At 41.9% G+C, this 115,343-nt stretch carries 102 protein-coding genes (1 of these 102 running past the window's edge); 55 read left to right on the forward strand and 47 right to left on the reverse strand.

What is annotated here, in order from left to right:
* Together DBR32_RS15850 and DBR32_RS10565 are read left to right on the forward strand one after the other, a co-directional pair.
* A partial coding sequence (locus DBR32_RS15850) for a T9SS type A sorting domain-containing protein (protein WP_148089215.1) occupies positions 1-148 on the forward strand: 148 nt, incomplete at its 5' end.
* Between the two features lie 187 nt (positions 149-335).
* Positions 336-1,238, forward strand: coding sequence for a fibronectin type III domain-containing protein (locus tag DBR32_RS10565; RefSeq protein WP_124636305.1), 903 nt, complete (start codon positions 336-338; stop codon positions 1,236-1,238).
* Positions 1,239-1,454: 216 nt separating this feature from the next.
* Here the strand turns inward: DBR32_RS10565 and DBR32_RS10570 are convergent, their stop codons facing one another.
* The 9 genes from DBR32_RS10570 to DBR32_RS10610 all read right to left on the reverse strand — a co-directional run bounded on the left by DBR32_RS10570 (position 1,455) and on the right by DBR32_RS10610 (position 7,617).
* A complete protein-coding gene (locus DBR32_RS10570; RefSeq protein ID WP_124636306.1) occupies positions 1,455-1,796 on the reverse strand; it encodes a phosphomannose isomerase type II C-terminal cupin domain in 342 nt (113 codons plus the stop codon).
* A 92-nt stretch (positions 1,797-1,888) separates the two neighbouring features.
* Positions 1,889-2,434: a DUF420 domain-containing protein gene (locus DBR32_RS10575; RefSeq protein WP_124636307.1), complete on the reverse strand. Its 546-nt coding sequence runs from the start codon at positions 2,432-2,434 to the stop codon at positions 1,889-1,891.
* Between the two features lies 1 nt (position 2,435).
* A complete protein-coding gene (locus tag DBR32_RS10580; protein ID WP_124636308.1) occupies positions 2,436-3,125 on the reverse strand; it encodes an SCO family protein in 690 nt (229 codons plus the stop codon).
* Between the two features lie 20 nt (positions 3,126-3,145).
* Positions 3,146-3,598, reverse strand: coding sequence for a cytochrome C oxidase subunit IV family protein (locus tag DBR32_RS10585; RefSeq protein ID WP_124636309.1), 453 nt, complete (start codon positions 3,596-3,598; stop codon positions 3,146-3,148).
* A gap of 54 nt (positions 3,599-3,652) precedes the next feature.
* On the reverse strand, positions 3,653-4,411 hold the full coding sequence (locus DBR32_RS10590) for a cytochrome c oxidase subunit 3 (RefSeq protein WP_124636310.1): 759 nt from the start codon (positions 4,409-4,411) through the stop codon (positions 3,653-3,655).
* 136 nt (positions 4,412-4,547) lie between these two features.
* Positions 4,548-5,135, reverse strand: coding sequence for a cytochrome c oxidase subunit 3 (locus DBR32_RS10595; RefSeq protein WP_124636311.1), 588 nt, complete (start codon positions 5,133-5,135; stop codon positions 4,548-4,550).
* Between the two features lie 17 nt (positions 5,136-5,152).
* A complete protein-coding gene (gene cyoE / locus DBR32_RS10600; protein WP_199724464.1) occupies positions 5,153-6,064 on the reverse strand; it encodes a heme o synthase in 912 nt (303 codons plus the stop codon).
* 79 nt (positions 6,065-6,143) lie between these two features.
* Positions 6,144-6,470: an iron-sulfur cluster assembly accessory protein gene (locus DBR32_RS10605; RefSeq protein ID WP_124636312.1), complete on the reverse strand. Its 327-nt coding sequence runs from the start codon at positions 6,468-6,470 to the stop codon at positions 6,144-6,146.
* A 1-nt stretch (position 6,471) separates the two neighbouring features.
* Positions 6,472-7,617, reverse strand: coding sequence for a cysteine desulfurase family protein (locus DBR32_RS10610; RefSeq protein ID WP_124636313.1), 1,146 nt, complete (start codon positions 7,615-7,617; stop codon positions 6,472-6,474).
* Between the two features lie 116 nt (positions 7,618-7,733).
* On the opposite strand from DBR32_RS10610, the gene mce reads away from it, so the two are divergent.
* The 3 genes from mce (at position 7,734) to recA (ending at position 9,809) form a co-directional block, all read left to right on the forward strand.
* Complete coding sequence (mce, locus tag DBR32_RS10615; RefSeq protein WP_124636314.1) at positions 7,734-8,138, forward strand: methylmalonyl-CoA epimerase; 405 nt, start codon at positions 7,734-7,736, stop codon at positions 8,136-8,138.
* 228 nt (positions 8,139-8,366) lie between these two features.
* The gene (locus DBR32_RS10620) at positions 8,367-8,678 is read left to right on the forward strand and encodes an HU family DNA-binding protein (protein ID WP_124636315.1); all 312 of its coding nucleotides are present in this window, start codon (positions 8,367-8,369) and stop codon (positions 8,676-8,678) included.
* Between the two features lie 141 nt (positions 8,679-8,819).
* On the forward strand, positions 8,820-9,809 hold the full coding sequence (gene recA, locus DBR32_RS10625) for a recombinase RecA (RefSeq protein ID WP_124636316.1): 990 nt from the start codon (positions 8,820-8,822) through the stop codon (positions 9,807-9,809).
* 149 nt (positions 9,810-9,958) lie between these two features.
* Here the strand turns inward: recA and gldN are convergent, their stop codons facing one another.
* The 5 genes from gldN to DBR32_RS10650 all read right to left on the reverse strand — a co-directional run bounded on the left by gldN (position 9,959) and on the right by DBR32_RS10650 (position 17,122).
* On the reverse strand, positions 9,959-10,855 hold the full coding sequence (gldN, locus tag DBR32_RS10630) for a gliding motility protein GldN (protein ID WP_158605957.1): 897 nt from the start codon (positions 10,853-10,855) through the stop codon (positions 9,959-9,961).
* A gap of 35 nt (positions 10,856-10,890) precedes the next feature.
* Positions 10,891-12,486 (reverse strand): gliding motility protein GldM, encoded by a 1,596-nt coding sequence (gene gldM / locus DBR32_RS10635; protein WP_124636318.1) that lies wholly within the window; start codon positions 12,484-12,486, stop codon positions 10,891-10,893.
* A 66-nt stretch (positions 12,487-12,552) separates the two neighbouring features.
* Positions 12,553-13,398 carry a gliding motility protein GldL gene (gldL, locus tag DBR32_RS10640; RefSeq protein ID WP_124636319.1) on the reverse strand — a complete coding sequence of 282 codons (846 nt, stop codon included), beginning with the start codon at positions 13,396-13,398 and terminating at the stop codon, positions 12,553-12,555.
* A gap of 42 nt (positions 13,399-13,440) precedes the next feature.
* On the reverse strand, positions 13,441-14,721 hold the full coding sequence (locus DBR32_RS10645; protein ID WP_124636320.1) for an SUMF1/EgtB/PvdO family nonheme iron enzyme: 1,281 nt from the start codon (positions 14,719-14,721) through the stop codon (positions 13,441-13,443).
* A 373-nt stretch (positions 14,722-15,094) separates the two neighbouring features.
* On the reverse strand, positions 15,095-17,122 hold the full coding sequence (locus DBR32_RS10650; RefSeq protein WP_124636321.1) for a thioredoxin domain-containing protein: 2,028 nt from the start codon (positions 17,120-17,122) through the stop codon (positions 15,095-15,097).
* Between the two features lie 146 nt (positions 17,123-17,268).
* Here DBR32_RS10650 and DBR32_RS10655 point away from each other — a divergent pair, with 146 nt between their 5' ends.
* From DBR32_RS10655 to DBR32_RS10765, 23 genes are all read left to right on the forward strand, one after another.
* The gene (locus DBR32_RS10655) at positions 17,269-18,543 is read left to right on the forward strand and encodes a sensor histidine kinase KdpD (protein WP_124636322.1); all 1,275 of its coding nucleotides are present in this window, start codon (positions 17,269-17,271) and stop codon (positions 18,541-18,543) included.
* 36 nt (positions 18,544-18,579) lie between these two features.
* Entirely contained in the window at positions 18,580-19,569 is a 990-nt protein-coding gene (locus DBR32_RS10660; protein ID WP_124636323.1) for an aspartate-semialdehyde dehydrogenase, read from the forward strand.
* Between the two features lie 199 nt (positions 19,570-19,768).
* Positions 19,769-21,664: a gliding motility-associated C-terminal domain-containing protein gene (locus DBR32_RS10665; protein WP_158605958.1), complete on the forward strand. Its 1,896-nt coding sequence runs from the start codon at positions 19,769-19,771 to the stop codon at positions 21,662-21,664.
* 115 nt (positions 21,665-21,779) lie between these two features.
* Positions 21,780-22,589 (forward strand): M48 family metallopeptidase, encoded by an 810-nt coding sequence (locus DBR32_RS10670; protein ID WP_124636325.1) that lies wholly within the window; start codon positions 21,780-21,782, stop codon positions 22,587-22,589.
* Positions 22,590-22,703: 114 nt separating this feature from the next.
* Positions 22,704-23,243: a hypothetical protein gene (locus DBR32_RS10675; protein ID WP_124636326.1), complete on the forward strand. Its 540-nt coding sequence runs from the start codon at positions 22,704-22,706 to the stop codon at positions 23,241-23,243.
* Between the two features lie 30 nt (positions 23,244-23,273).
* Positions 23,274-25,736, forward strand: a complete 2,463-nt coding sequence (locus DBR32_RS10680; RefSeq protein ID WP_124636327.1) for a heavy metal translocating P-type ATPase metal-binding domain-containing protein — start codon at positions 23,274-23,276, stop codon at positions 25,734-25,736.
* A 57-nt stretch (positions 25,737-25,793) separates the two neighbouring features.
* The gene (gene ccoS, locus DBR32_RS10685) at positions 25,794-25,958 is read left to right on the forward strand and encodes a cbb3-type cytochrome oxidase assembly protein CcoS (RefSeq protein ID WP_124636328.1); all 165 of its coding nucleotides are present in this window, start codon (positions 25,794-25,796) and stop codon (positions 25,956-25,958) included.
* Between the two features lie 18 nt (positions 25,959-25,976).
* Entirely contained in the window at positions 25,977-28,160 is a 2,184-nt protein-coding gene (gene ccoN, locus DBR32_RS10690; protein WP_233559719.1) for a cytochrome-c oxidase, cbb3-type subunit I, read from the forward strand.
* A 44-nt stretch (positions 28,161-28,204) separates the two neighbouring features.
* Positions 28,205-28,375 carry a cbb3-type cytochrome c oxidase subunit 3 gene (locus tag DBR32_RS10695; protein ID WP_124636329.1) on the forward strand — a complete coding sequence of 57 codons (171 nt, stop codon included), beginning with the start codon at positions 28,205-28,207 and terminating at the stop codon, positions 28,373-28,375.
* Positions 28,376-28,400: 25 nt separating this feature from the next.
* On the forward strand, positions 28,401-29,588 hold the full coding sequence (locus DBR32_RS10700) for a cbb3-type cytochrome c oxidase N-terminal domain-containing protein (RefSeq protein WP_158605959.1): 1,188 nt from the start codon (positions 28,401-28,403) through the stop codon (positions 29,586-29,588).
* Positions 29,589-29,769: 181 nt separating this feature from the next.
* Positions 29,770-31,176 (forward strand): cytochrome c oxidase accessory protein CcoG, encoded by a 1,407-nt coding sequence (gene ccoG / locus DBR32_RS10705; RefSeq protein ID WP_124636331.1) that lies wholly within the window; start codon positions 29,770-29,772, stop codon positions 31,174-31,176.
* 34 nt (positions 31,177-31,210) lie between these two features.
* Complete coding sequence (locus tag DBR32_RS10710) at positions 31,211-31,678, forward strand: FixH family protein (protein ID WP_158605960.1); 468 nt, start codon at positions 31,211-31,213, stop codon at positions 31,676-31,678.
* Between the two features lie 4 nt (positions 31,679-31,682).
* Entirely contained in the window at positions 31,683-32,399 is a 717-nt protein-coding gene (locus DBR32_RS10715) for a sulfite exporter TauE/SafE family protein (RefSeq protein ID WP_124636333.1), read from the forward strand.
* A 143-nt stretch (positions 32,400-32,542) separates the two neighbouring features.
* A complete protein-coding gene (locus DBR32_RS10720; RefSeq protein WP_124636334.1) occupies positions 32,543-33,793 on the forward strand; it encodes a nucleoside recognition domain-containing protein in 1,251 nt (416 codons plus the stop codon).
* A 24-nt stretch (positions 33,794-33,817) separates the two neighbouring features.
* On the forward strand, positions 33,818-35,497 hold the full coding sequence (locus DBR32_RS10725; RefSeq protein WP_124636335.1) for an NAD+ synthase: 1,680 nt from the start codon (positions 33,818-33,820) through the stop codon (positions 35,495-35,497).
* A 36-nt stretch (positions 35,498-35,533) separates the two neighbouring features.
* Entirely contained in the window at positions 35,534-36,568 is a 1,035-nt protein-coding gene (locus DBR32_RS10730) for a tryptophan 2,3-dioxygenase family protein (RefSeq protein ID WP_124636336.1), read from the forward strand.
* 91 nt (positions 36,569-36,659) lie between these two features.
* Positions 36,660-37,262 carry a DUF937 domain-containing protein gene (locus tag DBR32_RS10735; protein ID WP_124636337.1) on the forward strand — a complete coding sequence of 201 codons (603 nt, stop codon included), beginning with the start codon at positions 36,660-36,662 and terminating at the stop codon, positions 37,260-37,262.
* Between the two features lie 217 nt (positions 37,263-37,479).
* Entirely contained in the window at positions 37,480-38,115 is a 636-nt protein-coding gene (locus DBR32_RS10740; protein ID WP_158605961.1) for a TatD family hydrolase, read from the forward strand.
* Complete coding sequence (locus DBR32_RS10745; RefSeq protein ID WP_124636339.1) at positions 38,105-38,827, forward strand: ThiF family adenylyltransferase; 723 nt, start codon at positions 38,105-38,107, stop codon at positions 38,825-38,827. The genes DBR32_RS10740 and DBR32_RS10745 overlap by 11 nt, the downstream gene beginning before the upstream one ends.
* A gap of 59 nt (positions 38,828-38,886) precedes the next feature.
* Positions 38,887-40,317: an asparagine--tRNA ligase gene (gene asnS, locus DBR32_RS10750; RefSeq protein WP_233559720.1), complete on the forward strand. Its 1,431-nt coding sequence runs from the start codon at positions 38,887-38,889 to the stop codon at positions 40,315-40,317.
* A 73-nt stretch (positions 40,318-40,390) separates the two neighbouring features.
* Entirely contained in the window at positions 40,391-41,002 is a 612-nt protein-coding gene (locus tag DBR32_RS10755; RefSeq protein WP_233559721.1) for a CopD family protein, read from the forward strand.
* An 8-nt stretch (positions 41,003-41,010) separates the two neighbouring features.
* Positions 41,011-41,235 (forward strand): hypothetical protein, encoded by a 225-nt coding sequence (locus DBR32_RS10760; RefSeq protein WP_124636341.1) that lies wholly within the window; start codon positions 41,011-41,013, stop codon positions 41,233-41,235.
* A 113-nt stretch (positions 41,236-41,348) separates the two neighbouring features.
* Positions 41,349-42,230 carry a hypothetical protein gene (locus DBR32_RS10765; RefSeq protein ID WP_124636342.1) on the forward strand — a complete coding sequence of 294 codons (882 nt, stop codon included), beginning with the start codon at positions 41,349-41,351 and terminating at the stop codon, positions 42,228-42,230.
* 106 nt (positions 42,231-42,336) lie between these two features.
* On the opposite strand, the gene DBR32_RS10770 is transcribed toward DBR32_RS10765, so the two are convergent.
* Positions 42,337-43,701, reverse strand: a complete 1,365-nt coding sequence (locus tag DBR32_RS10770; RefSeq protein WP_124636343.1) for a M20/M25/M40 family metallo-hydrolase — start codon at positions 43,699-43,701, stop codon at positions 42,337-42,339.
* Between the two features lie 209 nt (positions 43,702-43,910).
* Here DBR32_RS10770 and DBR32_RS10775 point away from each other — a divergent pair, with 209 nt between their 5' ends.
* The gene (locus DBR32_RS10775) at positions 43,911-44,948 is read left to right on the forward strand and encodes an iron-sulfur cluster-binding domain-containing protein (RefSeq protein ID WP_124636344.1); all 1,038 of its coding nucleotides are present in this window, start codon (positions 43,911-43,913) and stop codon (positions 44,946-44,948) included.
* On the opposite strand, the gene DBR32_RS10780 is transcribed toward DBR32_RS10775, so the two are convergent.
* Positions 44,945-45,652, reverse strand: a complete 708-nt coding sequence (locus tag DBR32_RS10780) for an SAM-dependent methyltransferase (protein WP_124636345.1) — start codon at positions 45,650-45,652, stop codon at positions 44,945-44,947. The two genes, DBR32_RS10775 and DBR32_RS10780, sit on opposite strands and share 4 nt — an antisense overlap.
* Positions 45,653-45,790: 138 nt before the next feature.
* Here DBR32_RS10780 and DBR32_RS10785 point away from each other — a divergent pair, with 138 nt between their 5' ends.
* Both DBR32_RS10785 and DBR32_RS10790 read left to right on the forward strand, forming a co-directional pair.
* Positions 45,791-46,432, forward strand: a complete 642-nt coding sequence (locus DBR32_RS10785) for a YiiX/YebB-like N1pC/P60 family cysteine hydrolase (RefSeq protein ID WP_124636346.1) — start codon at positions 45,791-45,793, stop codon at positions 46,430-46,432.
* A gap of 42 nt (positions 46,433-46,474) precedes the next feature.
* Positions 46,475-46,954, forward strand: a complete 480-nt coding sequence (locus DBR32_RS10790; protein ID WP_124636347.1) for a DUF4878 domain-containing protein — start codon at positions 46,475-46,477, stop codon at positions 46,952-46,954.
* Positions 46,955-46,957: 3 nt separating this feature from the next.
* Here the strand turns inward: DBR32_RS10790 and hemW are convergent, their stop codons facing one another.
* Entirely contained in the window at positions 46,958-48,079 is a 1,122-nt protein-coding gene (gene hemW / locus DBR32_RS10795; protein WP_124636348.1) for a radical SAM family heme chaperone HemW, read from the reverse strand.
* 64 nt (positions 48,080-48,143) lie between these two features.
* Between hemW and DBR32_RS10800 the strand changes: the two genes are divergently transcribed.
* From DBR32_RS10800 to DBR32_RS10860, 13 genes are all read left to right on the forward strand, one after another.
* Positions 48,144-48,605 (forward strand): hypothetical protein, encoded by a 462-nt coding sequence (locus DBR32_RS10800; protein ID WP_124636349.1) that lies wholly within the window; start codon positions 48,144-48,146, stop codon positions 48,603-48,605.
* 6 nt (positions 48,606-48,611) lie between these two features.
* Positions 48,612-49,139, forward strand: a complete 528-nt coding sequence (locus tag DBR32_RS10805) for an acyltransferase (RefSeq protein ID WP_124636350.1) — start codon at positions 48,612-48,614, stop codon at positions 49,137-49,139.
* Entirely contained in the window at positions 49,117-50,532 is a 1,416-nt protein-coding gene (locus DBR32_RS10810) for a lipopolysaccharide biosynthesis protein (RefSeq protein WP_124636351.1), read from the forward strand. Before DBR32_RS10805 ends, DBR32_RS10810 begins: the two co-directional genes overlap by 23 nt.
* Positions 50,533-50,632: 100 nt before the next feature.
* Positions 50,633-51,820 carry a GTPase HflX gene (hflX, locus tag DBR32_RS10815; protein WP_124636352.1) on the forward strand — a complete coding sequence of 396 codons (1,188 nt, stop codon included), beginning with the start codon at positions 50,633-50,635 and terminating at the stop codon, positions 51,818-51,820.
* A gap of 9 nt (positions 51,821-51,829) precedes the next feature.
* On the forward strand, positions 51,830-52,555 hold the full coding sequence (locus tag DBR32_RS10820) for a pyridoxine 5'-phosphate synthase (protein ID WP_124636353.1): 726 nt from the start codon (positions 51,830-51,832) through the stop codon (positions 52,553-52,555).
* 769 nt (positions 52,556-53,324) lie between these two features.
* Positions 53,325-53,933 carry a hypothetical protein gene (locus DBR32_RS10825; protein ID WP_124636354.1) on the forward strand — a complete coding sequence of 203 codons (609 nt, stop codon included), beginning with the start codon at positions 53,325-53,327 and terminating at the stop codon, positions 53,931-53,933.
* Between the two features lie 19 nt (positions 53,934-53,952).
* On the forward strand, positions 53,953-54,570 hold the full coding sequence (locus DBR32_RS10830) for a hypothetical protein (RefSeq protein WP_124636355.1): 618 nt from the start codon (positions 53,953-53,955) through the stop codon (positions 54,568-54,570).
* Positions 54,571-54,587: 17 nt separating this feature from the next.
* Positions 54,588-55,217 carry a hypothetical protein gene (locus DBR32_RS10835; RefSeq protein ID WP_124636356.1) on the forward strand — a complete coding sequence of 210 codons (630 nt, stop codon included), beginning with the start codon at positions 54,588-54,590 and terminating at the stop codon, positions 55,215-55,217.
* A gap of 87 nt (positions 55,218-55,304) precedes the next feature.
* Positions 55,305-56,039, forward strand: a complete 735-nt coding sequence (gene gldF / locus DBR32_RS10840; RefSeq protein WP_124636357.1) for a gliding motility-associated ABC transporter permease subunit GldF — start codon at positions 55,305-55,307, stop codon at positions 56,037-56,039.
* 11 nt (positions 56,040-56,050) lie between these two features.
* Complete coding sequence (gene rsgA, locus DBR32_RS10845; RefSeq protein WP_124636358.1) at positions 56,051-56,977, forward strand: ribosome small subunit-dependent GTPase A; 927 nt, start codon at positions 56,051-56,053, stop codon at positions 56,975-56,977.
* 3 nt (positions 56,978-56,980) lie between these two features.
* Positions 56,981-57,418: a GNAT family N-acetyltransferase gene (locus DBR32_RS10850; protein ID WP_124636359.1), complete on the forward strand. Its 438-nt coding sequence runs from the start codon at positions 56,981-56,983 to the stop codon at positions 57,416-57,418.
* A 3-nt stretch (positions 57,419-57,421) separates the two neighbouring features.
* The gene (holA, locus tag DBR32_RS10855) at positions 57,422-58,453 is read left to right on the forward strand and encodes a DNA polymerase III subunit delta (RefSeq protein ID WP_124636360.1); all 1,032 of its coding nucleotides are present in this window, start codon (positions 57,422-57,424) and stop codon (positions 58,451-58,453) included.
* An 18-nt stretch (positions 58,454-58,471) separates the two neighbouring features.
* Entirely contained in the window at positions 58,472-59,257 is a 786-nt protein-coding gene (locus DBR32_RS10860) for an SDR family oxidoreductase (RefSeq protein ID WP_124636361.1), read from the forward strand.
* Between the two features lie 81 nt (positions 59,258-59,338).
* On the opposite strand, the gene DBR32_RS10865 is transcribed toward DBR32_RS10860, so the two are convergent.
* On the reverse strand, positions 59,339-60,391 hold the full coding sequence (locus tag DBR32_RS10865) for a gliding motility-associated C-terminal domain-containing protein (RefSeq protein WP_124636362.1): 1,053 nt from the start codon (positions 60,389-60,391) through the stop codon (positions 59,339-59,341).
* A gap of 83 nt (positions 60,392-60,474) precedes the next feature.
* The gene (locus tag DBR32_RS10870; protein WP_124636363.1) at positions 60,475-62,682 is read right to left on the reverse strand and encodes a T9SS type A sorting domain-containing protein; all 2,208 of its coding nucleotides are present in this window, start codon (positions 62,680-62,682) and stop codon (positions 60,475-60,477) included.
* Between the two features lie 310 nt (positions 62,683-62,992).
* Here DBR32_RS10870 and DBR32_RS10875 point away from each other — a divergent pair, with 310 nt between their 5' ends.
* The 3 genes from DBR32_RS10875 (at position 62,993) to DBR32_RS10885 (ending at position 67,692) form a co-directional block, all read left to right on the forward strand.
* Complete coding sequence (locus DBR32_RS10875) at positions 62,993-64,900, forward strand: sensor histidine kinase (protein WP_158605962.1); 1,908 nt, start codon at positions 62,993-62,995, stop codon at positions 64,898-64,900.
* A 47-nt stretch (positions 64,901-64,947) separates the two neighbouring features.
* Positions 64,948-65,586, forward strand: a complete 639-nt coding sequence (locus tag DBR32_RS10880; protein ID WP_124636365.1) for a response regulator transcription factor — start codon at positions 64,948-64,950, stop codon at positions 65,584-65,586.
* A gap of 183 nt (positions 65,587-65,769) precedes the next feature.
* The gene (locus DBR32_RS10885) at positions 65,770-67,692 is read left to right on the forward strand and encodes a DUF4394 domain-containing protein (protein ID WP_124636366.1); all 1,923 of its coding nucleotides are present in this window, start codon (positions 65,770-65,772) and stop codon (positions 67,690-67,692) included.
* Between the two features lie 77 nt (positions 67,693-67,769).
* Here the strand turns inward: DBR32_RS10885 and DBR32_RS10890 are convergent, their stop codons facing one another.
* The 8 genes from DBR32_RS10890 to DBR32_RS10925 form a co-directional block, all read right to left on the reverse strand.
* The gene (locus DBR32_RS10890) at positions 67,770-69,680 is read right to left on the reverse strand and encodes a DNA topoisomerase IV subunit B (protein WP_124636367.1); all 1,911 of its coding nucleotides are present in this window, start codon (positions 69,678-69,680) and stop codon (positions 67,770-67,772) included.
* A gap of 59 nt (positions 69,681-69,739) precedes the next feature.
* A complete protein-coding gene (locus DBR32_RS10895; protein ID WP_124636368.1) occupies positions 69,740-70,303 on the reverse strand; it encodes an aminodeoxychorismate/anthranilate synthase component II in 564 nt (187 codons plus the stop codon).
* A 4-nt stretch (positions 70,304-70,307) separates the two neighbouring features.
* Positions 70,308-70,844, reverse strand: coding sequence for a CvpA family protein (locus DBR32_RS10900; RefSeq protein WP_124636369.1), 537 nt, complete (start codon positions 70,842-70,844; stop codon positions 70,308-70,310).
* Between the two features lie 114 nt (positions 70,845-70,958).
* Positions 70,959-71,408, reverse strand: coding sequence for a GatB/YqeY domain-containing protein (locus DBR32_RS10905; protein ID WP_124636370.1), 450 nt, complete (start codon positions 71,406-71,408; stop codon positions 70,959-70,961).
* Positions 71,409-71,493: 85 nt separating this feature from the next.
* Positions 71,494-73,068, reverse strand: coding sequence for a RagB/SusD family nutrient uptake outer membrane protein (locus tag DBR32_RS10910; RefSeq protein ID WP_124636371.1), 1,575 nt, complete (start codon positions 73,066-73,068; stop codon positions 71,494-71,496).
* Between the two features lie 21 nt (positions 73,069-73,089).
* Positions 73,090-76,242, reverse strand: coding sequence for a SusC/RagA family TonB-linked outer membrane protein (locus DBR32_RS10915; protein ID WP_124636372.1), 3,153 nt, complete (start codon positions 76,240-76,242; stop codon positions 73,090-73,092).
* 100 nt (positions 76,243-76,342) lie between these two features.
* Complete coding sequence (locus DBR32_RS10920) at positions 76,343-78,184, reverse strand: T9SS type A sorting domain-containing protein (RefSeq protein WP_124636373.1); 1,842 nt, start codon at positions 78,182-78,184, stop codon at positions 76,343-76,345.
* Positions 78,185-78,429: 245 nt separating this feature from the next.
* Positions 78,430-79,293: a T9SS type A sorting domain-containing protein gene (locus DBR32_RS10925; protein ID WP_124636374.1), complete on the reverse strand. Its 864-nt coding sequence runs from the start codon at positions 79,291-79,293 to the stop codon at positions 78,430-78,432.
* 457 nt (positions 79,294-79,750) lie between these two features.
* On the opposite strand from DBR32_RS10925, the gene DBR32_RS10930 reads away from it, so the two are divergent.
* The 3 genes from DBR32_RS10930 to DBR32_RS10940 all read left to right on the forward strand — a co-directional run bounded on the left by DBR32_RS10930 (position 79,751) and on the right by DBR32_RS10940 (position 82,338).
* Positions 79,751-80,353: a pseudouridine synthase gene (locus DBR32_RS10930; RefSeq protein ID WP_124636375.1), complete on the forward strand. Its 603-nt coding sequence runs from the start codon at positions 79,751-79,753 to the stop codon at positions 80,351-80,353.
* 108 nt (positions 80,354-80,461) lie between these two features.
* Positions 80,462-81,307, forward strand: coding sequence for a UDP-2,3-diacylglucosamine diphosphatase (locus tag DBR32_RS10935; RefSeq protein WP_124636376.1), 846 nt, complete (start codon positions 80,462-80,464; stop codon positions 81,305-81,307).
* Positions 81,304-82,338 carry a glycosyltransferase family protein gene (locus DBR32_RS10940; protein ID WP_124636377.1) on the forward strand — a complete coding sequence of 345 codons (1,035 nt, stop codon included), beginning with the start codon at positions 81,304-81,306 and terminating at the stop codon, positions 82,336-82,338. Before DBR32_RS10935 ends, DBR32_RS10940 begins: the two co-directional genes overlap by 4 nt.
* On the opposite strand, the gene DBR32_RS10945 is transcribed toward DBR32_RS10940, so the two are convergent.
* A complete protein-coding gene (locus tag DBR32_RS10945; RefSeq protein ID WP_124636378.1) occupies positions 82,304-84,181 on the reverse strand; it encodes a M1 family metallopeptidase in 1,878 nt (625 codons plus the stop codon). The genes DBR32_RS10940 and DBR32_RS10945 overlap by 35 nt on opposite strands.
* A gap of 138 nt (positions 84,182-84,319) precedes the next feature.
* Between DBR32_RS10945 and DBR32_RS10950 the strand changes: the two genes are divergently transcribed.
* Complete coding sequence (locus DBR32_RS10950) at positions 84,320-85,627, forward strand: deoxyribodipyrimidine photo-lyase (RefSeq protein WP_124636379.1); 1,308 nt, start codon at positions 84,320-84,322, stop codon at positions 85,625-85,627.
* A 17-nt stretch (positions 85,628-85,644) separates the two neighbouring features.
* On the opposite strand, the gene DBR32_RS10955 is transcribed toward DBR32_RS10950, so the two are convergent.
* A complete protein-coding gene (locus DBR32_RS10955; protein ID WP_158605963.1) occupies positions 85,645-86,259 on the reverse strand; it encodes a DUF1684 domain-containing protein in 615 nt (204 codons plus the stop codon).
* A gap of 86 nt (positions 86,260-86,345) precedes the next feature.
* Positions 86,346-88,016, reverse strand: coding sequence for a formate--tetrahydrofolate ligase (locus tag DBR32_RS10960; protein ID WP_199724465.1), 1,671 nt, complete (start codon positions 88,014-88,016; stop codon positions 86,346-86,348).
* 178 nt (positions 88,017-88,194) lie between these two features.
* Here DBR32_RS10960 and DBR32_RS10965 point away from each other — a divergent pair, with 178 nt between their 5' ends.
* A complete protein-coding gene (locus DBR32_RS10965; RefSeq protein WP_124636382.1) occupies positions 88,195-89,025 on the forward strand; it encodes a universal stress protein in 831 nt (276 codons plus the stop codon).
* A 68-nt stretch (positions 89,026-89,093) separates the two neighbouring features.
* On the opposite strand, the gene DBR32_RS10970 is transcribed toward DBR32_RS10965, so the two are convergent.
* The 11 genes from DBR32_RS10970 to murI all read right to left on the reverse strand — a co-directional run bounded on the left by DBR32_RS10970 (position 89,094) and on the right by murI (position 100,211).
* Positions 89,094-90,230, reverse strand: coding sequence for a hypothetical protein (locus DBR32_RS10970; RefSeq protein WP_124636383.1), 1,137 nt, complete (start codon positions 90,228-90,230; stop codon positions 89,094-89,096).
* A 77-nt stretch (positions 90,231-90,307) separates the two neighbouring features.
* On the reverse strand, positions 90,308-91,882 hold the full coding sequence (locus DBR32_RS10975) for a DHA2 family efflux MFS transporter permease subunit (RefSeq protein WP_124636384.1): 1,575 nt from the start codon (positions 91,880-91,882) through the stop codon (positions 90,308-90,310).
* Positions 91,883-91,908: 26 nt separating this feature from the next.
* Positions 91,909-93,024, reverse strand: a complete 1,116-nt coding sequence (locus DBR32_RS10980; protein ID WP_124636385.1) for an HlyD family secretion protein — start codon at positions 93,022-93,024, stop codon at positions 91,909-91,911.
* A gap of 27 nt (positions 93,025-93,051) precedes the next feature.
* Positions 93,052-94,407: a TolC family protein gene (locus tag DBR32_RS10985; protein WP_124636386.1), complete on the reverse strand. Its 1,356-nt coding sequence runs from the start codon at positions 94,405-94,407 to the stop codon at positions 93,052-93,054.
* Entirely contained in the window at positions 94,391-95,035 is a 645-nt protein-coding gene (locus DBR32_RS10990) for a TetR/AcrR family transcriptional regulator (protein WP_124636387.1), read from the reverse strand. Before DBR32_RS10990 ends, DBR32_RS10985 begins: the two co-directional genes overlap by 17 nt.
* Positions 95,036-95,192: 157 nt before the next feature.
* Positions 95,193-95,417: a uroporphyrinogen decarboxylase gene (locus DBR32_RS10995; protein WP_124636388.1), complete on the reverse strand. Its 225-nt coding sequence runs from the start codon at positions 95,415-95,417 to the stop codon at positions 95,193-95,195.
* A 52-nt stretch (positions 95,418-95,469) separates the two neighbouring features.
* Entirely contained in the window at positions 95,470-96,765 is a 1,296-nt protein-coding gene (murF, locus tag DBR32_RS11000; protein ID WP_124636389.1) for a UDP-N-acetylmuramoyl-tripeptide--D-alanyl-D-alanine ligase, read from the reverse strand.
* A gap of 14 nt (positions 96,766-96,779) precedes the next feature.
* The gene (gene tilS, locus DBR32_RS11005; protein ID WP_124636390.1) at positions 96,780-98,150 is read right to left on the reverse strand and encodes a tRNA lysidine(34) synthetase TilS; all 1,371 of its coding nucleotides are present in this window, start codon (positions 98,148-98,150) and stop codon (positions 96,780-96,782) included.
* Positions 98,151-98,241: 91 nt separating this feature from the next.
* Positions 98,242-98,736, reverse strand: coding sequence for an OmpH family outer membrane protein (locus tag DBR32_RS11010; protein WP_124636391.1), 495 nt, complete (start codon positions 98,734-98,736; stop codon positions 98,242-98,244).
* 45 nt (positions 98,737-98,781) lie between these two features.
* A complete protein-coding gene (locus tag DBR32_RS11015) occupies positions 98,782-99,300 on the reverse strand; it encodes an OmpH family outer membrane protein (RefSeq protein WP_124636392.1) in 519 nt (172 codons plus the stop codon).
* A gap of 86 nt (positions 99,301-99,386) precedes the next feature.
* Positions 99,387-100,211: a glutamate racemase gene (gene murI, locus DBR32_RS11020; protein ID WP_124636393.1), complete on the reverse strand. Its 825-nt coding sequence runs from the start codon at positions 100,209-100,211 to the stop codon at positions 99,387-99,389.
* Positions 100,212-100,394: 183 nt separating this feature from the next.
* Between murI and DBR32_RS11025 the strand changes: the two genes are divergently transcribed.
* A complete protein-coding gene (locus DBR32_RS11025; protein ID WP_124636394.1) occupies positions 100,395-101,369 on the forward strand; it encodes an AraC family transcriptional regulator in 975 nt (324 codons plus the stop codon).
* Positions 101,370-101,548: 179 nt separating this feature from the next.
* Here DBR32_RS11025 and DBR32_RS11030 read toward each other — a convergent pair whose 3' ends face one another.
* From DBR32_RS11030 to DBR32_RS11055, 6 genes are all read right to left on the reverse strand, one after another.
* On the reverse strand, positions 101,549-102,484 hold the full coding sequence (locus tag DBR32_RS11030; RefSeq protein ID WP_124636395.1) for a GNAT family N-acetyltransferase: 936 nt from the start codon (positions 102,482-102,484) through the stop codon (positions 101,549-101,551).
* A 75-nt stretch (positions 102,485-102,559) separates the two neighbouring features.
* On the reverse strand, positions 102,560-103,441 hold the full coding sequence (locus DBR32_RS11035) for a 1-acyl-sn-glycerol-3-phosphate acyltransferase (protein WP_158605964.1): 882 nt from the start codon (positions 103,439-103,441) through the stop codon (positions 102,560-102,562).
* 70 nt (positions 103,442-103,511) lie between these two features.
* Positions 103,512-104,327 (reverse strand): sterol desaturase family protein, encoded by an 816-nt coding sequence (locus tag DBR32_RS11040; RefSeq protein WP_158605965.1) that lies wholly within the window; start codon positions 104,325-104,327, stop codon positions 103,512-103,514.
* A gap of 204 nt (positions 104,328-104,531) precedes the next feature.
* A complete protein-coding gene (locus tag DBR32_RS11045; protein WP_124636398.1) occupies positions 104,532-105,452 on the reverse strand; it encodes a DUF6607 family protein in 921 nt (306 codons plus the stop codon).
* 70 nt (positions 105,453-105,522) lie between these two features.
* Positions 105,523-106,593: an HmuY family protein gene (locus DBR32_RS11050; protein ID WP_124636399.1), complete on the reverse strand. Its 1,071-nt coding sequence runs from the start codon at positions 106,591-106,593 to the stop codon at positions 105,523-105,525.
* 4 nt (positions 106,594-106,597) lie between these two features.
* A complete protein-coding gene (locus DBR32_RS11055; protein WP_124636400.1) occupies positions 106,598-108,709 on the reverse strand; it encodes a TonB-dependent siderophore receptor in 2,112 nt (703 codons plus the stop codon).
* Positions 108,710-108,913: 204 nt separating this feature from the next.
* Here DBR32_RS11055 and DBR32_RS11060 point away from each other — a divergent pair, with 204 nt between their 5' ends.
* Entirely contained in the window at positions 108,914-110,278 is a 1,365-nt protein-coding gene (locus DBR32_RS11060; protein ID WP_158605966.1) for a peptide-N-glycosidase F-related protein, read from the forward strand.
* Between the two features lie 408 nt (positions 110,279-110,686).
* Positions 110,687-115,343 carry the 5' end (the start) of a neuraminidase-like domain-containing protein gene (locus tag DBR32_RS11065; protein ID WP_124636401.1) on the forward strand. The gene runs 5,363 nt beyond the window's last position, so 4,657 of the gene's 10,020 nt are visible here — the first part of the coding sequence; it begins with the start codon at positions 110,687-110,689; its stop codon lies off the right edge, out of view.

A 115,343-nucleotide genomic window follows, 5' to 3' on the forward strand; every position in this document is an offset into this window, starting at 1 on the left:
TTACAGCCTCGATGGCCGGTTATTGTTACAGAAAGCTCTTTCCGCTACACAGGCGACTATCGATATCAGTACACTGCCTATAGGTATCTATACCGTAAAGATTACAGATAACAACAGCACAAAAACAGTAAAGCTTATAAAAGAATAACCTATGCATTAAGGGAATGCACCTTGCATTCCCCCACCATACCCGGAGCACTATGTTCCGGGTATTTTTATGTAAGGAAAGGTATGTGCATACGCATAAAGACAAATGAAGAAGTGGATTAATTATATCACAATGTTGTTAATATTTAATATATTTATCAAATCGTTCACTTTTAAAATTTTATTTTATGAAAAGATGGCTTTACCTAACCTTTCTTTTTGCACTTGCAAGCACCTCTTTTTTATCTGCACAAATTGGAATAGTCGACTGTAGATGTGTTCCCGTATCCTCTGTATCGATTAGCAATATAACCACGACAAGCGCAACGGTCACCTGGGTTCCGACTTTTAATCAATCGAGGAACTGTATCTTCGTCATTGACATCCAGAATTTAAGCAATCCTTCCGCATCTGTATCTTTACAGGTGAGTGGGACAACGACTTATAATATGCCCAATCTCGCTCCGGGAAACAATTATAAAGTAAGTGTTTATATCAATAATAATACCTCAGGATGTGTGGGTAGACCGGTAGATGCTTCTTTCACCACTTTAAGCAGCACTTATTGCTCCTCCAGCAGTACGACAACACATAGTTACCTCACCTTACAGTATTTAAGATTGAACAATGGTTATATAGGCATGTCTCCATCATGGATCACCCCTAACGGGTCTATTAGCGCACCAAGCACCGGCAGCCCCTATGTATTTATAGCCACCCCGGTTAATGTGCCTAAAAACACGGTGATCACCAATGATTTCGGAATATATTACCAGGCACACACTAACACAATACCACCATACATACTTTATCTGAACATATGGATCGACTTTGATAATAACGGGGTATTTGATAGCTACGAGCGTGTAAGCAGTGGCAGCCTGACCAGCAGCAGCTCAACCCCACCAAATACAATGGGAGGCGGTGTTTCTTATGCATCAGCTGGACAAATACAATCCATAGCCATCCCCAACATGACCGCATCTAATGTACGGGCAAGGATGACCTTAAGTGTCAATCAAAATGTAGGCCCTTGCAGTAGTTTCGCAGAAGGGCAGGTGGTAGATTTTAAAATAAATATTATTCCTTAAGGAGTAAAATGGGCGAGTGATTGGCCAGGCCAACGTGTGTACTGATTTACCCCTTAATGTTATGCCCCACAACAATAAGGGTGCAAACACATAAAGGGTATCGTGCTGAGCAGGCAATAATGTCCGCTATAAAGAGCGTACTTCTTCTTTAAGGCACGAAGCCTGTATATAAAAAGCCACGCTGATATAGCGTGGCTTTTATTTATATTTTAGCTGTTAAATTCTTTGATAGTCGTCATCTAAACGGATGATGTCATCCTCTCCAAAATAAGTTCCGTATTGGATCTCAATAATGGTCAAGGGCGTATCCTGTTTATTTTCCAATCGGTGTTTTGCTCCTTGAGGCACCCTGAATACTTCACTTGGCCCTAAGGTATATACTTCGCCATCAAGGGTAATCGTCGCCTCTCCCTCAATAATCGTCCATATTTCTGAGCGATGATGATGATACTGGTAACTTAAGCGGCCTTTGGGTTTTACTTCAATGCGTTTCACTTTATGCGTTGCGGCGTCTTCTAATACCCAATATTGTCCCCAAGGTCTGATATCTGTTTCCATAATACGTTATGCTTTCTGCTAAATGATAGATCCGAATGATTTCTTTTTCTAAAACTGAAAATTCGGAAAAAATATTATAAAAAAAAAGCAAATTATGTATAATATGGAGAAATCATAAGATAAACGACCACACCGGTTACAGAAACATAGAACCACAAGGGCCAGGTGTATTTTGCAATCTTACGATGCCGTTCATTTTCGGCGATAAGTCCCCGATAAGCGGTAAAAAGAATAAAAGGCAAAATAACCGCTGCCAGTATGATATGAGTAATGAGGATGAAATAATAAATGCCTCTGATCACACCTGTTCCCCCATATTTAGTATCTCCTGCCCATAGATGATGGGATATATAGGATAACAGGAATAAAACGGATAATACGATGGCCAGTAAGATTGTATTCTTATGTAGCTTTATATTGCGTTGTTTGATAGCAATAAGTGCTACCACAAGACAAACAGAGACCAAAGAGTTGATGATGGCATTGGCCAAGGCAAACTGATGTACATTAAAGCTAAAAGGATAAGGTACTTTTAACGCTTTACTATCCAGCAATACTACTGCTCCAAAAATAATTATGGAGACCAGGATGATCCAGAATCTCGCTCTTTTGTCGTTCTTCTTAATTAAAGGTTGCATTCTATTTTTTGTTTTTACGTTTTTCCAAATCCAGAAGAATCACGCCATCTGCTATTTTTGCAAGCGCACGCGCATCCATACCATCATAATACCCTCTTATATTCCTGAAAGTATCTACTAAAACAACCTGTTGGGAATGAATGAATTCATCCGGTGTTTCGGCATCCAGTTTCAGGCCCAATTCATTCTTCGCATAATCGAATATAGCATCCTTATTACCTGTCAGGAACCACCAGCGATCATGTGATGTGGTATATTTATTGGCATACTGCCGCAATACCGGAACACTATCATTAGGATCTACAGAGATACTGACAAACTGCACGAGGTCTGTACTCTTTTTATCAAATGCCTTTACGACTCCTTTAATGTTTTGTGTTAATGCAGGACATACAGTAGGACATTTAGAAAAGAAAAAATTGATGACCAATATTTTTCCCTTCAAATCCTTGTTAAGGCTTACTTGCTGGCCTAACTGATTAGTCAGGTTAAGGTCTTTCAGGGTGTGAAATACGGTATCATATTGCATTTCCCCTTTCACGATATGGCTATCTACCCGATCCGGTCTATAGAATCGAGGAATGTTGAGCGCATTAGAAACGGATTTATTATAGTATAGGAAAAAAGAAAGCGGAAGCAAAACTGCCACCGCTATTCCTATTATAAATCCTTTTGACTTTTTTGAAGACATCAGATTATATGTTTAAAAGATTAATGGCCGCCAACAAGTGCTTTAATCGTATGGCCAAAGGTTTCGTTGATGCCCAGGTGATACGTAGAATCTACCAGGAATACCGTAGCCATCCAGAAGACCAACATCATTGGGAAAAGTACAAATTTTGCAAACGTTCTAGTTTCATCACCTAAGTGCATGAACACCTTTACAATGTAATAGGCCTTTAACATCGTAAGGGCTACAAAGAAGGTAATAACAAAAATATGATGAATGCTCGGGTTAGAGAAATACAAACCTAAACCCACTGCAACTTCGATAATGGTAATCAAAGTAAGGATACCGGTTACTTTCCAGATCTTCTTTACTTTAGCCTTACTTTCAGGAGAATTCAGATCCTCATGATGTGCTAATACGTCTGAATATAATTTCGATTGATCTAATTCGTATAAGTGAGTTAAATCGTGTGCGTCTGAATGATGATGAGACATAATTTTATGATTGATAATGAATCTTAAATATAATTGCTGTTACCCATTTTTCTATTACAACAAATAGAAGAAGGTAAATACGAATACCCAAACTAAATCTACAAAGTGCCAATACAAACCTACTTTCTCGATCATTTCATAGTGACCTCTGTTTTCGTAGGTATTGTTCACCACATTCAATAGGATAATGATGTTGATGATCACACCCGAAGTTACGTGCATCCCGTGGAAACCGGTAATGGTAAAGAAGTAGTTATAGAATTCATGAGTGGCGCTTAGCGCAACTTCCGGCGTCTTCGCTAAAGCATCGGCCACATAAGGCTTATGCGTATTAAAGAGGTGTTCAAAAGAACTAACCGGCGTTTTAGCCAAATCATTATAAGAATCCCACCAGGCACCTGAATGGTATAAGTGCGTCCACTCCCAAGCCTGACAAGACAAGAAGATTACCCCACCAATAATAGTCCAAAGCATCCATTTGATTACGCCCGCTTTATTATTAGCGTGACCGGCATGTACTGCAAGCACCATGGTTACAGAAGATACGATCAGGACGAAAGTCATAAAACTTACAAACACCAAAGGGGCATTCCAACCTTCAAAGAAAGGTACAGAATGGAATACATGGTTCGGATCAGGCCATATTTTGTGCATGAATCTGTTGGAACCCATAGAAACCAGCAAACCACTGAAAGTCAAGGCATCAGACAACAGGAAAAACCACATCATCATTTTACCATAGCTCAACTTAAACGGCGACTGTCCTCCACCCCATACAGAAGGGGATTTAGCATTTGTTGTTGCGTGTGTCATAATTTTGTAAAAACAATTTTATAGGAATACTTCTAAGCTAATTTACTTTAAATTGGGTGCAATTTAGTAATAGAAATTCACTTTTCTTGTATTTTTGTTAAAATATTTTTTATTGTAATTGGTCCTCATACCTGTACTAGCGGTACATCAGCAAGAATACGTACAGATATAGCCATAAGATATCGATAAAGTGCCAGTAAGCACCCAGGATTTCCAGGCCAACAGGACTTTTTCCTTTATTAAAAAAGCGGTTCTTAAGCAACACCACAATAAGGGCAATAATCCCGCCAAGGATGTGCACCAAGTGCGCTCCTGCAATCACATAGAAAAAGGAATTGCTCACATTGCCATTAATTCTGATGTTATGTGCATACATCTGCTTAAATCCTAAATATTGCAATACCATAAAGGCAATACCTAAAATCAGCGTCAGGATCATCAATAAGTTATACCGGCTAAAGGCTTGCTTCTTGTAGGCCTTCAAACCCAAAAAGTAGGTAAGGCTACTCAACAGGATCACGATGGTAGATACGGCAAATATCTGAGGCATTTCAAATTGCTCCCACATCCCTTGTCCGCGACGCACCAGATAACCACTGGTAAATCCCGCAAACATCAGCAGGATGCTGCCCAGCGCAAACCACATCGCAAATTTCTGAGGATGAATTTTTCTGGTTGGTGCAGGTATATGTACCGGAACAACCGGATCTTTTACTGTTTCCATTATGGCTAAAATTTAAATTATAATTTATCGTAAAGAAAGGCAAGAAATACAACGGGGATGTACAAGAATGAAGTGTACATCAATCCTTTGGCACTCGAATTATCGCTTCTGCGGTAAAACATATAAGAAGCTGCAAAGTAAATGATCCCAAAGATAATGGCGACCCACATAGATAAGGTGCCGCTCAAATGAATGGCATAGGGAATCATACCCAAAGGAATCATGGTGAGGCTATAATACATGCACTGCAGCCCGGTATATTTGGTTTTACCTGCATGGCTGGGTAACATACGAATGCCTGCTCTTAAATAATCATCATAACCCACCCAGGCGATTGCCCAAAAGTGTGGAAACTGCCAGAAAAATTGAATAAGGAATAAAGACCATCCCCCGAAATTTTCAATTCCGGATAAGGACCCTGTAGCTGCTACCCATCCGATAAGTGGTGGAAAAGCACCGGGTATAGCCCCTATAAATGTAGAAATCGGATGTATTTTTTTCATCGGTGTGTAGGCAAATCCATATAATAATAAGGATAACAGGCCTAACATACCCGCGAGGAAGTTAAAGAAATAGCAAATAATAGCGACCCCTAAAACCCCAAATATGATCACCAAAACCCAGGCTTCCGGTGCTTTCATTCTGCCATCAGGCAAGGGCCGGTTTTGGGTACGGTGCATAAATTTATCACTTTCCCGTTCTAATATTTGGTTGATGATATTGGCGCTTATGGTGATCAGGCTACTCCCAATCGCCATAAGCACGGCTGTATGCCAGGTAAACCCGGCATGGGGTGCCAGTAAATAGCCTATAATACTGGAGTATACGACCATTATGCTCAACTTCGCTTTCGTAAGTTGTAAATAGTCTTTTAATTTAGACGGCCGCGCCTTTTTGTCTTGTTCTGTGATTTGCACTACGATACCCAATTTCAATAAATATTTCTATTATCAGGGCACAAAATTAAGGCTTTCGGTTGGATAAAGTTTTAAAATAAAGGCTTATTTTTTATACCGCAAAACTTTCGCCGCAAGCACAGGTACGGCTTGCATTAGGGTTGACAAAATGAAATCCTTTACCATCCAATCCGTCCGAGTAGTCAAGCGTGGTATCGCAGAGATACAGGAAGCTTTTAATATCAGTTACCAAGGTAATGCCTTTATCGACAAATACCTGGTCACCGGATTGTGGCTGATTATCAAAATCCAGTTTATAAGATAGCCCGGAGCAGCCTCCGCCCACAACACTTACGCGTACAAAAAAGTCTGCTGCAAGCTGCTCATCTTTCTGAATTTGGTGTACCCTGTCTACTGCTTTATCGGTTATATAGATCATTTTATGACTTAATTTTTAATTGATTTACGGCCTGCGTTATTTTTCCGGCCACTATTTCCGCTTCTTCCATGGTATTATATTGCCCGAAGCTGAGGCGTATCGAACCCTCGATCACTGAAGGAGGCAAATGCATCCCTTCCAACACATGCGAGGACTTCTGCTGCGCCGACGTACAAGCCGAACCCACGGAAAAAGCAATTTCATTATTTAATATACTCACTAATCGTTCAGCCTTTATCCCTTCAAAAGCAATGTTGAGTACATGGGGCAGACGGTGATGTACATCGCCGTTCTCTACTGCTCCTTCCAGCTGCAACAACTGCTGTGCTACCGCATCTCTAATTGCTCCGATCTTTGGTATCAGGTTTATTCTGTTTTCCTGACTCAAAGCTGCCGCCTTTCCTAATCCTACAATCGCCGGTACATTTAAGGTGCCGCTTCTAAACCCATTTTGGTGCCCGCCACCATCCATTTGGGCGATCAGCTGTACCCTTGGGGAGCGCCTGCGGGTATATAAAACACCAATCCCTTTGGGTCCGTAGAATTTATGCGCACTTAAAGCCAGCAGATCAATGCCATCTTCCTCCACATTCACGGCAACTTTACCAATCGCCTGTGTCGCATCGCAAAAGAAATATACTTTATGCTTTTTAGCGATCATTCCAATCTCTTTTACCGGATGTAAAACACCCGTTTCATTGTTGGCATACATCAGGGCAATCAAAATCGTATCCGGTGTAAAGGCTTCTTCTAAAGCCTCCAAATCGATATGCCCTTCCCTATTGACCTCCAAGTATGTAATTCGCGCGCCTGATTGTTCCAAATGTGTACAGGTATCCAATACGGCCTTATGCTCTGTACGGCAAGTGATGATATGATTACCAAAACCCTTCATCACTTCAAAAACACCTTTCAGTGCAAGGTTACAACTTTCTGTAGCACCTGAGGTGAAAATTAATTCCTGCTCTGCTGCTCCAATCAAGGCCGCCACTTGACGCTTCGCTATTTGTACTGCTTCATCTGCCTGCCATCCCATTGCATGCGTGCGGCTGGCTGGATTACCAAATTTATGGGTAAAATAGGGCAGCATAGCCGCCACTACTTCCGGTGCACAAGGTGTTGTTGCATTATAATCCAGATAAATCACGCCGGAATTTCATTTTGATAAATATCTACAAAAGTAAGTGCTTTACTTTAGTTTTGTGTTTTGGTTTATATCACCTTTATTGATTTCACAATTTGTATTATTTATAATTTCCATTTATGTTTAAAAACGTTGAACATATTGGCATTGCAGTTAAAGACCTGCAGGCCTCCATTACGCTATTTGAAAAATTACTCAATGTAAAAAGTTACAAAACGGAAGCGGTAACCAGTGAGCAGGTAGAGACTGCTTTTTTCCAAACCGGAGAAACAAAAATAGAACTGGTGGCCTCTACTACAGCAGAAGGAACCATTGCCAAGTATATCGACAAAAAAGGAGAAGGTATCCATCATATTGCCTTTGAAGTTCCTGATATTTTAAGCGAGATGGCCCGGCTCAAAAATGAGGGCTTTCAACTACTGAATGAACAGCCTAAAAAAGGAGCCGATAACAAACTAGTTTGCTTCCTTCATCCCAAAACGACCAATAGTGTATTAATAGAATTGTGTCAGGAAATCAAGTAATAGCCTGCAATCCCCCTTTAATTCCTAATAAAATGTTGATTAACGAACTGATTAACATTGATTAACCTGATTAACGAAGATATTAACATTAATGAGCGCGTTAGCATTACATATTTTGCTATTTTTGTCTTTGTATATGACTTTCCGACCTAATCGTCATATTACATGTCAAAATATTTTTATGTTTATTTTTTTTATTCACTCTTTAACAATTGTACTACTTACCTTATGAGAAAAGCAGACATGGTAGCAAAAATTGCTGATAAGACCGGCATCCCCAAAGTGGATGTTCTCGTCACATTAGAAACCTTCTTTAAAGAAGTAAAAACATCGCTTACAGATGGAGAAGCGGTATTTATCAGAGGCTTTGGCAGCTTTATTGTGAAAAAGCGCGCCGCAAAAATTGGCAGAAACATTAAAAAGAATGTCGCCGTTGAAATCCCGGAACACTTGATTCCAGCGTTTAAACCCGCAAAAGAATTTGCCCAAAACATCAAGGAACATGGCAAGGCTGCGACCAGCGATGGGAATGATGATTAAAAGATAACAATGTGTACAGAAATGCCGCTTTATTACAAGGCGGCATTTCTTATTTTATTTTTTAATCATATAATATTGTGAACAACTTCTACAAAAAATTTTGAAGGGGAAATGTATCTTTGTTTTATAAAATATTAAAATATGTCAGACGAAAAACTGAAAGCGCTCAAGATGACGCTGGACAAGATTGATAAAGATTTTGGAAAGGGTTCTGTGATGAAACTGGGCGAAAAAAGCCAATCTGAGATGGAAGTAATCTCAACCGGCTCCTTAGGATTAGACATTGCTTTAGGCGTTGGTGGTTTACCTAAAGGCAGGATCATCGAAGTATATGGTCCGGAATCTTCTGGTAAAACAACTATTGCCATACACACAATTGCAGAAGCCCAAAAGGCCGGTGGTATTTGTGCTATTATAGATGCGGAACATGCTTTTGACGCCGGATATGCCCGTAAATTAGGGGTAAACGTAGATGAGCTTTTGATTTCACAACCGGATTATGGAGAGCAAGCTTTGGAGATTGCAGAGCGCCTTATTCTTTCCGGTGCATTAGATGTGGTGGTTATTGATTCCGTAGCAGCCTTGGTACCCAAGGGTGAGCTGGAAGGAGAAATGGGAGAAAGCAAAATGGGCTTACAGGCACGTTTAATGAGTCAGGCCATGCGTAAGCTTACGGCGGCAATTTCGCGTACAAATTGTACCTGTATCTTCATTAACCAACTGCGCGAAAAAATCGGGGTTATGTTTGGTAGCCCGGAAACAACAACCGGTGGTAATGCCCTTAAATTCTATGCTTCCATTCGTTTGGACATCCGTAGATCTACGCAAATCAAAGATGGCGATGTGGTCTTGGGTAACCGTACTAAAGTAAAAGTGGTTAAAAATAAAGTGGCACCACCTTTCAGAATAGCAGAATTTGATATTATGTATGGTGAAGGCATCAGCAAAATCGGGGAACTGATTGATCTGGGTGTTGAGCTCAATATCCTTACTAAAAGCGGCTCTTGGTTCAGCTATGGCGAGAACAAAATTGGCCAGGGAAGAGATGCTGTAAAGACCTTCTTACAAGATAATTCGGAGTTTGCGGAAGAGATCGAAGTAAAGATCAGAGAACAGCTTAAAACCGCATAATAAAGGTTTTAGATAAATAAAAAGGGGTGGAAAATGTATTTTCCACCCCTTTCCTATTGCAATGAACCAAGTATTGATCATTAACTAATGCCTAATAAAGAAAGCGGTCCAGCATATGCTGGACCGCTTTCTTTATATTATTTTGTGGATTATAATTCCCACATATCCATTTCTTTAGAAATGATATCTTCCATTGCTTTCTGACCTTGAATCAAGCCATCAAAACCACCTTTGAAATTAGCATTTTCTGGATTGTTGTGACTTGTTTTAATGATATAAGCAGAATAATAACTGCGATCAATATAATCTGTCCAAGTCATACGACGTACGTCATTTTCCGGATTATAAATCTCATATTGTGCTAATACATCTCTTGCATCAGGATAGTATACAGTAAATAAAGGAACTAAGTTTCTAAAAGTACCGTCATCGTTATATTGTGATAACATAGGTGTAATTGCGCGTACTCTTGGTATCATACGACCAGCATTACGATCAAAAATCCAATCTTCCTGAACACCGTAGGTCGTTACATCCAAAGGATTAAAGTTACCTTTAGACGTTTCCATGGTTTGCTCTCCCGTTATAGGATCGGTTACCATAACCGTCTTTTCCGACATCAGTTGCTTATCTACGTCTTCTACAGACATTGCACGTGTAAATTTATCGTCAGAATAAGCCTTGATTTTACCTCTGTGGATTCCGTCAATCAAAATCTCAACAAAAGCACCACCACCCGTATATTCATCACCTTCATAAACGAAAGGCATGTTTTGCTTTTCTTTTACATCGATACGTTTCCAAACGCGGCGTTTAAAGGCCACATCAATTTCACGTATATTATGCCATTGTAAAGCTTTGTTCTCGTGGTTTACCCGGTCAATCATACCATCTGGTACTAATGAAGGCTGCCATTCTTGATTTACATATTCTTTTTTGGGTGCCTGGCTATTGGCTCTATCCGCATTTAAGGGATTTTGTGCCAAAGCAGTGTTAACCATTAAAAGACCTGCTATAACTGTAGAATATTTCGCTAGGATGTTCATTTCCCTAAAATTTATCATAATTAAATTAAATTATACTATCGTATTAAGACATTGATCGCTCCCTTAGCCGGTCTTTCAGGGTTACCTGTACCTTTAACATAAATTTGTTCAAAGATATAACGATCTCCGGGTTTTGCTTTATTTAATAAGGCTTTTACCGCAGGGGAGTTTTCAAACAAAGGACCTGTTCCATCCGCATTTTCCGCTACATCATTACCTTTTGAAATGCGCAGTACTTTATATCTTGTTACCAAATATTGGAATTTAAAATCAAATCCCTCTAAAATAGCGGCCAAGCCTTTTTGTACTTTGAATTCACCTGCTGCCATAGTACCAGAACCATCAATACTACCCATTTTAACATTCGGTGTCGGGATAGATTTAATACGAATCAAACCACCACCTACTTTAACAACCTGACCAGCCTTATTTTTGGCAGAAATCGTGTATTCAACTCCTTTATAATTTGGCGTGGTTACTGTTACATTATACTGTCCGTTTCCTACTTTAGTAATTGTTGCACCAGGCATACTCCAGGTCACATCATCAATGTTATAACCAGAAGCGGATAAAGTAACCGGGTTGTCTACACCGATATACATTACATTCATGTAATCCAGTTGAAGAGAAGCACCAGCAGAACCTACTGTAACATTAAAGGACCAAGGTTGTGTTTCAACTCTTCCTGAAGCACCTTTTGCTTTTACGGTAATGGTACCTCTAACTGTTTGTACTCCAGTTCCGGATGCTCTGAACTTCACAGTACCGACACCATCTTTCACTGTTACTGCTCCTACATTAGAAGTTACCGTTGGCATAGCAGCTTTATTATAGGCAGCCATGGTAACATTTGCAGTGATCTCATCTCCGGCCAATGCGTAACTTGTGTTTGGAACGGCTACTGCCATCAAACCGTCAAATTTAATTACAGTAGGGTCAAAATCTTCATTTCCTACCTGGCTCATCAGCGTCTCAATCATTACACTCTCTGTATTTTTCACATCGCTTTGCCATTTAGAGAACAAAGTGATTGCTGCAATTACAGGGATGTTATGGAAGGTACCAAAAGACCAGTCTCCGCTAGGATTCATATCTGTTTTAGACATTTCACCCAATTTCAATGGAATTAATTTTTTCAGTTCTTCTTTAGTTTCTGCATTAGATCCTTTAGCCAAAATGCTATTAATATAAGCTTCTAATTCAGATTTTACTTTGTCTCCGTTTTTCTCTTCGATAAACATGCGGGAAGGGATATCGATATCATCCATAAATTTAACTTTACGGCCACCGTTACTTTCCTGAACCCAACCACCAGCTTTCGCTACGATATCAGATTTCCATTGTTCAAGTCTTGAGCTCATCTTATCAGACTCCTCTTTTACTTGCAAAGCTTTTTTGTATAATGAGTCCGCCCTCGGTTTCAAATCGGGCATTTTATCTGCAATATGTTCAAATGCTTTATATAATCTACTGTTTTTGTCGGCTATACCTGCATTAGAATTCTCAATACTCGTATTGATCGTACTAAATGCATCCAACACCTCCTTAGTAATATTCAATGCCAACATCGCTGTTAACACCAAATACATAAGGTTGATCATTAACTGCCGGGGCTCCTTAGGTATTGACATTCTTTTATTCTTTTTTTATTTAATGAAGAATTAAATTAATAAATGTTAAACAATTCTCAGGCAGGATTAACGGCCTTGCATCGCAGACAACATGTTGCCGTAGATATTGTTCAATGAGGTTAAGTTTTTGTTCAATGAAGCAATTTGTCCTTTTACCGCTTCTGCATCTTGTGCAGTGGAAGACATTGATTCAGAGGCAGAAGCTAATGTACCATAAAACTTATTCATCGCTTTCAGGTGGTTATTAGCATCTTGCAACTCAACTTCATAAATTTGATTTAAAGAACCCAAGTTTTTAGATAATGTTTGTACTTGTGAGTGGAATTTCTGAGTATCTTCAGCAGCATTGTTGAAAGATTGCATTGTTCCTACAGCTCCGGCAAACGTATCTTTCATTTGACCTAAAGAAGTTGCCGCTTCACGTGCGCTTTGGCTAAATTCTCCTGTTGCAGCAGTTACATCTGTGATGTCTTTCATCTGGCTTACAGTAGTACCAAACTTATCGAAGTTTGTTTTTAAGCTTTTGAAATAATCTGGTTTCAATTCTGCTTCTTCTAACATTTTATCCATTGCAGCTGTTGCGCCTGACATACCACCACCGCTACCCGCACCCAAAGGTTGTGTAGGAGGGATAAATTTAATTCCTTTTTTATACCCTTCTACTACTGGGTTCTCATCCAGGCTAGGATAGTAACGCTCCCAATAATAATCTTTATGAGGGGGTAATAAACCTAATAATAAGAACAGGAATGCTTCTGTCAAAAGACCGATTGTAAGCATCGTGCTCGCACCTGGTAAGTGCTCCAACTTGAATAATGCCCCAACAAGTACTACCGCAGCACCTAAACCGATAATTAAGTTTTTTATATATTTACCTTTCTTTGTTTCAAAAAATAAGACGATTGAATTCATTATTTTGAGTTGTTGTTTATTATTAGTAAATTATTTTTAAAATTATTTTCTAGTACCACTTGCAGGTTCTGCAATCCCAATAGCCTCTGCCGTACGTACATAGATATTTCTGAATCCGATATAAGCTTTAGCCGTATCTGCAAATTCATAATCACGATTTTGAATCTGTAAGAACGGAGCAGGATCTCTCCAGCTACCACCTTTCACAACTTTTCTACGTAACCAAGTTGGATCAGAGTCTTTGATTTTGATATTGATATCAGGATTCATATCTGATAAGAAATTGCGATCGTAAGCGCTTACAGTATACGTGGTGCTCGTCCACTCTGCTACGTTTCCGGACATGTTGAACAAACCGTAATCATTTGCCCAATAAGCGTCTGCTCTTGTCGTGTATAAACCACCATCGGCAGCATAATCACCACGACCGGGTTTAAAGTTTGCTAAGTAACATCCTTTTTGATTCGCAACATATGGTCCGCCCCAAGGATAAGGAGACAATTGGCGTCCGCCTCTTGCAGCCCACTCCCATTGTGTTTCACTAGGCAAAGCGAAATTACCTTCGAAGTATAATTTACGGTTTTCTCTGTCTGCTTTCCACAATTGTGTTCTCCAATGAGCAAATGCACTTGCCTGGAACCAGGTTACACCTACAACAGGATATTCGTTAAAAGTAGGAGACCAGTTGTACTGCAACGCGATCGGCTCGTTATTAGAATAGTTAAATTGTTTTATCCAAACCGAAGTATCAGGATAAGCACCTATACTTTTCTTTACAACGAAATCCGTTCTTGGTTTTCCTGTACTTTTCACAGATTCTTCATAATCGAAATAGCTAAAATTGTACACCAATTTCGTATTATCGAATTCTTTTTTGCCCCAACCGGATTGTTCTGCAGGAATATACAAGTTCATTAATTGGTCTTGTACATCAGCATCTTTCCAATTGATCTTCTGCTTCCAGTCAATACGTTGTGAACCATCTTCGTTATCAACAAAGTGCTGCAGTTGTGTATGTGCGATAGAATCTCTAACCCAATTTGTAAATTGACGATACTCTGCATTAGTAATCTCAGTAGCATCCATATAGAAACCTTGCACCTGTACGTTACGCACTTCAGCATCTAATGCATTTTGAACATCCTGATCGCTGTAGCCAGTTCTTAAATAACCTGCAGGTACCCATACCATCCCTACTGGTGTAGGTGGTCTGTAGCTGGGGTTCGTGTTGTAATCACCCACAACCTGACCTTGCGAACCAGGTTTTCCGCAACTAGCGAACAACATAGCGACAACGGCAATACTCAAGGATTGTTTTCTCATCTGTTTGTAATTTTCTTTGTTATTGCTTCTTTATTTTTAAGTTTTCTACTAAAGTTATTTTAGCAAAATATTAAAATTTATGATTCAAACCTTTTATAATCTGAGCTTGTCTAAATAGTCAAACACTTTACAATAAAGGACTTTAACGATTTTTTACAAGTTTTTTAACCAAATTTAATTTCCAAATATCTATAAAAAAGTTTAGAAATCAAATATTTTCTAAAAAATCACAGCACAATATTTAAAAAGTTTTTTAAATAAACAAGCGTATCCCTTTTTTTTTCCAAAAAAATACTGTTTGTACATACATTCAGCAGGAAACGGTTGGCTAAATAAAGATATTTTATAAACTATTCCAACAATTTTTTCACTTTTATTTTTGTTTTATTTTTGATAAAATATTTCCGGGGTTTTTCTCGGAGGGTAAACAGGCGTATTTCGTACACAGGTAAAACTGTGTCTCTTCGTTTAAACCTTTTCCCTGAAATACCGGAAACTCCTCCGGCTTATTTGTTGCCATCAACACCACATGAGGATGGAATCCCGTTTGAAAAGGCGCTATGTCGCCCGATACAGATGTGCCCAGTACGCTTAGGGTATTAAAGCGGGCATAACGCTGTATACAAGCCGCCCAATAAGCAAAAGAGGTTGGATAGCGCATCGCCTTTGCCTGCATGGCCTGAAGCATTGAAGCACCCCGGTGCTCCATCTCTTCATCCTCATACCATTTTGCCAATATAATACTATTTTCCGCCATTACTGCGTTTACAGATGGTAAGGCGCCATCGTAGGTTTCAATTTTCCTTACGATGATGTCTTTTTGGTCTTGATGACTGAAATAGAAAAATAATTGCTGCTCATCGCCGAAATGATCGACCACATTGGCATACAGCTCTTTAGCAATGCTAAGATAGGCATGGTCAATACCTGCACTGCTGTACACCAAAATTGCTTTTATGAGATAGGCATAATCTTCCAGGCTGGCAGCAAATTTTACTTTTTCTCCATCATAGCTTCTGTATAATTTTCCGTCGTTCAAAAAAGTGTCCAGCATCCATGCGATATTTTCTTTTGCCAGTTGTAAATACCGGCTGCAATCCAATGCCGACGCGGCTTTGACAAGGGCAGTGCATAGCAGTGCATTCCAGGAAAGCAATATCTTATGATCTAAAAGTGGCCGGACTCTCTGTTGTCTTCGCTGCAGCAAGTGCTGGCGGGCATCTTCTAAAATTATTTCCCAGGCATCAGACGTCAAATGATGGCGCTCTAAAAAGGAGGTGGATATGTTATTTTTATTCAGAATGGTCACGCCTTCCCAGTTGCCTTCTGGCGTGATATCCCAGTATTCCAATAATGCAGGATGCAGCTCCGGAATAACCGCTTTTATTTCAGCATAATCCCAGGTATAATACTTGCCTTCTTCTCCCTCGGAATCGGCATCCAAAGCCGCATAAAATCCTATGCCAGATTGGTTTTGAGACAATTCATTAATACAGAAATCGAGGGTAGCCGCTATTGCTTTTTTATAGCGTTCTTCTTTGGTTATTTTATATGCATCGGATAATACTTGTACAAACAGCGCATTATCGTACAACATCTTTTCAAAATGGGGTACTAACCACTCATTATCCGTCGCATACCTGGCCAAACCACCCCCCAATTGATCATAAATGCCCCCGTTCAACAGCCCATCGATACTTACTAATGCCTGTTTAAGCGCCTGCTCACTATCTGTGAAATAATAATGCTCTAGCAAAAACTGGATCGTCATGGTTTGTGGAAATTTAGGTGCAGCGCCAAAGCCTCCCCATGCCCTATCTGCCTGGGCCATAATGTTATCCAACACCATTTTATCGTACTCCGGTTCTTCCCCGAGCCCTTCCTGTACCGATTCGGTAAGGCTAAGCTGATGTAGATGTGCCACTAATTGATCGGACTGGTGGACAATATCTTCCGGTTTTTGGGTCCAGGTGAGGTGTATGGCTTCCAGCACTTCCATCCAGGAAGCACGCTGATAAGCCCTTTGTGGTGGAAAATAAGTGCCCCCGTAAAAGGGTTTTCGCCCGGGCGTAACAAACATATTTAAAGGCCAGCCGCCCTGACCACTCAGAACCTGAAGCGCATCCATATACAAATGATCGACATCTGGCCTTTCTTCTCTATCGACCTTAATACAAATAAAATTTTCATTCATATATGCCGCAACATTTATATCTTCAAAGCTTTCTTTTTCCATCACATGGCACCAGTGGCAGGCAGAGTAACCAATGCTCACCAGGACTGGCTTATGTTCTTTCTCTGCGCGCTCGAAAGCCGCGTCACACCAGGGATACCAGTGTACGGGGTTGTGTGCATGCTGCAGTAAATAGGGGCTGGATTCGTGAATCAATTGATTGGTCATAAAGGATACAATTTAAAAGCGGCAAAAGCTCGATAACAGGTATTTCGTTAAATGAAATATAAACCAGTGAAATTAGTCTTTTTTGCAATTTTGAAGATTAACTTTGCTTTTGCACTACTGTTAAGGTGCTTTGCTTACAAACAAATATGAAAAAAGTATTTCCCGTTATTATCGTATTAATCTGCCTGTCTCTGTTTGGCCTCATGTTTATTCAGTTAAACTGGGTAAAAACAACCATGGAGGTGCAGAAAATCAAATACAGCTTTGAGGTCGAAAATGTAATCAATAAAACACGCCATGATTTGCGCAACCGGCTTGCGATGATCAGAGGCCTTAATCCTAATTTCATTCGGATTACCGATCTTAATTCAGACAATTTTCTTTGGTCGGGGATTAGTGCCCTGCCGGAAGAAGAAATCCGGGGCATTATCCAAACCCACCTCAACGAAGAAAAAATAAAGCTCCCTTTCGAATACTGTATCACGTTAAGGGGAATGGTGGAGAATAACTCCAAAAGCTTCCGGAGGGATATGTTTGATAATGCGTATCAGGCAACGTTAACACTGGATGGCAGTTACGGACTGGTCTTGTATATTCAGGAGCCTAAAAACTATATTTCTCAGCGTACTGCATGGATGTTTGGCGCCTCTGCCCTATTCACTATTATCATTATTGCGGCCTTTGCGCTTACGATCCGAACCATGTTCAATCAGAAAAAGATTGCGGAAATAAAATCTGACTTCATTAACAATATGACCCACGAATTCAAAACGCCTTTGGCGACGATTTCGCTGGCCTCTGATGCGCTTTCGATGGATAAGGTGCGCAACAACCCGGAATTATTAAATTATTATTCCGGAATTATTAAATCCGAAAATAAACGGATGAATAAGCAGGTAGAAAAGATCTTACAGGCGGCACAAATTGACAAAGATGATCTGAAACTGAATCTTCAACCAACCAATGTACATGATGTCATAGAAAAAATGGCAGAGAGCTTTTCTATTCAGGTACAACAGAAAAATGGGTTATTAACGACTAATCTTTTGGCAACCGAAACCTATATTCTGGCAGATGAAGTCCATTTTTCAAACATCATTTATAACCTTATGGACAATGCCGTAAAATATTCGGCTGAACAGGTCAAAATTGAAGTGTCCACTCAGAATAGCAAGCAAAATATCATCATCAAAATAAAAGACAATGGTATTGGGATGAGTAAGGAAACGCAAATACACATCTTTGAAAAATTCTACCGGGCACATACAGGTAACTTACACAATATCAAAGGGTTCGGTTTGGGACTGAGTTATGTAAAAGCCATCGTAGATTCCCATAAGGGTAAAATAAAAGTAGAAAGCGCGGTTGGAAAAGGCAGTACGTTTACCATTGAATTGCCCATAGCCTCACCCGAAGCATAATCATTATTACATCTTCTAAATACACAATACCATTTTATGAAAGTAGCTGTTGTCGGTGCCACAGGATTAGTAGGCAGTACGATGCTCCAGATCTTAGCTGAGCGCAATTTTCCCATAAGTACATTGATTCCAATTGCTTCAGATAAGTCTAAGGGTAAGCTCATCAGCTTTAAAGGCAAAGAATATCCCGTAGTAACCTTAGCGGAAGGTTTGGCGCTGCAACCAGATATCGCTTTGTTTTCGGCGGGGGGCAGCACTTCTTTAGCATGGGCCGAAAAGTTTGCTGCAGTAAATTGTTTTGTGATTGACAATTCTTCTGCCTGGCGGATGGATCCTGATAAAAAACTGGTGGTGCCAGAGGTGAACGGGCATGTCTTAACAAAAGAAGACAAAATCATTGCCAATCCCAACTGCTCCACGATACAGATGGTAATGGTATTACAACCTTTACATCAATTATACCATATCAAAAGAGTAGTCGTAAGCACTTATCAATCCGTAACGGGAAGTGGCCAGAAAGGGGTTGATCATCTCGAGGCAGAGCGCGCTGGCACACATGATAAAACATTTTACCCACACCAGATAGACCTTAATGTAATCCCGCACATTGACGTGTTTATGGATAATGGCTATACAAAAGAAGAGATCAAGATGATCCTTGAAACACAAAAGATCATGGGTGATGACCAAATTCAGGTAACGGCTACCGCTGTAAGGGTACCTGTTATGGGTGGCCATAGTGAAAGTGTGAACATTACTTTTGAAAAAGATTTTGAGTTGGACAGGGTCAAAACGACCTTAGAACAGGCACCCGGAATAACATTATTAGACGATGTTCAGCAAAATAGCTATCCCATGCCGATACATGCCTGCGGAAAAGACGAAGTTTTTGTAGGTAGAATCAGGAGAGATCATTCCTTCCCTAATACCTTAAATTGCTGGATTGTAGCGGATAATCTTCGAAAAGGTGCCGCAACCAATGCCGTTCAAATCGCGGAATACCTGATAGTCAATCACTTAGTTTAATTAGAGTTTCAAACGGCCTAAAGATATGCTGCTGACGCAAATGAAGGGTTCTTTTATAAGCATAAGTGCATGAATGCTTTATTTTGGGTTTTTTTTATATTTTTACCAACCAATGACTATCTACCAACTGTCTTATTAAAGGCAAGCTTAAAATAATATTTATATATTAAACTGTATGATGATGAAAAAATATACCATAATGTTGCTTTTCGCAATGTTTTCCGGTTTGTTAGCACAAGCACAAATAGGATTAAATTTTGACGATACATTAATTTGTAGAGGCAATACCATTACTATGGGTGCATCCTTTACGGGTCAGGTAAACAGCCTGAGTTCGGATGACTATTTTACCAACGAAGTAATTCCGATAGGTTTTACCTTTAGTTTTTATGGAAAAGACTATACTAAATGTGTGATCTCGGGTAATAACTTCTTGTCTTTTGACACGACATTAGCCAGTCTCAGCAGTTCTTATCAATATACTACAGCTATAAACTCTACAAATGGCCAACTCAACAAAGTGGTCATGCTGGGTTTTCAGGATTTAGATTTGAGTAAAGGCGGTACCTTAAAATACCAGACTTTCGGTACACCAGGCCAAAGAAGGTTTATTGTAGAATATTGTATGGTTCCTAAATATGGCGGAACAGCTTGTAATGCCTACAAGGTAACAAACCAGGTAATTCTTTATGAAGGAACAAATATTATCGAGTTTCATACAACAGATATGCCGGGTACCCCTACTTGTCCGAGCACAAATGGTGCCGGAACAGGAGGAAACTCAATTCAAGGTTTAAGAGATGTTACAGGATCGGTTACCAACCAAATCTTCACCCCTAACAGGGCTCCTGCAGATTTATGGGGAACTATTGGTAGCACCAACTCTTCCAGAAGATATACTCCTATGGCTACAACGCCATTCTATACTATAGACAGTATACCTTTCAATCCTTGGCAGATCATCGAAAATGCAAACAGTGCATTGTTAAAATGGTATGATGCTAACGGTACTTATATCGGTCAAGGTCCTACAATGACCGTAACTCCAACCAATCCTCCTCCTCCGGCTACCGGAACGTTCTATACTGTAGAGTATACCGGAAGTGCAGGTTGTGATGTAACCCAATCATTTACTTTTAAAGATACAGTTAATATCAGATATGACGATAAAAGAGTATTTGTAAGCCAATCTTTATGTGCGGGTGAAACTTATCTGTTCTTTGGAAGATTATTATACCAAACTGGTGTATATGATACAACCTTCAAAACAGCTGCTTTAAGATGTGATAGTCAGATCATCCTGACGCTTACAGTAAATCCTAAACCTAATGTTACCCTTAACGAAAACGATAAGGTAAAAATGTGTCAGGGAGATACTTATGTATTCAGAGCAGTAAAAACAGCAGGTGCTACTTACCAATGGCTTAGAAATGGCAGCCCTATTCCAGGTGCCGGTGCCGATACTTTAGCCGCAACAGCAGCAGGTAGCTACCGTGTGAAAATAGTAACGAATAAAGGTTGTACAGATACCTCTAAATCGGTAGAACTTTTAGTGAAGCCTAACCCTACGGTTAAAATCTCTTATGTAAGTCAGAATGATTTCTGTGCAGAAGATACTGTTACCTTAAAAGCAACTGCAACAGGAAACAACCTTGAATATGTATGGACGCCTGATGAGTACTTAAGAAAAACGACTACCGGTATATACGATATCGCAGAAGCTATTGTACCAAAAACAGGGTATGTAAAAGTGAAAGTATTTAACGGAGACATGTGTTCTGCTTCAGATTCTGTATTGATCAAAGTACACCCTTGTTGTGAAATCGGAATGCCGACAGCATTTACACCAAATGGTGATGGTAGAAATGACTACTTTATGCCAGTGCTGCAAATAGGACAGAAAATTGTTTCTTTCCAGGTGTTCAACAGAAGAGGCCAACTGATTTTTGACAATGATAACATGACTAAAGGTTGGGATGGTAAAGATAAAGACGGTAATCCTTTGAATAATGATGTGTTTATGTATATCATCAAGTATAACTGTTCTGATGGAAAAATCTATGAAGAAAAAGGTGACATTACGATTGTTCGATAATCATCTTAGTTTATAAGCAAAAAGAGTGTATGGAAAATCCATACACTCTTTTTTTGTGATTATATTAATAAGTGTATCCCCTATCTTCGTCAGGCACACCAAAATACAAAAACTCATGAAAAAAGTACTGCTTACGACCTTTGTCGCCGGTCTATGCCTGTCTGCCTCTGCGCAAAGAATTAATCTGAACAAAGCCGTTAATGCGGCCGGAAAAGGCGTTTCCGCCGCTTCCTTTACCAATGCCGATGCCGCAAAATATGCCAAAGAAGCGGTAGAATGGATGGACAAAAACAACAAAATTGCCGGTCCTAAAGATCCTTATACCATTAGGTTGAATAAACTTTTCGGCAAGCATAAAAGCCAGGATGGACTTTCTTTAAATTACAAGGTTTACCTGGTTACCGATATTAATGCCTTTGCCTGTGCCGATGGCAGTGTAAGGGTATTCTCTTCTTTGATGGATATTATGACTGATGATGAACTGTTGTCTATTATCGGCCATGAAATAGGCCATGTAAAAAATGAAGACAGTAAAGATGCTATGAAAAATGCCTATATGAAAGCAGCAGCGCTGGATGTCGCATCTTCTGCTTCTAATACAGCACAACAACTGACGGAAAGCCAATTGGGTAAAATGGCCAATGCCATGTTGGATGCCACCCATAGCCGCAAACAAGAAAGTGAGGCAGATACCTATGCTTACGACTTCATGAAAGAAAACGGGTATAATGTGGTGGGTTCTTATACCGCATTCAAAAAACTGGCACTCTTGTCTAATACGAAGGCAAAGACATTTGAAAAAATGATGAGTTCTCATCCCGATAGTGATAAGCGCGCCGAAACGGCCAAAAAGAAAGCCGAAAAAGATGGTCTTTGGAAAGACCCGGGCACAGTAAGCCTGCCTACAAGCAAGCTGACCAAATAACCTTCTCTTTAAATAATATCCAATAGCTGCCCGAAGATCGGGCAGCTATTGTCATTTCGGGAAACTGATAAAAATCATAATCCTGCCTGACATCCGTCAGCAGAAAGCCTTACAATGCCTGCTACTTTTGTACGGAATCAGGCTAAGCGCATCATGAGTGTTTCTTTTATCAATTTTAATTCTTTCGGGCAAGAAGAGCTATGCCACTTCATTGCCCAAAGATGTTATGAGCATATGCACCAGTCGCTAAGCCATCTGCAGGTGCACTATCTCCATGAAAATTGTCTTCACGAAAGTGGCACCTCCGATGCAGCCTTACCCTTCCTCTTCCTCCAATTCAAAGACGAATGTGAGCAACTCATACTACTGGAAGAGCAACTTATCCTCCCTTATTTCAATAAGACCATTTACGCCCAAAAAAGATACCGGGAAAATACGGCTCTGAACCCAAAATTGCTTTCCCGCAAACATCGGGAACTCCAGGAACGATATACTAATATGAAGAACGACACCTTGCAAAAGATTCGATTCAAGGAGGACACCCAGTACCAGATACTCCGGTATGATCTTCAGGTAACCGCTACGCAACTAAAGGACTGGCATGACCTCATCAATATTCTGTTTCAAAAAGACACCCTCAAGGAAACCCTCTAAATTTTCTACCCCCACTCAAAACAAAAGAATATGGTTAAGGAATATGCCGGGAGCAAGGCCCTACAGATAAGCTGCTATCACTGCGGAGAAGACTGCCCCAATAATACAATCCGATTTGAGGACAAATCATTTTGTTGTTCCGGTTGCCAGTCGGTATACCTCTTACTTCAGGAGACCGGCTTATGTACTTATTACAGTTTGAATCAACATGCCGGCATCAATAGAAGGGAGGAGACCCGAAAAGATAAGTTTGCCTTTTTGGAGTCGGCTACGATTCAGCAAGCCCTCATTCAATTCAGAGATACAGCAGAAACCCACATTACGTTCTATATTCCCTATATCCATTGCAGTAGTTGTATGTATCTGCTGGAACAATTACACCGTATTCACAAGGGGGTCATTCGTACCGATATCAATTTCTTAAAAAAAGAAGCCAGTATCATCTTTAAAGAAGCAGAATTAAGCCTTCGCGGATTAGTAGAACTCTTAACCAGCCTGGGCTATGAGCCACACATCAGTTTGCAGCAAATGCAAAAAAGCAAACCGAAAGTAGCCAAAAGCCTGATTTATAAATTAGGAGTCGCCGGGTTTTGTTTTGGCAATATCATGCTGCTGAGTTTTCCAGAATATTTTTCAGAAGATGTACAGCAGGAACAGTACCTGGGCAATATTTTCCGGTACTTAAGCCTGCTTCTTTCCCTGCCTGTATTTTTTTATTGCGCTTCTGTTTTCTTACAATCTGCATGGAAGGGGATCAGGTATAAACAGGTGAATATAGATTTTCCGGTAGCCATTGCTATTATCGCGACCTTCAGCAGAAGCCTTATTGATGTACTGATGAATAACGGAAGTGGTTATTTTGATTCCTTATCCGGTATTGTATTTTTCATGCTTGCCGGCAGGGTATTACAAGATAAAACCTATGGGGCACTTAGTTTCGAGCGGGATTATACCGATTACTTTCCCATTGCAGCAAGTTTGGTTAAGGATGGGCATATTGTCGCTTGCCCCCTACCTGATATTAAAGCGGGCAATACCCTGAAAATACACAATAATGAATTAATCCCGGCCGATGGTATCCTGACCAAAGGAAAGGCGCAGATAGACTATAGTTTTGTAACCGGGGAATCCGTACCCGTAATCCGTGAAATGGGAGAAATGATCTATGCCGGAGGAAAACAACTGGGATCGGACATGGAAATATTAGTGGTAAAAGAGGTGGCACATAGTTACCTTACCAGCCTATGGAATAAAGAACATCAGGGAGAAGATCAGGAGACCAAAGCACATGAAGCGAAATCGTTTGTACATGCCCTTGCAACAAATTTCACCTGGATTGTATTGGGTATTGCCTTGGTAGCCGGCATTTATTGGTATTATCATGAACCCGCTAAGATCTGGCCTGCCGTCACCACTATCCTAATTATTGCCTGCCCCTGTGCGCTACTGCTTACGGCCACTTTTACGAGAGGCTACATCCTGCGGATACTCGGCAAGAATGGGCTATTTCTCCGCAATGCCCATGTGATTGAACCGCTCGGAAACCTTACCCATCTTGTCTTTGACAAAACGGGTACCTTAACCGCAAGCGCGCAGATTACCGCGGCACATTTCGGAGCAGGGCTTTCGCAGGAAGAGGAGAATATTATCGCCTCAATCACCCATCCGACAAGCCATGCCATGAGTCGCCCTGTACGGGCCATACTGAAGCATACAGAGCTTTATGAAGTCTTCGACTTTAAAGAACATGCTGGTCTGGGGGTAAGCGGGCTCGTAAAAGGGAAACACGTGCAAATCGGTACCGCCGGGTTTATGCAACGCGCTGCGGATGAGCTTCCCCAGAAAGGTACTATTCTTTTTATAAAGATAGGTGGAGCAGACAAAGGTTACTTTGTATTGACCCAAGGTATTAGAAGCGGCATACCGGAACTATTACAACAACTTCAGCACCTGAGTCAGATCTCGCTGTTATCAGGCGATATGCCCCATCAGGAAACAATGTTCCGCAAAATCGTGGGTGATGGACCCAAACTATACTTTCAACAACAGCCTGCCGACAAACTGAATTATGTAAAGGCCTTACAGGATCAGGGACAAGTGGTAGGCATGATCGGAGACGGGCTTAATGATGCCGGGGCCTTAAAACAAAGTAATGTAGGCATCTGTATTGCTGAAGATACTAATTCTTTTACCCCGGCAGGCGATGCCATACTCAAAGGAGATCAATTACACATACTGCACAAACTGATCAGGCTTTGTAAAAGCAGTAAAGGCATTATTATCCTTTGTTTCAGTTTTTCCTTTTTATATAATGCGGTGGGGCTGTTCCTTGCCGTTCAGGCAAAGCTATCGCCGATAGCTGCTGCCATACTGATGCCCTGCAGCACTTTAAGCATCATGTTGCTGACCTATATCATCAGCAATATGCGCAGCAAACAATTAGGCTTAAAATGGCGTACTCAGGAACATGACAAAAGTCATGTTCTCCAATGAGTATTGTCATAGTCTAGCCCGTGCTAAGGAAATAATTTTGTATCCAATTCAAGCCCCATGAGTGTACTCGTCATTTTATTAGGCATTAGTCTTTGTGTCGGACTCGGTTTTCTGGCCGCCTTTATCTGGTCGGTAAAGTCTGGCCAATTTGAGGATGATTACTCCCCCGCACATAAACTTTTTTTTGAGGAGGAAACACCAACTGACACCCATAAACAATAATCATAATTAACGTAAACTATGAACAAGGACGCGAAGGAGAATGGTTCTCCGGACACAGGAATGCAGGTAGAACATTTTTATTACGACAACAAAACCGTCAGGCTATTCGGCGTTGCCGCCATTTTCTGGGGCCTGATCGGTATGCTCGCGGGTGTTTATATTGCCTTTGAACTGGCTTACCCCGGCTTAAATCTCGGTTGGGCACCCATTACCTTCGGTAGGATGCGCCCGGTACACACCAATGCCGTCATTTTTGCTTTCGTGGGCAACATCATTTATATGGGCGTCTATTATTCCCTGCAACGTTTGCTAAAAGCCAGAATGTATAGCGATCTGCTCAGCAAGATCCATTTCTGGGGCTGGCAACTCATTATCCTCCTGGGGGCACTTAGCCTTTGGATGGGCTTTACACAAGGCAAAGAGTATGCCGAACTGGAATGGCCGCTGGACATTGCCATCACTTTAATATGGGTTGTGTTTGGGATCAATATGTTTGGTACCATTTTAAAAAGAAGAGAACGGCATTTATACGTAGCGATCTGGTTCTATATAGGTACCTGGGTAGCCGTAGCCATGTTACATATCGTAAACTCTTTTGCACTGCCTTATTCCGGAATGCACAGCTACAGCTGGTATGCAGGAGTTCAGGATGGTTTGGTACAATGGTGGTACGGTCATAATGCGGTTGCCTTCTTCCTCACCACTCCCTTTCTGGGCTTAATGTATTATTTCGTACCCAAAGCATCCGGCCGGCCCGTTTATTCTTACCGCTGGTCCATTATACACTTCTGGTCTTTAATCTTCATCTATATCTGGGCCGGGCCACACCACTTGTTAAACACGGCCTTACCCGGTTGGGCGCAATCCTTAGGTACTGTATTTTCCATCATGCTCATTGCCCCTTCCTGGGGAGGCATGCTCAATGGTCTTTTAACCTTAAGGGGTGCATGGGATAAGGTAAGGGATGAACCTATATTGAAATTTTTTGTAGTCGCCCTGACTTGTTATGGCATGGCCACCTTCGAAGGTCCTATGCTGTCTTTGAAATCGGTCAACGCCATCAGCCACTATACGGACTGGACGATTGCGCATGTGCATGTAGGCGCATTGGGTTGGAATGGCTTTTTAGCATTCGGTGCCTTATACTGGTTGTTCCCACGCTTATACCGTACCGAATTATTTTCTAAGAAACTGGCCAATACACACTTTTGGATCGGAACTTTAGGTATTATCCTGTATGTTATTCCTATGTATTGGGCCGCACTGACACAGCACTTCATGTGGAAACAATTTACACCGGAAGGAACCCTTAAATACCAGTTCATCGAAACAGTAACCACCATTGTTCCTATGTATGCCTTGCGCGGTGTGGGCGGCTTATTGTATGTGTCCGGCATCTTTTTATTGATTTACAATATTGTAAAAACCACTAAAAAAGGAAGCTTTCTCGCACAGGAAGCAGCTCATGCAGCACCTTTACCAAAGGTAATGCCCAAAGTAGCTAAAGAACACTGGCATAACTGGATTGAACGCCGCCCGGTACAAATGTTGGTCTTTGCCTTAATCGCAGTAGTCATCGGCGGTATTGTAGAAATGGTGCCTACCTTTTTGGTAAAATCAAATATCCCTACCATCTCTTCCGTGAAGCCCTATACGCCACTGGAACTACATGGCCGCAATATTTATATCAGGGAGGGGTGTTATACCTGTCACTCCCAAATGATCAGACCGTTCCGCCATGAAGTGGCGCGTTACGGAGACTATTCTAAAGCCGGCGAATTCGTATATGACCATCCCTACCAATGGGGATCTAAAAGAACGGGGCCCGACCTGGCAAGATTAGGGGGCAAATATCCCGACAGCTGGCATTACAATCATATGCTAGACCCAACCTCTATGACTGCAGGATCTATCATGCCTAGCTACCCATGGTTGTTTAGTGATCGCATCGACAAAACCAAAACAGCCGCAATGATCAATGCGATGACCAGACTGGGCGTACCGTATGCCAAAGGCTACGATGCAATCGCGAATGATGATCTCGAAAAGCAAGCGAAAGGCATCCAAGAAAGTCTTGAGAAAGAAAAAATAAAGGTGCACACTACCGATGAGATCGTTGCACTGATTGCTTATATGCAAAGACTTGGCACGGACATCAAAAAAGATAATAAAGACAGCCTTAATGCCGCTCTAAGCAATTAATTTATCAGGCCATCAGACCGGAGGTCCGGCACAAAAAACAAGTTATGAAATTCAAAAATTATTTAAGCTCCATAGACGGCATCAGTGTTTATCCTTTATTCACGCTGATCTTGTTTGTACTCATTTTTGTACTGGCCAGCATCCTGATTTTCAGTAAAAGTAAACAGACTATAGAACACATCAAAAACATACCCCTTGACGATGGCAATGTTTAAATCATATTTTAATAAAGAACGATCGATGAAGAAATCTCTTTCCCTAACGACTGTACTAACAGGCTTACTGCTCTGTCCCAACTTGCTTTTCGCGGCCAGCACGACTTCGGTCACAAGCGGAGCCGAAGAAGGTGCCTTTGCAGCCCTGGCGAATCCGGTAGCCATCATTATGCTCACGATACTCATCGTCCTATTGTTTGTAATTATTTTCCTAGGCCGGATTGTCGCAACCTCGCTGGAATATTATAAATCCAAAAAGCAAGCTGCAAACAGTAAAAACAAGGGCAGCAAGATCGTCTCGGTTTTATTGCCGCTCCTGTTGCTGACCGGGTATCATACCTCCGCGCAGGAAGCGACAACCGAAGCTGCTCCTGCTGCCGAAGCCATAACACTCATTGGTGGCATGAATCCTACGCTATTTTATTTTCTGTTCGGGGTGTTTCTGTTAGAAGCATTAATCATCATTATACTCATTTCAACCATCCGTTTCCTGGTCGGTTTAGAAAAGAAAAAAGCAGCAAAAAAATCGAAAAGCATCCATTGGTTTGAAAAGCTGAATGCGACGAAATCGCTTGACCCTGCCTCCGAAGCGGAAGCAAACTGGGGCCATAGTTATGATGGCATTGAAGAGCTGGATAATCCTACTCCACCCTGGTGGATGGCAGGTTTCGCGCTCTCCGTAGTCATAGGGATCATTTATTTTTATCGTTTTGACATTGCCAAAACCGCACCGGATCAGTTTCAGGAATATGCAATAGAGGTACAGAATGGAGAAGCCGCAAAGCTCGCCTATCTTGCCTCAGCAGCCAATAAGGTAGATGAAAATACCGTAACCAGCCTCACCGACGCAGCCGATATCGAAGCCGGTAAAACCATATTCGTACAAGTGTGTGCGGCCTGCCATAGCGCAGATGGAGGTGGCACAGTCGGACCCAACCTAACCGATGATTATTGGTTACACGGAGGTGGTATTAAAAATATTTTCAGAACAATTACGGTCGGTGTACCCGAGAAGGGCATGAAATCCTGGAAGGATGATTATACGCCAAGACAGATCCAACAGATTGCGAGTTTTATAGAAACCCTGCACGGCACGAAACCCGCAACGGCCAAAGCCCCTCAAGGGGAGTTATACAAAGCCGAAAACAAGATGCCGGCAGAAGATAGCACGAAAACAGTAACCGGTGCAACAGCAGCACATACACAGTCTTAACCTTTTTGTTTTGAGTTGAAAAATAGGGCTGTTTTGATTCTTCAGAACGGCCCTTATTTTAAAAATACCTGTACCCAGACCCCCGATAAAATCGGCGACAAGCATCATTGCGATTAGGTTCGGCACTTCAAGACAACGCCGACCGAGTTATCCGATTGAGATTCTTTATAATTATTAAGCCATGGCATTCCTTAAAGAAAGTGAGCACAGTTTCAGAGACGATCTCTCTAATATAGACGAAAAAGGTAAGCGGAAATGGATTTTTCCTACAAAACCCAAAGGCAAGTTTACCCGTGCACGCTATTGGCTCAGCTATTTCTATTTTGCCTTATTCTTCGGCTTACCGTTCCTGCGCATTCATGGAAAGCCGGTATTGTTATTCAACATACCCGAAGGGAAGTTCATTATATTCGGCGCCATCTTCTGGCCTCAGGATTTTTTTATTTTCGGACTTATCATGGTAGCCGCTATTCTCGCCATTGCTTTGTTCACCATGGCCTACGGCCGCATTTTCTGCGGATGGATCTGTCCGCAAACCATATTTTTAGAATCGCTTTTCCGGAGAATAGAATACTTGATTGACGGCGATGCCGCCCGGCAGCGATGGTTACGCAAGCAAGCATGGACGCCAAAAAAAGCAGGTAAAAGAATACTGAAACACAGCCTTTTTCTCCTCATTTCTTTACTCATAGCCAATACCTTTCTGGCCTATATCATCGGCACTGCAGCTTTATTTGAGCTGATGACCGAACCGATTGCACAACACCTCGGGGGATTTATGGCCATCCTGGTGTTTACCGGCGTCTTCTATGGTGTATTTGCATTTCTGCGGGAGCTCGTCTGCACAAACATTTGTCCTTACGGCCGCTTGCAAAGTGTACTTCTCGACAAGGACTCTATTGTTGTTGCCTATGATTATAAACGGGGAGAACCGAAAGCCAAATTCCGGAAAGTACAGGGAGATGCCGGCGATTGCATCGATTGTGACCAATGTGTAAAAGTTTGCCCTACGGGTATTGACATCCGCAATGGCACACAGCTGGAATGTGTCAACTGCACCGCTTGTATAGATGCCTGCGATGCGATGATGAAAAACATAAACCGCCCACTTGGCCTGATCCGTTACGATTCGGAAAATAATATTGCCGAAGGGAAGAAAAGCACGTTCAGCCCAAAGTTGAAAGCCTATACTGCCGCGCTACTTGCGATAATAATGGGGATCGCTGTATTGCTCTTTAATAGTGAAAATGTAGATGGCAGCATCATCCGCTCTGCCGGTATGTTGTATCAGGAACGGGGCACAGATAGTATTTCAAATCTGTATAATATCAAATTCATCAACAAAACCTTCGACCAATTTGACCTCACCTTACAATTAGAAGACCGGCAGGGTACCATTGCTATGGTCGGTAAACAAGAGATTACTATGAAACCCGAAAGCCAGGGTGCTTCTAACTTTTTTATTGTACTGCCCCGTTCTGCCTTACAAAACAGAAAAGAAAAACTCAAAGTAGGCGTATACCAAAACGGAAAACTGGTCTTGTATCTTAAAACCACCTTCTTAGGCCCAATGCCACAAAGAAGCTAATCCTCTTTTTTCAATGACAACACAAACCATAACAATGAAAACAAAAAAACCTTACGGATTCTGGAATTGGGGCACGGCTTTAGTGATCGTTTTTATATTAGGCGCCTCCGGTATTATTTTTCTGGTCTATCAATCACAGCAAATGTCTGCCGAATTAGTGACCGAGAATTACTATGCGGAAGAGCTTAAATTTCAACAAAAAATAGATGCCCGCACCCACGCCAATCAATTATCGGATTCTGTTCGTATTCATGATGATGGTAAGGGCATTATTTTACTGGCTTTCCCTACAGAATGTATCGGGCAATCTATAACCGGAACGATTTATTGTTACAATCCTTCGGATAGCAAAAAAGATTACAGAACGCCCATAAGTATTGATGGCAAAGGCTTACAGGTCATACAAGCGCAGTTCCTGCGTAGTGGCAGCTACCTCATTCAGATAGAGTGGGCCATGAACGGGAAAACATTCGGAACAGAGATTCCTTTCAAAAAACGATAACACGATGCATACCGCTATCCTTATACCGGCATTAGCCATGGGCTTTTTAGGGAGTTTCCATTGTATCGGCATGTGTGGGCCGCTGGCGCTCTCATTACCCGTACAACATTTGAAGGGCTTCAAAAAAGTATGGGGCATACTGCTCTACAATCTGGGCCGGGTGGTCACCTATGGCATTTTAGGATACATACTGGGTTTCGCGAGCAAGCAATTTGCCTTCTTCGGCTGGCAACAAAAAATATCCATTGCGGTTGGCAGTATATTCCTGGCTTATCTCTTATTTACCCTGCTGCCTGTCCGGCTTGGTGCCGCAAACGGATTCTCTGTAAAAGTACCCTGGCGAAAAACAGTACTCCAGGCTTTAGGACAATTATACCAAAACAAAAAAACCGGTTCCGTATTTTTAATTGGCCTGCTCAATGGATTATTACCTTGTGGCATGGTATACATGGCTTTGGCTGGCGCCTTTGCCACGAGCCATCAATGGGAGAGCACGCTGTTTATGATGGCTTTTGGTATGGGCACCCTCCCCGCGATGATGTCGCTTAGCCTTTTAGGCAATTTCATCAGCATCCGTTTCCGGAATAGCATTCGCCGCGCCGGCCCATACCTCATCGGCCTTATGGGTCTGTTGCTTATTTTAAGAGGTTTAAACCTGGGCATCCCCTATCTCAGCCCGGAACTGAAATCAGAAAAGATGCATTGTTGTGCGCCCCAATAAACAAGCATTGTGCCTGTTCCCTCCTCATACTCATGTTTTTCCATTTTTGCCGCGTTCCTCTTCCCTGGTTTATGCAAGGGTAAAGCCTAAAAAATCGCTTTCCTTATCCTTAAATAGTTTATTTTCGTCTCATATTTTACACTATGGTATTAAACTATATTTGGATAGGATTTTTCCTCATCGGGTTTCTTGTAGCCCTGTACAAACTGGCCTTTCTGGGTCAGATGGATATTTTCTCTACCATGATGACCGGCTTGTTTGACAGTGCCAAAACGGGATTCGAAATTTCTATAGGCCTTACCGGTATCATGGCGCTGTGGTTGGGTTTTATGAAGATCGGGGAAGGTGCCGGCATCGTCAATGTATTTGCCCGCGGAGTGCAACCTTTTTTTAAGACCTTATTCCGGGGCGTTCCCAAAGGACATACCGCTTATGGTAATATTGCGATGAATTTCTCGGCCAATATGCTGGGACTGGACAATGCCGCAACTCCTTTAGGACTGAAAGCCATGGGAGACTTACAGGAGCTCAATCCTAAGAAAGATACTGCAAGCGATGCCCAGATTATGTTTCTCGTATTGAATACCGCCGGGATCACGTTAATCCCCTCTTCGGTTATTGCCATCAGACAATCTATGGCTATTGAGCAAGGGATTAAAGGCCTTAATGCTGCCGATATTTTTCTGCCGATTCTGATCTCTACGTTTGTGGCCTTTACTGCCGGAATCCTGATCACCGCTGCCTTTCAGCGCATTAATATCTTTAAATGGCCGGTTCTTATTTTTATTTTAGGTTTTGGCGGCTTAATTTTCGGCCTGGCTTTTTGGTTGCAGCAGTTTCCACCCGAGCAGATGAGCAAATATGTAGGGCTCATTGGAAGCATGGTTATTCTACTTATCATCATTACTTTTTTAACCGCCGGCTTTATTAAGAAGTTAAACGTATATGACCTCTTTATCGAAGGGGCCAAAGAAGGATTCACGACGGCGATAAAGATCATCCCCTATCTGGTCGCTATGCTGGCCGCCATTAGCGTATTCCGCAACTCCGGTTGTATGGATTATTTGGTTGGCGGTATTGCCTTTATCGTAGCCGGATTAGGCTTGAATACCGATTTTGTACCGGCATTGCCCGTGGCTTTTATGAAGCCCCTGAGTGGCGGCGGTGCACGTGGCTTAATGGTCGATGTGATGAAGCAATACGGCGTCAATTCCTTTCCGGCCAAAATCGCATCTATCATCCAGGGTTCTACCGAGACGACCTTTTATGTACTGGCCGTTTACTTTGGCAGTATAAACGTTAAGAATACCCGTTATGCCTTGCTTTGCGGCCTACTGGCCGATGGTATTGGCCTGGTCACGGCTATTTTGGTCGGTTATCTTTTCTTTCATTAATTTTTAAAGAATATCTCTACAGTAATGAATATCTTCCTGGCGCAACAAAACTATATTATCGGCGATTTTGCCTACAATACTGCTAAAATTATCGATGCCATTAAAACGGCAAAAGCACAAGGCGGCGAACTGATTGTGTTTCCGGAATTGGCCATTTGTGGCTATCCGCCAAGGGATTTTTTAGAGTTCGACGATTTTATAGATGCCTGCCAGCAAAGCATTGACCTGATCTGTAAAGAAGCGGGCGAAATTGCTGTACTGGTCGGAGCACCGAGCCGGAATCCTGTACCACAGGGAAAGAATTTATTCAACAGTGCCTATTTTATTTATGAAAATAAAGTGCAGCAGATCATCAATAAGACCTTGCTGCCCAATTATGATATTTTTGACGAGTATCGCTATTTTGAACCCTCCTTCGATTGGTCTATCGTTTCTTTCAAAGGATTGAAACTGGCTGTAACCATTTGTGAAGACATTTGGGATATGGAAGATGACCTGATGTATCGTTTTTCACCCATGGAAAAACTGATCGAACAGTCGCCGGATCTCATGATCAACCTCAGTGCTTCTCCTTTTGATTATACCCATGCAGAAGACCGCTTGTGGGTCGTAAGCAAAAATTGTGTACAATATCAATTGCCTATGCTCTACTGTAATACCGTAGGCTCACAAACAGAAATCGTATTTGATGGCGGTTCTTTAATCGCAGATGCACAGGGAAACATCCTCAAAGAATGCCCTTATTTTGAAGAGGTACTTGTTGCCGTAGATTTTACCGATAGTAAGCTGCAACTTCCGGTAGTGAAGCCGGTAGAAACCTTACCACTGGCACCTTGTAATCCGGTTACCTTTGATTATACTTTAAATATTGACCGCATACACCAGGCATTGGTGATGGGCATCAGGCAGTATTTTGAAAAAATGGGTTTTAAAAAAGCAGTTGTCGCCAGTTCTGGCGGTATTGATAGTGCCGTTACGCTGGCTTTAGCCTGTGAAGCTTTGGGACCGGAAAATGTACATGCTTTGCTGATGCCGTCTCAATTCTCTACCGGGCACTCGGTCAGCGATGCCGAACAGCTCTCCAAAAACCTGAATAACCACTACGATATTATTCCTATTAAAAAGGTCTACGATGCCTTTGAAAGCAGCCTGGAACCGGTTTTTAAGGATTTGCCTTTTAACGTAACAGAAGAAAATATACAGGCGCGTACAAGAGGGACACTTGTTATGGCTTTGGCCAATAAATTCAATTATATATTGCTCAATACTTCTAATAAAAGTGAACTGGCAACCGGCTATGGTACACTATATGGCGATATGGCCGGCGGCATTGCCGTGTTAGGGGATGTCTACAAAATGCAGGTATTTGAACTGGCCAGATACCTTAACCGTGACAAAGAGATTATACCGGAGCATATCATCACGAAACCACCATCTGCAGAGCTGAGGCCTGATCAAAAAGATAGTGACAGCTTACCGGACTACAGTATTCTGGATACCATCATTTATCAGTATGTCGAGCGCAGACAAAGTCCTCAGGATATTATCGCGCAGGGATTTGATACGGATTTGGTGAAGCGGGTCATCACGATGATCAACCGGAACGAATATAAAAGAAACCAGTTTTGCCCGATCATCAGGGTATCACCCAAGTCCTTCGGTATTGGCAGAAGAATGCCGATTGTAGGCAAATATTTAGGATAAACAGTACATCAGTATCATTAAAATTATTTTATACAAATGGATAAGAAACAGCGGCCACCCGTATACTACAGCGAATACTTACAATTAGACAAAATTCTGGAAGCCCAGTTTCCGGAAAGCGCCAAGGAAGGCATCAAAGCAGATGATGAGATGTTGTTTATCATCATTCATCAGACGTATGAATTATGGTTTAAACAGATCTTACATGAGATCAATATTATCCGTGACATCTTCAAACAGCCCAATGTTTCCGATAATTCGGCCGACATTTTCAATGCAGTTTCCCGCTTAAAACGCATCATTAAAATCCTGGAAATCCTGGTGGCACAAATCTCTGTTCTAGAGACTATGACCCCATTGGATTTCTTAGACTTCCGTGATCTGTTGCGTCCGGCATCGGGTTTCCAAAGCATACAGTTTAAAATTGTGGAAGCCTTACTGGGTCTGGAATATGAAAACCGTTTCGGACATGAATACTATTTATCTCAACTGAACGAAGCCGACATTAACCGGGTAAAAAGTGCTGAAGGGCAAATCTCTTTGGTTGTTTTATTAAATGGTTGGCTGGAGCGCATGCCTTTTGCCCACAAATCGGAATACTGGTTGGGCGAAAATGGAAATTTCTGGGATGTATACCGCGCGACTTATGCTTCGGGCTTATCGCCTAATGAACAAGCAAACCTGGAGGTATTTGATCAGTTGTTTATCAATCCTGACCAATACCCCGCCGGAAGAAGATTAAGCCAACTGGCGATGAAAAATGCTTTGTTCATCATGTTGTATCGCGACTATCCTTTGTTACACCTGCCTTTTGAATTACTGGATTTATTGCTGGAGGTAGATGAGCAATTATCAATGTGGCGTTATCGCCATATTCATATGGTGCAACGCGCTATTGGCAAGCGTGTGGGTACTGGAGGCAGTTCGGGTGCTGCTTATCTGAAATCGGCAGCAGAAAGCCATGTAATCTTTAAGGAAATAGCAGAGATCAGTTCCTTCCTGATGCCAAGGGGAGATTTACCAAAACTGCCGGAGCAACTGGTGGCCGATTTATGCTTTAACCGAAGCTAAGGTTTTCGTTAATTTATTGTCATTCTGATCTGAATTAGCGCAACATATGATTTAGTGCTGTAACTTGGTGTAAATTTAAAAACAACAAAACATGAACGTCTCTGAATTGTTAAACAGCGCCACAGGGCAACAAATCGTAAGTAATATTTCCAGCCAGTTTGGATTGGATCAGAACCAGGCGGTGTCTGCAGTGCAGGCAGCAGTACCAATGATCCTTGGCGGTCTGGGGCGCAATGCACAAACTCCGGAAGGGGCAGAAGCATTAAACAGTGCTTTGGAATCGAAGCATGACGGCAGCGTTTTAGATAACATTCAGGGCTTTTTTGGCAACAGCGATGCCGCCCAACAAGATGGTTCCGGTATTTTGGGACATATCTTCGGCAATCAGGTAGAACAAGTACAGAGTGGTGTATCCCAATCTTCCGGCATTAGCATGCAAAAGATCGGACCCATCATTGCGATGTTAGCACCTATCGTTTTGGGCTATCTGAGCAAACAGAAACAAAACAACAATGTTACGAATTCGGGTGGCTTAGGCGACCTGATTGGTGGTTTGGCCGGTAGCCTCGGTGGCGGACAAACACAAAGCCAGGGTCAGGGCGGCGGATTGATTGATATGGTTTCCGGTTTTTTAGATAAAAACAAAGACGGGAATGTCATCGACGACATCATGGGTATGTTCGGTAAAAAATAATTTTTTAATTGTGATTGAATAGAGGAGCGACTTTCGAAAGAGAGTCGCTTTTTTGATGTCTTTTCGAGTATAGCGAAGCGAAATGAGTCATCTCAAAACATTATTGAAATGACGCGTTTGTCAGCACGACAATAACCCCACATTTTACCAAAAATGTATTCCCCTAAAATTGATACATTTGTTATTGAACAATATGCTCCAAAAGGCATCCCTCCTTATGCACAATATACATACCCATAGAAGCCATGGTACTGCTGCAGATGAAATCATTAGCAGGAGCACCCATTTTGACCAAAGTGTAACCCTTCCTCAATGCAGCCTGGGCCTGCACCCCTGGTATCTCGATGATGCGGAAGTGCAATGGAAAGCACTACTGGAATATGCAGATCGCCCCAATGTATTGGCAATCGGGGAGTGTGGCCTGGATAAGGCCTGTGATACGCCATGGGAGATCCAAACCGAATATTTTGAGAAACAAATCGCACTGGCCAATACCCTGCAGAAACCGCTGATTATTCATTGTGTAAAGGCTTACCAGGAATGCCTGCTTTTATTAAAGGCGGCAAAGGTGCCCGTGGTCTTTCACGGTTTTAATAAAAATACCGAAACGGCTAAAATGCTTTTGGCCCGGGGTTATTTCCTTTCTTTCGGTCATCAATTGCTTAAAGAAAGCTATGCAGATACTTTTCGGGAGATTCCTGTAACGCAAATGTGCTTTGAAACAGATGACCAGCCCGAACTTTTAATCGAAGACGTATATAAAAGAGCAGCAGAAATGCTGAATTTTCCATTGGATGCCCTTATTTTGCAAATTGAAAAAAATTATCAAAACATTTTTAGGTATGCAAGATAAAAGTTGGTTGTCCCGGACAACACTTCTTATTGGTGACGAGGCTTTAGATCGATTAATCAACAGCCATGTGATGGTCGTTGGCCTGGGTGGCGTAGGTTCTTATGCCGCAGAATTTATATGCCGTTCCGGCGTTGGCAAAATGACCATTATTGATGGGGATGTCGTTGATCCGACCAACCGAAACCGTCAACTGCCCGCTTTAGCCACCAATCATGGGGTTTCTAAAGCCGACATCATGGCGGAAAGGCTGAAAGCCATCAATCCGGAACTGGAGTTGATCGTGGTTAAGGAGTTTATTACTCCTGAGAAAGTAGAAGAACTGCTGGATAGCAATCCTGATTATGTAATCGATGCGATTGATAGTTTTACCCCAAAGGCGACGTTCATACGCATTGCGCACAACAGGGGCATTCGTTTTGTAAGTTCTATGGGTGCGGGCGGCAAACTGGATCCTACCCGTTTACAAGTGACGGATATTTCCAAAACCTTTAACTGTCCTTTCGCAATGAAAGTACGCAAAAGACTAAAAAAATACCAGGTCTATAAAGGCGTGAAAGTAGTGTTCTCCGATGAATTGCCGGTAAAAGAATCCTTAATGCTGACCGATAATACCAATTTTAAGAAATCGTTCTATGGTACTATTTCTTATGTACCTGCTGCCTTTGGCGGTGCGGTAGCCTCTGTAGCCATAAGAGATTTGATGAACGCTTAATATTTATGGGGTATTGTGTACCTTTGCCCGACATTTTTTATTTATAAAACTCCGAAATCGTGAGAACGAAAATCAAAGACATATTAACCAGCGAACAAGTAGATTATTCCGTAAACCTTAAAGGATGGGTGCGTTCTTTCCGTAATAACCAGTTTATTGCCCTGAATGATGGCTCGATTATCCATAATATCCAAGTGGTGATCAATCCGGAAACAACGGATGAATCTTTATTGAAAAGCATTCAAACCGGTGCTGCCTTAAGTATTGAGGGTACCGTAATCGCATCGCAGGGTAAAGGTCAGACGGTAGAAGTGGTTGCAAACAGCGTAACGCTTTTAGGAGAATGTAATCCGGAAGAGTTCCCTCTACAGGCTAAGAACAGACCCAGTTTAGAATATTTAAGAGAAATAGCTCACTTACGGTTCCGCACGAATGTGTTCGGTGCGGTCTTCCGCGTGCGCCACAGCATTGCTTATGCCATTCATAAATTCTTTAATGATAAGGGTTTTGTATACTTACATACCCCTATTGTGACGGCTTCGGATGCCGAAGGCGCCGGAGAGATGTTCCGGGTTACGACCTTACCTTTTGACAATCCCCCTCGTTTGGAAAATGGGGAGATCGATTTTACAGAAGACTTTTTTGGCAAAAGCACAAACCTTACCGTTAGCGGTCAGTTGGAAGCGGAACTGGCAGCCATGGCCTTTGGAGAAGTATATACCTTCGGGCCCACTTTCCGTGCCGAAAACTCTAATACCACGCGCCACCTGGCGGAATTCTGGATGGTAGAACCGGAAGTTGCTTTCAATGATCTGGAAGACAATATGAATCTGGCGGAATCCTTTATCCAGTATATCATCAAGCATGTACTGGACAACAATATGGAAGATCTTAAATTCCTGGATGAGCGCCTGATCAATGAAGAAAAACAGAAACCGGCTAACGAACGCAGTGAAATGGGTTTGCTCGAGAAGCTGCAATTTGTGATCGATAATCAATTTGAACGCATCACCTATACACAGGCCATCGAGATTTTATTACAATCCAAACCATATCAGAAAAAACAATTTAAGTATGATGTGGCCTGGGGTATTGATCTGCAAAGTGAGCATGAGCGCTTCCTGGTAGAAAAACATTTCAAAAAACCGGTGATTGTGACCGACTACCCTAAAGACATCAAGGCCTTTTATATGCGCCTGAATGACGACGGAAAAACGGTAGCAGCCATGGATATCCTGGCACCGGGTATCGGTGAGATCGTAGGTGGTTCTCAAAGAGAGGAACGTTTAGACCATCTGACCAAGCGTATGGCCGAAATGGATATCCCAACTGCAGAAATGTACTGGTATCTGGACAGCCGTCGTTTTGGTACGGCACCGCATGCCGGCTTTGGTTTAGGATTTGAGCGTATGGTTTTATTCATCACGGGTATGACCAATATCCGTGACGTAATCCCATTCCCACGGACACCGAAAAATGCTGCGTTTTAAACCGCAGACAGACACGCATAAATTTTAGTACCGGAAAATGCTTCAGACCTTATGATCCTTTACGCAAAGGCGAATGGGGCAAGAAGCATTCTTCGGTTTAAGCAAAACATATTTTTTCATTCTCAGTATTGCCGATTCCTTTTTAATGCTATACCTTAAGGCGCTACATATCATCTTTGTCATTACCTGGTTTGCCGGTATATTTTATATGCCCAGGCTGTTTATATACAATACGGAAGCCCAGAGTAATCCTTCGGAGGAAGCCAAAAAAGTATTGACGCAGCAGTTTGAAATTATGATGAAGCGCTTGTGGCGCGGCATTACGATTCCCTCTGCGCTGTTAACGGCTGTATTCGGGCCGGTAGTGATGTACAAGTTCGGGTATTTCAATAGTGTTCCGAGCTGGCTTTGGGTAAAACTATGTTTTGTACTGGGTCTGTATGTATATTTCTTTTTCCTGCATCATATTTTCAAACAACAGATGCGCCGGGTCTATACCTACAGTTCTATGCAGCTCCGTATCTGGAATGAGGTCGCCACCATTTTTCTGGTGATTATCGTATTCTTGGTTTCAGTAAAAGATGCCATGAGCTGGATTTATGGGCTCATCGGATTAGTCATTTTCATTATCGCCCTGATGAGTGCTATAAGGGTTTATAAAATTATTCGCAGTAAAAAATCTTAATTTATATCATGGAACAATTAGTAAAAGAATTAGTAGAAAAAGCAAACCTGACGGAAGAGCAGGCGGCCAAAGCCACAGAAGTAATGCTGGCTTTTGTAAAAACCAAAGTGCCTCCTATGTTTCAGGACAAAATGGATGATATCCTGGCCGGAAAGTTTGATATGAGCAGCCTTATGGGTATGCTGGGCGGCAGTCCTATGGATATGATCAAAGGTATGTTCAGCAAGAAATAATCAGGACTTAAATGCCTGAAACGGATAGTATAAATAATAAACGATCTTTAATGACCGTCCGTTGTTTATACTATTTTTATTTATTCATTAAAGATATAAAGATATTCTGTTCCATGAAAAAGATACAATACCTGAGTATATTTATTGTGCTGCTATGCTCCAGCTTCAAAAATATATACCTGAGCAAAAAGGAACTTCAACAACAGTATCAAAGTAATACTTTTAAATCCGCAATTCTTTGTTTGGATAAAGACAGTAATAAAGTGTGGATCGGAAATTACAGTTACAATTATGCCATTGTACATTTGAATAATTCAAAGAAAAAAAGAAGTATACACCTGGGAGAAAAGTTCCGAATAGAAAATGACACCTTGAAAGGAATGGTATATCAGGATCCTCCTATGATCCCTCAAAAAGCCAATGTAGCAATGAGTGATATAGATTTTATCGAAATCATCACTGCGACCAAACCCATCCCCTACTATAATCTTGACAGTGCCCAACAAGCAGTGGTATTTAAGAACGATTCCATAAGCAAAGCTTTTATGGCAACGGGACATAACAAATGGATCTTGGTTTCAAAACAGCATCCTTCAGATTCCATTATGATCTTTGAGCAGGCATGCTATGATCTTGAATTTGCCGATGGGACAAAAACACAAAAAGGGGTTGTCCGTAAGCTTACCACAGACTCTATATATATTTCGAGTGCATTCAATCCGGAAGCAGCAGCCTTTGAGCGACAGGTTTATAGCGAACTTGCCTATCATAAAAAAGACTTAGCGATTATTTCCATTCTTAAAAAAGGGGGCTGGGATACTAAGAAGCTTGATGCTGTAACCTATGACTTGTATCCCGAAACCGATAATAGCAACAGTCCTTCTCATTTTTACAAACTGCATGGCGAAACGGGAACGATCAGATTATATAGATATTGGTTTACGCAAGTTGGATTTGTAAAAATCTTTGAAGAGGGAGGAAAGATTTACTGGTAAGCAGGATCATTAACGAAGAGCATACCGGCAACAATAAAAAGAAATAAAAAGGGGGCTGCGCGCCTTCGGCGCGCAGCCCCCTTTTTATAAGAATAATCATGATAAACTAGTCAAAATACTGGTCGGCCATATAGATAAAAGTAGTCATCGCCACCGCACCCAGATGCAGTTCCCTTTTGTTGACATCTTCAAACACATCGTTTTGGCTGTGGTGCATGTCAAAATAACGCTGAGAATCGGGCATTAAGCCGGCAAGCCTGCAGCCTTGTTTGGCTAAGGGACCGATATCTACCCCACCACCTTCCTCCTCAAAATCATACACACCCATCGGGAAGAAAATATTTTTCCATGTTTTTATGGTTGCTCTGTCGGCATCCGTCATTTTAAGGCTAAAACCTCTTGGCGTATAGCCACCTTCATCACTTTCGAGAGCAAGGATATGCCTTTCGTTTTTAGCTTTGGCACTATCGGCGTAAGCCAGGCCACCTTTCATGCCATTCTCTTCGTTGGCAAATAAGACTACCCTTATCGTATGCTTCGGTTTAATATTGAGTTTCTTCAAGGTACGCAATACTTCAATAGACTGTACACAACCGGCGCCATCATCCTGCGCGCCTTCCCCTACATCCCAGGAATCCAGGTGGCCACCAACCACAAGATACCCCTCCTGCGTTCCCTGCAATTCTCCGATCACATTATAAGCCATGACCATTTCCTTCATGCCACACTCTGACCGCAGTTCCGCAACCGGCTTTCCTTTTTTACACCAGTCTCCCAAAGCGGCGGCAGTCGAATTCCCGATTGCGAGCGCAGGTATTTTCTGTACCTCGTCTTCATAGCGCATAGAGCCGGTATGCGGCACATCTTTCAATCCCGTGGAAAGGGAGCGAATAATGAGCCCCACAGCACCTTTTTTAGCCGCTACATTGGCCCCGTTAAAACGATAAGCCGCAATATCGGAATAGGCATCAAATGTTTTTAAAAAGTCCTGGCGAAAAGCATAGTTCAGGAAAACTATTTTCCCTTTTACGGCTGCTTCCGGCGCCGCTTTTAAGGCATCCATATTATCAAAATAAATGATCTCGGCACTAAGTGTTTTTCCGTTCGTTCCTTCCGAATTCCCTAGAGAAAGCATCGGAATACTGATCCATTTACCCTCATTTTTAATGCGCAAAGATTCTTTTCCGCGCGTCCATTTGGGCACCATTACCGGTTGCAACCATACTTTATCTGCTCCCGATTGTTCCAACAGGGCTTTGCCCCAGGCAATCGCTTTATCCTGCTGCGGGCTTCCGCTGAGCCTATGTCCGATGGTCTTGCACAGTACCCTGAGGTTATCATAGGCTGCTCCATGCAGCATAATTTCATTACTTATATTTTTGGCCATCACGGAATCAGCTTGCGCGTATAGTCTAGACATTAATCCAGTCAGTACAATCATCAATCCTAATAGCGGTATACATTTCTTCATAATCATTTTTTAAAATCGGCCAAACAAATGTACTGGATTTCTACTGTTTTTTTCGGTACTGTACGCTTACTTTGTATCAACACCGCTTTAAAGAAAATAAGGAAGACCGCTCTTTTTCTAAACCGGCCCGGTAAGGACCATTTATCCCTCTTTAAAAAGAATGCCGACCAAATCAATCGACTATATTTGTAAAAACATTTTGGATCCTCATGGCGGAACCGTATACATCTCTTATCATTGACCGTATTGTACCCGAAACACCTCAGGCAAAAACATTTTATGTGAAACCTTCGGAAGGGCCTTTGCTTCCTTATAAACCAGGGCAATTTCTTCATTTGGCTTTCCCTCAAAAATACAATACCGAGTATCGCTCTTATTCCTTTTCTTCTATTCCGAAGGAGGGAATGGCCTTTACGGTAAAAGCAATGGAAAACGGTAATGTTTCGCGCTTATTTCATGATCATTATCAAGTCGGTGATACGCTTTCTCTGGTCAATATTGCCGGGAGGTTTGTCTTGCCCGAAGACCTCAGCAACATAGAGCAGGTCTTTCTCTTTGCTGCGGGTAGCGGCATCACACCGGTATTTGCCCTTCTGAAGCAATTACTCTTCGAACATCCCGGTATCAAAATATTTTTGGCCTACAGCAATGCTGCGCCTGCGGCGACTATATTTTACAAGCATCTTCAAACCTTACAGCAAAGCTATGCCGACCGGCTGGCAATCGAGTTTATCTTCAGCAGCGATAAGAATCTGCTTAAAGCCCGCCTGAGCAGCTTTTGGTTGCGCGAGCTGGTGGCACAACACAAGCAAGCCGATTGGAAAAACATCCTAGCTTATACCTGTGGTCCGATGGAATATATGGATACAGTTAAGATCACTTTATTTACAGAAGGGGTTGTACCGCAGCAATTTTATATGGAGTACTTTGAAACGATGAGTGATGATATGATTGTGGCTCCGGAAGATAAGACCCCACATCAAGTGCATTACCGCATCGGTACCCAGGAAGCGACCCTTGAGGTACAATATCCCGATACCATCCTGGAGGTGGGTCTGAAAGCAGGTCTGCCCCTACCCCATAGCTGTCAGTCGGGGCAATGCGGCACCTGTACGGCACGTATCCGCAAAGGGGAAGTCTGGCTACAGTACAACGAGGTGCTGACCCATAAAGATATGGAAGATGGTCTCACCTTGCCTTGTATGGGCTTCCCCATCAATGGCGATGTATCGATAAGTTACGATTAGGCCGGATGGATTAAAAAGATGGTGGGCCGTTTATGTAAATCGGGTTTTGCGGCGGCCCATTGCCCGATCGTTTTGGTTTGGATCATTGCTGTAGCCCCGGTAATATCTGCCGCGATACACAGTTTGGTTTTTTGCGGATGGCAGGATTTGATGATCTCTTCTAACAGAGGATTATTCCGGTAAGGTGTTTCGATAAAAATCTGCGTTTCCTGTTTTTGGCTTGCCAGGGCTTCTAATTCTTTGATGGCTTTACTCCGCATCGGTTCTTTGACCGGAAGGTAACCGGCAAAACGAAAACCCTGCCCGTTAAAGCCTGAAGCCATCAGCGCTAATAAAATTGAACTAGGGCCGATATGGGGTACGACCACGGCGCCTATTTCCTGCGCTGCGGCCACTAAGTTGCTGCCCGGATCAGCTACTGCAGGACAACCTGCCTCACTCATCAAGCCTACTTCATAACCGGCTTGCAGCCATTGTTTGAGTTGATTGATATTGGCCGACTGTTGGTTGTTGACTTCAGAAAAGGTAATCTCATCAATCACCACCGTTTTATCGAAGGCTTTTAAAAACCGCCTTGCGGTACGAATGTTTTCTACAAAATAGTATTTCAGCTGACAGGCTTGTTGCTGTACCTGTTCCGGAATAGTATGGGTAGTTTCTTCTGCTAAAGGCACGGGGATTAAATGCAAACGACCAAGGGACATAAAAAGGGATTTTGTGGCACAAAGAAAACCATTTTTTGGCAATCCCACCCTTCGATGATCACACAACAGAAAATATCCTCGCCGGAAGTGCTTCAATTTAGCTTAGTATCTAGCTAATATAATATAGTTTTGCGGGTCATGGGCAAAATGCGTGTATGGATTCTAATGGGGCTCTGCGGTCTGTCGATTGCAGCTAGCCTTGCATACTTCAAAAAGCGCAGTCCGGAAATAAAGAAATCTCATGCGCGTCAAATCCCGATAGACAGCCTTGCCGCTATACTGCAGGATGGCGATATCGTTTTACGCGCCGGCAATGATATGACCAGCAATATGCTGCGGCAACTAAACCTCAGGGATCAGCGTTTTTCACATTGTGGTCTTGTGTTTAAAAGTGCAGATACTTGCTGGGTATACCATAGCATTGGCAGCGAAAGCGATCCCAACCAAGCGATAAAAAAGGAACGACTGGAGCAATTTTATGCGCCACAAAATAATATAGCCATCGGTTATGCCGGCATGCAGCTGAGTGCGGCAGAGCAGCAGCGCCTGCAAATGGTCTTGGACAGCTTTTATCAGAAAAAGATCCCTTTCGATATGCAGTTTGATCTACATACAGATGATAAACTATATTGCAGCGAAATGGTCGCAAAGGCTTTATTGCTGAGTGTACCTCAGATCGGATTAAAAGCGACCGACACCTTGGGTAAGCAATACTGGAGCATTGATAACCTCAGTCACAACGACCGGGTGAGGATGATTCAATATCTGCCCTACGAATAAGGCAATTTTATTACCTTTGCTCTTTATTTACCGTAAGAACATATGAATAAATATATATCAGGACTCCTGTTGGGCATCGTTTTGTTGCTGGGCGGTTGCAGAAAAGACTCCTCTAAGGATGTGGCCGAACGTTTTGCCAATGCCTTTCATCACCGCGATTTTAAAATTGCCATGTCTTTGGCTACCAAAACAAGCCGTGTACAACTGGAAACGATTTCCCAATTTGCCACGGGCTTACCCGAAGCTTCTGTCAAAGAAGCCCAGAATATAAAAGTGATAATGGGGAAAGGGGAAGAAAAAGGCGACCGGGCCACGTATTTTTACAAGACTTCAGACAATGACATAGAGCAAAAGATCAACTTGGTAAAGGTTGATGGCCAGTGGCTGGTGGAGTGGAATAAAATGGACAGCCCTGTAGAAGAGAATAAAGCAGAGCCGGCACCGCCGCCATCGACAGATTCCAGCGTACAACTGAAAATAGGCACACCCGCAGCTTTTGCAGACAGCAGTAGTGCGCGTTAAGGCTTAGAAAAATAAATCGGCAGCAATGCCATCGGCGAACAATTTACCGGCTTTAGTCAGGGTATATTGTTCGTCTTTTTGTTGTACCTGCCCTAATAAAAAGGGAATCATTTTGGCGGCTAATGCCTGCTTTATCTCCTTGCCAAATCGATTGCCTACATAATGCATATCAATGCCCCACATGGTTCTGAGGGAAGTCAGGATATACTCATTGATCTGATCTTCCGGAGAAAGGATTTCGAGTTCCTCATTGGGTAGATTCGTTTCGATCCCTTTTACATATAAACTATTATTGGCCACATTCCACTGGCGGCTATGCCCGTTGAAAGAATGTGCTGAAGGGCCAATACCCAGATAGTGCACTCCTTTCCAGTAATTAGTATTGTGCAGGGCATATTTTCCCGGCAGGGCAAAGTTGGAAATCTCATAATGATCAAATCCCGCCATGGGCAGCATTTCTTCCATGAGTTCAAACTGCTGTGCCGCCTGTTCGTTTAAGGGTGCCGGTGCTTTTCCTTTTTCAATCTGGTGCGCGAGTAGTGTTTTCTCTTCGACCGTCAGGGCATAGGCCGAAATATGCGGTATCTGAAACTGAATTGCCTTCAACATATTTTCTCTCCAGGAGGTATTGGTCAGGCCCGGTGTACCATAGATCAGATCGATGGTCATGTCATCAAAGCCGGCATCCTGCGCCCTTTTTATGGCCGTTTCAGCTTCATTAGCGGTATGTGCTCTTTGCATAAACCGTAAATCCTGTTCAAAAAAAGATTGCACACCCATACTCAGGCGGTTGGTCGGTGTACGGCGCAGCATCTGTGCGTAATCCCGGCTCATATCATCCGGATTCGCTTCCAGTGTGGCTTCTTTAAGGGCTATTTTGGGATAATGTTTAAAAATAGTCTCCCAGATTTGCATCAATGATCCTTCATCAAGTAAGGAAGGGGTACCGCCACCAAAATATACGGTTTCCACCACCTGCTCATAAAGATAGTCTTTGCGCAAGACCAGCTCCTTACAAATGGCCGCAACGACTTCATCTTTCTGCCGTAAAGAGGTAGAAAAATGAAAATTACAATAATTACACGCTTGTTTACAAAAAGGGATGTGAATATAAATTCCTGCCATAGGATAAATGAATCTGGTATGGCAAATTTCAGTATTTTCGCTGTATTAAAATCATAATCTTATTATGCGCACAATATTTGGCCTAGTGATCGTTTTTTTTATGGGATGTCAGCTGAGTTTTGCACAAAAAGCAACAAGCCCCAAAGCTCCTGCCTGCAGGGACGCTAAAGTACATGGCAAACTGGTATCTATAGACAAGGAATGGGAAGACAAAAAATATAAACTGGTTTATTTTAACTCTGAAAATATTCCGAGCAAGGCGATGATCCCTTTTAAGATTGATGTGGTACAGGGGGAAACCTATCAGGTCAATTACGTGGTTGGCGCACATGCAAGCAAATATCAGCTGGATGTGGTGGACAATAATGTAAAAAACGTGGTTAGGGAAAAAGGAAAAGGAGATAAGCAAAATATCGCAGTCGTATCGAAACAATTTACGGCGGCGACTACCGGTGTTTATATGGTTGTATTCTCTCAACAAACGAAAGAAGACAACTGTGTGGCGATCTCTGTATTGAAAAAATAAAAAGGGATGAAAAGACTGATCCGCAAACTCTTTCGCTGGAGCGAACAACAGCCGTTCAGCTTTTACCTCACCGATCTGTTATTCAGAAAGATATTAAGGCAAAATACTTCGGTAAAATGGCCGGTGCATTTCACCAGTACCATCAGAAGCGGAGAGCGGATTACGGTAGGAAAAGAAACTTTTCCCGGCGATTCGCCCAATAATTATATCAATGCCAGCAATGGTATTGAAGTGGGCAGCTATACGAATATCGGCCCTAATGTAAGTTTGCTCTCTTCCAACCATGATTTTATCGACAACAAAATCATCTCTGCCGCACCACCCATAAAAATCGGGGCGTACAGCTGGATCGGCAGCCAGGCCGTTGTGCTGGCCGGTGTGGAATTGGGGGAGTTTACTATAGTGGGTGCCGGCGCTATCGTAACCAAAAGTTTTCCAGAAGGCTATTGTGTAATTGCCGGGAATCCGGCTAAGGTGATCAAATACCTGGACAAAGAAAAGTGCTTAGAATTTGCAAGACAAAACCCTAAATAAGATTATCTATAAAGATTCTTTCCTTATCTTTTCCATAAGGCTGCTCAGCACCCTGGCGATGATATTGATTTCTTATTATTTTTCGCACCAACTCTCTACTGCTGACTACGGACGGTATACCAATTACTGGAACCGATTTTATGCCTTTAATGCGTTTGCAGGACTGGGTATTGCCGCTTTTATATTTACCTATTCGAAAGAACGCCTAACCGGGCTTTTACGCAAAGTAAAGCGAAGGCATTACTTTATCTTATCGGGGCTGATGCTTAGTGGCAGCCTAGCATTCGCCCTCGTGCAACATCACTATGCGCATTCATTTACCATTTCCCTGGCCTTCATCTTACTGAATACCTTATGCATTATTGCAGAATCTGCACTGATCATTTTCAGGAAATTCAAACAGATCCTCTTCATTAATATCGGCTACCTTATCGTATACCTGTACCTGCATTTTGAACAGTTATCTGGAGCCCCTTTTAATGCAGAACAGCTCTTCCGGAGCTTGTGTGTGCTCTTTGCGGTGAAGCTGCTCATCAGCCTTGCCTTCCTGCGAAAAGATAAGCAGGTGCCCGTAGATGCGGAAATAGAAAAAGAAGAAGCAAATTACCAAAGGCTCTGGCTGCACTTATATATTTTCGACATGACGCAAATACTGATGGTATATGTCGATAAGTTTGTCGTATCCATCTTACTGGATGAGTCTACCTCTGCGATCTATTCGAACGGATCCACGCCCATTCCCTTATTGCCCATTATTTTTTCGGCGGTATCAAGTGCCTCACTCATGCAATTTTCAAGAAATAAAAAAAATGATGTTGGGGTGCAGTTGTCTATTATGAACAACCTCGCCAGAACCTTATCCAACTTTGCTTTTCCTATTTTCTTTTTCTTCCTGTTTTTCCATTACGAGTTTATCACCAGCTATTTTTCCAACAAGTATATTCCCTCCATACCCATCTTTGTGGCTTCTTTGTTCGTCATTCCCTTGCGGATGCTGAATTATACGATCATCTTTCAGAAATACGAACGTGGCGACATCATCAACACCGGTGTGGTGCTGGATGTCGTAGCAACCTTGTTATTGGTGTATCCTTTATACAGATTGATGGGTCTGCCGGGCATCGCCCTGAGCTTTGTCTTAGGCACCTATATACAGGCGGGATACTATTTATACAAGATGACGGTGCTCCTGCAGCGACCGCTCTCTGCCATCTTGCCTTTGAAAAACTTATGCCTGAAATTCTTATTATACGGCCTGCTGGCTTTCGGGCTTCATGAAGGCTTAAGCCCCTTTGCAACTCCTTATATTTCGATGCTCAGTACCATACTGATCTTTGGACTTGTGATCGCACTTGTGATCCGAAAGGAGTATAAAAGTAGTACGATTGCTTAAATTTAAATTATCCTTAACCCTTAGCATACAGGCTTATTTTGGGCTTTTAGGGAGAAAGTTTAATTTTGCATAAATTCATATTTGAAAAAATTCATAGATTTTGATAGAAAATAAAAATATACTGGACGAAGAAGTAGATGCCGTGTTGATAGGACTGATCCAAAAAGACCAGAAGGAAGCACAGGTAATGGAGTATCTGGATGAGCTTGCCTTTTTGGCGGAAACAGCAGGAGCCCGGACGATAAAGAAGTTTATACAAAAATTGCCCCATCCCGATAGCCGCACTTTTATTGGTAAAGGAAAGCTGGAGGAAGTGGCTGCTTATGTAAAAATGAAGCATGCCGGTTTAGTGATCTTTGATGATGAACTGACCGGTTCGCAAATCAGCAATATCCAAAAAGAGGTTGGGGTTAAAGTAATTGACCGTTCCGATCTGATCCTTGACATTTTTGCCCGCAGAGCGAAAACCGCTCAGGCTAAAATACAGGTGGAGCTGGCACAATATCAATACATCTTACCCAGACTAAGGGGTATGTGGAGTCACCTGGAGCGCCAGGGAGGCGGTATTGGTTCGCGTGGCCCGGGGGAAACGGAAATTGAAACGGATCGTCGTATCGTAAAAGACAAAATCAACTTATTGCGCAAACGCCTGTCTGAGATTGACAAACAATCGCAAACGCAGCGCCAGCAAAGAGGGGAATTTATCCGGGTTGCTTTAGTAGGGTATACCAACGTCGGCAAAAGTACTTTGATGAAGGTAATCAGCAAATCGGATGTATTTGCAGAGAACAAATTATTCGCTACTCTGGAAACCACTACCCGTAAGGTGGTCTTTGACCAAACACCTTTCCTGTTGAGTGATACAGTTGGATTTATCCGCAAGTTGCCCCACCATTTGGTAGAAAGTTTTAAATCTACATTGGATGAGGTACGCGAAGCGGACATTCTGTTTCATGTTGTAGACATCTCTCATCCCAAATATGAGGATCAGATTGGCGTGGTGGACAAAACCCTTCAGGAAATCGGTGCCTTCGATAAACCAATTGTTTTGATCTTTAATAAAATGGATCAATACATTAAGCAAACTTTTGATGAGTTTCTGACCGAAGATGTGAAAGAGGAATTACTCAAACAATTGTATCGCAGATGGGATAACCTGACGCATGGCAATGCGTTGTTTATTTCTGCTTTGGAAATGTCTAATATCGAATTGTTGAGAGAGACCTTACTGAACAAGGTAAAAGAGCTCTATGAAATCCGCTATCCTTATCTGACCAATTTCTTTTAAAGCATTGCTATGACCAAATTATCGGTAAATGTGAATAAGATCGCCACGCTACGCAATAGCCGTGGCGGTAATAATCCTAATCTTTTGCAGGTAGCCCTGGATTGTGAGCGTTTTGGTGCCGATGGCATTACCGTGCATCCGCGTCCGGATGAGCGGCATATCCGCTATGCCGATGTGTTTGAACTGAAAGCAGCCATCCATACCGAATTCAATATTGAGGGCAATCCCAAAGAGGATAAATTTGTACAACTGGTCCTGGACAATAAACCGGCACAGGTAACGCTTGTACCTGATGCTACTGATCAGTTGACTTCCAATCACGGATGGGATACGATCAGGGAACAGTCTTTTTTAAAGGATATGATTTCCCTGTTTCAAAAAGAAAATATCAGGGTATCACTTTTCGTAGATCCGCTAAGTGATATGGTGAAAGCCGCAAAAGATTGTGGTACGGATCGGGTAGAATTATATACGGAGGCTTATGCCAAAGATTTTCATCAGGATAAAGTTCGGGCAATTGCCCCCTATCTGGCCGCTGCTAAGACAGCCAAAGAACTGGGCATCGGTTTAAATGCCGGCCATGACTTAGACCTGCATAACCTTGCTTATTTTGCGCAGCAAATCCCCGATTTGCTGGAAGTATCCATAGGGCATGCGCTGATTAGTGATGCTTTATACCTTGGCTTGCAAAATACGGTAGCGATGTATAAGCGCTGTTTGGGAGCCTGGCAATAGCGCATCTCCTGTAATCTTTACTTTTAAGGAAAAAATTATTCGACACAATGCATACCGTATGTATGATTATACATACGGTATGCATTTTTTTATTTAATACCCATAAGTATTAAGTGCTGCTTGTATTGAATATAAGTATACTATTATATGTTTATTCGCATAAAGGGAATATTCAGGGCTCAAAAATCGCAACTTCAATACAAAATTGCTATCACTATGATGAAAACAATAAGCGATGCGTACAGAACAGATCGCTTAGGACCGGCCTTATAAATCCGGCGTTAAGAAAATCATTGGCTCGGTCGATAAAGGCGCAAACCATTGTCTGAGCGCAGCGAGTTCGGTTTGCGACCGACCGACACCTTGATTTTTAGCCAAGGATTTATACAGCCTTGATTTTAAAGATCCTATTTTTATCTTTGCAGTGTACGCCCATACTTTTTAAAAAACAGAACACGTTTATCATAGGAAATACGATAAAAAAAGGACGACAATGAATTAGGCTAAAAGAAACGGGCTATTACTAAGGCTGGCTCCCGATTTTACGTCTTATCTATGGTGCCAATAGATAAGATGCAAAAATGCTTATTAAGATCATACAACATCTAAAACACGAAATTCAAGTTCGGGATGAAACCGGAGTATACACCCGGCTGTATGAAATGATAAAAAAATAGAATGGGGAAATACAATACTATGCAGCATCTGCAACAGCACCGTTTAGCGTTCATTTAGGATCTCGATTCTGAATAATCCAAAACAAAAAGCTATGTACAAAAAATGTGTATTAATCGCGGCTACTACCGCAATCACCCTTACTGCTTCGGCTAAGGAAAGAACAACCGTAATCAGACCTGCATACGGTGCGCATATGCTGCGTGTTATGCCCCTTACCGTATTTAACGGTGGTGTAGGTCTGGGTTTATCCTACGAAAGGATTCTCGACAAAGACGGTAAGGTAGGACTCAACATTCCCATGTCTATAGGCATTAAAAATAAATACAATAACTTGGCAACCCCGAGTAATGAAATGAATTATACCTTTTTGATTAACCCGGGCATTAAATTCTATCCTACCGGACAAAGAAAGGTGACCTATGCTTTAGGCGCTTCTTTATTTGCCGCTTTAGGTACCTATGACGGTAATTACTACCGCCGGGGTATGTATCGCTATGAGGAGGGCAACTTGCTGCAAGCAGGAATTATGATTAATAACTACCTGCAGTTTAATATATCACCAAAGGCAAATATAGGATTAGAATTAGGTGTCGGGCCGTCTTATTTAAATCAATACACGGAAAGTACAACGAGCACAAGCAGGAATACGGGTATTGGCGTCATGGCTCAGCTCGGCTTTCATATCGGATATCGATTCTAAACAATCTAAAACAAAAACTATGTACAAAAAATGTGTATTAATCGCGGCTAGTGCTGCAATGGCTTTAACGGCTTCGGCCCAGGAAAGAACTACTGTAATGAGGCCTGTATACGGTGCGAATATAGTTCGTATCATGCCCCTTACGGTGTTTAACGATGGTGTAGGTCTGGGTTTATCCTACGAAAGGATTCTCGACAAAGACGGCAAGGTAGGGGTGAATATCCCGGTCTCCTTAGGCATTAGAAACAACTCTTATAATGGCAGCACGGGAAGTTATGATCAGCGGATGAATTATACGGTTTTGGTTAATCCGGGTATTAAGTTTTACCCTTCAGGACAAAGAAAAGTGACTTATGCCATCGGCGCTTCCTTATTTGCAGCTATGGGTACAGACGACAGCTATCGTATAGATAATCTGGGGATCTATCACTATACTGAAGGCAGTTTTCTAAAAACCGGAATTATGGTCAATAACTATTTACAGTTTAACCTGAGCCCAAAAATAAATATCGGCCTGGAATTGGGCATAGGTCCCATGTACTTAAATCAGTATAAAGATAATAATACGAATACAACCACCAATTATGGTATTGATGTTATGGGACAATTCAGTTTTCATATCGGATACCGGTTTTAAGCACTAAAACAATTACGATGTATCGGAACATTGCATTAGGGATCTTAGTATCCACAATCTGCTTGGGCGCAACAGCACAGCAAAAAAACACGACCCTAAAGACAGAAACGGCAATAGACGGAAAAAATATAGTCCGCCTTATGCCGGTGACTATATTTAACGAGGGCGTAGGCCTGGGCCTTTCTTATGAAAGAATTCTGGATGCAAATGGTAGGATCGGGTTTACACTGCCTCTTTCTTTGGGAATCCGGAATAGCAACTTTGACAATTACACCTCCTACAACGGAGATAACAGGGGTTATTCCTTTCTCGTTAACCCGGGGATAAAATTTTATCCGGCCGGCCAGAGAAAAAAGGTAAGCTACGCCTTAGGTGCCTCTTTATTCGCGGCTACGGGTCAGAGCGATGTATATGATATCAACAATACGGGGTTTTACCGCCTTTCAAACGGTAACTTTCTGAGAATGGGTATTATGGTGAATAACTATTTACAATTCAACTTAAACCGGAAATTAAATATTGGGCTTGAAGTAGGCGTAGGCCCTATGTATCTGAATCGATACAAAGATCGCAGTACCAATCAGACCTATAATATGGGGATTGATGCAATGGGGCAATTTAGTTTCCATATTGGGTACCGTTTTTAAGGCTATTTAAACCTTTCTGAAAACAAAAGGAATCTCCGGTGGTGATTCCTTTTGTTTTTTATATTTTTGTGACAGATATTCCAATTAATGAAAAGTATTTATTTAAAAGAACTTAGTGCCTTTTTAAGCTCTGTTGTGGGCTATGCAGTGCTCTTCGTATTCCTTATCGTCCTGGGTCTGTTTCTTTGGGTACTCCCCGATTCCAACTTCCTGGATTATGGCTATGCCAGCATGGAGCAGTTTTTTAAACTGACCCCCTGGTTATTACTCTTTCTTATCCCGGCCGTTACGATGCGCTCTTTTGCAGATGAGTTTAAGGGAGGCACCATTGAATGGCTGTCTACCAAGCCCCTGACCCTGCACCAGATTATCGGAGGTAAATTCTGGGCTTCCTTCACCCTGGTGGTGATTGCCCTGATCCCTACCCTTGTCTATGTATTTGCGATCAACTGGCTGGCCATCGACAATGCCACCCTGGATTTTGGTGCGATTGCAGGTGCTTATGTAGGACTTATTCTATTAATTGCCGCTTTTGTTGCAATCGGTATTTTTTCCTCCACACTCACCGACAACCAGATTGTAGGATTTTTATTGGCTGTAATCCTTTGCTGGCTTTTATACAGCGGCTTTGAGGCGATCAGCCGTATGCCTGTTTTTGCCGGAGGAGCTGACTATTACATACAATTAATCGGTATGGATGCCCATTACAATTCCATTAACCGCGGGGTTATCAATACCAAAGATGTTATTTATTTTTTAAGTGTTACCGCCATATTCTGGCAGATTACTTTGTTTACCCTGAAGCGTAAAAGGCTCCAATAATGCACCCCTATTTGAAAGCAGTAATATATAAGTCTACCGGTAGTTTCTACACAGCAATAGACGATTCCGGCAAAGTGTGGTCGGCAAGAGCCCGGGGTAAATTCAAGATAGATACCGAAATCAAATCGACCAACCCGATCGCGGTGGGCGATATAGTAACCCTGCAACCGGAGAATGATGTGGATCATACAGCCATGATCACCGCTATCGACCCGCGCCGTAATTACATGGTGCGTACATCTCCCCATAACCGGCACCACAAACATATTGTGGCTTCCAATATTGATGAGGCCATTGTCGTGGCGACTATTCATAATCCGCGCACGTCTAACGGTTTTTTAGACCGCTTCCTGATTACGGCAGAGGCCTATCATATTCCGGCAACCATTATATTCAATAAAGCGGATCTCATTACTGCAGATTATGTAGAGGAATGGGAAGAAAGAAAACGGATTTACGAAACGATCGGCTATAAAACATTTACGGTACAGGCTACTGATCCGGAAAGCATTGAGACACTTAAAGCGCATCTTGCACATAAAACCTGCTTGATAAGCGGCCACTCTGGTGTGGGCAAAAGTACCCTGATCAATGCCCTGTCACCCGCCCTGGACCTCCGGGTGCAGGAAGTCTCTGACTGGAGCGGTAAAGGACAGCACACCACTACCTTTGCGGAAATGTACCGGCTGGAAAATGAAGGCAAACTTATCGATACACCGGGTGTAAAAGAATTCGGGATTGTAGATATAGACCAGTACGAACTGGCACAATATTTTCCGGAAATGCGCGCCAAATTACCGGAATGCCGGTTCAACAATTGCCTGCATATTAATGAGCCGGACTGTGCGGTAAAAGCGGTATTGGGCGAAGAGGTCAGTGTGTCCCGCTATGAAAGCTACCTGAATATACTGGACTCTTTACCTAAAACTAAATATTAATTCATGTCTCTCGCTCCCATCGAAATCATCAGAAGCCAACATCCCGATTACCTGAAAGTGCTGTCGCTGCGCCAGGCGGTTCTGCGTGCTCCTTTGGGACTTAACCTGTATGATGAAGACCTGAGCAGAGAGATTGACGAACATATCTTCATTTATAAAGACGGAACGGACATTGTAGGTTGCTTATTATTAGCACCCAATGATGTACAAAAGGGGAAATTACGCCAAATGGCCATTGCCCCGGCATACCAGGGGAAAGGAATTGGCGCGGCGCTACTTGCATTTGCAGAGACCTTTGCCCGTCAAAAAAACTATACCATGTTTACCCTGCATGCCCGCAATCCGGTACGTGCTTTTTATGAAAAATCAGGATATGAACCGCAAGGCGATATCTTTGAAGAAGTAGGCATTCCTCATATCAAAATGATCAAATATCTGTAAGCAATGGCCAAGGCGACGAAAGAAAAAATAGATACCCTGGGGGAATTTAACCGGTTAATGGCTGTTTTAAAATCGAAACAGTTTAAAAACGTTTACCTGCTGGAAGGAGACGAACCTTATTATATCGACCTGTTGCTGGATTATTTTGATCATCAGATCCTGGATGCAGACCAGAAGGATTTTAACCTGATTACTCTATATGGTAAAGATAGCGAATGGAGCGACGTAGTAAACGCCTGTAGCCGTTTTCCTATGTTTGCCGACCATACGATTGTGATCCTGAGAGAAGCGGCCCAATTGCGCCAGATGGACCTGATGATCCCTTATTTAGAAAACCCATCGGCCACCTCTATGCTCGTGATCGACTACAGGGGCAAGGATACCAATAGTAAGGATAAATGGCTAAAGCCGATAAAAGAGAAAGGGATTGTCTTCAAAAGCCATCGCCTGACGGAAGAGGATATTCCGGGCTGGATACAGCAGTATGCAGCCATGCAGCAGTTTAAGGTAGAAACGGAGCAGGCAGAAGTGTTGGCCGGTTATCTCGGTAACGATCTGCAAAAGATCACGAACGAACTGCAAAAGGTACAGATCAATGAACCTAACCTGTCGGTATTAAGCCCCGAAATGGTGGAACGGTATATCGGCATCAGCAGGGAATATAATTACATGGAGTTTCCCAAAGTGATTTTCAGCAACGATAAGGTGCGGATGAGCCGTATGCTCACCTACTTTGTGGCTAATCCTAAAAGTGCTCCGCTACCGGCTTTGATGGCCACTTTCTATACCTTTGCCGACCGGATTTACCGTTGCTACTCCGTACCGGATGATTATAATAACCCGGAGAGCCGTTCTTTATATTATTACCGTGCTTATGCCAAACAATTTCAGTTAACAACGGTACATAAATTTATTGCTTTGCTCAATGAGTTTGCCTTAAAAACGGTGGGCATCAACATCGCAAATAAAAGCGACAGTGAATTACTCAAAGAACTGGTCGGAAAACTCAATGCTTTATTACACCCTCAGGGTTAACCATTAATATACAAGATTATGAATCTCGATTTAACACATAAAAGAGCCCTGGTAGGGGGCAGTACTCAAGGTATCGGTTTAGCAATTGCGACTGAATTGGCCTTATTAGGTGCGAGCTGCACGCTGATTGCCCGTAATGAAGCCAGCCTTAAAACGGCAGTAGCGACTTTAGATCAGTCTAAAGGACAAGTACATGAATACCTCGTTGCCGATTACAGTGATTATAAAAATGTAGCCGCAGTAGTGACGGCTTATGTGGCACAAAAACCGGTACATATCCTCATCAATAACAGTGGCGGACCCGCTGCCGGCCCTATTGTTGATGCACAACCGGAAGCATTCCTAGCTACGTTCCAGCAACACCTGATCTGTAACCAACTCCTGACCCAGGCCGTATTACCTTCTATGAAAAAAGAGGCTTATGGGCGGATTGTAAATGTGATTTCTACTTCTGTAAAAATACCCTTAAAGAACCTGGGTGTTTCTAATACCATTCGGGGAGCGGTGGCTTCCTGGGCAAAAACCATGAGCAATGAGCTGGCTCCTTTTGGCATTACGGTCAATAATGTATTGCCTGGCGCTACGGCGACAGCAAGGCTCTCGGGCATCATTGATAATAAGGTATCTAAAACAGGTACCGATAAGGCTGAGGTGACCCAGGAAATGATTTCGGAGATTCCGATGAAGCGTTTTGGGCAACCCGAAGAAATTGCATCGCTCGCGGCTTATTTATGCTCCCCTGCAGCGGCTTACCTTACCGGCGTAAGTATCCCGGTAGATGGCGGCAGAACGGGTAGTTTATAAATAGATACCTACCCACACGACAATAAAAAACAACAAAGGCGGCCTATGATGCCGCCTTTGTTGTTCTGATAAACATAATCCCTATCTTATTAAAACCAAATCTCCTCTAAAAACCTTCACACTGCCATCCAGTAACCGTAGACGAATACTGTAAAAATAAGTACCCATCTCTGCCGGCTGTCCTTTATATTGACCATCCCATCCATCGGTGCCATTGATCGTCTCAAAAACGACCTGACCCCAGCGGTTGATGATCCTGAATTCTTCTACCCCCTGGTAACCGACATTTGCAATCCTGAACACATCATTTTTACCATCTCCGTTTGGGGTAAAAGCATTGGGTATTTTCATCCCATCGATTACAGTTACACGAGCGGTAGCGGTATCACGGCAACCGTATTCATTAATCCCAATCAGGGTATATTGTACCGACTCCTGCGGATAAGCCACAGGATTGCCAATCAATTTATCGCTCAGCCAGGAGGCATCGGTCCATAAATAGTATAAGGCGCCTTCTGCCTTGTAATACACCGGCTGTCTTGCGGTGATGGTGGTATCTTCCGGGCTGATACGCAATACCGGTTTGGGACTTAAGCGTACCCGAAGCGAATCACTCCCCCAACAGCCACTGGACACATCCTGCGCGGTAAAAATGAATTGCTGTGTCTGATCAATATGACCCGATGCGAGACTGGTATCGCTGCGTTCCAGAAGGTTTGCAGGAGACCAGGAATAGTTGTAAGCTCCGGCATACAGTAACTTGGCCTCTACAGTGAAGCTTCCGTCGCAGGTCGCGGTGTCTTGCAACGCAGGGCTGACGACTACGGGCTTTTGTACCAGCATACTGCGGCTAATCGACTGGCCATTTACGGTATACACGAGCACACATTGGTAAGGAAATACGGTAACCCCTTGTGCCGCTTTAACCGGGTTGAAATACCATCGTCCTTCTTTCAGCATGATGCCACATCCGGAAAAGGTACCACCAGCAGGCTGCCCCGATAGCTGATAATCGGTATCGGCATAACAATATCTTCCTATTATCGCACTTCCATCCGCATTGGTTATGGTTAAGGTCTGCCCATAACCGATCGTACTGACCCATAGCAATCCTAAAAACAACAACAGCCTCATAGTACAAACATCTTTAGGGTTTTGAATTTATTATAAGGCACAAGGGATCCGGGCGAAAACCCGAATCCTGATGCCGCTCGTTCCTATTTTTTAATCACTTTTTCCACCTTAATCAGGCCACCCTCTTTATCCAATATTTTCAGGAAGTATATACCCGGAACGACAGTAGCCAGATTGACCTTTTTTTGATTTTTTGTATGGATCATCACCCTGCCCTCTACGCTGGTCAGCACCGTTTGCACGGCAACCGGGCTTTCGATATAAAGCATATCTACGGCAGGATTAGGATAGATCTTGATTTGAGTGGCCACCCCATATACATCTTTCAAAGAAGTTACATTGGTTACGGCATACACTTCTGATGTATCAGAACATCCTTCTGGAGTAGTGACGACCACTTTGTAATTACCATTACGGGAAACGGTATAGGTACTTTGTGTCGCGCCGATGATCACTGTATCATTTAACAACCACTGATAACTTTGATAAGCGCTGGTTACCCCAAGCTCAAAATTATTAACCGTGATAAAAGGTTCCAGTATGTTATTTACGGTCAGGTCAAGATTAACCACACTATCACAACCTCCGGCACTCCAATAGTGACGATAGTATTGTCCGCTTTGGGTGTAGGTGACACCATCCAAAACATACTCATTACAAGCACTAATGGTGAGGTTGGTGGTAGAAGTATCTACACAGGTATATTTGGCCGCGAAATAGTTTATACTTCTGCTCGGCGCCACGATATGACCCGCAGTACTTAAAGGGTCTATATTAAACGGATTGGTTCTGAACATACCGGCAGTATACAGGTTGTTAGAAGCATCTACATAAACGACATTCGCATTAAGGCGCTCTGAACTGATCAGCGGGCTTACACTGCCAAAACGCATGGTCCAGTCTATGGCACCCGCACTCTTATATTTGCGCACAAATGCGTGGGTATATGTCTGAAAAGTAACACCCGCAGCATTAAATCTTCCTTCTACCGTACCGGATACATAAACATTCCCGAACGCATCTAAAGTTAATTTTGCAGGATCGTAGGTCAGGTCGGTCGGCTGATTCAGGTTCACTACATTTTCCCATACCAGGTTTCCGGATTGATTATACTTAGCTACATAAGCACCGCTGCTTTGTATATAGCTGTTAGTGTATATTCCGTTATCATGTATTCTTATAGAATCCTGAAAAGAACCGATGACGACTACATTACGATTGGTATCTACCTGTACATCGCTGGCGATACTTCTTTTTGATTCAAAAACATGTGCCCACAAAGCTGTTCCGTTTGTATCGTACCGGGCCACAAAAGAGTTGTAGGCCAGGCTTCCGATATTCAGCGGATGCACCATGTATGGTGTATTGTTATCAAAGCTCAAATCGAATGTATCGCTGATATAACCTGTTGCATAGATATGGCCATCATTGTCAGGAATCATTTTAAAACGCATCATATTCCCGATATTGTTGCCTTTTGTAAATTGCATTTTTTCCAAAGAACCATCTTCCTTATCTAAACGAAACCACATACCCGGGTTTCTTGGAACAGTATTACTAAATGTTTTGAGGTAATTGGCTCCTGTAGGATCAAAGACCAAACTGTCTCCCGCCTGCGCTTCCATCACAAAACCGGATACATAGAGTTTGCCGTTTTTGTCCATCTCCAGATTATTAAGGTTGATGTCTGCAGCACGATTGTAGATCGATACAAAAGGCGTTACATTTTTAGTCATGTGTTTGGCCCACTCCAGTTCCCCCTCTTTGTTTAATTTCACGACGAAAGCATCTTTTGCGATCACCAGTGTATTGTCTTTTGCTTCTAATAAATGTGTGCCGGCACCCGGATCTACGTCAATTGTACCGGGAAAAGAACCCGCCACATAGATATTAGCACTATCATCGATCACCATACCTGCAGCACCCGGTGCATTATACACGTGATTGAGTTTATAGATTTTTTTATCAAATTTTTTCATCCAGACGAGATTAGAATCTTTATCCATTTTGGTAATGACAAATTCATACTGGCCCGAACCCGAGGTCAGTTGTTCTCCCCTTATCAAAAGCTGTGGCGATACGCCACCAACCAGCATGCTGTCTGCAAACAATCCGAATGAATAAATATTGCCCTGTTTATCGGTTCTGATATGTCGGATATCAAAGCTACCCTGCGTTCTGCGGGCACTGTGTTGCACATTCCAATCAAATTCCTGTTGCTGCGCCATCAGGTTTAGCGGAAAAAGTGCCGTAAAGAGCAGGCACAGCAGGAGTACACTAATTTTTTGCATATAATGAATTAAAGATGTTGAGAAAATGACCCTTAAAGAGTCTCTTAATTGCTCACCGCACAAAGTGGTGTTATCGCAAAATTAATGTAGGCATACAGCATTTAAATGCGCAACTCTACTCTAAAATAATAGAGTAGAACTACTTGTTTTCATTTTTTATTATATGTTCTTTTTTGAAAAAAAGACGGTGAAATGACAATCTTCGTTTTTCGTATTTTTAATTTTGTACCTTCCGAAAACATAAGGGTTTTCGCCAGAAGGGCAGGTAAGTACTATGAGCAGATTCTTTTTTAGATGTTATTTATTGATCGTGTTATTCGTAACGAGCCATCATGTGTTTGCACAAAGCGAGGGCAACCCTACGCTTGTGTCTACCCTTGACACCGCGGGCATAACCAGGGCAATAACTGCAGGAAAGAACAGTAATCATATTGATAGTGCACTCCAAATCCTTAGCTATGCCTACAACAGCAGTAGGGCACTTCATTTTGAAAAAGGAATGCTTGTATCCGGTATAGAACTGGGCTTGGCTTATGCCCGGAAAGGACAATATGATATCGCCCTGCGCAAACTGGAACAGGCTTTGTTATTGGCAGAAAAGTATCCCGCATATTTAGGTATTGTACATAACCGGATCGGAAATGTATACAATTACCAATCTGATTTTGAGAAGGCTGCCTATTATTATCAACAGGCCGCATTGCTCTCGGAAAAACACTCTGCTAGTGTCATGCCCGCCAGCTACGCTTACAGCAACCTCGCGACCATTATGGCGCAACAAAAACAATATCACAAAGCCGTTTATTATATTGATAAAGCTATTATCTATGCCCGGCAACAAAAGGACTTGCCCCTGTTGGCGACACTTCTTTTGAATAAAGCGGTCAACTTAAATAACCAAGAACAAAGGGTTGCGGCACTTATTATTTTGGATACCGCCGCTCAAATCGCCAGGAGCACGCATAATATGAGCCTATTGTTTACCATTCTGATCAATGCCGGTAGCATCAATCTCTATCTTGAAAAAGCCCCTACTGCATTGCAAAAGCTAAAGGAGGCGGAACAAATTTCGGCCAAACAAGATGTGAGCCTTTTTGAGCAGGTATCTTTATATGGCATCATAGGAGATACCTACCTGCAATTAAAAGCATATGACCAGGCTAAGGCTTATCTTGATCTCGCCTGGGAACATGCAGAAACCATTCCCAAAGAGAAGATGTTTTTACTGGCCAAAAAGTCGGAGCTGGCGCATGCGCTCGGCAATGACCAACAAGCCTACCGCCTGTCGCAGGAGTACCACAGATTTAAAGACAGCCTGCATGAACAGGACATCACTTTGCAGGTACAGGAAATGGAAACGAAATACAGAACCTTGGAGAAGGATAAAGAAATCGTGCAGAAGCAATCTCATATTGCCGATCAGCGCCAGCAAATCGCACATAAGAATTTATGGATTGCACTGAGTGCGCTCACCATTTTTATCATCTTATCTTTCCTTGTGTTTGCTTACATACGAAATAACAACAAACAAAAACTCCTGAAAAGGAATAGTGAAATAGAACGCCTGCAAAGCGTATTGATCGGCGAAGAAGCGGAAAGACAACGATTGGCCCAGGAGCTTCATGATGGTGTAAATAGCCAGCTGGCTGGGGCAAAAGGTTATCTGATCACTTTATCGCAATGGTTTCCCGAAATTGCATCTTCCGAACCTTATACTAAATCGAAAGACATTATCGATGAGACGGCTGTAGAATTAAGAAGGCTAGCGCATAACCTCTTGCCCAATGCACTGAATTTAGGGCTTAAGGAGGCCGTAAAACATTTTTTGCAACAGATCCAATCCGGCACGGAGACACAGTTTGAATTTCATGGTTATGGCACCTTTGGTGCACTGGATGCAAACCAGTCGCTGAATATTTACAGAATTATCCAGGAGATTGTGCATAATGTACTCAAACATGCCCGGGCAACTGAGGTCATCATTTTGCTGAATGAGTATAGTAAGGAGTATAGCCTTATTATCGAAGACAATGGCATCGGGATGCCCGATACCGCACTGCAGGAAGGCATGGGTTTACACAATATCCGACGCAGGGTGCAGGCGCTTCAAGGCAGTATATCCATCGAATCGGCAGCACAAAAGGGCACTTTATTTTCTATTCATATCCCAAAAACAAATCAACACAGCAGTACCCCCAGCAATATGGCTGATGTATAAGTTATCTAAATTATAATGTGTAATTTTACGCTAGCCCCCAATTCACAATGAAGATACAAGTAGCCATTATTGATGACCATCCTTTGGTAAGAAGCGGCATTAACGCCATGCTGGAGTCGGATGCCGGGATAGAGGTTACCGGGCTGTATGCTCATTTTAATGCCCTTATGGTGGCTATAAAAGCCAATGTTCCCGATGTATTGCTCCTGGATCTGCAGATGGCCGACATGTCGGGTGCTGCAATCCTGGAAGTGGTGAGCAAGCAATACCCTCAATTAAGCGTAATTATCCTAACCAGTATCGACAGTGCGCTCATGGTGCGCAACCTGATGAAGGCGGGTGCCAAAGGTTATGTACTGAAAACGACCGGGCAGGAGGAAATTCTGCAGGCGATCCACGCGGTATACCAAGGTGAGATTTACTTATCCAAAGATATCAAAGACATCCTGGTGCAAAGTACCCTACAACATAAGACCGGCATGGGTTTTAACACGGAGCTTTCCGAGCGGGAAGTGCAGATTTTACAACTGATCGCCGCAGAATACAGCAGCCCTGAAATTGCTCAAAAAATACACCTCAGCACCCGTACGGTTGAAAACTACCGTTTGGGTTTAATGCAGAAACTGGAAGTCAAAAACATTGCAGGATTGATTAAGAAAGCCATCTTTATGGGTTTGATTAAATGATCGCGCCCCTCATGTTTGATGACAAAGAAGGAGCCTCTTAACACGTTTTCCTAGTAACCATATACAGTCAATTTCGTCCCGGAAAGGAATATTTATTAACATAAATGTTAAAATTAACGATCAGTTAAGATTTGCAAGAACTATTCATTCTGTTTTAGCGTAGATATAGGAAACGTTAAAATTATGAAGAAACTATTTTTACTCCTCACGATTGCGCTGACTTGCAAATCTTTATATGCGCAGACAATTATCGGCTTAACCGCAGATGATAAAATATTCCAAATCACGCAAGCAAGCGCTCCCGGCACGATCACTACGCCGATAAGCGTTAGCGGACTTACACCGGGTCAGAAGCTTGTTGGTATTGACTACCGGCCTAATACCGGTGAGCTCTATGCTCTGGGTTATAATGCCACCATTACCTCTGGAAATGCCCGGCTTTATGTGATCAATAAATCAACCGCTGTTGCTACCCCTATTGGCGCTGCCGCTATTGACTTAGATTTGGGTACCGGAAGTGTCAGTGTTGATTTCAACCCCACTGTGGACCGGATCAGGGTAATGGGTGCCAACGGAAAGAATTACCGTTTGCATCCTGTAACGGGTGCTATCGCCGCCAGTGACGGCAACCTCGCCTATGCAACGGGAGATGTAAATAATGCAGCCCTAGCTAAAATCGGTGCCTGTGCTTATCTTAATAGTTATATTGGCAGTGAAGCCACAACCTTATTTGACTACGATCAAAATCTAAATATTATTGTGACACAGGTCCCACCAAATAATGGTACCTTAAATACCATCGGCAGTACGGGTATTACGGTTAATCTGGCCAATCCCAGTATCGGCATGGATATTTATTTTGATCCGGTACTTAAAACCAATGTGGCCTACCTGAACGCCAACACGGGTACGAGTGACAATGACAACCTATATACCATCAACCTTGCAACCGGTGCAACAACTGCACTCGGACTAATCGGCAGCGGTTTAAATGTAAAAGAAATTGCCGTTGAGATCAACCGGACTGTGCCGCAAAACTATACCGGCCAATTGGTATATGGGCTTACAACTACCAATAGAAACCTGATTAAATTCAGCACCGGCAACCCGGAACTGATTAGGGAGTTGCTCCCGATTAGCGGTGTGACTACGGGTCAGGTAATTGTGGGTATGGATGTAAGGCCTTTGAACTTAGGTTTATATGCTTTAGGGTATAATAGTACCACGCAGGAATACCAGGTTTACAATATCAATACGACAACAGGAGCGGCCACGGCCATCAATGCTACTGCAGGAACGATAAGACTAGGTGTAGGAGAAAAAATAAGTTTTGATTTTAATCCGACCGTCGACCGGATCAGAGTAGTGTCTACTAATGATTCTAATTACCGATTAAATCCTATTACCGGTGCAGTGGCTGCAACGGATACAAGTCTTGCTTATTCCGCTTCGGATGTCAATAATGGTAAGAATCCTTATATCGGTTCGGTAGCGTACACGAATAGTTACAAAGGCACCACCACAACGGCTTTATATGGTATTGATGATTCTCTTCAGAATTTTGTACAGATAGTACCACCCAATCAAGGAGTCTTAAATACTTTAGCAGCCAATATACTGCCTTTTAACCTGGCCGATTTAACCAACGATATTGATTATTTCTACGACTCGGTATCGATGTCTAATAAGGGCTATTTATGTGCCAATACCGGTTCTTCGATGAACGATAAATTATATACCATCGGCACAAATGGCACGGCTGTATTGATAAATGATATTGGCTATGGAATTCCTGTTTCTGATATTGCAGTACAACTTACCTTTACCAACAGTGCACCGACAGGGATATGGGAACTTGCAAAACAATCGTTATTCAGTATATATCCTAACCCGGTTGCAGATAATCTGAATATTTCTCTATATAAAATAGCAGATAAGCATACGACTTTAGTAGTTACGGATGTGACCGGCAAAGTGATTAAAACTTATCCTGTGGCCAAGGGCAGCACAGGCCTCTGCCTTAACCTGTCCGATTTAAACAGCGGATTGTATCTGATTAACCTTTCTGATCAAAATGCACAAGCAGTGCGGTTCTTCAAAAATTAATAATAGTACAGTATAAATAGCAAATCCAGCTTCGATCGAAGCTGGATTTGCTATTTATATTTAAACGGAGCAGGTTATTAACCTGCCTCCACTACCGCGACGGCTTCGGGTTCTTCCTTAATTACTTCTTTCTCTACAACCAGGTTGTCAATAATAAATTTTTGGCGTTGCGGGGTGTTGTTACCCATATAATATTCCAATAGTTTTTGTATTGGTGCATCTTTAGAAATTAATACCGGGTCTTTACGCATACCATCTCCGATAAACTGGCCAAACTCATCGGGAGAGATCTCTCCTAATCCTTTAAATCGGGTGATTTCCGGTTTGTTCCCTAATTTATCAACGGCTTTTAGTTTTTCTTCTTCAGAATAACAGTAAATCGTTTCTTTCTTATTGCGTACGCGGAAAAGCGGTGTTTCTAAAATATACACATGTCCGTTACGCACCAGATCAGGAAAGAACTGCAGGAAGAATGTCATGATCAGTAATCGGATGTGCATACCATCCACATCGGCATCGGTTGCAATAACGATATTGTTATACCGCAGCCCTTCCAGGCCTTCTTCAATATTTAAGGCATGTTGTAGTAAATTAAACTCTTCGTTTTCATACACTACTTTTTTGGTGAGCCCGAAACTGTTTAAGGGCTTACCTCTAAGGCTGAATACTGCTTGTGTTTCCACTTCCCTACTTTTGGTAATGGATCCGCTTGCCGAGTCTCCTTCTGTAATAAAAATGGTGGAACCCAATTGTTTTTCCTGAAAGGTTTCCTTGTTTTTTGTAGGCACTTCCATATTCAGGTGAATACGGCAATCCCTAAGTTTTTTATTATGCAGGTTTGCTTTTTTGGCGCGCTCATTGGCAATCTTCCTAATGCCCGAAAGCTCTTTGCGTTCCCGCTCACTTTGTTCGATCCGCTTCTTCAAAGCATCGGCAATACCGGCGTTCTTATGTAAAAAATCATCTAAGGATTTAGACAGAAAATCCAATATAAAACTCTTCATAGAAGGCCCGTCTGGAGAGACGGTCAGCGAGCCTAACTTCGTTTTTGTCTGGCTTTCAAATACAGGCTCCTGCACTTTTACCGCAATGGCAGCACAGATTGTTTGCCTGATGTCGGAAGCATCATAATCCTTTTTAAAGAAATCCCTTATTGTTTTTACATAGGCTTCCCGGAAGGCTTGTTGGTGTGTACCGCCCTGAGTCGTATGTTGTCCGTTTACAAAGGAATAAATATCTTCTCCATAGCTTCCGGTATGCGATATCGCCACTTCTATATCCTCTCCTTTTAAATGAATGATGGGATAACGAAGATCATCTTCATTGGTCTTGTTTTGTAACAGGTCTAATAAACCGTTTTTGGATATATATTTTTTACCATTTAAATAAAGCGCAAGGCCCGCATTCAGGTAACAATAGTTCCAAATCTGGTTTTGTACATAGTCCATGATAAAGTGGTAGTTCTTAAACACCGTATTATCGGGTGTAAAAGTGACCTCTGTACCATTTTCTTCTGTTGTTTTTTCTTCTTTGCTTTCACTGATCAACTCCCCTTTAGAAAAAACGGCAGTTTTGCATTTACCTTCACGATAAGCGGTTACGGTAAACGAAGAACTCAGGGCATTCACCGCTTTGGTACCGACCCCGTTCAATCCTACTGACTTCTGGAAGGCTTTGCTATCATATTTAGCGCCTGTATTGATCTTACTCACTACATCAACCACCTTGCCCAGAGGAATACCCCGGCCATAATCGCGCACGGTAACGACGCCGTCCTGGATGGTAATATTCACCTGCTTTCCGAAGCCCATGGTGTATTCATCAATACAGTTGTCTACGACCTCTTTTACCAGTATATAAATACCATCATCCATACTGCTGCCATCTCCCAGCTTCCCGATATACATCCCGGGCCGCAGGCGGATGTGCTCTTTCCAATCGAGGGACCTGATACTGCTCTCGTCGTAATTATTTTGCGTTTCGCTCATATATGTCTACTTCACTATTATTTTTATAAGATTGGCAAATTTAAGCAATTGTAGCGGCTTTATATATTATTTGCCCAGTTGCGTAAGAGATCCATGCCTTGTGGTGTCAATACCGATTCCGGATGAAACTGCACCCCGACGCAAGGGTATTCCTTGTGTTTTAAGGCCATAATAAGCCCCTCTTCGCTCTTTGCCAGAACGGTCAATACATTTGGGTCAATATCCTCAACAACCAAAGAATGATACCGCATGGCAATCAGGGGATTGGGTAAATCCTGAAAAATATATTCCTGCTTATGGTATACCGCACTTGTCTTGCCATGCATTGGATAGGCGGCTTTGATGATTTTCGCCCCAAAATATTGTGCTAATGCCTGATGTCCCAGACAAATGCCCAGTATAGGCATTTTATCATGAAAATGATGAATCACTGCCATGGTAATACCCGCATCATCAGGCGTTTTGGGGCCGGGAGAGATGATAATCCTTTGCGGACGCATCTCAATGATCTGCTCCAGTGTATACGCATCGTTCTTGATGACGGTCACCGGTTGCCCCAGCTGCAAGAGGTAATCGCATAGGATGTGGGTAAACGAATCGTAATTGTCTATCAGAAGCCACATAAGTCTAGGGTAATCGATTGTTTACATTATCGAAAAGGTGCTCCAACTCCGTATAGCTATCCTTCACGAAGGGCAACACCGCTCCAATAATCGCAAATCCTTTGGGCGCAACCGGCTCAATAAGGGCGTATGTTTTCGAATGTGCCTTTGTTTCGGGATTCATCAGGTTTACTTTATCAGCCAGCCATAAAACGGAACTCCAAACAAAAGTCACCAGCAGTCCGTACAATACTGCACCTGCAATACGGTTTGCCCAGCCTAATTTGATCGTTTTAAGCCCTTTATCGATAGATCTGGAGATCATGTTCACCAGGAATACAATCGCCACAAAAACGATGATATAAGACAACATGGGAATCCATGGATTGATATCTGATTTTGCATTAAACAAATAGCTGGATACTTTTTGTGAAAGCTTCAGTGCTCCCATCATTGCAATGATCACGGCCACGAAAGAGAATAATGCGTGTACGATTCCTTTGCGGTACCCTTTCATCGTGAACCAAGCCAAAATGATGAGGTAGATAAAGTCTATAGGCATGTGTGCATAGGATTTTAAAAATAAATAATTCAGCTCTGGCGGACTGCAGGATGCTAAATACAAAAAAGATTCAAACTATACTATAGCCTGAATCTTTTCCACGCTTTTATGCCCTTAATTCAATAATCGCTTTACGGTTTCCGATACCGCTTTTCCGTCTGCTTTACCCGCAAATTGTTTAGATGCTACGCCCATTACTTTACCTAAGTCAGCGGCAGAGCTGGCGCCCACCTGGGCAATAATATCTTTTATCGCAGCTTCCAGTTCTTCCGCGCTTAACTGAGCCGGTAAGAATTTATTGATGATTACAATTTCTTCTTCTTCTTTCCGTGCCAGATCAGCTCTTCCCTGCTGGGTAAAAATTTCTAAAGAATCCTTACGTTGTTTGGCCATTTTCGTTAATAATTTCAGCTCATCAGCTTCATCTAAGGCTGCTTTTGCACCTGTTGCCGTTTGCTCTACAAGGATGGCGGCTTTTATGGCTCTTAAGGTTCTTAAAGCTACATCGTCTTTAGCGCGCATGGCCATTTTCAACTCGTCCATTACTTTGGCTTCTAAACTCATAATTTTTCGTTTTAAACTATTGCAAATATAAAAAAACCGACTGAAAATTTCAGTCGGTTTTTTTATAAGAATCAATAAACTATTCTTAAAGTGGGTTTTGAATACAACCTTGATTTTGGTTTAACTCAGAATTAGGAATTTTGAAAATTAAATCAGCAGATGCCGGGGCAACCTGAGTTTTTTCAACGATTTGAATAAATCTACCAAAGCCATAGTATACGCCTCCAACAGGAGTTACACCTGTATTTGCAGTGGCCATATTTCTTTTGGCATCTGTAAAGGCAAAACCTTCACCCCATAATTCAAGTCTTCTTTGTCTCCAAACCTCTTGAACAACTGCATTTTTGGTCGCAAAAGTAGCCACATAACTCGGCTGACGAGTGACACCGAATTCAGCCAAAACTGTATTTGCCTGCGGAACCGACCCTTGCTGTGCTAAAGCTTCTGCTTCGATCAAGTACATTTCTGATGCACGCATCATTGGGAAATCTGCAATAAAAGTATTCGCTGTTTGTGTTACAAATTTTTTCTGTGCGTAGAAAGGTCTCCAACGTCCTACACGAAGAATAGAGTCTTTTGTAGCCCAACCTCTTCTGTAGTCATCAACTGCATATCTCTTAATACAGTTAGGATCATTAGCAGCATTAGTGCTATCAAAGAAAGCAACACTCATTGTTCTTGTTTGCTGAGAAGCATAAGAACCATTTAATGTATTATCCATTTGAGAGATAAAGGAAGCATAAATACCACTTTGTTCTGCATTGATTACAGAACCCCAAATCCATTCAGAAGTGTAAATTCTATTAAATCCACCAGTGAGCTCAGTCTTAGACATCAAAGGATAACCACCCCTTGCTTCTCTAGCCATTGTTGCCGCTTTAGTGAAATTTTGCATTGTTAAGGCTACACGTGCATAAATACCCTTTGCAACTTGAATATCGATCTGTGTTTTATCCTTTCTGGTATTTCCAGAAGAAGTGAACAAGAGCAACGCTGTATCCAAGTCTCCGATAATTTGGTTATATACCTCTTGAAGCGTCGCTCTAGGCTTAGCTATTTTTGTAGGCTCAGTATACAAAGGCACCCCAAGTGCAGTTGATGGCGTTGCCGGTGCAATTACAGCAAATCTTGTTGTACCCGCTACAGCAAGAGAAGTACTTTTATAAGACAACTGATAGTAATTCACCAATTGGAAATAAGCCCATGCACGATAAGATAAAGCCTGCGCTTTGATCTCGTCGCGGTCTGCTTGTGTACCTTTCGCACCTGCGATATTTTGGATAATATGATTGGCATTATTAATAATGTCATAATAAAAGCCCCACATATAGTTACCAGTACCTTGTGGATTCACATCGCGATACCAATAAGCGGTTACAAACCAACCACTACCTTGTCTGTTCATGCCCATATCTCCACCCATAAGGTCAGACATTAAAGCAATAGAAGGATAACCAAAAGCATTGTGATCTGTAGATTCAAACATGATAGAGTGAATCCCGTTAATAGCTGCTCTCGCCCCCTGAGTCGTCTTAAATACCTCTTCGGTAGGAATCTGACTAGTCGGGGAATTATTTAAGAAGTCCTTCTTACAAGAAACAGTTGTCGTAAGTACGGTACCTACCAAACCTACTAAAGATAATATTTTATAAATTTTCATGAATTAATTTTTAAGAATAGTTTACAATCCCAGATTTACACCTAAAACAAATGTTCTGTATGGAAAATAATTATAGCTTGATACACCAAAGAAAGAAGTATTTGGATCTATACCAATTCTTGCCGCTCTTTGGAAAATGTTATCAGAAGCTGCATAAATTCTCGCATTTGTAAAGCCAGCTCTTTTTAAAACTTTAGGATTGAATCTATAACCAACATTAATGTTTTTGATATTCAGGAAGCTATTAGATACTAAGAATCTGCTTGATAATGCAGCACTATAGGTACCACCACCAGCTCCGTAGGTAAACTTAGGAACAACATCAGGATTGTTTTCATCTCCTGCTTGTTTCCAAGAATTCAACATATCTGCGTGAATAGCATTACCAATTCTATCTGGGCCACCGCTCATTAAACCTGCATAAGTCTGATCATAAAACTTACCGCCAAGACCAAATTGAAGTAAAACAGTTAAATCAAGGTTTTTGTACATCCATGTAGAGGTAATAGAACCCTCAAGAGGTCTGAAAGAAGAACCAAACATTTTATAATCTTGGTTAGTCAAACTTCTGTAATCTGTAGTAATGGAACCATCTTGTTTGTACCAAGTTGAAACACCATCTTTATTTACACCAGCATATTCAGGCATAAACCAAGTATTGATTGCTTTTCCTACTGCTAAAATCGTACCGCCACCAAGAATTGTATCTTGTCCGTCACGTAAAGAAACAATTTGGTTTTTGTTGTTCGCCAAATTTAATCTTACGTTCCATGTGAAATCCTGGCTACGTACAACATCAGCACTTAACTGAAGTTCAATACCTGTATTTTTAGTTGCACCAACATTATAGTAAAATCCGGTAGAACCAACTGATTCCGCTAATGGGAACGTAAATAATAATTGGTTAGATCCTCTACGGTAGAAATCAAGACTACCTGTAAATCTGTTCTTTTTAAATCCGAAATCAACTCCGACACTCATATCCACTTGACCTTCCCAAACTAAATCAGGACTTGCAAAGTTGGCAAAACGTACACCTGGGTTCAAGTTGTTCGCGCTTATAGCATATCTAGCCATGTATGCATACAAGTTATTGATCGCATCATTACCAGTTACACCCCAACTTCCTCTTACTTTAAGTAAATCGATCCAGCTTACATCTTTTAAGAATTTTTCTTCGCTCATGATCCAGCCAATACCTGCAGATCCGAAGTTACCCCATCTTTTATTAGGAGCAAATCTAGAAGATGCATTTCTACTGAAAGAAGCACTCAAATAATATTTCTTATTAAAATTGTATTCTAACTGGCTGAAATAGCTTTCTAAAGATAACTGATCTAAATAAGATGAAGATCCTTCTCCAACAGCAGCAGCAGCCAATTCATATGAAGTTGGTGTTACAAAACCTGTTCTTCTTAATTCATTTGATCTTTGTGTTAAATTATAAGCTTCATGTCCGAATGTAATCGCTAAGCTATGCTTACCTGTTTCCGGATTAAAAATACCTGTAGAAGGTCTGTAAGTAAGGAATTGGTTAAAAGTCCAGCTTAAATTGTTGGCATTTGTTTTAACACCACGTCCACCTACATTGGCAGCATCTCCATATACAGAGTTATAATATTGCGTTTGTTCTGCATTGTACAAATCGACGTTAAAGTTTGTACGGGCAGTCAAATCTTTTGCAATAGTTGCTTCTAAAAATCCTAAACCAGTTCCTGTAAATGACAGTGTTGTTGGTTTATTATAATACAGCGCGGCAATACCGTTCGTATTGATACCAAATGGTCTCAATTGTTGGGCGCCACCAGGATTATTTCCGTCATTATTATTACCAAAGTCATAAAGCGGAGTTGTACCATCTGCTTCAAACATTTTATTACCATTCTTGTCATATCTGTATACAGGATAGATAGAACCCATTTCACGGGCACTAAAGAACGGGTTTACATAAGCGGTACCCGAACCTAAAAAGAACAATTGATTATCTCTTGCAGCTTGCAATTTAAATCCGGTTTTTAACCAGCTTGTTATTTTAGAATTCGCTTTGATTAACGCTGTTACACGATTATAATCAGAATTTTTTACAATACCCTGATCTCTTGTATAACCGATAGAGATATAATAATCATTATCAGCATTACCATTAGAAACAGAAATGTTATAGTTCTGACGTATACCAACTCTTGAAAGCTCTTTTTGCCAATCATCTGAGTATAATTGAGTCGCTCCGGAATTAATTTTCCCAGTAGCTTTATCAATCAACTGTGCATTAGGCACATTATAGGCATTATAACCTCCCAAGAATTCTACAAATTCTTCTGAATTGATATCTTCAGGAGCAACACCTAACTCAAGCTGGGCATTGTAAAAACCTTGCCAAGCTGTTTCATAATAATCTTTTATTCCTAATCTCTTGTATTCTCTACCCATTCTGGCTAAAGCACCAACAGAAGCATCAAAATTGATTCTAGGCTTACCATCTGATTTACCTCTCTTAGTCGTAATCAAGATAACACCATTTGCCGCACGAGAACCGTATACTGCTTTTGCAGTCGCATCTTTCAATACCGTCATGGACTCAACATCCAAAGGGTTGATTGAGGTTAATGAACCGGAATAAGGAGCACCATCCAATACAATCAGGGGCGCACTACTCGCACTCAAAGAACCTTGACCACGCAACATAATATCCGGAGAAGAACCAGGTTGTCCGCTACCGGTAGTTACCATTACACCCGGAGCAGCACCCGATAAGGCATTTGCAACGTTCGTAACAGGTCTTTTTTCAATATCAGCTGCTTTAATTTCAGATAAAGATCCTGTGTAAGTTCTTTTATCAATTTTAGTAGCGTAAACATTAACACCGTCAATCTCTTTGGACTGATCTTCCATTACTATGGATTTATCATTAACCTTAGAGGCTTGAATGCTCTTTTCACCAGCACCCTGACTGTTAAAAATCAATACCGAAGTAGGATCAGAAACTTCAATAGAGAAAGTTCCATCTAATTCCGTAACGGTAGTGATATTTGTTCCCTTCACTTTAACGGTAGCACCAGGAACACCTTCATTGTTAGAATCTACTACTTTACCTTTTACTATTTGCGACTGTGCAAAGATTGCAGAACTTGATAGCAAAGAAAAGGTAGCAAATGTGAGTAATAATTTTCTCATATATTTTAAATTACATTTTTATGCTTGCTATAAATGACAAGCGTATGCTTAAAACAACCATCAAACTATAATAACATAGCATGATAGCCAATCCCCAATTTTATCTATTTAATACAATTTTGAAATTAGATTGCCCGATACTTGTTTGCACATTCATAATATAAATGCCATTTGGTAAGTTATCAGCAATATACAATACTTTTTTATCCGATTGAATCTTAGGAATAAAATAGCTATTGACTTCAGCACCCACTAAATTATACATTTTTAATGTTACATCTTCTGTAGACGTTAAATTAAATTGTAGCGTAATTTTACCATCTACAGATGGAGAAGGATATATGCTAATCGCATTTTTATCTAATTGATTATTCCTGATTCCGGTCACTCTTGGCATCTCTTCACACGTAGATGCTTTAGCGGGGCCTAATTTGCTCAAACCCGTATTTAAAGGATCTAAAAAGTCCTTCAAACGGCTTTGCGCACCTGCATAAGTTGGGAATGCAGTTTGATCATAATCATTAGTCCAACCGTAGGAAAGTTTTGAATACAAAGCATTCGTCCCAAAATCTTTTCCGTCATTAACACAAGTCGCATCAGGACCTCCTGATAAGTCTCCAATCAGGTAACCATCAACATCAAATAAGCCGCTTCCGGATGAACCACCGGCAGTACCTCCAAAAGAAAAGGGTGCAGACCAATGCGTTGCAGGAACGGTAGTTTGGTTAAAAGTACCAGAAGCTGTCACAGCAGTAGTGTACGACATTTTCTTTACATCACCACCCGGGTGGTGAAAACCATAAAAGGCAGTATAATAATCTGACATGGCCGGAGTAGCTATGTTGCTGTTTTTATTCCACCCAGCTAAATAATAGTCACTAGGTACCGCATCATTTAACTCCAGTAATAAAAAATCTTGCACTAAACGGGAAGAAGTAGATCCCGGAGCGCTTGCAAAGGTGGGATAATTACTCCGAGAGCGGAATTTAGCACCTGAAGTCATTGTAGGAGATACGGCGGGAGTAGGATTAACACCTCCGGTACAGGCCGATCTCTGGTAATTTAAACGGAACTGCCAATATTGAAAATGAGCATCGGTATGTCCATTTAAATCATCACAGTGGCTCGCCGTTAAAAATAAAGGTTTACAACTTCCACCGGCAACATTACCTGTATTGTTAATTAAAGAACCCGAACAATAACCTAAAGGAGCATTAGGGCCATTTGCAATAATAATTCTGGCTACGGCCGTTCTGGACTTTGTAGCAGGATCACCATTTGGACATAAAGCATTTTTGTGACAGGTTGCAGAAATACCAAAGGGAGGATCTTGAAATATATCCGCCAAAGGTTCTGAAAATTCACGAACATCGCCATCAACACCTCTGTTGTAAGCACCTATAAAATAAATGCCTAATTTTATATCTTCTATATTTACGTAAGATTCTATATTAAGTTCCAAATAAGCAGTACTTCCTTGTAAAGCTTGATTGGAAAAAGTACCATCGGATGTATTATTATCAGCTGTAAATGCGCCCAAAATCTGGCGCTTATTCTCATTTGTTAAATACAAAGAGACGCCTTTAGGCAAATAGAACTTATCATAATAAACCGAAGAAGCTTTAGCTCCGGGCACTTCAATTTCGAGTCTCCAAATTTTGGTTCCGTTGTCCAAGTATGTCCAGGAACCGTTTTTAGTAATATCCAAATTTGCAGGCACACACCATCCTACCTGATAAGATTCTCCAGATGCACTACCATCTATTTCACCCTGATCAAGTATAGACTGAAACTGTTCGCTATTTAAGACGACTCTTTCCGGGGCGCCGGAAATATTATACCCTGACTTCAAACTAAGAGGTACACCCCCCTGTCCGATCTGGGCATATGAAAAAGTTGACAGCAAACCACAAATCAATAATCCAACAAATGACTTTATCATAAATTTTATTTAAAAAATGTGTATAATCTATTTTAGTACATAATTAAATACGCTAATAATAAACGATACACAAATTGTATCCATAATGAAGAGACACTTTAATAAAGCATCTTCCAAATACGAAAAATTAAAAGTGTTTGATTGAGTAAAGGGATCTTATATCACATTAACCAGAACATACAATCAATGGCAATTTTGCAAAAACCATTGATCGTATGTGTTTGTTCTGGTAAATTTTTACTAAATTACTTTTTTACAAATTTCTGCATATAGATCTCAGTATCTGTAATTACCTGAATTGAATATTGACCAGTAGCCAATTCACCCAAATCTAAATTATATTTCTGAAGACCAGCAGGAGCAGAACCATAGCTTACGGTTTTAACTACTTTACCAGTAATATCCATTACGCGAGCTACAACCATTTTAGTTGATTTTTCTTTCTTAATTTCAAAAGCAACACTTTGAACAGCTGGGTTAGGATATACATCCATGCTAGCATACTGAGGATTCAACAAATCTTTTATACCAGTAGTAACATTCCATTTGATAGGAACATACAGGAAGTTGTCATCACGCATTGTATCAGAATAATCTGCACCAGAGAATGGGTAAGGTCTAACATGCGCATAGAAACCATATACCTGACCAGTAACCAAGCTAGCTCTAGGAACCATCAAAGAAGCATAAGTAAGAGAATCTGCTAAGTAGTTTTGAATATTCAACAAACTAGAGATAGAATCAGAAGCAAGCAAGCTACGATCGTATGTGATTAAGTTACCTGTATCGATATCTTGTGTAAACGGACTTGTAACCCAGAAAGACAAACCAGCACTTGAGATGTCAGAAGTCGGATCCGCAAATGCAATTTGATTTCCGGCAGTCAATCCAACTCCTCTACCACCAATACCATAAAAACACCCTGCAGCCAAACTATCGTTGGTTGGAGCTGTACCTGTTCTCAAACTGTAGAAAGACAAACCTTGACCTGTTGCTGGAACACCAACCATAGAATCAATAATTGGCAAAGCCCACAAATCGACCTGCTGCGCGTAAGAACCGGAAAATAAAGCGAACAAAAGCGCCGCTGTTGCATAAATACGTTTCATAATAAATAGTTTTATATTTTAAGATAATATTAGCCAAAGATAATGAAAAAATTATATTGGCAAAAACTTTTTTTACCGATTTTGATTTTTATTTTAATGGCTACTCACCCACTGCAAAAGGAGAATAACATGTTATCTCTGTTATACATGCACCTCAAAAAAATTATTCACTCTGTATTATAAAACGACATGATAAAAAGCAAAAAACGGAGCGAAAAAACGACCACTTACTTTGCCCTGTACCACACAACGTTTTCCACATTTTTTGAAAAATGTGTATATTTTTTTATAAAAAATTTCCCTACGTAAAAATTACTTTTTAATATTGTGCAAGAATTCGTTCTTACTAACCCATTTTATATAAAAGTTCAGTGCACATCACACTGGACTTTTTATTTTCTACACTTTCTGAAACATAGTCCTACAGCCACTTTCAGGATTTCTACATTTTTATACTATGCCGCAACACACCTACATTTTGTTTTACAAACCGTTTCAGGTGTTGTCTCAATTTTCGGAAGAAGGCGATAAAAAAACGCTGGCTCATTTTTTTCCGAACATCGAAAAAAATATTTATCCTGTAGGACGGTTAGATTATGATAGTGAAGGCCTGCTCTTACTCACCAATGATAAAAAAATAAACCATCAATTATTAGACCCCAAACAAGCGCATCAAAGAACGTATTATGTGCAGGTAGAAGGTACCCCAACACCTGAATCCTTAATCCAATTGGCGCAAGGGGTATCGATCTCTATTAATGGCGCAATACACAAAACCAGCCCCGCAAAGGCTTCTCTTATTCCTGAACCCCAACATTTGCCGGAAAGAAACCCACCAATAAGGTTTCGAAAAAACATTCCCACAGCTTGGATTGCGCTCACGCTTACGGAAGGAAAAAACCGACAAGTACGTAAAATGACCGCTGCTGTGGGCTTCCCTACTTTAAGGCTAATCCGTTATAGCATTGGCCAAATGGAAATCGGCAAAATGAATTCCGGTGACGCGATTGCTCTGGATCAAACACAACTGGCCCTTCTTTTTCAAAAAACAAAAGCCTGATACCCCGACTTAATAATTTGAATACAATTGTTTAATAAAAGTGTAATAGGATACTAACTATTTAGTAATAGTATTTGAATTACTTCGCTTAAACTATTGTTTCATATTATGGCGAGGTCATTGTCTGTAGCGGTTATCAGTGATGTACATTTAGGCACCTATGGTTGTCATGCAACGGAACTGCTGAATTATTTAAAAAGCATCGATCCACAGATCTTAATTCTGAACGGAGATATCATTGATGGTTGGCAATTCAGCAAGCGGTACTTCCCCCAAAGTCATTTTGAAGTGATTAACGAGATCTTCAAAAAGGTATCTGAAGGCACGCGGGTAGTGTATATTACCGGCAACCACGATGAAACATTAAGGAGATATTCCGACATGGAGATCGGCAATATATTGCTGACCGATAAATTTCTGTTGAATATTGACGGCAAAAAAATGTGGATCTTTCATGGTGATGTATTTGACAACACCACAAAAGGTTCTGCAAAAATTATCGCCCGCTTAGGCGGCAAGGGATACGATTTGCTGATTTTGTTAAACAGGGCCATAAACTTTTGTTTGAAGCTGCTTAAAAGGGGTAAGGTATCCTTCTCGAAAAGGGTAAAAAACGGCGTAAAAAAAGCCATTACCTATATCAATAATTTTGAGCAAACCATCTCTGATCTGGCCATAGAAAAGAAGTATGATTATGTGATCTGCGGGCACATACATCAACCCATCATCAAAACTATCGAGAATGAAGAGGGTTCAGTGGTATACCTGAATTCAGGCGACTGGATTGAAAACCTCACAGCCCTGGAATACAATCACAACCAATGGAATTTATACCAGTATACCGAGCATGAGTTCGCCGACCAACCGAAAAGCAAAAAATTGTATAAGAAACACGAGGTAAACCTTGAACTTGATATCCTGCAGTATATCCACTCTACTAAAGCTGCGATATGAGGATACTATATGCGGTTCAGGCCACCGGAAACGGGCATATCAGCCGGGCAATGGAGCTACTACCACATCTCTCCAGATATGGACAGGTTGATGTCTTTTTAAGCGGCAGTAATTCAAGTCTTGACCCACAGCTTCCCGTTCGCTTCCGCAACAAGGGCATCAGCCTTTTCTACACTAAAAACGGAAAGATTAATCTGCTCAAAACGGCACTGAATATAAACCCCGTACAGATGCTTTCCTATGCAAGACAATTGCCCTTACAGTCCTATAACCTGGTATTGAATGATTTTGAAAGCATCACTTCTTTAGCCTGTACTTTACAAAGAGTTCCTTCTTTGCACTTTGGACACCAGGCCAGTTTCAGTTCTCCCAAAACCCCAAGGCCCAAAATAAAAAGCTTAGCCGGCGAGCTTACCTTAAAATACTATGCGAAGGGAACAGCAGCGGTAGGCTTACATTTCCAGGCATACGATGATAATATTTTACCCCCCGTGATCAAATCGGAAATATGGCAGGCACAGCCAACCGATAAGGGTTATTTCTGTGTATATCTTCCGTCTTTTACTGATGAGGTCCTATTACCTTATCTCTCAAAAATCAGAGAACACACTTTTCAGATTTTCTCCAGGCAGGTAAAAAAAACAACTGTTATCGGTAATTGCCATTTGTTCCCTGTAGAGAAGAAGGCTTTTAACAACAGCCTGATCCATGCTGCAGGGCTCATCACCAACGCAGGCTTTGAAACCCCTGCAGAGGCTATGTTTCTCCACAAAAAAATCTTAGCCATCCCGATTCGCGGACAATATGAACAGTATTGTAATGCTGCAGCGATGGCGCAGCTTGGTGTACATACCCTGGATCAAATTGATGAACAGTTCACCGAAAACGTAAAACGGTGGATTGCTATGCCATCCACCGTTTATCATAAATCATTTCATATGCCCACTGCTACCATTATCGATCGTATGATGCAGATCGCCGATGAGCAAAATATAATTACCGCACAATCTCATCAACTACTTTTTGGGTAAGCGGATGATAGTTTGGCCGGGCTTTTGCATACAGCTCTTTAGCCATTTGCGCGCCCTCTTTAGTCTTCATCATTTCATTATATAAGGGCTGTAAGAACTTCTCTCTGCCGGTTACCATCAAGAAAGATTGCATAGCAGGATAAGCAGGGGTATATTTTGTTTTAATCGCTAACAAATACCATAAATCTGCTTTTTCGCTGTTCTGTGTTTTCGTCAGGGCAAAAGCCTGATCCAGATCCTTCATTTGATCAGTAGTCGTGTTTTTATTTACCAGTGTCCGAAGGAAGTGCATCCACTCATAGGTGCTCCAATTGCTTACTTGCAGGCTATTAGCTTTTGCACCCGCGGTAAACTTAGCGGCCACTTCATCCACTTTTGAGAAACGCTCCATATCTGCTCTGGGACAGCTCTTCGGAATCCCTGCTCCATATACCCATTCATTGATATTCACTTTCATTTTCCAGTCTTTATTTTGATCCAAAAGATTTTTATTCAGGTACTCGATAAAATCCTTTGTGTTCATGGTCTTGAATGCATTATCATTAAAGTACTTCGTCAGGAATGTATCCATTTTCGCCCTACCTACCGTAAGTTCTATTAGTTTCAAAAGATGCGCGCCTTTTTCGTAGGCAATATCGGTCAGTCCATCATCCGGATTCCGGCCTTTAAGATTCAACCTTAAATGTGTATCCTCCTGCTGATCTTTCAGGCTTTCTACCGTTGCGGATAAATCCTGATAACCCAGCTCCCAGAGCATATCGGTATATGATTTTCCTTGCATGGCTTCGGTAATGCGGCGCTCAAAATACATGGTAAAGCCTTCATTCAACCAGAAGTCATTCCAGGTTTGATTCGTCACCAGATTACCACTCCAGTTATGCGCTAATTCGTGTGCAATCAGGTTGACCAGAGATTTGTCTCCTGCCAAAATAGTGGGGGTACAGAAAGTCAGTTTTGGATTTTCCATGCCGCCTATCGGGAAGCCCGATGGCAATACCAAAATATCATATCGCCCCCAGCGATAAGGCCCGTAAAGCTTTTCAGCGGTATGCACCATAGTACCTACCTCGGAAAATTCATTATGTGCTTTGGCCAATATCGCAGGTTCTGCATAAACACCTGTCCGCTCATCAATCGCTTTAAAACTGATATCTCCGACAGCCAAAGCCATGAGATAAGCCGGAATGGGTTTATCCATGCTGAAAGTGTACATCCCATCCGCCGATTTTTGCTGCGGGTTGGTGGCACTCATTAAAGCCATAAGCCCTTTGGGTACCGAAACCTTGGCATCGTAGGTATAGCGTACGCCAGGACCATCCTGTACCGGTATCCAGGTGCGTGCGTGTATACTCTCAGACTGCGTGTATAAGAAAGGCTGCTGCTTCCCAAAAGTCTGCTCCGGCGTTAGCCATTGTAAGGCAGTGGCTTTGGCCGTCGTTTTATAGAATATTTTTACGGATTTACTCTCGGGTTTGATGCTTACAGATAAAGCCGATCCCAATACGGAATCTTCTTTGGCCAGTACAAAGGCCGCTTTGCTCTGATCGTCAAGCAAGACGCTGTCAATAATCAGGTCTTTGGTATCAAATACAATCGTCTGTTTTTTATAGGGATTTTGGATATCCCACAAGGCCGATCCGGAAATCGTTTTGGTCGTAAAGTCTACGGCAATGTCCAGAAAAAGATGCGTTCCTTTCACACTATCCGCATTACTCTGGGTATGGTAATCTTTGTTGTCAAAAGCAGACGCAACTGTGTCTCCGGTCGATTTACCCGCTTCCTTATTGCCGTTACAGGCGGCAAAGAAACCCATCATACCAAGGGCATAAACTATTCTTTTCATATTGATATTTTGTGACGAATCCTGCCGTTTCGTAGCACGCGCAGAAAAACAAAACTACATAATTAATTTACTTTATTGTAATTGTAACCTATTTTCGTCTGTCTATTATCAACCGATTATTTTCATTTAGTACAGCCGATGCAGACGATTACCATTTTTTGGCACAGAAGAGATTTAAGATTAGAGGATAATGCCGGCCTGTACTACGCTTTACGTCATCATAAAAATGTGTTGCCCATTTTTATCTTTGACCGGAATATTCTGGAAGCACTTGAAGACAAAACAGATGCCCGCGTTTCGTTTATTCACGAATCGGTTTGTGCGCTATCGGAACAATACAAACAGTGGCACAGCGGCATTGAAACATTTTATGACACTCCGCTTGCGGTATTGGAACGGCTACAACAAGAATATCATATTGAAGCTGTTTATACCAATGAAGATTATGAACCGTATGCCCAAAGAAGAGACACACAGGTCAAAGAATGGTGTCTGCGGAACAAGATCATCTTTCAGCAATATAAAGATCAGGTCGTTTTTGCTAAAGCGGAAGTTGTAAAAAGCGACGGCAGCCCTTATACGATCTTTACCCCCTACAGTAAAGCCTGGAAAAAGAAACTAAACCCTTTTTATTTAAAACCCTACCCGGTTACAAAGTATTGCGCTCAGTTGTATCGTACGGAGCGAGCCAAGGAGGTTTTTCCGCTTGCCGACATGGGTTTTAAGCCAACACCAATTACCTTACCCGGTACAAAAATTACCGTAAGCCAGATACAGGCATACGAAGCGACCCGCAATTTTCCTTTTCTGGATCAGAGCACGACCCTTTTAGGGATTCACCTGCGGTTTGGGACGCTTTCGATTCGTAAACTGGTACAGCATGTACAAGCCATCAGTGAAACGTTTTTGAATGAGTTGATCTGGCGGGAATTTTTTCAAACTATTTTATGGCATTTCCCGAAGGTAGTACACCAATCGTTTAAGCCGCAATATGATCATATTGTATGGCGCAATAACGAAACCGAATTTAATTTATGGTGTACTGGAAAAACGGGCTATCCCCTGGTGGACGCGGGTATGCGGGAATTGAATGCCACCGGGCATATGCATAACCGCGTGCGCATGCTTGTGGCTAGCTTTTTGGTCAAAGATCTTTTAATTGACTGGCGTTGGGGAGAGGCTTATTTCGCCACAAAACTGTTGGACTATGAGCTTGCCGCCAATAACGGAAATTGGCAATGGGCCGCAGGATGTGGTTGCGATGCCGCTCCTTATTTCAGGGTGTTTAATCCCGCCTTACAACAACAAAAATTCGACCCTGATTTTATTTACATCAAAAAATGGGTTCCGGAATATGGCACCAAAGCCTACTCCGAACCCATTGTAGATCATGCCAAAGCAAAAGATCGTTGTATCAAAGCCTTTAAAGAAGCCTTACAGAAATAGCCGGTGCTACTATCTGTTTAATGCGCATTCTGATAGCTAACACCTGCGCTTACCGCCACAGGCATCCGGTTATTGGCCGGAGGGATGGGGCAGTTATAATACGTGCTGTAAGCGCAGTATGGATTGTATGCCTGATTGAAGTCTATTGTGACCTGAAACTGGCGGATATCTTTTGTGGAAAGGTCGATATACCTACCGGCACCATAAGAAGTCTTCCCGCTGGTTTGGTCGGTAAACGGAAGGAAGAGCCCATCTCTATCTTCTTCATGCGGTGGATCGGACTGGTATACGGTTAGGGTAACCGGTGTATCTTTCAAGGTAAAATGAAGGGTTCCGTATTCCTTAAAATATTTGGTTTTCCGGGCAGAGGTTGGCATAGGTAATACCTTACCATCTGCAATAGGGCTAAATGTCGCGGTGACCACATAAGCTTCTGATAAAGGAAAAAAGGTAATCCCCTTAAACTCTGCTTTTTCCTCAGCATGTAAGGGCGTGCTCGAATCATTTTTCCAAAAAGCACTCAATTCTTCCTGGTACGCTTTCGCGGCTTTTAGAGATCCCTTGTGCTCTCCGGCTTGTTGACAGGAAAACAGGAAGGTACATAAGCATAAAGCAATAATGAGGAATCGCATAGAAATCATTTTTTAGGATAGATCAAGGCTACATCCTGCGCAGGGTTTCATTTTGCCTCGCACAGGATGTAGCTGTTTGTATTTTATTAGGACAAGCCGGTTATGATACCATGGTTATCGATATCCATTCCATCGGAAGCAGGTATTTCCGGCAGACCGGGCATACGCATCATCTGACCGATGATGGGAATAATGAAACCCGCACCGGCAGCGACTTCAAAGGTCCTTACATTAATAATAAACCCTTCTGGTCTGCCCACTTTTTTCTCATCATCAGAAAAAGATTTCTGGGTCTTTGCCATGCAAATAGGGAAACGATCAAAGCCCAATTTTGTAAAGGTTTTCATCTGTGTTCTGGCTTCTGCACTAAAGACCACTTCTGCGGCACCGTATATTTCTTTGGCTATGATGTTGATTTTTTCTTCTATGCTTAAATTCCAGTCATACAACTGGTGATAATGGTTCTCCCCACTTTCTACAGCCGCGACAACCGCAGCAGCCAATGCTTTAGTCCCATTTCCGCCTTCTGCAAATCCTTTGGACACCACCGCTTTGACCCCCAAACTCGTGCATTTATCAATCACGAAATTGATTTCGGCTTCGCTATCGGCAGGAAAATGATTAATGGCAACCACAGGATTTAGCCCAAACTTTTTACAGTTTTCAATATGTTTTTCCAGGTTGGCAAAGCCATTGGCCACTTTTACCAGATCGGGGGTATTGTAAGCATCTTTAGTCGCACCACCATGATGGCGAAGGGCTCTAATAGTCGCCACCAATACCATTGCTTTTGGGGCGATACCTGCTGTAGGACACTTAATATCTAAAAACTTTTCTGCACCCAAATCCGCACCAAATCCGGCTTCTGTCACCACATAATCCGCCAAAGACATTCCTGTTTTGGTGGCAATAATAGAGTTGGTTCCTTGTGCAATATTGGCAAAAGGCCCGGCATGTATAATCGCGGGATTACCTTCCAGCGTCTGTACCAGATTGGGTTTTATCGCATCTTTTAATAGAATCGCCATAGCGCCCTGTGCTTTAAGGTCACGGGCAAAAACGGGTTTTTTATCGAAGGTGTACCCTACAAAAATACTGCCCAGCCTGTTTTTCAGATCTTCAAAATCTTTGGCCAGGCACACAATCGCCATCACTTCTGAAGCGGCCGTAATATTGAATCCATCTTCCCGGGGAATACCGTTCGATTTTCCACCCAGACCGATCACGATATTGCGTAAGGCACGGTCATTATTATCCATAACCCGCTTCCAAACGATGGTACGCGGATCGATTCCTAAGTTATTGACTTTGTTCTGCAGGTTATTATCAATTAAAGCAGACAATAAATTGTTGGCCTTTTCAATAGCGGAAAAATCTCCGGTAAAATGAAGGTTAATGTCTACCATAGGAATTACCTGAGAGTAGCCACCGCCGGCAGCACCGCCTTTAATGCCAAAAACCGGCCCCAGGGAAGGTTCTCTAAGCACAGCTACTGCTTTTTTACCGATCTTATTCAGACCGTCGGTCAATCCGATACTCACAGTTGTTTTTCCTTCTCCTGCAGGTGTGGGTGTAATGGCAGACACGAGGATCAAATTGCTTTGCTGCACCTTTGCTTCGTCAATAAAGGATAGGGGCAGTTTCGCTTTATATTTTCCGTAGTATTCCAGATCATCTGCCGGAATATGCAGGATGGTTGCGATGTCGCGAATATGTTTTATAGGAGCTTCTTGGGCTATTTCCAGATCTGTAAGCATACTTATTTATGATTTGCGTTACAAAACTAAGGAATTAAGTATGAAGATGGCTTTACGGAATCCGGAGAAACTGGTCTGCCGAATGTAAAATTATGATGAACATTTTATTTTGTGAGATTTATCACATTTTACCTGATCGAAAAAGCCGAAATTTACGGTATCAACAAATGCGTATTTTATGAAAACAATGATTGTTCCTGTCGACTTCTCGCTTACTTCCATCAACGCCGCAGAATATGCCGCACAAATGGCAAAGCAGGCACAAGTAGAAAAGATATTGCTCTATTATACCTATGGTGGATCCTATCAGATCCTGGATGACGGAGTGGATATTGTTCGGGCAGAGGCTAACTCCCAACTACAGCATCTGGCGGATACCCTGATCCCCCTGGCTGGTCAAGACATTAAACTGGAACTAATTGCCGGAGATGGTTTTTTAATTGAGGAAGTACTGAAACTTGTGGAGAAACATAAAGCAGACCTCATTGTTATGGGTATAACCGGCAAAAATACGATTGAACAAAAACTGATTGGCAGCAATACCCTCCGCATCGCCAGCGATTCTCCCTGCCCGGTGCTCATCGTACCGTCTAAGGCAAAATTTGAACACGTAAAAAATGTGGCGCTTTCTATGAAATTTAAAGCCGGCATTCTGGATGAAACGCCTTATGAAGGCATTAAAAGTATTATAAAAGACCTGAATGCAAATTTAGTGATCCTGAATGTGGCGGATGAAAGCCATCGGGTGAATCCGCAAAATATACAATCGGGATTAACGGCTACTCATCTTATGTTTGATGATGTACATGCTAAAATTGAATTTATCGGAGAAGAGGATGTCGTGGCTCATGTAAGCCATTACATCAACAATAATGAGATCCAGATGCTGTTATCCATAACGCATAAACTCGGCTTCCTGGCTTCTCTGTTTAAAGGATCAGTAACCAAGCAATTGGCTTTTTATACCAATGTTCCGCTTATGGTCTTTAAAGCGATTGAAACAGACTAAAAATGCTTTACATAAGAAAAGCGTGAAAGAGATACTCTTTCACGCTTTTTTATAAGATGATCCGGAGATCAATGTGTTTTTCCTTTATAAAATATCTTGTACATATTCTGTCCGAAGCGGTATTGGATCACATCATAATCCAAACGCCAATCAGCAGTGCTTGCATTGGTTACATCGTATACTTCTCCTTCTGAGAACAGGCGCAACATACCCGCTGCGTTTACGTAAGCTAAGGAGTTGTAGGAAATCTTGTAGCTCTGCGGATAGTAAGCATCCAGGGTATAAATCTTGCCCTTATAAAATACTTTAAAGTAACCGCTCGCATCTTTGTAGGCTACAATATTGTCCCCTACTTTATATTCCGGAGAAAAATAACCTACGGTATTGACTTCTCCATTGTAAAATATTTTAAAGTTTCCGTCATTACTTATATAGGCCATCACATTATCGCCGGCTTTATAACTTGCAGGGGTAAATGATTCTATCTCATTAACCTCTCCATTGTAAAATACCTTGAAATTACGGTTGGCATCTACATAGGCCACGATATTACGGCCCACATCAAAACTGGTTACCGTAAAGGTTTCCAATTCTGTCGTCTCTCCATGATAAAATACTTTGAACCTGTTGGCATAGGTAATAAAAGCAGCAATATTATCGGATACTTTTACAGAGGGTAATTGTCCATCCGCAATACTCAATCCATCATTAACAGCATTAGAATCTACAGTCATGTTATTGCCACCACCGAGGAACGATTCTATTTCGTAAAGGTTGCCCCCATAATATGCTTTGTAGACGGAGCGTACATTATCGAAAAACAGCACCACACTATCTCCTACCGTATACGTAGATATATAGTTTGACAATCTGGTAGTGGTTCCGTTTTCCCAGACAAATAAGGCATTATTATTACGATAGGCGACCAGGTTGTCCGTTACTTTAAAATCACTTGTAAATCCCTGGTTGATTAACTGCACCCCGCCTTTACTGTAGATTTTAAAGTTTCTGGTATTGTCCAGATAAGGTACTGCTACCCTTCCGATTTCATAACGAACCGGTAGCAGGGATTCTATTTTTCTTTCGATCCCGTTGTCCCAAACCATAAATTGATTCTGAAAATTGGTATAAGCAGATACCGGCTGTGCCCATGCTTTTGTTCCGAATAAGACAATAGCGATACAAAAAGCGTAAATATGCTTCATTATTTCCATATTGATTAGAAAGGTAAAGATAATCGAATTATTTCAAAAATACCATTCGATCAATATGAGTAATGTGCCTAATGCACATTACTCATATCTACTTTTGCCTTACTGCTTTTGGCAAATAATATGATCGGAATACCAATGAGGAATACCAAGCCAATGCCCATAAATACATCCATATAAGAAAGTACTGCGGCTTGTTTCATAATGGTACCTTCCATAGAAGTGTAAGCCATTTGTTGTGCTGTGTTAAAGGCAAAGCCCTTACCCATAAACATACCGACCATCCCATCAAATTTCTGCTGGAAATTAAAATTGTCCGCACGAATATTGCTGATCATATCTCCTCTGTGTACTGCATTCTGATGACTCATATAAGTCGTAATCAGCGCAACACCGAAAGACCCCCCTAACTGACGGGTCATCCCGGTAAAGGAGGCGCCTTCTCCGATTTCGCGTCCTTTCAGCGTACTGAGTGCGAGCGTCGTGATCGGAATAAAGAGCATACTTAAAGCAAAGCCACGGAACATAAGCAACCAGAAAAAACTGTCGCCACTGGTATCCGGTGTCAGGATATTATGTCCCCAAACGCTATAGATGAAGAACATCAAAAATCCTGTAGCGGCAATGTATTGCTGCTTCACCCCCCGCTGTATGAGCTGTCCCACAATAGGCATCATAAAGGCGGTCACTAGGGCGGCAGGCACCATGATCAAACCGGCCTGGTAGGCCGACCATCCTAAAGAACTTTGCAGATAAAGTGGTATGATAAAGGTAGAGCCATATAAACCGAAGCCTAAGATAAATGTCAGTATGACGCCGATTTTCAGGTTACCATCCTTGAGTACCCGCAGGTTCACAATCGGGTTCGCACAGGTTAATTCCCGCCAGAAGAACAGGTAAAAACTAACTACAGAGGTAATGGTCATGGCTAAAATAGTGCTGTCGCTAAACCAGTCTGATTCCTGCCCGCGTTCTAATACGAACTGCAAGCTACCTACCGCAGCAGATAAGAAAAGAATACCCCACCAGTCCACTTCTTTGGCACTTTTTTTAGTGCCACCGTAATTTGGATTCTTCACAAATTGCAAGGCCAGGATCGCAGCAATGATGCCCAATGGAATATTAATGTAGAAGATATAAGGCCAGCTATAGTTCTCTACCAGATAGCCCCCCAGGGGCGGCCCCAATGTAGGCCCTATGATGACACCCATACCGTACAAGGCCTGGGCCATACCCCGTTTTTTAGCCGGGAATACTTCCGTAATAATTGTTTGTGAGGTAACCAATAAGGCACCCCCGCCCACACCTTGCAGGAAACGGAATAAAATCAGTTCCCACATGGTTGTGGCATTTCCGCAAAGGAAAGAACAGATGGTGAATAAGATGATCGATGCGGCAAAATAATTGCGACGGCCAAATTGTTGGGATAACCAGCTGGTCATAGGAATGATAATTACATTACCAATGGCATATGCTGTGATTACCCAACCGATCTCACTCAATGTTGCCCCCATATTACCTTTCATATCGTTGAGCGCCACATTGACAATAGTGGTGTCTACGATTTCTAACAGAGCACAGATAATAGCGGTGACCACAATAATGACCCGTCTACTGCCATACTCTACTAAAGAGTCTTGTTCCATAATTTATTCAATCAATGATTAAAGATTTATTTCAAATGCACGTCGACAAATACATTCATACCGGAACTCAGTTTATTCAGGAATTCCTTGCTGGCATTTGTGTTAAAGTCGATTCTTACCGGTACCCTTTGTACTGTTTTAATAAAGTTACCAGAAGCATTATCCGGCGGCAACAGAGATGTTTTAGAGCCGGTGGCCGGTGCAAATGAGGTTATGGTACCTTCCAGCTCCTGGTTTGGATAGGCATCAACTTTAAGGGAAACTTTCTGACCGATTTTCATTTTGGTCAATTGTGTTTCTTTAAAATTAGCAACCACCCATTTTTTATCATCCGGTATAATCTGGAATAAAGCTTGTCCGGGTTGTACCATTTGTCCGGGTTGAATATTTACGGTACCCACATGGCCATCTACAGCAGCCAGGACTACAGTATAGCTCAGGTTCAATTTAGCGGCAACTACACCCGCTTCGGCTTGTGCTATAGAAGCATTTGCCACCGCAACCTGTCCGCGGTTAATCCCGCTTTGTGCCGCTACAGAAGCCGTTTGCTTACCTGCAGCTTGTTTTTGCGCATTAAGTATACCCAATTGTTTTTGGGCAATCAAATATGCTGCTTCTGCTTGTTCAAATTGTTGTTGGGTAACAGAGTGATCTTTGATCAGGTTTTGAAAACGCTCATAGTCTTTTTGTGTTCTCCACAAATTCACTTTGGCACTTTCAATCTGTGCATCGATTGTATTCGTATTGGCTTGAGACGAAACCACATTATTTTGTGTTACAGATTCGCCCGCAGCGGCTACACCCACGCTGCTTCTTGCAGAGATCAGCTGTGCTTCTGCTTCTGTCAGTTTCACGGCATAATCCCGATCATCCAAGACCAACAAGGTATCGCCTTTTTTTACGTATTGGTTATCTTGTACTTTGATTTGAGCGACATAGCCGCCTACTCTAGGAATAACCGGGCTGATGCGGCTGCTCACCTGTGCATCATCGGTATCTTCATGCTTTTGTGATTCCACGTATTTATAAAAACCGTAACTGCCGCCAAGTATTACTAATGCTCCAAATATCAGAGCAAATTTTTTGCTTTGTTTCTTTTTAGGCAAAGTTTCTGTGCTGTTTTGAGAATTATTGTTTTCCATTTCTTATTTTGATTATAATCTGATTTATTATTTTTTTTGAGGATAATATGTTTGGTTTAACAAACCGGAGGTAAGGAGTAATTTATTATATGCGATCTTGCTGTCTACTTTTGCAAATTCATAGTTTACATTGGCCTGCAGTTTGCTCGCATCTGCATCTAAAAGCTCTGTGGCGGTTGCTAAACTGTTATCGTATTTGTTCTTTACAATTTTATAGTTTTCATTAGCCAGGTCTATCGCACTCGACAGCACATCCACTTTTTTCAGGCTTTCCTGATAGTCTTGGTAAGCCTTATGGATCTGTACTTTAATACCATCTACCATTTCTTCTTGTGCCAGTTTGATATCTTCTTGCTGCGCTACGCTTTGTTTTACTTTCGCCTTGTTTTTATACAAATCCGCGATGTTATAGCTCAGTCCGACACCCACATTCATGGCATTCTGTACGGTTACGAGATTATGTACATCTGCGGCAATATAGCTTCCGCTCAAAGCTAGAGAAGGCAAGTAAGCACCTTTGGTAATCTTTGTATTGTATGCCGCCGCTTCCGCACGGTTTTCTAATGCGGCCAGGTCTTTCCGGTTTTGCATGGCCTGAACCGAAAAATTGTCTACCGCCTGCAAATTCACCACTTCGTGATGGATGTCTTTCGCGATCCCGATTTCGGTCTGATCGTCTATACCCAATAAAAGGTCAAAATTATAATTAGCGATCTTTGTATCGTTTTCCGCGTCCAGCAAAGCCAGTTCCATGTTTTTTTCCTGTAGTTGAATATTCAACAGGTCATTACGCGGTATCAGGCCATTTTTTTCCATATTGGTAAAATCTTTCGCCCTTTGATTAGAAGTCTTAAGATTTTCCTTAACCAGATTCAGATAAGATTGGGCTTTATACAAATTGTAATAGGACTCTATCGTATTTTGGATCACGGCTTCCTGCTGATTGTCCACATCCAGGGTAGCTGCTTTCTGCAGGTATTTCGCAGCTTGTATGCCATTGGAAATGCGGCTCCCTGAATATAAGGGAAGGGATGCTGTAGCCATTCCCAGTGCTACCTGATTTACTTTAAAACTTCCTGAAGACTGCTCTCCGCCTTCAGAAGCCAGGGATTTTAATAAAGGGCCACTGATGCTTGGCGTGTTCAGGCGCATGTATTGTGCGCTGATCTTCACATCCGGTAGCCGACGGTCTTTGGCTTCTTCTACCTGTGCGTTCGCAATGTTGAGTGCTACGGCACTTCTTTTCAGGGATTTGTTGTTTTTCACCCCCAGTTCAATAGCTTCTTCAAGACTCATATTTCTTTTTTCCTGAGCCAAAGCGTCTAAAGACATAGCCATGAGTGCAGCGAATGCAAATACGGATAACTTATTTTTCTGTATCATTTGTTAAATATGCTTTTAGCATTGTTTTTAATTCTTTACTTAATTTTTTGATCACTTTATTTTTATATGCCTCGCCATCGTTGTCGGGAATATTGTAGACTAAACTGTAATAAGGGGTATTGCTGATGATATGGTTGATGGCACCAATCATGATACAAGCAAGCATGATTACATCCACATCTTTCCTAAAGATGCCGGCCTCCTGGCCTTTCTTAATCACCGCATCAATCATCTTCCTGTTATCCATCCTGCTTTTGATGATTTTACTGAAGATCACGGAGTCCTTTTGCGCCTCGATGGTTGTCTCGCGGATCATGATCTTATTAAATCTTCTGTTCTGATAAAAAGAGAGGATAAAATAATCGACCAGCCGTTCAATTTTCTGTAAAGGCTCTGAGGTATTATTGACCAGGATAGCATCTATTTCAGAAGTCTTTTCGGACAAGTGTTTCTCAAATATGGCTTCCAGCAGTTCCTGTTTAGAACCGAAATAGTAGGAAATCATGGCCAGGTTTACTTCTGCGGCATCTGCAATATTCCGTACCGAAGTCCTCGTAAAACCCTGCTCTGAAAATAACTCTAAGGCTATTTCCATAATATGCAATTGCTTATCATTATACTCGCTCATACAAAATCAAACGGTTGTTTAAATGCAAAATTATAAATTAATTAAACAAACGTTTAATTAATTTATAATTTTCACAAAACGTTCACATCTATAATGCAATAAGCACCACCCTTCCGGATAGTGCTTATCGTATTATAACATACTGTTTAATAATGTTTTATGCTGTTTTTTTGGCCAGAAATAAGTGATAAATCTGTATGAGGCCAATAAGGCCATTGGAGATGATGATCGGGTATTTCCAACCTAATAAAATGCCATAGGCAACAAAAAGAATACAGCCTACAAGGTTAATGATGCGGACTATTTTCAGTTGTTTGGGGATAAAAGAGATGACGAGTAAGGCCATGGCAAAGTATCCTACGATTTCTACATAATCTCCCATTTTAAACTATATTTCAAGGGTTAATGTTCCAAAATTAAAGGCCTAATTTACTTTAGGCTTTCTTCAGGGCTTCCAAAACGAGTTCCATTTGCGCGCCACGGGAGCCTTTGATCAGAATAGCCGCTTCTTGCAGGTCCAGCTGTGCCAACCAGGCTGCTGCTGCAGTCGAGGTTTCAAACCATTGGTAAGGATGATCGATTCCTTCAAATTCTTTTCCCACGAGGATCACCTCTTTAAATTGTAGTTGCTCTGCCAGATCCACGAGCGCTTTATGCTCTTCTGCGCAGCTATCGCCCATTTCTTTCATGGCACCCAACATAAGCCATTTCGTTTTCGGCGTTTGCAGCGCAGCCATATTCTCTATCGCCAGCTTCATACTACTAGGGTTGGCATTATAGGCATCCAGGACGATCATATTCGTACCCAGCTGTAATAATTGGGAACGGCTGTTAGAAGGGGCATATTGCTCCAAGGCCTGCTTTATGGTATCAATATCCATATCAAAATAGGTTCCGATCGCAATGGCGGCCAATACATTGGGCAAATTATAATCGCCTACCAACTGGGTTTGGATACTGGTCTCCATACCCGAACTTAAAACTGCTACATTTAGCAAACCTGCGCCCTGCAAGGCTTTCCCAATGAGCTGAGCATTTGCTGTTCCGTAGCTGTACTGGCGGTTAATTCCTTGTGCCATCGTACTCAGATAGTCCAGATCGCTATTGATAAAGATCATTCCCTCATGTGCCCTGAGGTAGTCAAATAATTCTCCTTTGGCTTTCTTAATGCCTTCCACACTGCCAAACCCTTCCAAATGCGCCTTTCCAACATTATTGATCAAGCCAAAATCCGGTTCGGCTATTGTACAATAAAAAGCGATTTCTTTTTGATGGTTTGCGCCCATTTCTATGATGGCCATTTCCGCATCCGATCGGATTTTCAAAATGGTGAGGGGCACCCCAATATGGTTATTCAGGTTCCCTTCTGTAGCATAGGTTTTGTATCGGGCAGACAGCACCTGTGTCACCAGCTCTTTGGTGGTGGTTTTTCCGTTTGTACCCGTAATGGCGATAAAAGGAATGGTAAATTGGCGCCGGTGATGTAAAGCCAGTTGTTGCAAGGCCGGCAAGACTTCTGCAACAAGCAGGCAGCGCTCGTTAAGCACCGCAGCGGCTTCGTCTACAATGCAGTATGCCGCACCGGCATCTAAGGCTGTTTGCACAAAATCGTTGCCATTAAAACTGGCTCCTTTCAAGGCAAAATACAAATCGCCCGGCTGTAATTTCCGTGTATCAGTTTGTACCTGTGGGTGTTGCAGGTATATATCGTATAAGGATGCAATCGTCATGATTATTCCGAATTTTATATTGCTTTGTTTTTGGTAAATTTCAGGTGCAGTAAGGCGGTATTCCCGTCCGGGACTTTAAATCGCTCATCGCTGCGCAAACCACATACCCACATAATCTTTTTCTGCTGTTCCAATACCCAAATATCTTCTTTTTCGTGCAAAGGTATCTTGGCATCTATCAATAATTTTTTTACTTTTTTCTTTTTCATCCCCATTCCGAACGGATACAGGTAATCACCCTCTCTCCAGGGCCTTAGCACTAAGGGAAAGGTAAGCTTATCTGCTGCGACAAAGAGCTCATCCGGGCCAATGTGGCCGGCATCCGGAATGGCCGCCACTGGCCGTATCTCTACTGTAAATGTTTTCCCGCTAAGGGTTCTGGTATCTTCTTTGATCAGTATATGGCCACTCTCTGCTTCTTTATGAGGTGTAAGGATAAAGAAATGACGGTCTTTTATCAATCGGTAATCGCCCAGTGGTATATAATGGCCAGATATGCTGTGCATCATATGGAGTACATCGGGCAGTTGTGCCGGGCTGAGCCCGAAGGGTTTTAAAAGCTCATATACGATGGTTCCCAAAGGCTTGCAATGCATGAGCCGTCGCAAAGGAATACGGTACTCACTACCCTGCTGCTGTAACAACTTCTTTCTATACCCTGCTATACTTTGCTCATATAAGATCTCCACTTCTGCAAAGCGCTGTGTATTTGCGTACAGGTTTGTTACTGCATTAGGGAAAACCTGTTCTATTGCGGGCAATAAATGATGCCGGATATTATTGCGCAGATAATCGTCCTTCTGATTGCTTTTATCTTCGCGCCATGCTATATGTTCTGTTTCTGCATACTGAATAATCGCTTCTTTTTTGAAGGATAATAAGGGGCGGATAATGCGTTTCTTTTCGGGTAAGATGCCATGCAGGCCGGCAATACCGGTTCCTTTAAAGAAATTAATCAACAGTGTTTCTACACTATCCTGCTGATGGTGCGCGGTTGCAATACAATCATATCCCAATTCCTTTCGTACCTGCTCAAACCACTCATATCGGATATGGCGGGCGGTTACCTGTACATTCGTTCCCTGATCGGCCATAATTGCCGTAGTATCAAAATCGGTAACCTGGCAGGCCACCTGATGCAATGCTGCCCATTCACGCACCAAATCAGCATCGGCATCGGAGTCTGCTCCCCGCAAATGAAAATTGCAGTGGGCTATGGCAAAGTCAAAACCAGCCAGGCCATAGGGCGAGCGGGCATAGTACTGCTTTGCCTTCCGGAATAAGTCTGCCATGACCATACTGTCGACGCCGCCACTAAGGGCAAGGAGCACCGTGCAATGCCGCCAATTATATTGTTCTATTATTTTAATGAATTTATCCAGCATAGCTTAATCTTCGCGCCGACAAAGGTACATACAATAAAAAACCTCTTCAAGCTTGAAGAGGTTTTTTATACACAAAATATATTAAAAGGCCTTATTTAGCACCCAATTTTGTTTTTAACTGAGGCGTTACATTATCAGAATCTTTGGCGAATAAAACGCTTTCTGCATTCAAAATGTAATCATAACCATTGGCAGCCGCATATTCTTTAATCGCTTTTTGCGCTTTATCCAATACTGGTTTTACCAATTCGTTGCGTTTTGCTTCGATTTTGTCCTGAGAAGATTGCTCATACTCAGAAACTCTTTTTTGTAAAGCAGCAATTTCAGATTCCTTTGCTTCTCTTACGGCATCGGTCAATGTTTTACCGGTTTTATTATAAGCTTCAAATTTTGTTTGAAGTTCTGTACCCATTGTTTTGTAGGTATCTTCAAAGGTTTTTGCGTATGCTTCCAGATCTTTATTCGCTTTCACCATTTCCGGCATTGTCGCTAATAATTCATTAGCATTTACATACCCGATCTTTTGTGCATTTGCACCAATCGCCATCAATACTCCTACAACGGCTAATACAAAGAATTTTCTCATTTCTAATTTTATTTTTTAATTTTTATGTGTGCAAATATATATGAATTATTTTTTCGCATTGGGTATTAATTTCAAAACTTCTTCGCTTTTGTCCAGTTTAGGGTCTGCGTAGAAGATGGTAATACCACCGGATTTATCATAAATCATATCGTAACCTCTTGAAGTTGCAAAAGTTTGTACGGTATTAAATACTTTATCCTGAATGGGTTTGATCAGGTTTTGGCGTTTTTTGAATAATTCGCCTTCATAGCCAAAATATTTTTTCTGTAAATCTTTTGCTTCTTTTTCTTTTGTTACGATTTCGCTTTCTCTTTTAGCCCTCATCGTCTCAGAAAGCATGGCGCGCTCTGCCTGGTAGCTTTTATACATTTGGTCTACACTCTGCATTTTTGCATCTACTTCTTTCTGCCAGCCATCAGATATATTGTCCAGTTGTTTTTGCGCATCACTATATTCCGGAATTTTATCCAGGATATATTTGGAATCGATCACGCAGTATTTCTGTGCCTGTGTGGCCAGGCTAGTCCCGAGGACCATTAATGCAGCGACAATTAATTTTTTCATAATGTTTTATCTATTTTAAATGTGCTTTTTAGATGTCCGAAGTTAAGTTAAGTTTAATTAATACCCGTATAAAGCTGCAATTTTCACTATTTTTTGACAACATTACAGGATTGGGCTTTTATGTCTTTTCCGAAGAACAAACTGGCATGTGCTTCAAAATCAGATACTTCACCCGTAGTATAGAACAACATATCCCCTTTTCTATCAACACCGGTTTCTGTTTCGGAATGGCGTTTCAGATAAGCCTCCAGGCTATCCGCTACCAATTCGCCCTGACTTATTATGTTAACGGATTCCGGCACGAATTGTTGTATGATGGGCTTTAAAATCGGATAATGGGTACAGGCAAGCAGTATCGTATCGATGGCTTTATCTGCCAGCAGCAGTTGCTCCACATCGGATCTTATGATGAGTTTTGCCGCATCGGTCTGATAGGCATTGGCTTCGACCAAAGGTACCCACAAAGGGCAGGCATGCTGGCTGACTTGTATTTCCGGGGCGAAGTGTGCCATTTCAATCACATAGGAATTAGATGCTACGGTACCGGAAGTGCCCAGTATGCCAATATGGTTTGTCCTGGAATACTGGTGAATAATTTCTGCGGTAGGCCGAATGACTCCTAAAACTCTTTTCTCCGGGCCTATTTTGGGTAAATCGTTTTGTTGAATGGTTCTTAATGCCTTGGCAGAAGCGGTATTACAGGCGAGGATGACCAGGTCGCAACCGGCATCAAATAACCATTGTACACATTCAAGGGTATATTGGTATACGGTCTCAAAAGAACGGTTACCATAGGGTGCCCGTGCATTGTCGCCAAGGTATATATAGTTATAGTCCGGCATTTTGGCCACGATAGCCTTAAATACCGTAAGCCCTCCGTAACCTGAATCAAAAATACCGATAGATGCCATTAGGGAATAATTAATGAAGCCTGCAAATTAAGGAATCTCCGGCAAATTCATTCCGACAGGGCCGGCTTCCTTTTTGATCCTTTTAACACCGCCACTTTATGTCCGGCAGGGCTACAATATTTTTAATGCCTTATCTTTGCGCGATATGCCTGTGAACAGTTCACTTCGTTAATCAGATAAAGCATGAAAATAAAAGGAGACAAAGCCCAACCACTTACACTTGAAACTTGCAGCAAATGTACCGTACAGGATGGCGGTCATATGAAAGTGTGTGAGCTGGCGAACGGATCCTTTCAGGAGGTTTTTCTTAAAGGTTTTTCGATCAGCTATGGCAATATCGATATGATGAAGGAACGCCTGATTGCTTATACTTCTGAAGAACCAAGTGTCAAAATGCTATTTCAATTCTGTGGCTCAAGGGTCTTAAAAATCCAGGGTTTTGCAGAAGATGTGGAAATGTCCTGCAACAGTCACACTTTGCTCTATACAAATGTAAATACCGGACAGGTATACTATTCGGGTTGTGAAAATCAGAAGTTCCTGGAGGTTAATTTCAAACCTTCTTTTCTGCTTCCTTACTTACCCAACGAAGCGCTTTTCAGCCGCTTTTTAAGCAATATCAATAAAAAGAAGAACTGTGTACTTACGGCACAAAAGGGTTTGGTGACGATCCCGATGCAGCAGGTAATCGACAGCATTTTTGAGAGTAAAAGAACGGGTGGTCTACAGCATTTGTTTTTGGAAAGTAAGATCAAAGAACTTTTACTGCTGCAAATAGAAAGCTATTTAAAACTGCCTTCGGAAGAATCGGCAGTGGTACATAAATACCATGTAGATAAGATTTACCAGGCGAAGGCTATTATTGAAGAAAACATAAGCCATCCCTGCTCACTGATTGATCTGGCCCACCAGGTAGGGACTAATGAATGCACTTTAAAGAAAGGGTTTCGTGCTTTGCTGGATACCAGCGTATATAGCTATTGGAACGACCTGAAAATGCAAAAGGCCTATGCCATGCTGCAGGAAAGTGATACTTCTATTGCGGACATTGCCTTGGATACCGGTTTTAAAACACCACAACATTTTTCTACTGCATTTAAAAAGAAATATGGCCTTACGCCCGGCAAGGTAAGGAGTGGCATGGTAGCAGAGTCGTAAACCGTTCTGTAGCGTTTACCTTTTTATTCCAAGACCAATTCCTTTTATTCATTTACCGCAACGTTTGGGGTAAACGCTTTTTTAGCCTTTTTTATTGATCATTCCATTAAGGATATACCTTATTAAAACAGGCTATATCCTTAATGAGTTCATACTTCATAAGATGCGTATAGGATGTATTATCCTTGTTGCTGAAAAGTGCTTACATGCCGTTCCGCCTTGGATGGGAAAATATCTTTAATGCTGATCAGGATACAGGTTTCCTCTACATCCCCAAAATCGGGGTTATTGGCGGTATCGAAGGTTTTCATGGTACTGCTCAGATTCATATAACTATTCACCAGCGGCGGAATATTCTCCCCATACTCCTTTACAATGCTGTTCAGCAGTAAATGCCCTTTCTTATACTCCAAACCAGTAAGTTGTTGCACAAAATCGGTTACAGGGGTGGAGAGGTCTACTTTTAGCTCTGGTTTAGCTGTTAGCAAACGGTCTTTGTCGGGGAAATAGTGTTGCAAAAAGGCCATGATATGATCCCTTGCATGTACATTAAAGGTTTTGTACATCGTTACTTTTCCGAAAAAGTATTTGATTTCGGGATGTAAAATCACCAACGCGCCTAATCCATCCCAGAGATTATCCAGGCTAAAAAGTCCTTTTTTACCCCCATCTTTACTCTGGTATAGGGGTTGTACAAAACTTCTGCCCAATTCTATGGTCTGGGATAGGTATTCGGTTACAAAGGTATCTGAAAAGTTGAAGTAGTGTGTGGTAGATAAATGAACATGACCTTGCTCGTCAAGCGCATCCTGACATTTTATATAGCGGTATCCTCCTATAATCTCTTTGTCTTCCGGACTCCACACAACCAATTGCTGATAAGCGTAGGCACCCTGGTCGTATTCATCCAGATCGTAGGGTTTTCCGGTACCACCACCGCCGTCTCTAAAGGCCCATTCTCTTAAACGGCCTATCTCTAACAATACATTTGGGGCATTCTGTGCGTTTACGATGTATATCTCATTCCCTCCTTTGTTGGTTTTACGCAAAAAGGTTTTCTCGTTCAATTCTTGTGCTAATAAGGCTCTGGATACTGGTGCTATAATCTCTTCCATCTATTGCTACAGATATGGTTAATTAATATTTTAAATAAGGCTTAAATTTAATACTATTTTAATTTCTATATCGTATTATTTTGAAGATTCCGGTTTGATGTAGATAAATGTTTTGGCGTAGGCCTCAAAAGAAAGTCCAGGGTTTTTAGCCATTTCATATACGTACGTCCTCAAGCATTCTGCCCACTCTTCGGGTTTTTTACTATTGTCGAAGGTTTCGGGCGGAATAGGTTTTCCGATCTGGATATGGGTGATATTGTTCCGAAGCTTATACATTTCATGGGCTAGATAGAGCATCTCTATATTCACCTTTATCCCCAACATCTTTCGAAAACTGCTAAGCCGGTAAAAGAATTTACTCAAGTGGCCCTGTACCAATACGGGGATAACCGGTTTTTGGTACTGTACGGCTTTTTTAATAAAACTTCTGTTCCAGGGTAAATCCTGGATAACACCTTTTGTTTTACGGCTTACAAGACCGGCAGGGAAGATCATGGTTACATTATCTCCTGCATAGACCTCGTCGATACGCCGTAGGTTCTGTGTGGCATTGGAGCCAACCTTATTTACCGGTACAAATAATGATCCGAAATTTTCCAAGCGGGTCAGAATATCGTTTACCAGAAAGCGGATGTCTTTCCTTACATTACCCACGATCTGGATTAGCGCCATGCCATCTATGCCTCCCAAGGGGTGGTTAGATGCCATAATGCAGCCGCCCTCTTTCGGCACATTTTCCAGGCCGGAATAGGTGATCTTCGCATTTACCTCCGCCAATGCAGCATCGAGGTACTCAAACTCGAATTTATGATGATTTTCATTCTCGAAGCGGTTGATATCCTCTTCATGAACGACCCTTTTGATATAATTGACTAAGAATTTCGGGGTCCATTTGTGAGCAGCGGGGTTCTTCTCTCTAAAGATCTTATCTATGTCTACGTATTTCTTAAAACCCATAAGCGGCATAATTTGTATTATCGCAATTTAGGAAAATTATATTATTGAAATCATAAATTTTCCCTCTTATCTAACGTAAGAATTTTGCTTTTTTGTTTACACTCCATTCCGGAGGCATAATGGCCAGCAGGATCTTCTCCTTCAGGGATTTGGCTGCCCTCATTTCTGCAAACAGCACACGGAAGGAATAGAGCTGCACATCCCAAAATCCTTTGGGGGTATGTCCTATGGTGCCATATAAAGGCCTTTCGGTCTCGTTGACAAAAGTACCAAAGGCTTTATCGTATATATTGAGGAATTCCCCGTAGTTCTTATCGATATAAATTGGGTTCTGCGCATGGTGTACATGATGGGTAGAAGGGTCGACCATGAACCAGTTGATCAAAGGGATTTTGCTGACAATATCCTCATTGATATGAATAAAGGTACCCCATACTTTGAGGCAGGTATAGGTAATGAGGAAAACAATCGGCTCTATGCCCAACAATGGGATAATCAGGTATAAGACATCGGTACTGATCACATCGAAAATGGAGTTTCTTACCCCTGTAGAGGTATTCATGTGTAATGCGGAATGGTGTACTTCGTGCAGACACCAAAAAAACCGCACTTTATGGCTCAGATAATGGGAGCAATACTGTAAAAATGTATATAGAAAGAAGCAAACCACAAACTGGTACATGCCTATATCCATATTGAATAAGCGATGTTCGTACAGAAAAGGGTTTAAACGGGCAAGCATTACAAACTGCAGGGCAGATTGTGTGACAATGACGAGCAAGCCGGAAATCACGTTGATCCTGACTTCTTTGATCAGGAAACGCTTATTGTTATATAGATTGTACAGAAACTCTAAAGCGATAAAACTGACTATATAAATAGGCATAAATTGCTTTAGTGAATTGTAAACGGCAATATTATTCATCATTATATTGTGAATGCAATTATTTTAAATACAGCTGCAAAAATACCCAATAAGTATTAATTTACGCACTTTAAATTATCATCATTGTTATGGTCACTATAGGAAATAAGAATGGGATATTCCAAAGGGATATCCCATTAACATCGTATTAAAAAAAGAAAGGTCTTATTTTACTTTTGCGTACTTTAAGATTGTTTGCTCAATTTCTTTTTTACGGGCAGCATCTTTAAGGTTTTTCTTTTCTACTACATCCAAAGCTTCGTATAACAATTTGTCTTCGATTACTTTCTCCAGTTGTAAACTATTTCCTTTGGCCATTTGCGCTTCCCAAACATTTGTTACATCTTTCCAGAAGGCTTTTTTCTCTGGTGTCCAGAATTTCAAGGCATTCTCACATTTGCTGTCGGCTACACGTACATAGTTATTATATCCTTTTTCGTATGCCAATACGCTGTCTTTTGCACCGTCTTTGCGAATGATTTTTTTATTATCCTGCTCATGCATATATCCTTTGTTAGAAACCGTAAGACGGTTTGTTCTTTCCATGATATTGTAATCGCTGCGTTTGGTATATTCTCTTCTTGGCAAAGGAGCATCTGCTCTGTTTAACCAGAAAAGTTCTCCGTTAGCTTCTAACCACTTAGCAGTACCCTGATATCTTGGTGCATCATCTACTTCCCATACCGTTTGCGTCCATTCTCCCTTAACGGCAGTGGCCGGTAAGTTTGCTTTCTTTACCCAATTCTGATCTTTATTGTAGGTCCAGTGACTTGTCTTTTCAAATTCCCAATCTTCTCTCCAGTGTTTGATTACATGGCCACCGGCTACTAAAATATGCTGTAATACATATTTTTTAGGAGATTCTTCGATAGGCAATACCATTTCTACCACCGCATGGTCGTCTAATTTTCCGATTGCTTTCTTTTCTGTAGTTGTGTCGTTTGTAAACGTCTCTGCGTAGTTAAACGTTACTTCAAAACAACCGCATAAGTTTTTGATGGCTTCTGTGTCTTTCGGCGTTTGCGCATGGCTTGTTACTACTGCTGCCAGTGCAGCAAAACCTGTGATTGCTAATTTTCTCAACATTGGATTAAATTGTGATTTTTATTTTGTTTTGTTTTGTTTTTCAATTTGTCTTGCCTAAGAAAGTGTCTTCCTATTGCAGTAATTCGTAACGGATCTCGGGTTTTCCTCTGGTACCTCCATCTTCTGAAGAAAAGCTCAGGAATTTCAATTTATAATAATTGCCCTGACTGTCTTTTACGATATAAAACTTTGTCTTGATTACACCGGGATTTGTAGCACCCGGAGCCGCTGTTTTTCTCCAGCCTCCGCCGATTTTCCAGCGTTCATTCAGGAATGTCTCGGTACCGGCTTCCGTTTTTGTATAGCTATTGTAGGCTGCAGTGGCTTCCGCAGCAGTATTATAGTCTTTCTCGACCACCAAAGTCCCGTTCAAATAGTTGATAGCGACCAGGTCGGAGAAGATATAGGCAACAAATTCGCTACCCAATGGCGTCTTGTACATAGAGATCGTCCAGGTAATGTCCCAGTCATATTTTTTAGGTTCTCCGGCTACAGGGCCTTTTTCAAAAGAGAGGTATTTAAAGTTGTAATCGCCGTCTTTGGCAATATTAATAGTGTTGAAAACGGTTTCGTTAATCTTTGCATACTGCAAGGTGTATCCATCTGTACCATTTCTAATGATCCTTACTTTCATCAGGTCTCTGGGGGCGATGCCTCCTGCCGTACCCCGGCTGATCACAACGACTTTATTGTCCGCATCTACACTACTCACCTCCGGAATAACCGTTTTGCTCAGGTCTCCATCGATATCATCAAGCATGGTAAAGGTTGTAGCAGTCGGGTTTGCAATATCCAACTCAAAATTAACCCCGGCAACATCCGCACTGGTAACGGTGTTGAGATCATTTTTATTAATCACTTTGGCCATAGCCGCAGTAGTATTGTTGATGATAACCCGGAAGTTATTACCACAATAAAAACCCAAATCCCAATCTGCCCGCGCAAAGGGCGTCTGCTTATCTTTACTAAAGTCTATATATACTGAATTCCCCGCAGAAGAGCCGGACTCTCCGCCAATCAAGCCATTGATCTGAACCGTATTCCCGGTAGAAGTAGGCACAGTCACGTTTTCGATTTTATTTTTATCGCAAGACATGATCAAGGCACTGCATCCTAATAAAAACAATAATTTCTTCATCATCACATTACTTGTTTAATTGGTTATTGAAGTTAAAATTCAGCGACAGGAAAAACGAACGGCCATAGCTGAACGGAATAAGATTGCTTCCGCCACCATGCACAGAACCGCTACCCGCACCAGAATCTAACAAATTGTTTACATTCAATAGGTTTCTAACACCTGCGGTTAAGCCAATCATATTGGTCAGCTGCTGCTGCACATTAAGATCGGCAATGCAATAAGCTTGTCTTGAAGTAAGCTGCGCAATAACCTCACCGGAAGGACTCGTTGTAGCAGCATATGTTTCTCTACGACCCGTAAATTTGTAAAACAGGTTAATCTTTGTTTTTGTACACAATATCTGGTACATCATTTCCACATTAAATTCGGGGCTCCAACTCATTTTTGCCATATTCGGATCTTTGATATCCTCCTCATTAAGCAGAAGATTGTACTGCCCTAACAGCAATCCGCCAATTCTCCATTCTATATTTCTGGTAATATATTTATTGGCGAGAGAAATTCCCGTTGTTCTATTCTTAGCAATATTGAAATAGATATATCTACGGGAGTCATTCGGATCTGGTGCTAAAGTGATCAGGTCTCTAAATGTATTATAGAAGTAAGCGACTTCAGTAGAGTATTCACTTTTTTCATTAACCGGTTTCCGATAGGCGAATGAGCCATTGAAGCTGTGTGAATATTCCGCCTTCAGGTTTGGGTTTCCATTAAGGTTATGATTCGCATCCTGGAAGGTAAAATACAGTTCTCTCAATCCCGGCGCCCTGAATCCCTGTGCATAGGATAACCGAACCGATATATTGTTGTTGATGCGGTACAAGGTATTCAGAGAAGGCAATACCGGTGGCGCTTCATATAAGGAGTTCTTATTTACCCGAAAGCCCGGTCTGATATTGATCTTATCGGTTGGTTTATATTCCAGGGATAGAAAAGCTGCGTAATTGTGGATAACGGGATGACCTTTTATACGTGCACCATTAGCAGCATCCAGGCTATATTCTATACCCGGTTGCAGGCTCAACTTTGTCGATAAAACGTATAATAATGATCCCCGGAAATTTAGGGCTTTAAATTTCGCAGTGTCCTGCTGTCCTTCTCCTTGGGTGAGCTCTTTTGTTCTGGTATTATAGTCAATCAGTTCTGTTTTGGTATAGCGTTTGTAATCGGTATAACTAAGGCTACTGTTCCAAGACCATTTAGGATTCCAGTTATAGTTGAACTGCAACTGCTGCGCTATCTTATTTGTGGTAAAGGTCTGCGTAGTCGCTTTATAAATATCGGTATTAATGGCTCCCTTAGCGTAGATCGTCTCTAACAAATAATCATTCCGATAAGCAAGATTCCAATGTTCTTTTCTGTATCCCAGGCTTAAAGAAGGTATCCATTGTTCTTTGGGTTTCCAGCTATGGTTGCGACCGATGCTATCCGCTCCGTAACCACCAAAGTCATAATGGAGCATACCTAACATGGCATTCCAATTCCCTTTAGCCCAACTAGCACTAAGCTGTTGAGTATGTAATCCCTTATTGGTAAAGGCATTATATTCTTTCCCTGCAGTCTCTTCCAATACCTGGGCATTCAATTGGAATGATTCACTTTTAGGCTTTTTAGTAATGATATTAATCACCCCCGCCGCGGCATCCGACCCATACATTGTAGACATGGGTCCTTCAATAATCTCTATGCGCTCAATCTGTGCGGCATTGATCTGGTTTAAGCTTTCTCTCATTTCACCGCGATCCAGCACCGGAACTCCATCCATCAACACTTTGATGCTTTTTCCACTTATGCCCATGAGATTAATATCTGCTGTTCCCAAGGCCATATCATTTGAAAATCGAATCCCAAGTTCCCCACTTAAAATTTGCTGTACATTGGTCGCTGCCCTTGCCTGAATCTTTTTCTGATCAATGACCTGCATCTTATATACAGACTTTCGCAAGCTTTGGGGTTGGTATTGTGCGGTAACCACAACCTCATCTAAACCTTTGGCCGTATCTGCATTTTGTGCATACAAGAGATTGGCTATTAAGATATATAAAACACTCATCCCGATACTGCGTTTCAGGAAGGTGCTTTGTTTTAAACTTTTTATATGTATTTGGTATAGAAACATTAAAATAATTTGCTATAGAAGAATTTTTTGCAAAACTATTGTATCTACATCCTTTTATAGTGTCAAATAGGGAATGCTTCTTATAGAATCGGGATTTTTTACAGTTTGCTGACAATAAAGGATCCGTTTTAAGGAAATATGGCCTAAGGAGTATTAAAAAGCAACAAAATAGCTTTAACTTAGTGCGTAAATTCAACTAAACTGATGAAGCAATTTTTACTAATTTTCTCTTTATTATTGGCCCTAGGGTTTCAAACTCAGGCACAAAACACGACAATACGGGTATTTGATACCGTATTATTTTTTGACGGCTATGCAGGTAGAGTAGATTCTCCCGCACCACAACCCGGCATTACCCGACATCGCAATGATCTGTATGCACGAAAACTCACTACTCAGGAATTACAATCGATCGGCAATACACTTAAGATGAATGTTACGGTTAAAGCGGCTTGCGATAACTATGATCGTATTGGGAATGTAAACGTTGCATTTGTTCCTAAAGGAGATACGGCCTACAATCCGGATAGCGTGCGCAGGATAGAGATTGGCCGTTATATTACGCCATTCATGAACAAAAACGTTTCTCCTAAACAAGTTCCTTATACTTATTATATGGATAATGTGGCCTATTTGCTGCGGGATGCCAGCCTTAATGCCAGTTATGATATATGGATAGAACTGGAACTCTTCGGTGTACCCTATGCTGCGAATACACAGGTAGCGGGTTGTGCCGGTAGAAATGATGTCTTTTATGGCTCTTTAGAATTTGTGACCAGCGGGCCGACCGGAGCACAGAGTAATAATGTGTTGGTACCCCTATCTTTTAAAAAGGACTTAAATAACTATAATGCGAATGCTACGGACACATTGGGAAAAACAACCCGAACACTTACCTTTAATGTGCCTGCAAATCTTACAGACGCTTCTTTGTTTTTAATTACCTCGAACCATGGCGCAAATTCAGGCGGAGAGGAATACAACAGGCGTAATCATTATATCTATTTTGACAATAATCTGATCAAAACCTATAAACCGGGTAGCCCCTCCTGCGAACCATTCCGCCAATATAATACTCAGGGAAATGGCATCTACGGCTCTAGCACGAGAACAGACGCCCAATGGCAATCTTTCAGTAACTGGTGTCCCGGCGATATCATCCCAATCCGTGTATTGAACCTTGGTGCCGTAACTGCGGGCACACACACTTTCCAGATTCGCGTTCCGGATGCTGTGTTTACAGGTGCTCAGGGATATATCCCGCTGTCCGTCTATTTCCAAGGGAAAACCTCTGGTGTACTGGCACTAGGCGATATCGCCACGCTAAAGTCTTCATTCAGCATTTATCCTAATCCGGCCAATAATGTGGTAACCATTGAGCAAAAAAGCACAACAGCCATGAACGCAATAGTCGTTTTTGATGCCGTAGGAAAAGTCGTATATCGTCAGGACAATATGAGTAAAGCGAAACATAGCTTTTCTACAGAAAATATGTCTTCGGGCTTATATTTAATTCAGATCCAAACCACACAAGGAACAGCAGTTGAAAAACTGCAAATTGTAAAATAAAGAGGCTTAATTTTTTGAAAGCGGGATGCATGTAATACATGCATCCCGCTTTTTTTATTGATCTCCGGTTGCGTTATGTATTAGTAAATTAAATCTTCAATTGTCTTTCCTACTGCGTCATATCTTGACCTATCCAGGTGCTTACTTTGCTGTAACAATATAACCCAACCCTATCAGCAGAAAATAAAACCACACCTATGTATTACAAACCTTAAAATATCCCGCACTCTTTTGGGTGCAAGCCTGGCAACCGAATCTATTGCCCGGCATTTCCAATCTATATAGGAAGACATAAATCATACACACATACCCATTGTTTAGTACTAGTCTAAACAGGGTAAGACACCCTATTGCTATGATTTTTATCTATCACTATAACCCATGTATATAAAATTTTAAACCCCAAACATGATGACAACATTTCAAAAAGTTGCCGGCAACATCACCCTCACCGGTGAACATCCTGCACAACAAAAACCCCTCGGCTTACTGGTCGAAATCTATAAGCGTTCCAGCGACCACCCCGAAAACCTGCTTTGGTTAGGATCGGCAAAAGTAGACACCTCCGGCAATTTTATGGCCCGCGTACTCTCAGACAGCATCAGTGATCAAAACCTGGTCCTGAAAGTGTATAACAACCAATATCTGGTTAAAGAGCACAATGTAGGAGAAACTAGTGTCGAAAATATCTTGCTGCAGATAAAGGCCGCAGCATACGACACCGTGGTTCCTGATGATGCCTTAATCCAATTACATGCCGACTACATGGCCATCCGGGGATCGGTTACTTTAGGCGAAGCACCCATTGCTGCAATCCCTTATTCCGGAGAAGACTGGACCATCGTATTAAATAAAGTAGCTTTCAGAAATAATATTGCTATTGCCGCTACGACTATTGACGCTTTCGGTAAATTCGAGATTAAGATCCCTTATCGCTTCCTTTATTTAGAAGCAGGCAAAAAAGACTATAATGCTATTCCCAAGCTCTCTTTAGAATTGATCCACCTCAATGCCGTTTCCGTAGCATCTTCCGATACTATTGTCGTTGAGGGTACTACTGCTTTGGTAGATATCTCCATCAGTGATCCGGACTATAAGAGTGAATTTCATACAGAATTTGATGTCGCTGAAAAAATCATCTCTGATGTAGCCGGGATTGCTATCGAAGAACTCTATACGATTACCATAAGCGAACTAGATGCCCTGAAAACCATAAGTGGCCTCGCTTCTTCTATAGTGACGAATATCGTTACAGCCTCGCGGATCGCTCATGATTACGCCGTTAAGACACAAGCAATTTATGCATTAGTACGTGCCGGATATAGTGATATAGCAGCAATCTGCAGCCTGACGCCCGATTTTATCGCAAGCATTCTTACGAAAAGTATTGCAGACCATATTATCGAGGATGCGACCGATATAAATGATACCAATAACCACATTAATGAGATCAGGATAGGACAGACCGGCGAACTCGAAACAACGGAGGGAGACCCTTTACGTAGCATCTTATCCAGGATTGTTTCTGATGTAAATGCCGTAGATACCTTCCTGAAACTGTACCTCAACAGCTCGGATGCTCCTACAGAAGATTTCTGGACTAAGCTTATTGCGGAGATCGGACCGGAATATACTTCACGCTTCCAGAGAGGTATACAGGCAATGGCACTAACCGGTATGCGTGCCGAAATGATTGTGACGGTATTGGACGCCATCGGTGAAGATGACATTGATGACTTTGCCTCCGGACAAACGGAAAGCACTTGGTTCGATTTCATCTATGCGGTTTGTGATCAGCACAAAAAATTATGCGTACCCAAAAGTATCAGAGGGGATGTAAGCGAAGATGCTTATGCAGATGAAGAAGTGATCACCACTTATGCGGAAAAGCTATATGATATCTCTTCCAAAATATTTGCAACTAATGTGATCAAGACACAATTATTGGCCGATTATGAAATTAGTAAGGAACTGAACAGGCCTGCAGAGGTGATCAGCTTCCTGGAGAGCCGCCCGGACTTTGATTTCAGAACCCACAATATCTGGAACGAAGCCGTAGAAGTGCATAAAGAGACACAACAGGATCTCCTGGCCTTACAAAATGTAAGCAGGTTAAGCGCCGGGAATATAAGCATTATGAGCGCGATGCTACAGCAGGGAATCAAGTCTTCCAGCCAGGTAGTGGCTATGGGGGAAACCTTATTTATCGACCTGATCAATGAAGCTCAACCGGAAAAATATGTTACCGAGGCAAAAGCTGTTTTCGCAAAAGCGCTGCAAACCGATCTGTATATCAAACAATCGTATATCCAGTTGCTACCCGGAAACTATTCAGAAAAGGTAACGCAGACATGGTCAAAAGAGGTATGGGCGAAAGAAAGCCAACCAAGTGTACAATACAGCTATCCTGATTTAGAATCTCTGTTTGGCAGCATGGATTTTTGTTCTTGTTCTGATTGTTCTTCTATGTACAGTCCCTCTGCTTATTTTACTGATGTGTTCAACTTTATCAAGACCAAGATCGGCAATGCCAATGCAGAAAGAGAAGTTTCCCGTCGCAGATCCGACCTAAGTCATATTGACTTAAGCTGTAAGAATGCCAATACCCCTATGCCTTATATTGATTTGGTGAATGAGATTTTGGAGTTGAGCATCTTACGGGATATTAAGCAAAAAGATCCGGGAGAAAGTACTTTAGTCATACCCGATTCGTTTCAAACCAGTGCCACTGCAGCGGAACTGGAGGCCTACCCCGAGCATACGTATAAGGACAGCGGAGTGTATAAAGATTATAGCGAATACACTAAGGTCTATGACAAGCGCCTGAGCAAAGCCATCTATCCCAATACACTTCCCTTTAACCTAGCCCTGGAAGAAAGTAAAGTTTTTTTACAACATTTGGGTCATGAGCGTGGTACATTGATGGATTTATGGAAACCAAAATCATTTCAAAGTAGTATCGGCAACACTGGTATTAATGCGTATACTACCGCAGCGGAATCATTAAACATTTCGGTAGCAACAGCAGATATCATTACCAATACCGTCATCGCCAATACCTGGTTATATTATGGCTTTAATACAGAACCCAACTGGCATACAAATCTGTGTAATGACCTGGAGACTTTATTAACAAGAACTAAGATTGAGTATAAGGAATTTCTTCAGCTGATAACGACTACCTTCCTGAATCCCCTTCGGAACACCAATCCTGCAGCAAGAGGATTTGCCGTTGTTGCAAAGGCCGGTAAGCCTGTAGATACCTGCGCCCTGGAAGACCTGAAGCTGGAATACCGTCCTGCTGCGACAGAAGATGTTGCCGAAGCACAGAAAGCATTCTTCAAAAAATTACATCGCTTTGTGCGTTTGTATAAAGCAACGAAGTGGTCTGTTTACCAGTTGGACATTGTCCTTCGTTCCTTTAACGCGACGGATATCGATGCAGAGACGCTCATCCATATAGCTACGGCACAGCAATGGTCGATCCGGTATGGAATCGCTCCTGAACGATTGAGCATTCTATGGAGTCCTATTGATGTAACCCGTTATATTAATTTCAACAGTAGCCTTCAGGAGGAAATGCCTTCTGTATATGACACCTTATTCCGAAACAGAGGAATCATTAACCCTACCGATACACATTTCGGCGATTACAATGCCATCAGTGGTACCATCGCAGAAAACGCCGGCACCATATTAGCGACATACAACATCACTGAAGAAGACCTTTATGCTTCTTTAGGTGGACCGACTAATGTAGCGACGACTTTGGAAAATCTGAGTGAGGTATATCGTAAAACTTTAGTTTATAAACTTCTTTCTAATACCCTGGAAACGGCATCCTATAAGGCCTTTGAGGAGCGCTGTATATTATTCGATATGGTATTTCCAAACGGAACGGCAAACAATATGATCGCCGGATGGGCAGTCGTTTTCGAGCAATTAAACCGCATCAAATCCAGTTTATTCAGCTGGGATGAGTTAATGTTCCTTTTAATACACAAAGATCCTTCGGAGCAGTATGCGACGAACAATGCAGGCATACAAACGTTCTTAGAGCAATTAAGACGGGCGTTAAAACAAACTTTGGGCAGTAGCGATCTGACGCAATCTTCAACGGAAATAGCCAGCCTGAAAGAGAAGTTAAAAAAGCATGTGATACAACAATTCACGGCTCAGTTCAATGGTGATTATAATTATACAAATCGTCTCCTCGACAGCTTTATTGAGCTATTGTCCCCAGTGGGTTCGGTACTGGATGCTATCGTATCGAACACTTTTATCAACAATACGGATCCGATTGACATTTCCGGCAACATTCCGGGATTCATGGACTTCTTTAATTTTTATCGTGCCTATCATATCGTAGCCAAAGCATCGTTTGTGGCCAACAAGTTAAAAACAGGCGGCGACCTTTCCATATTATTACAGGAAGAAAAACCGGCATTGGGCACTTTTGCGGTAGATGATTTCCGGGTGGTATATTCGGGCAGCATCTCTTCTGACCAGATAAATGCATTCCTCGCCTATACGCAGTGGATACAATTACGCGATACAAACCAGCTTAACGATACTGAGCTGATCAAGCTGATCCGAAGTGGTATAACGACGACTACCACTCATTCTGTTTGGGTACAAACCCTAAGCCAACAGTTCAATTGGACCCTAGAAGAGTTACAATATCTTTTGGGTAATGGTGGCAGTAATACTGGTATCCTTGGCTACACTTTCGATCCGGTAAATCCGGCAAACAACGATTACAAAGAGCCTTCTTTGTTACTACAGTTGAATGCAATTTTCAAGGCCTCTCAAAAGCTAGGTTTATCCATAAAAAGCATTTACGAAAGCCTGTTGCCTGCTGTCAGCACGGCACAGTCGCAAACTATTCGTAAAGCGGCGAAGGCCAAGCAAGAGATTGAGCAATGGTATAAGATCGTGAAACCATTACAGGACAACTTAAGAAGGCAGCAACGCGATGCTATGGTGGATTACCTTTTGGCCAATCCGGGTATTGTGCAGCAAGGCAGTCCTTTTAAAGTGAAAAACGAAAATGATCTGTTTGCCT

This window comes from Taibaiella sp. KBW10, from assembly GCF_003852495.1.
In the GTDB taxonomy this organism is placed as follows: Bacteria; Bacteroidota; Bacteroidia; order Chitinophagales; family Chitinophagaceae; genus Edaphocola.

What these genes read in the sequence shown, in the direction of transcription:
- DBR32_RS10565 (WP_124636305.1), top strand. Translation starts at nt 336, where the DNA reads ATGAAAAGATGGCTTTACCTAACCTTTCTTTTTGCACTTGCAAGCACC.
- DBR32_RS10570 (WP_124636306.1), bottom strand. Translation starts at nt 1,796, where the DNA reads ATGGAAACAGATATCAGACCTTGGGGACAATATTGGGTATTAGAAGAC.
- DBR32_RS10575 (WP_124636307.1), bottom strand. Translation starts at nt 2,434, where the DNA reads ATGCAACCTTTAATTAAGAAGAACGACAAAAGAGCGAGATTCTGGATC.
- DBR32_RS10580 (WP_124636308.1), bottom strand. Translation starts at nt 3,125, where the DNA reads ATGTCTTCAAAAAAGTCAAAAGGATTTATAATAGGAATAGCGGTGGCA.
- DBR32_RS10585 (WP_124636309.1), bottom strand. Translation starts at nt 3,598, where the DNA reads ATGTCTCATCATCATTCAGACGCACACGATTTAACTCACTTATACGAA.
- DBR32_RS10590 (WP_124636310.1), bottom strand. Translation starts at nt 4,411, where the DNA reads ATGACACACGCAACAACAAATGCTAAATCCCCTTCTGTATGGGGTGGA.
- DBR32_RS10595 (WP_124636311.1), bottom strand. Translation starts at nt 5,135, where the DNA reads ATGGAAACAGTAAAAGATCCGGTTGTTCCGGTACATATACCTGCACCA.
- DBR32_RS10605 (WP_124636312.1), bottom strand. Translation starts at nt 6,470, where the DNA reads ATGATCTATATAACCGATAAAGCAGTAGACAGGGTACACCAAATTCAG.
- mce (WP_124636314.1), top strand. Translation starts at nt 7,734, where the DNA reads ATGTTTAAAAACGTTGAACATATTGGCATTGCAGTTAAAGACCTGCAG.
- DBR32_RS10620 (WP_124636315.1), top strand. Translation starts at nt 8,367, where the DNA reads ATGAGAAAAGCAGACATGGTAGCAAAAATTGCTGATAAGACCGGCATC.
- recA (WP_124636316.1), top strand. Translation starts at nt 8,820, where the DNA reads ATGTCAGACGAAAAACTGAAAGCGCTCAAGATGACGCTGGACAAGATT.
- gldN (WP_158605957.1), bottom strand. Translation starts at nt 10,855, where the DNA reads ATGAACATCCTAGCGAAATATTCTACAGTTATAGCAGGTCTTTTAATG.
- gldM (WP_124636318.1), bottom strand. Translation starts at nt 12,486, where the DNA reads ATGTCAATACCTAAGGAGCCCCGGCAGTTAATGATCAACCTTATGTAT.
- gldL (WP_124636319.1), bottom strand. Translation starts at nt 13,398, where the DNA reads ATGAATTCAATCGTCTTATTTTTTGAAACAAAGAAAGGTAAATATATA.
- DBR32_RS10645 (WP_124636320.1), bottom strand. Translation starts at nt 14,721, where the DNA reads ATGAGAAAACAATCCTTGAGTATTGCCGTTGTCGCTATGTTGTTCGCT.
- DBR32_RS10650 (WP_124636321.1), bottom strand. Translation starts at nt 17,122, where the DNA reads ATGACCAATCAATTGATTCACGAATCCAGCCCCTATTTACTGCAGCAT.
- DBR32_RS10655 (WP_124636322.1), top strand. Translation starts at nt 17,269, where the DNA reads ATGAAAAAAGTATTTCCCGTTATTATCGTATTAATCTGCCTGTCTCTG.
- DBR32_RS10660 (WP_124636323.1), top strand. Translation starts at nt 18,580, where the DNA reads ATGAAAGTAGCTGTTGTCGGTGCCACAGGATTAGTAGGCAGTACGATG.
- DBR32_RS10665 (WP_158605958.1), top strand. Translation starts at nt 19,769, where the DNA reads ATGTTGCTTTTCGCAATGTTTTCCGGTTTGTTAGCACAAGCACAAATA.
- DBR32_RS10670 (WP_124636325.1), top strand. Translation starts at nt 21,780, where the DNA reads ATGAAAAAAGTACTGCTTACGACCTTTGTCGCCGGTCTATGCCTGTCT.
- DBR32_RS10675 (WP_124636326.1), top strand. Translation starts at nt 22,704, where the DNA reads ATGCCTGCTACTTTTGTACGGAATCAGGCTAAGCGCATCATGAGTGTT.
- DBR32_RS10680 (WP_124636327.1), top strand. Translation starts at nt 23,274, where the DNA reads ATGGTTAAGGAATATGCCGGGAGCAAGGCCCTACAGATAAGCTGCTAT.
- ccoS (WP_124636328.1), top strand. Translation starts at nt 25,794, where the DNA reads ATGAGTGTACTCGTCATTTTATTAGGCATTAGTCTTTGTGTCGGACTC.
- ccoN (WP_233559719.1), top strand. Translation starts at nt 25,977, where the DNA reads ATGAACAAGGACGCGAAGGAGAATGGTTCTCCGGACACAGGAATGCAG.
- DBR32_RS10695 (WP_124636329.1), top strand. Translation starts at nt 28,205, where the DNA reads ATGAAATTCAAAAATTATTTAAGCTCCATAGACGGCATCAGTGTTTAT.
- DBR32_RS10700 (WP_158605959.1), top strand. Translation starts at nt 28,401, where the DNA reads ATGAAGAAATCTCTTTCCCTAACGACTGTACTAACAGGCTTACTGCTC.
- ccoG (WP_124636331.1), top strand. Translation starts at nt 29,770, where the DNA reads ATGGCATTCCTTAAAGAAAGTGAGCACAGTTTCAGAGACGATCTCTCT.
- DBR32_RS10710 (WP_158605960.1), top strand. Translation starts at nt 31,211, where the DNA reads ATGAAAACAAAAAAACCTTACGGATTCTGGAATTGGGGCACGGCTTTA.
- DBR32_RS10715 (WP_124636333.1), top strand. Translation starts at nt 31,683, where the DNA reads ATGCATACCGCTATCCTTATACCGGCATTAGCCATGGGCTTTTTAGGG.
- DBR32_RS10720 (WP_124636334.1), top strand. Translation starts at nt 32,543, where the DNA reads ATGGTATTAAACTATATTTGGATAGGATTTTTCCTCATCGGGTTTCTT.
- DBR32_RS10725 (WP_124636335.1), top strand. Translation starts at nt 33,818, where the DNA reads ATGAATATCTTCCTGGCGCAACAAAACTATATTATCGGCGATTTTGCC.
- DBR32_RS10730 (WP_124636336.1), top strand. Translation starts at nt 35,534, where the DNA reads ATGGATAAGAAACAGCGGCCACCCGTATACTACAGCGAATACTTACAA.
- DBR32_RS10735 (WP_124636337.1), top strand. Translation starts at nt 36,660, where the DNA reads ATGAACGTCTCTGAATTGTTAAACAGCGCCACAGGGCAACAAATCGTA.
- DBR32_RS10740 (WP_158605961.1), top strand. Translation starts at nt 37,480, where the DNA reads ATGCACAATATACATACCCATAGAAGCCATGGTACTGCTGCAGATGAA.
- DBR32_RS10745 (WP_124636339.1), top strand. Translation starts at nt 38,105, where the DNA reads ATGCAAGATAAAAGTTGGTTGTCCCGGACAACACTTCTTATTGGTGAC.
- DBR32_RS10755 (WP_233559721.1), top strand. Translation starts at nt 40,391, where the DNA reads ATGGGGCAAGAAGCATTCTTCGGTTTAAGCAAAACATATTTTTTCATT.
- DBR32_RS10760 (WP_124636341.1), top strand. Translation starts at nt 41,011, where the DNA reads ATGGAACAATTAGTAAAAGAATTAGTAGAAAAAGCAAACCTGACGGAA.
- DBR32_RS10765 (WP_124636342.1), top strand. Translation starts at nt 41,349, where the DNA reads ATGAAAAAGATACAATACCTGAGTATATTTATTGTGCTGCTATGCTCC.
- DBR32_RS10770 (WP_124636343.1), bottom strand. Translation starts at nt 43,701, where the DNA reads ATGAAGAAATGTATACCGCTATTAGGATTGATGATTGTACTGACTGGA.
- DBR32_RS10775 (WP_124636344.1), top strand. Translation starts at nt 43,911, where the DNA reads ATGGCGGAACCGTATACATCTCTTATCATTGACCGTATTGTACCCGAA.
- DBR32_RS10780 (WP_124636345.1), bottom strand. Translation starts at nt 45,652, where the DNA reads ATGTCCCTTGGTCGTTTGCATTTAATCCCCGTGCCTTTAGCAGAAGAA.
- DBR32_RS10785 (WP_124636346.1), top strand. Translation starts at nt 45,791, where the DNA reads ATGGGCAAAATGCGTGTATGGATTCTAATGGGGCTCTGCGGTCTGTCG.
- DBR32_RS10790 (WP_124636347.1), top strand. Translation starts at nt 46,475, where the DNA reads ATGAATAAATATATATCAGGACTCCTGTTGGGCATCGTTTTGTTGCTG.
- hemW (WP_124636348.1), bottom strand. Translation starts at nt 48,079, where the DNA reads ATGGCAGGAATTTATATTCACATCCCTTTTTGTAAACAAGCGTGTAAT.
- DBR32_RS10800 (WP_124636349.1), top strand. Translation starts at nt 48,144, where the DNA reads ATGCGCACAATATTTGGCCTAGTGATCGTTTTTTTTATGGGATGTCAG.
- DBR32_RS10805 (WP_124636350.1), top strand. Translation starts at nt 48,612, where the DNA reads ATGAAAAGACTGATCCGCAAACTCTTTCGCTGGAGCGAACAACAGCCG.
- DBR32_RS10820 (WP_124636353.1), top strand. Translation starts at nt 51,830, where the DNA reads ATGACCAAATTATCGGTAAATGTGAATAAGATCGCCACGCTACGCAAT.
- DBR32_RS10825 (WP_124636354.1), top strand. Translation starts at nt 53,325, where the DNA reads ATGTACAAAAAATGTGTATTAATCGCGGCTACTACCGCAATCACCCTT.
- DBR32_RS10830 (WP_124636355.1), top strand. Translation starts at nt 53,953, where the DNA reads ATGTACAAAAAATGTGTATTAATCGCGGCTAGTGCTGCAATGGCTTTA.
- DBR32_RS10835 (WP_124636356.1), top strand. Translation starts at nt 54,588, where the DNA reads ATGTATCGGAACATTGCATTAGGGATCTTAGTATCCACAATCTGCTTG.
- gldF (WP_124636357.1), top strand. Translation starts at nt 55,305, where the DNA reads ATGAAAAGTATTTATTTAAAAGAACTTAGTGCCTTTTTAAGCTCTGTT.
- DBR32_RS10850 (WP_124636359.1), top strand. Translation starts at nt 56,981, where the DNA reads ATGTCTCTCGCTCCCATCGAAATCATCAGAAGCCAACATCCCGATTAC.
- holA (WP_124636360.1), top strand. Translation starts at nt 57,422, where the DNA reads ATGGCCAAGGCGACGAAAGAAAAAATAGATACCCTGGGGGAATTTAAC.
- DBR32_RS10860 (WP_124636361.1), top strand. Translation starts at nt 58,472, where the DNA reads ATGAATCTCGATTTAACACATAAAAGAGCCCTGGTAGGGGGCAGTACT.
- DBR32_RS10865 (WP_124636362.1), bottom strand. Translation starts at nt 60,391, where the DNA reads ATGAGGCTGTTGTTGTTTTTAGGATTGCTATGGGTCAGTACGATCGGT.
- DBR32_RS10870 (WP_124636363.1), bottom strand. Translation starts at nt 62,682, where the DNA reads ATGCAAAAAATTAGTGTACTCCTGCTGTGCCTGCTCTTTACGGCACTT.
- DBR32_RS10880 (WP_124636365.1), top strand. Translation starts at nt 64,948, where the DNA reads ATGAAGATACAAGTAGCCATTATTGATGACCATCCTTTGGTAAGAAGC.
- DBR32_RS10885 (WP_124636366.1), top strand. Translation starts at nt 65,770, where the DNA reads ATGAAGAAACTATTTTTACTCCTCACGATTGCGCTGACTTGCAAATCT.
- DBR32_RS10890 (WP_124636367.1), bottom strand. Translation starts at nt 69,680, where the DNA reads ATGAGCGAAACGCAAAATAATTACGACGAGAGCAGTATCAGGTCCCTC.
- DBR32_RS10895 (WP_124636368.1), bottom strand. Translation starts at nt 70,303, where the DNA reads ATGTGGCTTCTGATAGACAATTACGATTCGTTTACCCACATCCTATGC.
- DBR32_RS10900 (WP_124636369.1), bottom strand. Translation starts at nt 70,844, where the DNA reads ATGCCTATAGACTTTATCTACCTCATCATTTTGGCTTGGTTCACGATG.
- DBR32_RS10905 (WP_124636370.1), bottom strand. Translation starts at nt 71,408, where the DNA reads ATGAGTTTAGAAGCCAAAGTAATGGACGAGTTGAAAATGGCCATGCGC.
- DBR32_RS10910 (WP_124636371.1), bottom strand. Translation starts at nt 73,068, where the DNA reads ATGAAAATTTATAAAATATTATCTTTAGTAGGTTTGGTAGGTACCGTA.
- DBR32_RS10915 (WP_124636372.1), bottom strand. Translation starts at nt 76,242, where the DNA reads ATGAGAAAATTATTACTCACATTTGCTACCTTTTCTTTGCTATCAAGT.
- DBR32_RS10920 (WP_124636373.1), bottom strand. Translation starts at nt 78,184, where the DNA reads ATGATAAAGTCATTTGTTGGATTATTGATTTGTGGTTTGCTGTCAACT.
- DBR32_RS10925 (WP_124636374.1), bottom strand. Translation starts at nt 79,293, where the DNA reads ATGAAACGTATTTATGCAACAGCGGCGCTTTTGTTCGCTTTATTTTCC.
- DBR32_RS10930 (WP_124636375.1), top strand. Translation starts at nt 79,751, where the DNA reads ATGCCGCAACACACCTACATTTTGTTTTACAAACCGTTTCAGGTGTTG.
- DBR32_RS10935 (WP_124636376.1), top strand. Translation starts at nt 80,462, where the DNA reads ATGGCGAGGTCATTGTCTGTAGCGGTTATCAGTGATGTACATTTAGGC.
- DBR32_RS10940 (WP_124636377.1), top strand. Translation starts at nt 81,304, where the DNA reads ATGAGGATACTATATGCGGTTCAGGCCACCGGAAACGGGCATATCAGC.
- DBR32_RS10945 (WP_124636378.1), bottom strand. Translation starts at nt 84,181, where the DNA reads ATGAAAAGAATAGTTTATGCCCTTGGTATGATGGGTTTCTTTGCCGCC.
- DBR32_RS10950 (WP_124636379.1), top strand. Translation starts at nt 84,320, where the DNA reads ATGCAGACGATTACCATTTTTTGGCACAGAAGAGATTTAAGATTAGAG.
- DBR32_RS10955 (WP_158605963.1), bottom strand. Translation starts at nt 86,259, where the DNA reads ATGCGATTCCTCATTATTGCTTTATGCTTATGTACCTTCCTGTTTTCC.
- DBR32_RS10960 (WP_199724465.1), bottom strand. Translation starts at nt 88,016, where the DNA reads ATGCTTACAGATCTGGAAATAGCCCAAGAAGCTCCTATAAAACATATT.
- DBR32_RS10965 (WP_124636382.1), top strand. Translation starts at nt 88,195, where the DNA reads ATGAAAACAATGATTGTTCCTGTCGACTTCTCGCTTACTTCCATCAAC.
- DBR32_RS10970 (WP_124636383.1), bottom strand. Translation starts at nt 90,230, where the DNA reads ATGAAGCATATTTACGCTTTTTGTATCGCTATTGTCTTATTCGGAACA.
- DBR32_RS10975 (WP_124636384.1), bottom strand. Translation starts at nt 91,882, where the DNA reads ATGGAACAAGACTCTTTAGTAGAGTATGGCAGTAGACGGGTCATTATT.
- DBR32_RS10980 (WP_124636385.1), bottom strand. Translation starts at nt 93,024, where the DNA reads ATGGAAAACAATAATTCTCAAAACAGCACAGAAACTTTGCCTAAAAAG.
- DBR32_RS10985 (WP_124636386.1), bottom strand. Translation starts at nt 94,407, where the DNA reads ATGATACAGAAAAATAAGTTATCCGTATTTGCATTCGCTGCACTCATG.
- DBR32_RS10990 (WP_124636387.1), bottom strand. Translation starts at nt 95,035, where the DNA reads ATGAGCGAGTATAATGATAAGCAATTGCATATTATGGAAATAGCCTTA.
- DBR32_RS10995 (WP_124636388.1), bottom strand. Translation starts at nt 95,417, where the DNA reads ATGGGAGATTATGTAGAAATCGTAGGATACTTTGCCATGGCCTTACTC.
- murF (WP_124636389.1), bottom strand. Translation starts at nt 96,765, where the DNA reads ATGACGATTGCATCCTTATACGATATATACCTGCAACACCCACAGGTA.
- tilS (WP_124636390.1), bottom strand. Translation starts at nt 98,150, where the DNA reads ATGCTGGATAAATTCATTAAAATAATAGAACAATATAATTGGCGGCAT.
- DBR32_RS11010 (WP_124636391.1), bottom strand. Translation starts at nt 98,736, where the DNA reads ATGAGAAAATTCTTTGTATTAGCCGTTGTAGGAGTATTGATGGCGATT.
- DBR32_RS11015 (WP_124636392.1), bottom strand. Translation starts at nt 99,300, where the DNA reads ATGAAAAAATTAATTGTCGCTGCATTAATGGTCCTCGGGACTAGCCTG.
- murI (WP_124636393.1), bottom strand. Translation starts at nt 100,211, where the DNA reads ATGGCATCTATCGGTATTTTTGATTCAGGTTACGGAGGGCTTACGGTA.
- DBR32_RS11025 (WP_124636394.1), top strand. Translation starts at nt 100,395, where the DNA reads ATGAAAATAAAAGGAGACAAAGCCCAACCACTTACACTTGAAACTTGC.
- DBR32_RS11030 (WP_124636395.1), bottom strand. Translation starts at nt 102,484, where the DNA reads ATGGAAGAGATTATAGCACCAGTATCCAGAGCCTTATTAGCACAAGAA.
- DBR32_RS11035 (WP_158605964.1), bottom strand. Translation starts at nt 103,441, where the DNA reads ATGGGTTTTAAGAAATACGTAGACATAGATAAGATCTTTAGAGAGAAG.
- DBR32_RS11040 (WP_158605965.1), bottom strand. Translation starts at nt 104,327, where the DNA reads ATGCCTATTTATATAGTCAGTTTTATCGCTTTAGAGTTTCTGTACAAT.
- DBR32_RS11045 (WP_124636398.1), bottom strand. Translation starts at nt 105,452, where the DNA reads ATGTTGAGAAAATTAGCAATCACAGGTTTTGCTGCACTGGCAGCAGTA.
- DBR32_RS11050 (WP_124636399.1), bottom strand. Translation starts at nt 106,593, where the DNA reads ATGATGAAGAAATTATTGTTTTTATTAGGATGCAGTGCCTTGATCATG.
- DBR32_RS11055 (WP_124636400.1), bottom strand. Translation starts at nt 108,709, where the DNA reads ATGTTTCTATACCAAATACATATAAAAAGTTTAAAACAAAGCACCTTC.
- DBR32_RS11060 (WP_158605966.1), top strand. Translation starts at nt 108,914, where the DNA reads ATGAAGCAATTTTTACTAATTTTCTCTTTATTATTGGCCCTAGGGTTT.